Source organism: Solibacillus sp. FSL K6-4121 (assembly GCF_038002585.1).
GTDB classification, from domain to species: domain Bacteria; phylum Bacillota; class Bacilli; order Bacillales_A; family Planococcaceae; genus Solibacillus; species Solibacillus faecavium.
The window spans coordinates 1,140,687-1,256,029 of sequence record NZ_JBBOCS010000001.1 but is presented as its reverse complement, the minus strand read 5'-3'; the positions used below and the strand labels follow the sequence as shown (position 1 = coordinate 1,256,029).

Here is a 115,343-nt window from a genome sequence, read left to right as displayed (position 1 = left end):
AATAATCAAAAAAATGAAAATATGATAGATTCAAATAGTAATCTTATCACTCATATTTGAAAAGGGGTCAGGAAAAAATGAAAAAATTTAAAAGTACATTATTAGGTCTTTTGATGGCGGGAGCTTTAGTAAGTCCCGTACAGGCGACAACACTGAATACCGAAGATAGCTCGGCAAATAACGTCGGTCAGGAAAAATTCCGCGTATATGTTGAAGCCAATAACCAATCGGCAAAAGCATCAGCAAAAGCACAGTATTCCGTTCGCTGGGAGTTAACAGACAACGGCTTTTCTACTGAAATGAATGAAAAACAGTTCGAAGCATTACAAAAGAACAAAAATTTCACAGTTACAAAAGTTCCTGTCGTTACATTAGATACAATTAATCTGGAAAAGGATTATACATTAGAAAATAAAGAGCCGGATGCGTCGATTTATGCTAGAGCTTCCCAGCAAGTACCGTGGGGAATTAAAGCAATTTACAACAATAACTCGTTAACATCAACATCTGGCGGTAGTGGTATTAATATCGCCGTACTGGATACGGGTGTTAATACTTCTCACCGGGATCTAGCAAACAATGTGGAGCAATGTAAAGACTTTACGACTGCGACATCACTTGTGAACAATAGCTGTACTGACAGAAACGGGCATGGCACACACGTTGCCGGTTCAGCATTAGCTAATGGAGGAAGCGATAGAGGCGGTGTTTACGGTGTTGCACCAGATGCCGATCTTTGGGCTTACAAAGTATTAACAGATAGCGGTTCTGGATATTCGGATGATATTGCTGCAGCAATCCGACACGCAGCAGATCAAGCAACTTCTACTCGTACTAAAACAATCATTAATATGTCACTGGGTTCTTCAGCCAATAACAGCCTTATCTCAAGTGCTGTCAACTATGCATACAGTAAAGGTGTTTTAGTTATTGCTGCAGCCGGTAATTCAGGCTATGCGCAAGGGTCAATTGGTTATCCAGGAGCATTACCGAATGCAGTTGCAGTTGCTGCTCTGGAAAATGTACAACAAAATGGAACGTACCGTGTAGCTGACTACTCATCTCGCGGATATGCCTCAACAGCAGGTGATTATGTAATCCAGCAAGGAGATATTGAAATTTCAGCTCCAGGTTCGGCAATATATTCTACATGGCATAATGGCGGTTATAACACAATTAGCGGCACATCAATGGCTTCTCCTCATGTATCAGGTTTAGCAGCAAAAATTTGGGCTCAAAACCCGTCATGGTCTCATACGCAACTGCGCTCTAACCTACAAACAAGAGCAAAGGCTGTAGACATTAAAGGTGGTCACGGTGCCTCTACAGGCGATGACTACGCTTCAGGATTCGGTTTCGCCCGCGTTCAGTAATTAATAGAAATATAAATTAAGTTTATTAACAATAGTAGCCAAACCGAGACCACAGTTTTGGTTTGGCTGCTATTTTTTATCGTTTTAAATGAAACTATTTGATATAACATGGCGAATGTACGACGTACTTGATTACTTTACATAAAAAAACACCAATTTTCACATCTAGGAAGATGTAAAATTAGTGTTTCAAAAATTAATAACTCTAAGTAATATTCTTTATTTTTTCTAAGTATAGAGTGAATCTTTGGCAAGTCGATATTTACTGTAGAAACCTTAGAATACATCGATACCTATTAACCATACATCTAATGCTGTAACTAATGACATTAAAATTTCCATCTTAATCCCCCCTTTCCCTTAAAAATATTACTATATTTTGAAAAAAAGTAGTAATATTATTCGTATACGAATAGGAGGTAGTTTATGTTTTTATCAAATGCAGTCCGTGATGTACGTTTATTAAAAGGAATGACTCAACGGGACGTTAGCGAGGGAATTATTTCTCAAGGTACATATTCAAAGTTTGAAAAAGGAACTGCAGATATCCCTACCCAAGCATTAATAGGTATCTTGAATAATCTTAATATCGATTTGGAGGAAGTACTCTTTATCGCAAACGGCTATAGCTATACAGAAGAAGAAAAACTGTACCGTGAGTTTTTTAGATTTTCTGTTACAAATACTAATTCATTGGAAGAGTTCATTGATAAGTGTGAAAAATATTTGGAAGTAAGGAACGAATCAACAATTGCTTTCCTTCATCAAATTTCGAAATTTTTATTAGAAGCTTTTCGAAATGAGGATATATATTTCAACAAATCTCAGGCGCTTCACTTTTTAGATTTCTTTTCTAACAAAGAACAACTATTTATAAAGGACTTATATATAATAAACGCTATTTTCTTCCTTTTCCCGGTAGAAGTAGCCCATTTAACAATTGAATATGTCGAGAAATCCCTTAAAAAGTATAAAGATTTCCAATCAATTAACCGTATAGAAGTTAACTTCAGACTGAATTATAGCTTAATGTTAATAAAGGATAAATTAGAAGATAAAGCTTTGCAGCAACTTGATCTACTTATACCTAAAGTAAAAAGTTTTAAAATGCATTATCAAATGGCTATCGTCTATATACGCAAAGGAATTTGCCTATATAATTTAAATCAAAAAGAAGAAGGTGCCGACTATATCCAGCGGGGGTTATTAATATTGGAAACTATCGAAGAACATGAATTATATAGTCACATGCAAAAGGAAATTAACAAGTATCGATTAAGTAACTCGTAAATTTCCTAGGTTAACTTCTTCCAAATAAAAAAGCGTACCGATTCTTTAAATGAACCGGTGCGCTTTATTTAATGACAGATGCCCTTAATTGGCCACCCTTTTACCTGTTTACTATTATAATTCACAAGCCCAACCATCTTTATCCCCGTCTCTTGCTGCTGCATAAGCAGGGTGAGATGAGCTGACACCAGAAGGGTAATATTTACGCATTTCTGTACAGTTTTTAAATGAAGTCGGTGCTCCCGGAATAACGTAAATACCTGAGCTTACATCACCTATTGGTTTCGTAGGCGTTGTTGGTGTTGGTGTTGTTATCGGTACAATGAATTCTTTTGCATTAATCGAATACGTTTGACCATTTGTTGTAGCAACAATTGTACCTGCCTCAGCTGTTGCATAAGCTTTTGTACCGATTGTTTTAATATTTGCCACCACTTCTTTATGTGGATGACCATAGCTGTTGTCTTTTGCGTAGCTTAAAACAATCGCTTCAGGCTTAACCTTTTTCAAGAATGACAGTGAGCTACTTGTACTTGATCCGTGATGACCCGCTTTTAATACCGTTGCCGACACATTATATGCCTTTGAGATTTGTGCCTCTACTTCAGTGTCAGCATCACCCATTAATAAAAATGATACATTTTTATACGTAAGCTTCAATACAATGGATGCATCGTTTGTGTTACTTGTCTTTGCATCAACTGCTAAAACTTGTGTTTTTACTTCACTATCTAAATTAATTGTTTCCCCAACAGTTGGTTCTTTATAGCGGATATTTTTACTTAAAACAGTTTCCAGTAATTTCTCATACGTCACTGTTGTATGAGATTTACCACTGTTGATAAACTCCCCTACCTCAAACGCTTGAATAACTGCATTTAACCCGCCGATATGATCTGCATCAGGATGAGTTGCGACAATGTAATCGAGCTTCTTCACATTTTGTGCTTTTAAGTACGAAACAACTGTATTGCCATAATCCTTTGTCCCGGCATCTATAAGCATTGTTTTACCATTTGGCGCCTGAATGAATATCGAGTCCCCTTGTCCTACATCTAAAAAGTGGACTTTCATTTTTTTCGATGAGTTTAGGTTTTCCTGATATTTCACTGCTCGTGCTAGAAAGGCAGAAATATGTGCGCGCGTTAAATTATTGGCTGGTTTAAACGTACCATCCTCATAACCGGTTGTAATTTTTGCTGCTGCTAATTGGCTCACGGCTTCATATGCAGTATGCCCTTTTTTCACGTCTTTGAAAGTTTTCGTACCGTTAGGCAGATCGAATGCACGTGCAATAAACGCCGCCATATGTCCACGCGTTACTTTTGTCGTCGGCTTAAACGTACCATCTGTATAGCCGTTGATAATCCCTGCTTCCACAGCAGATTGAATATAGCCACTATTGGCATGTGTTTTGGGTATATCTTTGAACTTCGTGGCACGTTTTGTACCATCCAGTCCGACAGCCTTTGCTACCATGACTGCTACTTCCTCACGCGTCACAATATCCTTCACACCATACGCTTTTTTGTCTGCAGAAATAATACCTTTATTTAATAAATAAGCTATATCATTATAGTTACTATGCTTTGGCGGTACATCAGTAAAGACCTGTTCCGCCTGTGCAGTGGTTGCTGGTAAAGACATTGATATTATAAGAATCAATGTTAGTAATGCACTAAATATTTTATTCATTTTTTAACCTCCTGCTATTAATTATAGGTTTTTTAGAATAGAAAGGAAGTTATTTTCAAATAATATATAAGGTTATTTAATACCACTTGTGGATATTTAACCCTTACTTTATAGAATGCTTCCAATATTGGAGGAGAAACATTATTGAGTCGCAACTTTAAGATGTTAAATGAATTTTTATTTTCTGATTATTGTTTATAGTATGGATTGGTAATAGGTATGTTATGTTTCAATAAAATTTTATTTTTTCATTTTTTATCTTTAATTTTGAACCAAAGCAATAGCATCGTATTCCTGACAAAAATAAAAAACATGCAGCCTATGCTACATGCTTTAAAATGACCCGTACGGGATTCGAACCCGTGTTACCGCCGTGAAAGGGCGGTGTCTTAACCACTTGACCAACGGGCCTATTTGGCTCCGAAGGCAGGACTCGAACCTGCGACCTGCCGGTTAACAGCCGGATGCTCTACCAACTGAGCTACTTCGGAATAATGAATTATTTGGTGGGCCTAAATGGACTCGAACCATCGACCTCACGCTTATCAGGCGTGCGCTCTAACCAGCTGAGCTATAGGCCCTTATTAAAAAACTGGAGCGGGTGATCGGAATCGAACCGACAACATCAGCTTGGAAGGCTGAGGTTTTACCACTAAACTACACCCGCATAAATGGTGGGTTTGGACGGAATCGAACCGCCGACACTTAGAGCTTCAATCTAATGCTCTACCAACTGAGCTACAAACCCACAAATGGCGGTCCCGACCGGGATCGAACCGGCGATCTCCTGCGTGACAGGCAGGCATGTTAACCGCTACACCACGGGACCATTTGGTTGCGGGGACAGGACTTGAACCTGTGACCTTCGGGTTATGAGCCCGACGAGCTACCACTGCTCCACCCCGCGACAATATTATTTCTTCTCTTGCTTAAATATGTATTAATACCATATAGATAAAATGGAGGAGGTAGAGGGATTCGAACCCCCGCGCGGTGTTACCCGCCTGTCGGTTTTCAAGACCGATCCCTTCAGCCGGACTTGGGTATACCTCCAAAATAATTAGATGAATCTATAAATCCATAAGATGGCTACCGAGGGAGTCGAACCCACGACCTTTCGGGTATGAACCGAATGCTCTAGCCAGCTGAGCTAGGTAGCCATAAGTATTATTTTATCTTAATTTTAATGTGGTTATTTATTGCTGATATTCTCAAGCAAGCTACATTAATATATATGGCGCGCCCGGCAGGAGTCGAACCCACAACCTTCTGATCCGTAGTCAGACGCTCTATCCAATTGAGCTACGGGCGCTTATTATTAAAAATGGTGCCGAGGGCCGGAATCGAACCGGCACGGTGATCACTCACCGCAGGATTTTAAGTCCTGTGCGTCTGCCAGTTCCGCCACCCCGGCATTTATAATATAGAAGTAATAACTACTTCAGTAATAAGCTATACATAGGATATTTTTATTCTGACAGTATATAGTTTATAAAAAACTGGTGAGCCATGAAGGACTCGAACCTTCGACCCTCTGATTAAAAGTCAGATGCTCTACCAACTGAGCTAATGGCTCTTGCATAAAATGGTGGAGGATGACGGGTTCGAACCGCCGACCCCCTGCTTGTAAGGCAGGTGCTCTCCCAGCTGAGCTAATCCTCCAAAAAAAATAAGCGAAGCGATGTCCTACTCTCGCAGGGGGAAGCCCCCAACTACCATCGGCGCTAAAGAGCTTAACTTCCGTGTTCGGTATGGGAACGGGTGTGACCTCTTTGCCATCATCACTTCACTATTGAAAGAATTTCATTCTTTCAAAACTGGATAAACGGTTCATTGAATTTGTGCAATAAAATGTGGTTAAGTCCTCGACCGATTAGTATTCGTCAGCTACATGCGTCACCGCACTTCCACCTCGAACCTATCTACCTGATCGTCTTTCAGGGGTCTTACTTACTTGCGTAATGGGAAATCTCATCTTGAGGGGGGCTTCATGCTTAGATGCTTTCAGCACTTATCCCGTCCACACATAGCTACCCAGCGATGCCTTTGGCAAGACAACTGGTACACCAGCGGTGTGTCCATCCCGGTCCTCTCGTACTAAGGACAGCTCCTCTCAAATTTCCTACGCCCACGACGGATAGGGACCGAACTGTCTCACGACGTTCTGAACCCAGCTCGCGTACCGCTTTAATGGGCGAACAGCCCAACCCTTGGGACCGACTACAGCCCCAGGATGCGATGAGCCGACATCGAGGTGCCAAACCTCCCCGTCGATGTGGACTCTTGGGGGAGATAAGCCTGTTATCCCCGGGGTAGCTTTTATCCGTTGAGCGATGGCCCTTCCATGCGGAACCACCGGATCACTAAGCCCGTCTTTCGACCCTGCTCGACTTGTAGGTCTCGCAGTCAAGCTCCCTTATGCCTTTACACTCTTCGAATGATTTCCAACCATTCTGAGGGAACCTTTGGGCGCCTCCGTTACTCTTTAGGAGGCGACCGCCCCAGTCAAACTGTCCGCCTGACACTGTCTCCTACCCCGCTAAGGGGCATGGGTTAGAAGTTCAATACAACCAGGGTAGTATCCCACCGACGCCTCCTCCGAAGCTGGCGCTCCGGGATCTCTGGCTCCTACCTATCCTGTACAAGTTGTACCAAAATTCAATATCAGGCTACAGTAAAGCTCCACGGGGTCTTTCCGTCCTGTCGCGGGTAACCTGCATCTTCACAGGTACTATAATTTCACCGAGTCTCTCGTTGAGACAGTGCCCAGATCGTTACGCCTTTCGTGCGGGTCGGAACTTACCCGACAAGGAATTTCGCTACCTTAGGACCGTTATAGTTACGGCCGCCGTTTACTGGGGCTTCAATTCACAGCTTCGCTTGCGCTAACCGCTCCTCTTAACCTTCCAGCACCGGGCAGGCGTCAGCCCCTATACGTCACCTTACGGTTTTGCAGAGACCTGTGTTTTTGCTAAACAGTCGCCTGGGCCTATTCACTGCGGCTTCTCTAGGCTATGCACCCAAAGAAGCACCCCTTCTCCCGAAGTTACGGGGTCATTTTGCCGAGTTCCTTAACGAGAGTTCTCTCGCACACCTTAGGATTCTCTCCTCGACTACCTGTGTCGGTTTGCGGTACGGGCACCTCTCACCTCGATAGAGGCTTTTCTTGGCAGTGTGAAATCAGGAACTTCGCTCATAAGAGCTCGTCATCACAGCTCAACGTTAAAGTATGCGGATTTGCCTACATACACGCCTTACTGCTTGAACACGCGCAACCAACGGCGTGCTTACCCTATCCTACTGCGTCCCCCCATTTCTCAAACGGTGAGGAGGTGGTACAGGAATATCAACCTGTTGTCCATCGCCTACGCCTATCGGCCTCGGCTTAGGTCCCGACTAACCCTGAGCGGACGAGCCTTCCTCAGGAAACCTTAGTCATACGGTGCATGGGATTCTCACCCATGTTTCGCTACTCATACCGGCATTCTCACTTCTAATCGCTCCACCAGTCCTTCCGGTCTGACTTCAACGCTATTAGAACGCTCTCCTACCACGCATACTCAAAGTATGCATCCACAGCTTCGGTGAATCGTTTAGCCCCGATACATTTTCGGCGCAGCGTCACTCGACCAGTGAGCTATTACGCACTCTTTAAATGATGGCTGCTTCTAAGCCAACATCCTGGTTGTCTAAGCAACGCCACATCCTTTTCCACTTAACGATTACTTGGGGACCTTAGCTGGTGGTCTGGGCTGTTTCCCTCTTGACTACGGATCTTATCACTCGCAGTCTGACTCCCGTGTATAAATATCCGGCATTCGGAGTTTGTCTGAATTCGGTAAAGCGAGATGCCCCCCTAGTCCAAACAGTGCTCTACCTCCGGTATTCTCAATCACGAGGCTAGCCCTAAAGCTATTTCGGAGAGAACCAGCTATCTCCAGGTTCGATTGGAATTTCTCCGCTACCCACACCTCATCCCCGCACTTTTCAACGTGCGTGGGTTCGGGCCTCCAGTGAGTGTTACCTCACCTTCACCCTGGACATGGGTAGATCACCTGGTTTCGGGTCTACGACCACGTACTAATTCGCCCTATTCAGACTCGCTTTCGCTGCGGCTCCGTCTTCTCAACTTAACCTCGCACGTAATCGTAACTCGCCGGTTCATTCTACAAAAGGCACGCTATCACCCATTAACGGGCTCTAACTACTTGTAGGCACACGGTTTCAGGATCTATTTCACTCCCCTTCCGGGGTGCTTTTCACCTTTCCCTCACGGTACTGGTTCACTATCGGTCACTAGGTAGTATTTAGCCTTGGGAGATGGTCCTCCCGGATTCCGACGGAATTTCACGTGTTCCGCCGTACTCAGGATACACTCTGGAGGGAATGAACTTTTGACTACAGGGCTTTTACCTTGTTTCGCGGACCTTTCCAAGTCGCTTCGTCTAACTCATTCTTTTGTAACTCCGTATAGAGTGTCCTACAACCCCAAAGAGCAAGCTCTTTGGTTTGGGCTCTTCCCGTTTCGCTCGCCGCTACTCAGGGAATCGAATTTTCTTTCTGTTCCTGCAGGTACTTAGATGTTTCAGTTCCCTGCGTCTGTCCTCATCACGCTATGTATTCACGTGTAGATACTATCCGATTAAAGATAGTGGGTTCCCCCATTCGGAAATCCCCGGATCAAAGCTTACTTACAGCTCCCCGAGGCATATCGGTGTTAGTGCCGTCCTTCATCGACTCCTAGTGCCAAGGCATCCACCGTGCGCCCTTATTAACTTAACCAAAAGTTAACACTTGGATAAAATCCAAGATTTAAGTTTACACGTCAATTGCTTGACTTGTTACATTTCTATAAAATAGAAATTTGTTTTATTGCTTTCAATGTCGTTTTATCCAGTTTTCAAAGAACGAATATGCTTCCTGTCTTACTTCTTCGCATATTTGCGACGAGTAACCGCAGGAGCAAGTGTTTTGAAGTATTTCATTCAATTAAGAATGAACCTTCAAAACTGAACAGCAAACGTTAATGTTTCATTCTCCATGAGAATGATTCCGAAATAATCCTTAGAAAGGAGGTGATCCAGCCGCACCTTCCGATACGGCTACCTTGTTACGACTTCACCCCAATCATCTATCCCACCTTCGGCGGCTGGCTCCATAAAGGTTACCTCACCGACTTCGGGTGTTACAAACTCTCGTGGTGTGACGGGCGGTGTGTACAAGGCCCGGGAACGTATTCACCGCGGCATGCTGATCCGCGATTACTAGCGATTCCGGCTTCATGTAGGCGAGTTGCAGCCTACAATCCGAACTGAGAACGATTTTATCGGATTAGCTCCCCCTCGCGGGTTGGCAACCGTTTGTATCGTCCATTGTAGCACGTGTGTAGCCCAGGTCATAAGGGGCATGATGATTTGACGTCATCCCCACCTTCCTCCGGTTTATCACCGGCAGTCTCCTTAGAGTGCCCAACTGAATGATGGCAACTAAGAATAAGGGTTGCGCTCGTTGCGGGACTTAACCCAACATCTCACGACACGAGCTGACGACAACCATGCACCACCTGTCACCGTTGCCCCCGAAGGGGAAACTATGTCTCCATAGTGGTCACCGGGATGTCAAGACCTGGTAAGGTTCTTCGCGTTGCTTCGAATTAAACCACATGCTCCACCGCTTGTGCGGGCCCCCGTCAATTCCTTTGAGTTTCAGTCTTGCGACCGTACTCCCCAGGCGGAGTGCTTAATGCGTTAGCTGCAGCACTGAGGGGCGGAAACCCCCCAACACTTAGCACTCATCGTTTACGGCGTGGACTACCAGGGTATCTAATCCTGTTTGCTCCCCACGCTTTCGCGCCTCAGTGTCAGTTACAGACCAGACAGTCGCCTTCGCCACTGGTGTTCCTCCAAATCTCTACGCATTTCACCGCTACACTTGGAATTCCACTATCCTCTTCTGCACTCAAGTTCCCCAGTTTCCAATGACCCTCCCCGGTTGAGCCGGGGGCTTTCACATCAGACTTAAGGAACCACCTGCGCGCGCTTTACGCCCAATAATTCCGGACAACGCTTGCCACCTACGTATTACCGCGGCTGCTGGCACGTAGTTAGCCGTGGCTTTCTAACAAGGTACCGTCAAGGTAGCGCCAGTTACTACGCTACTTGTTCTTCCCTTGCAACAGAGTTTTACGAACCGAAATCCTTCTTCACTCACGCGGCGTTGCTCCATCAGACTTTCGTCCATTGTGGAAGATTCCCTACTGCTGCCTCCCGTAGGAGTCTGGGCCGTGTCTCAGTCCCAGTGTGGCCGATCACCCTCTCAGGTCGGCTACGCATCGTTGCCTTGGTGAGCCGTTACCTCACCAACTAGCTAATGCGCCGCGGGTCCATCTTATAGTGACAGCCGAAACCGTCTTTCAACTTTCAAACATGTGTTTAAAAGTGTTATTCGGTATTAGCCCCGGTTTCCCGGAGTTATCCCAATCTATAAGGTAGGTTACCCACGTGTTACTCACCCGTCCGCCGCTAAATCAGAGAGAAGCAAGCTTCTCTCATCATCCGCTCGACTTGCATGTATTAGGCACGCCGCCAGCGTTCGTCCTGAGCCAGGATCAAACTCTCCATAAAAGTAGTTTGAAAGCTCATTTGCTTTGCTAGCGATTCAACTTAATTAAAAGTTAAAATCTATTGTTTGCTTCATTTAAGAAGCTTGTTTCATTAACGTTGCTTGTTCAGTTTTCAAGGTTCATTTTGTTCGTTTGTCGCGTTTTCTCTCGGCGACTTGTATAACTATACACGCCATTTAAATAAACGTCAACACTTTTTAAAATGTTTTTTTCTCTTTTTTTATTCTTTCTTTTCTCTTCTTATTATATACACGTAAAAAATAAATTTTCAAATACCGTTACTTACCCCCTAAAGTGAGGGAAATCCACTTGGTAACTTAGCTGTTATCAGAAATTCAAACACATTATTCAGAAGTGAGATGTCTCTTCTATACCTTTTCAATAATTAATAGGATTGCTGTTGGAGTTGTTACATCCGTAACTGGATTGAGAGAGGCAATGAAACTGGCATTACCAATCATACAATTTCTCTATTCTCCTTAAAAACCTGTAAGACTATCTATTGGTGTATCCTGCCCGTTTACTTTCACGTTTATCGTGTCAAACTCTGCATCACCACGATTGAGTTTATATACATACATTTTCAACTCGTTATTTTTTTGACCCGTGCTATCCAGTTTTATGTTTAATATGTTATCAACTACTTCAAGGTCCGGGGTAACATTATCAGTAGATTGAAAAATAATATAGCTGGCATTCTTATCGATATTATTAATCCATTGAAGCTGATAGTCGGGGTTTATAATTTCCTGTACTTTATTAGGAATGTTTTGAATTTCAGTAATACTCATTTTCGATGAATTACAAGCTGTTAATATAAATGTAAATAACAATAAACATAATAATTTTTTCATTTCAATTCTCCCCCCTCTTTAATTAGTTTTATCTTCAAACCCTCTAGTACATCATTAATGGCTCTAATCTTGCTGTTTTTGTAAATTTGCAAACCCAATTAAATACCATATATATACAAAAGTATATACTATAGGGCAAGTGAACAGTTATTTAAAACCTTATTAACCTCTACTAAACACTCACAAGCTATAATTAGGTTATTAATTAAGAATGGAATGATTAATTTTGAAAAAACAAGTACATGTCGTTGGAGCTATTATCGAAAACGATAAACAGGAAATTTACTGTGCACAACGTAGCCCTCAAATGTCATTACCAAACTATTGGGAGTTTCCAGGTGGAAAGATTGAGAAAGATGAAACACCACAGCAAGCATTAAAACGCGAGATTTTAGAAGAATTTACTTGTGAAATTGTTGTAGGCGATAAAGTTGAAGATACAACTTATGATTATGGTACGTTTATCGTTCGTCTTGAAACCTATATGGCTAAAATTGTGAATGGAACACCTGTTGCTTTAGAGCATTCAGATACGAAGTGGGTAAAGCGTGCATCACTCAATGAACTAGATTTTGCACCAGCAGATATTCCAACCGTTGAAAAGTTATTAAAATAATTATTTAAAGGTGTGCTTTTATGGAGCAGTTAGTTAAAAACTTGAAGCTTCTTTTCAACCTAAGAGAAACTCACGTAGTGACAGAGACTGGTAGAAATGAGATTATGCCAGATGGGAGCCCGTAGTAACAATGAATATCGTATTAGATACTCCAGTCCAATACGATATTTATCATTATTTAGTAGAGGAATAAAATAAAGCAAGGTGTTATCCAAAATGTACTTTGGAATAGCGCCTTGCCTTTGCTATAAACTATTCTTCTCCCCTAAAAATCTCCCGCTTATGCCATTTAAAATACGGCTTGTTCTCCTCTACTCGTGCTACTCGCATTTTTTCATGAATGTCGTATTTTCCATAGTCGATTCGGTCAATTTCTGAGGAGATATGGATTTTCCCGGTGCCATCAAATGCGATATAGCCATTGTCATATAAAGCATCATGATTGCGGCACAGCAAAATTCCATTGTATGGATCTAGTCGTTCCTCATTTGTTGCGTCTTTCCATGGCTTCGAATAGCTTGCATGTAATAATTCAGGTAAAGAGATACCACATAAAGCACAATGATTGTCCCATAATGGCAATAATTGCTTTCTGAATTTTTCTTGGCCTTTGCGGATTTTCACTTTTGCTTTTGCTTCTGTTTCGATGAGAACCGGTGCCAATGTTTTGCGTTCCTTTTGCGCAATCAAGCCAATTGCAAATTCCAGTTGCTCTACATTTTCTTCATAGATATTCGCATCACTCATGAGCTCAAGTAATTTAATTGCCAGCATTTCATTGCATGGATATAAAAAGCCTTGATTCCCATCACCATTTTCCTGAAACGGGGAATATTTAACTGGTAATAACGGTTGGATTTCATCAAAATTCAATTTAATATTAATGGGAGAGGTTAACTCTTCGTATTCAGCAGAAAAAAGATGGCCGACTGCTCCATTATCCTCTAATGGATTAATCCCCTCATAACAATCTTCCTGAGCGGTACTGATGGCAACAATTTCCCCTTTGACACAGTGAAAAATCGCATCTCCCTTTTTCACTTCTTTCATCCGCTCCCAAGAATGCGGTGTTTGACCACTACTATCCAAAATCGAGCACCATACGACTTGTTTTTCCTTTGCCTCATCGTATGTACGGCCTTGCATTACAATATAAAAATTCATTCGTACACCTTCAATTCTTTTCCTATAAGTGTATCATTTCTAATTTCCTATTATAAATAACTTGCCTAAAAACATTTTCTTTGTAAATCATTATTTCGCCTCTCGAAAAATTCCCAAGAAATGTTATAATCCATTTAACCAAAAATATTACAACAAGTTACACTCGGTTTAGGTTGTGTACAGAAAGGACTTGAAATGCTAGCAAGATTTTTCACATACTACAAGCCTCACAAACGATTATTCATTATTGATTTCTCCTGTGCAGTGTTTGTAGCTATTTTGGAATTACTGTTTCCGTTGGCGGTGAAATGGTTTATTGATGACCTGCTCCCGACTAATGATTGGGGTATGATCACTAAAATCAGTGCCCTTTTATTACTGACTTATATATTAAGTACAGTGATGAACTATATCGTAAACTATTTGGGACATAAGCTTGGGGTCAATATCGAAACCGATATGCGCCAGCAGCTATTCAACCATGTACAGCGTCAGCCGTATACGTTTTTCGATAATATGAAGACTGGTCATTTAATGAGTCGGATTACAAATGACTTGTTTGATATTGGCGAATTTGCGCATCACGGTCCGGAAGATTTATTCATTGCCATGATGACATTCATCGGGGCATTTACGATTATGTTCAATATTAATGCAACGCTTGCGACGATTATTTTATTTTTCGTACCACTTTTAATAGCCGTAATGTATTGGAGCAATAAGCGCATGAAAAAGGGCTGGAGCGTTATGTACAGTGAAATTGCAAACGTCAATGGCAGGGTGGAAGACAGCTTCTCAGGTATTCGAGTTGTGAAATCATTTACAAATGAAGAATTCGAAACAACACGCTTTAAAGATCAAAACGGCTTGTTCCGTAAAGCGAAAATCTATGCCTACAAAGTAATGGCAGGTACACATTCAAGCATTTACTTTTTAACGCGTCTACTGACATTGCTAGTGCTTGTTGTTGGTGCTTGGCTTTCATTTAATGACAACCTTTCAGCCGGTGAGTTTGCGAGCTTCATTTTATTCACGAATGTTCTAATTAAGCCGATCGACAAAATCAGTGCCTTACTGGAAATGTATCCAAAAGGAATGGCCGGCTTTAAACGTTTCTGTGATTTGCTGGACCAGGAGCCGACAATTGTTGATAGTCCAAACGCAATTGCTATTGAACATTTAGACGGGAATATCGAATTTAAAAATGTAAGCTTTAAGTATGCGGACAGTAAGCAAGTTTTAAACGACCTATCCTTTAAAGTGGAAGCTGGCAAAACGGTTGCGTTCGTAGGGCCATCTGGTTCAGGGAAAACGACGATAAGTGCGCTTATTCCCCGTTTTTATGATATTACGGATGGGGCAATTACAATCGATGGCTACGATATTCGTGATTTGACGCAACAATCACTTCGCAGGCAAATCGGAACTGTTCAACAAGATGTGTTTTTATTTACAGGAACTATTAGGGAAAATGTAGAATATGGTAAACTAGGTGCGAGCTTTGAAGAAATTAAAGCGGCCGTTGAACAGGCAAATTTACTGGAGTTCATCGAAAACTTACCAGATGGCTTTAATACAGAGATTGGTGAACGTGGTTTGAAATTATCAGGTGGACAAAAACAACGTCTTGCCATAGCGCGTATGTTCTTGAAAAACCCGCCGATTTTAATTTTAGATGAGGCGACGTCTGCGCTTGATACAGCCACAGAGCGTATTATCCAACAATCATTAAATGATTTAGCGAAAAACCGTACAACATTAATTATTGCTCACCGTTTAGCTACGATCCGTGATGCAGATTATATTTTCGTTGTAACACCAAATGGCATTGAAGAACAAGGTACGTATGAAGAACTTGTCGCAAAAGGCGGCATTTTCGCAGGGCTTCATCATGCTTAGAAATTTTCAGGTGAATGATTTAGGTCATTCACCTTTTTAAAAAAATTAGAAAGGTAGGTATCCTTATGAGCATTCCGATTATTGATTTACACTGTGATGCATTGTTACGCATGCAAAAGAACGGATATAAATTTCTTAATTCCCCTAAGCTTGATGTGAATTATGAAAAATTAGTTGAAGGTCATGTGATAGCACAAGCGTTTGCTATTTATGTTGATTCTGAGCTTTCGCTTGTAGAAAAACGTGCAACTGCGATCAAGCAAATTGAGTGCTTTCGTAATGAGGTATTACGCGAAGGTGTAGTACATATTAAAAAATGGGCAGATTTCGAAACACTTCAACCTGGACAAATCGGGGCATTTTTAACAATTGAAGGTGTCGATTTTTTCGGTGGGGACCTTAAAATTTGGCATCCATTTCATCAGCTTGGCGTATTATCAATTGGACTCACTTGGAACTACCCTAACGAAGCAGCAGATGGAGCACATAGCCAATATGGGCGTGGAGTAACACCGTTTGGTAAAGAAATTATTAAACTTAACAATCAGCATAAGATTTTCACTGACGTTTCTCATCTGAATGAACAAAGCTTTTGGGATGTTATAGAGCAGGCGGACTATGTCATTGCCACGCATTCGAATGCGAAAACTGTATGTGATCATGTTCGCAATTTAAACGACGCCCAAATACGGGCGATGATTGAAAAAAATGCGCCCATTCATATCGTGTTATATCCTGAATTTATAAACGGAACAAATCGTGCGAGTATGGGGGACGTAATTCGTCACATCGATTATATTTGCTCGCTTGGTGGAAAAGAATTAATTGGTTTAGGCTCAGATTTTGATGGAATCGATTATAAAGTTGAAGGACTTGAACATGCAGGGATGTATCAAAACTTTATTAATGAACTTCTCAAATATTATAGTGAAGAGCAAGTACGAGGCTTTGCTTATGCCAATTTTATAAATCATTTACCTAAATAGTTTTTAACCCTGCTTCCATGTAGGGTTATTTTTTTTTGACGTGTTATACTTAGGAAAGTTTAGTTGAAGGGACGGATTTAATGAACGGCAAAAATCGTAGCGATGTATACCCTGGTCTGGAAGTTGATATCGTATTAAAAAAGGACCAGCGTACAGGGACGACAACACGGGGCGTAGTAAAGGATTTATTGACGAACTCTAGCTCACATCCACACGGCATAAAAGTCCGCTTAACAGATGGACAAATCGGCCGTGTATGTCAAACATATCCGAAGTAAGTTAAAGCGCAAAAAGCTTCTAAACTTTTTGCGCTTTCTTTTTTATTATAATTTTTCTTCAAATACAGCCTCTGTCTTCTCCCTTACTTCCTCTATTGTCACACCTTCTTGAAGCTCAACTAGTTGCATCGTGCCATCAGTAAAATCAAATACAGCTAATTCCGTAATTAGACGGTGAACAACGGCTTTACCGGTTAAAGGTAATGTACATTCGCGCTTTAATTTGGACTCACCGTATTTATTTGTATGCTCCATAATAACGATTACTTTTTTCGCGCCAACTACTAAATCCATTGCGCCACCCATTCCCTTTACTACTTTCCCGGGAATCATCCAATTCGCAAGATCTCCTTGCTCTGACACTTCCATTCCACCGAGGATCGCTAAATCAATATGCCCGCCTCGTATCATCGCAAAGCTTTCAGCACTATCAAAAAATGTTGCACCAGCCTTTGCAGTTACCGTTTCCTTCCCAGCATTAATTAAATCGGCATCGATTTCCTCTTCCGTTGGATATGGTCCAATGCCAAGAAGCCCATTTTCAGATTGAAGCATTACATTAAACTGTGGAGGGATTTCATTCGCAATGAGTGTTGGTATACCGATTCCTAAATTGACATACATACCATCTTCAATTTCCTTTACAGCACGGCGAATAATCTTTAAGCGTGCATCCATTATGCTTCCCCCTTTACAGTGCGGCGTTCTATCCGTTTTTCAAAGGAGTCGCTGTGCACAATATGCTGCACGTAAATACCTGGTAAATGAATTTCATCCGGATCAAGCTCGCCAACTTCTACAAGCTCCTCCACTTCCACTATCGTAACTTTCCCGGCTGTAGCACAGAGCGGATTGAAGTTGCGTGAAGTTTTACGAAATACTAAATTACCAGAGCGATCGGCTTTCCACGCTTTAACAAGAGCAAAGTCTCCTGTAATCGCTCGCTCAAGTAAATACATCTTGCCATCAAATTCTTTTGTATCTTTTCCTTCTGCAATCGGCGTTCCAACACCTGTTGCAGTATAAAATGCCGGAATGCCTGCACCACCTGCCCGGATACGTTCAGCCAGGGTCCCTTGTGGTGTTAGCTCTACATCAAGCTCACCATTTAAATATTGCTGTTCGAATGTTTTATTTTCGCCTACATATGAAGCAATGATTTTCGTAATCTGCTTGTCTTGTAACAGGATGCCAAGCCCAAAATCATCGACACCGCAATTATTACTGACAACCGTTAAATTCTTTGTCCCTTTATTCTTTAATGCCTGAATTAAATTTTCTGGAATGCCACATAAGCCGAAGCCCCCCACTAATAAAACAGCCCCATCTTCTATATGTTGTATCGCCTGCTGTACAGAAGCTACTACTTTGTCCATGTTCTCTATCCCCTTTCACATCTTTACAAAATATTCTACAAAACTACAAATTCCCCTTCAAAAACCATATATTCCGTTGATTAAATCAAAAAGGAGCCACAACTGCTCACATGTCAGTTGGGCTCTCATGATCACTTTTTATGTGGACCTTGATAAATACTTAGTTCCTTTGTATGCGGGTCGCGAACGTAACGCTGGTTGTCCTTCAATGGAATGATATCCGGATCTTCTACTTCATCGCCACGTCCAAACTCACCTGCTACTTCGCTATTCGGAGGCAACGGATCATACTTCTTTTTTTGCTCCTCAAATGGAATTGGTCGCTCCTCTTCAATATCCCAGCGGATCAAATTCGATGGATTAGAGCGGTTCGTAATCCAATTATCAAGGGTATGTCCTTCCCAACCCTCTTCATCAAATGGATCACTTCCTGTTATGAGGACTTTACCCCCATCATTTATAATCTTTTCATATTCAAGACGTTCATTTTCCGGTAAGTTTAGGCGGCGTAATTTTTCCTCTATCGGTGTTTCCTTCGTAAATAGCGTTTTAAGAATACTGCGGACACCATTTGTCGTAATTAGAGAAATTTGCTGATGACGAGCAATGGAATGGAACTCGTCCACATCTTTAGTTAATACGTAAACATGGGTTCTATCTATCTCCTCGCCCGGTTCACCGCCACGTAATTCTTGGAGTTTCTCTAGCAATTCCCCTTTAGTATAGGCGACATCAATCGACTGTTTTGGTTCATTAAACATTTGCATCCCTCCATTAATTCTTCTTACTGCCCTTTTCCCCATCTACATTACACAAAACCTATTTTGAAATAGCAATCGCCTATAATAATGCAAAAAAAGAGCCGCCAGTAGTATGTTTGGCGACTTCTTTTTCATTAGATTTTATATTCTTTTACGATTTGATTCAGCTGATCTGCGAGTTCGGCTAACTGTTCTGTTGTCTCTGCGACGTTACTCATCGTTGCACTCGTTTCAATAACTGTAGCAGTCGTTTCTTCCACACTTGCTGTTGTTTCCTCAGTAATTGCCGAAATTTCCTGCATGGATTGATTAATCTCTTGTCCTTTACTACTCATTGTTTGTAATTGCCCAAGGACTTGTTTTGTAAATGCATCCATTTGTAAAACAGATCGTTCAATTTCTTTAAACGTATCAGCAGTATTCGAAAGTTGATCTGTCCCCGTTTCGATTGTCGTAAATCCTTGCTGTAGTGAGTTACTTAACTCATTTGAACCATGTTGAATCGTTGTGACAATCGCGGAAATTTCTATCACTGATTTTGCCACTTGTTCAGCAAGCTTCCGTACTTCCTCTGCTACAACGGCAAATCCTTTTCCATGTTCCCCAGCCCGCGCTGCTTCAATAGAGGCATTTAGTGCTAGTAAGTTCGTTTGATTAGCTACATCTTCAATTATATTTACAAAAGATGTGATTTTTCCAACACGCTCACCTAATTCCTCCATTTTATGAATTGCGGTATCCATAATGTAGTGGATTTCCTGCATATGTCCATTGGAAGTTTGCATCATTTTTGTTCCTTCCGATGAAAGTAAAAGTACATTACCGGAAACTGATTCGAGTTTTGTCCCTTGTTCTGCCGTTTCCTTTAAATCGTTTGAAAACTTATTAACAGCCTCATAGACTTCGGTAATTTCATTTGTTTGCAATTCGATGCCACGTGATAATGTTTCCATTGTTTCAGCAATAGCCTGAGACCCTGTCGACACATCACTTGTTGACAGAGCGAGACTAGCACTTTTTGAATTTACACTGCTTGATGCTTTCGAAACTTCACCAATCATTCTATGTAGATTTTCCTGCATTATTTTCATATCTGTCATTAGCTGGCCGATTTCATCTTGACGGTTATGCTCTTCCATTCGTTGTGTTAAATCACCTTCACTTAATACATGCAGAAGTTTAGATGTATGTATGATAGGCTTTGTTAATGTGCGACTGTAAGTTAGCGCAACGACTATTGCTAGTATAATAGTGATTATTAAGATGACGGCACCACCATTAATCATCGAGAACATAGCAGATTGCGTCTTTCCAATATTTTGGGTTAAATGGATGCCTCCGATAACAGTAGTTGCTGTAGGATCTTGCAAAGGTAAAAAGCTCTCAATTACTTTTTTATCTTGATTTTTTAATTGGCTTGCTTCTCCATTTAAAACAGCAGAAATTGCATTTCCTGTTAGTTTACTCCCGATATTTTCCTTTTCAGATGCTTCAAAAATCTCTCCATTTGCATCTATCAGCTGCAGCTTTGCATTTGGAAATAAGCTTTGAACACTTGTCACAAATTCATTTCGAACCCCCATTTGTAATGTACCGATTGTTCGCCCATTCCATTCAATTGGTGCAAAGGCTCTCACTGCCAAACCGCTTGTACCATATTCAAACCCACTATACGTATTTCCTTGCAGGGCACCTTGAATAGCGACAATTTCGGATTTATCATCTCCGTAAGCAGATGGATTATGGCCTCTTACATGCACTGCTCCCTTTTCATCGCCAATTTCAAAAATGGCTAGCTTATGCTGTGCACTAAGTTTATTAAATAACGCTTCACCACCGGATTTTATTAAGGTGCGGTCTTCCTCTAAGAGTAGTTGCTGTATTTCCGGATCTTTCGCATAGAGCTCAACTAAATATTGTAAATCAGATGCCGTCTGTTCAAAATACTTCGTTACAGAATGTTCCATTTCATTTTGTTGAGAATATTGCACTTCTTCAAAACTATTAAATGCTGCAAAGTAATTGTAAATAACTGTAGCAAAAACGGGAATAATACCAACTAATAAAAATATTAATATTAGTCGCGTTTTTAAACTTTTATAGCGCATAGTTGCTCCTTCTTAAACACCTGTTTATTTTTTCCTCATATAATTGCATTTTATTATGTATTTATCTCGATTTCAAACTAATTTTTATGTTTAAGAGAAAAAAGTCTTCAAAGCAAGGGTATGCCATGTTACAAATCTTTAAACAGGTGGAAGTCACACCCATATAATTGATGAAATCCCTTAACGAACAAAAAAAGAATGCACGGGGAAATGTTGATTCCCTCATGCATTCTCATATTATTAAATCTCGAACTCTGTCACAAAATCCGTAAGCTCTTTACGCACTCTTGCTTTTGGCAGTTCATCAAAATAGCCGAACTGGAACATTGAAATTACTCGTTCATGTGGCTGAGCTTTTAATGCTTCACGGAATTTCGGATTATCTAAAAATCCAGGTGTTTTCCAGCATGTACCGATGCCTTTTTCCCATGCAAGCAGCTGTACGTTTTGTAAATAGCAAGAAGCCGCGGCGTAATCTTCCAGGCGTTCTTTTTGACGAACATCCTCCGTCACTAATACAAATGCGTAAGCACCCGCTAATGTGAACTTTTTCATTTGAGCAGCAAGAGCCTCTTCTGAAAGTTCTTCCCATTTTGGGATAGCTAGATTTCTTAGTAATTCATGTACTTTTGGAAGTTGCTCGCCCGCGCCTACTACTATACGCCAAGGCTGACGGTTGCCGTGATTTGGCGCCCATTTTGCTTCATCTAAAATCCCCAACACTGCTTCCTTTTCAACTTGCTGTCCGTTAAATAGTTTAATTGATCGACGTTGTAATACTGCATCTCTTACTGATAATGTCATCGACAAAACCCCCTTCTGTTACTAATACTACCTTATCATGAAATTTCAACATTTAACATATGTTAGAAGGTTGCTTTACAACGTAAACTCATCCTCAATATGAAAGAAATAGTAAGTCATTTGTGGTGTATAGGCTGTGGAGTCCTCATAAGAATATTCCCGGTCGGCACTGTTCGACGTATGGGCATTTACATATGGAATACCTCCCTCAATTCGCGTAACAATTGTACTATGATCAATTCTTCCATCCCCCTGGAAATCATAAAAAATGACATCCCCTAGCTGTAACTGTTCAACTGAATTTACTCTTGTTGCCCGGAGTCCACGCTTTGACGTTTCCAAATACCAACGGAGTGAATGAGCAACAGACCAGCTATAGCTCCAGCGCTCATTTAAGCCAATCATCCACCAGCCTTGCCCACGATTCGGTGCCCCTCGCATCGGCGCCCCTCCAGCATATAAACATTGTGAAATAAAATTTGTACAGTCATCCTGAAATCTAGGAAACTCAGGATTAAAGCTATCCCACCATTTATTGGCATAGGCCACTGCAGCCTCTCGATTATAGTATGAAACCAACTTTTTTCTCCTTTTTTCACAACCTATGTCGAATTTCTCCTTTTTATGTACTTTATATGAATGTAGAGTGAAAATACCCTGTTTTTGTAATTGTTTGATACAATTATTTTAACTGCATTATGTTCATTTGATTTTTAAAGATAGTTTAAGGGGGAATATAGATGAGGCAACACGCAGAAAGGGAAATCGTCCTTCCAACGGTTCTATGCGATAAAAAAGGGAATCTGAATCCGGAGGCAATCGGCTATGCACGAACACCCATTATCGATTGCAATCTTTCCGGTCATTTTATGCGCAAGAAAAAATGGAATTATTGGTGTGTCTTTGGTGAGGAAATTTTGTTTTCCGCTACGATTAGTCACTTAGATTACGCTGCGGTGTGCTTCGTCTATTTTCTCGAGTATGAAACACAGCGCTATTTCGAAAAAACAATTTTAATTCCACTTGGGGCAAATGTAAAAATGCCTGAAAAAGTGTTGGAAACTATCCAATATAAAAATAGCGAAGTCTCTATTGAAATGGCGTACTTCAACAATGAAACTCATTTAACGGTCAATGCGCCAGATTTTGATGGAGAGTCATTACATGCTGAGCTAAAGATTGAGCATCCAAAAAATGATGAGTCCCTTAATGTAGTTATTCCATGGAATCGCAAAACATTTCAATTTACAGCAAAACATCATACGTTACCGGCTTCTGGGGTTGTACATATTGGCAATCGCAGCTTTACCTTTACTCCTGAAGAAAGCTTTGCGGTGCTGGATTATGGTCGTGGGATATGGCCTCGTGAAGCAACATGGAATTGGGGAATGGCCTCACAGCGCGTTCGTGGTCAACGAATTGGCTTAAACTTTGGCGGGAAGTGGACAGACGGTACAGGTATGACGGAAAATGCCGTTTTTGTCGATGGAAAGATGACAAAAATACATGAAGATGTATTATTTCACTATGACCGTACCGATTTTATGAAGCCATGGACTGTAAAATCCAAATTCAGCGGGCAGGTCAATTTAATGTTTACACCATTTTTTGAACGAGTAGCCGAAACCAATGCGAAGGTCATTGTTTCCTCTGTCCACCAAATGGTAGGCTATTATGATGGATTTATTCAGCTCGAAGACGGCACAACTTTACAAATCCAGCAAATGCTTGGCTGTATTGAAGAGCATGTGGCGAAGTGGTGAAGATAAAAATACGGATAATAGATCTTATTTGACTATTATCCTTTTTTACTGGCTGATTTTAGGTAAATTAATAGCTTTAAATTAATTTATCGAGAGTATTAGATATTTCCTCAATCAATTCTTTGTGAATGTATAGGTCTCCTAAAATAAAGACAATTAGGAATAAAAGATATAAGCCCAAATATAATCTCAGTTTTTCAGAAAATATTATAAAGAAGATGCATGATAAATAAAATGTCAGGAAGATTATAGTAACCATCCATAATTGATATGCTTTGTTAATCGGTAATATAATCAATAATGCTTTAGCGGCATTAGAATGATCTTGCACATTGTATATCACATGATTTACTTCTTTATTTAAATATCCTTCTTCAATTGTTAACACCGTATTTTCTTCATCAAAGTAATACGTATAGCCAGTCAAATTAAAATCTGTCTTTTTTATAAAGATTATTAATATTGCTATTAAAAATATATAAATAACTACCGGCAATAGTCTTTTATTAAATTTAGAAATAGTATTCCTCCTTTATATTACTTTTATAAATTGGACTGAATAAAAGAAATGAGCAAGTCATTAAACTCTATTCAACTTGTTTATCGAAAAGGGTGTGATCTGCTGTTAACCCATGGCTAAAGACAATAGCATATTTCTGGTGGGAAACTACCTCATTGTTCCTCTTGAGGACTGTATAAATTTCTCAATCATTGAATATCTCTCCTGATTGGAAATTTAGTGAATTCATTACAAAAAGCTACCCTTTTCCATCCCTTCCATCAAGTTTTTTTACTTGTGAAGTCCAAATTCTATAAATGCATTTACCGTTTTCTTCTACTTTATCTTTATGCACAATAAGCTGTAGATTTAAATGATCTGCCCATTGCGGAAGCAGTTCGGTTAAAAAATCGATTACTTTTTCATCAGGCGTTGCATAACCAACATTTTGTTCTCTAAATAAATAAAGCGAAATATCCGTATACAATGAGTGTGTCCATTCATACACTTCCATCTCAGAATCGAAAATCCTCTTATCTTCCGGATATTGCCCATTCCCCCACTGTATGTCCATAAGATTATTCCTCCTTAAGTTTTAAATTTCAATAAAAATACTTTACCCTTTCTTGAAGTAATCCCAAAATTCGAGTTTAATTATATTTTTAAGGTATTTAAGGTAAATAAAACTACTATTTTCTCGGAGGGCACTATGAACACTAAGCAGCTAAATGAAAATTTTTATTCGAAAAGAGCACTTGTTGGTACAGCCAACCATTGTATATGTGGTGATTGTGTTTTATACGCGGAGCAAATTATGTTTAATGTTGAACTTATCGAGTTTTTACATAGTAAAGGTCTTGACCCACGTAAAGCCGATGAAGTCTGGGCCTACCTTGAAAAAGATGGGTATAAATATTACACCGCAGATTTTTTCCAAGTGTATGCAGATAAAGAAGAATCATATACTTTTGGCAATGCAAAAGTTATAATTCAGGAAAATATTTACGCTGAAAAAGAAACACCTCGATACAGTTGTACAGTCGATGTTCGTTTTTAAAATATAGCGGTGACATCCTCTCTTCTTTTGCCCTTAAAAATCTATATAAAAAGGGTGATTACTTTCATCTAGGCAGCATTCGATTCTTTGTCGAAAATTTCCGTATTCCACCAGTTTTAAAGCCTCTTCAATTGAAAAAAATTCTACTTCTAAGCTTTCGGTAGAAGTCGTACATTGTCCTCCAATAGGCTTTGCTAGAAAGAGCGTGTTACAGATTGACCTTTTTACATTTTGAAAAATTCCGCAAAACTTTATTATTTCAACATCTATACCCGTTTCCTCTTTTGTCTCCCTAATAGCGGCTTCTTTTATCGATTCACCTTCTTCTACTTGACCTCCTGGCATCTCCCACCCTCTTAAAGGGCCTTTGATTAGCAGAATTTCGTTTTGATCATTAAGAACAATTGTTGCTGCTGAAACGATATGTTTCGGGGGTGTATAGATTTTTGTTGTACCTTGTTCCATTAAAAATCCTCCTTCATTATTTCAATTATTAAATAAACCTCACTTAAAATAATACCATTATATGGTTTTTATTAGTTTGAAATATTTCGGTAACTCCTAAGTATTATTAGTGCCTTAAATATCATGACTTCCTATTTCCATACATCTCCTTGAATATACACGTCGTATTTTGATAAGATAATTATCTGACAATGTTGCAGATTCTCAAAAAAGTAAAAACCTAATCTTTACGCTGTGCAATGAAGTGTAATTGATTGATGATAGGGGGAACGACATGACGGTAAATGAAGAGTTCAAACAAGAACAGCAGCGGTTACATGATACGGTTCATTATATGGACCAGATTTTGCATAGTTCGAAAAGAGATATCGAAACAGCACAGGAAAATATACGCTCTGCAATGACCAATGTGGAATACTTGGATTCGAGTGACAGCTTCTTAAATATTTTAATGAATACTCGCTTTTTCGAATTGGCCCGCAACCAAAAAGAAGGCTTGGAGGCGATTCGCCAAAGACCATATTTTGCGAGAATCCACTTCCAGCGTGAGCAGGAAAATGAGGAATTTCTTTATATCGGAAAAACTTCCCTCTTCCACAGCGAGACACATGAACCTATTATTGTCGACTGGCGTTCCCCTGTTGCAAATGTCTATTATGACGGACGGTTAGGTGAGATTACTTATGATGTTCGCGGTGAAGAACTTACGGGACATTTATTTGCAAAGCGACAATATAAAATTGAAAATGCAAAGCTCCTCGACTACCGGGACGTCGACTTAACAACGAATGACGAGTTGCTGCAAGAGGCACTAGAAGGTAAAGCAGATGTTCGCTTAACCGAAATCGTCTCCACAATACAGAAAGAGCAAAACGAAATTATCCGAGCCCATCTACGTCAACCGATTCTCGTACAAGGAGCAGCAGGGTCAGGGAAAACAACGATTGCCCTGCACCGGATTTCATATTTCCTCTATACGATGGGTGACCATTTCAATCCCGAACAACTCATGATTTTAGCACCAAACCGTTTATTCATTGACTATATTGCAGACGTTCTCCCTGAGCTAGGTGTCGATAAAATATGCCAAACAACTTACGCTCAATATGTACTTGATGCCATTAATCTTAAGTTGAAGCTCCAAAATCCAAATGAACAGCTCGAACGGCTAATCGCCAATCCGTCCTCTACACATGAAGGCTGGATGATTCCGAAAATGAAAGGCAGTCCGTTTTATGAGCTGATGATGAATCGCTATTTGCAGCATTACGAAGCCAAGTTAGCCGCTTTATTTGATGATGTATTTATTGAAAAATACCGGATAATGAAAGGCGACCATTTGCGAAAGCTGTTCTTAGTAGAATTTCATTATATGCCTGTTGAAAAACGGCTCGAGCGCATTAAAAAGGTTATTCAGAACGAAGTAAAACGGAAAACAACTGCTGTATTAACTACATTGAATACACGATATGAAGACGCGATTGGCCGTGCACTCAATGGTATGCGAGATGCAGAAAAGCGCCGTCATACTGTAACAAAACTAATCGACGAACGTGATGATCGCATTCCGAAAATTAAACAGGAAGCAAAAACTGTCGCATCTTCTTATATGAGAAAATTCCAGAAGGCAAAAATCAAGCAACTATATCGAACATTCCTTACAAGCCGTGAATTATTATTTGAACTGGCTCCCGAATGGTCCGTCGAAGAAACAGAGTTATTTTTAGAGGCACACCAAAAAGAGCAATGGGCACTTGAAGATTTAGCAGCCCTTTTATTTTTACATGCGAAAATTAAAGGGATTGAGGATAAATGGAAAATGCGGGTCGTCTTTATTGATGAAGTACAGGATTATAGCTACTTCCAGCTCGCTGCTTTAAAGGCGGGACTTGAAACGGATATGTTCACGATGGTTGGCGATTTAGCGCAGGGTATCCATAGCTATAGATCTCTTACAGAATGGCAGCCGGTCCTTGAGCTTTTCCCTCGCGCAACCTATGCTACCCTTCAAAAAAGCTACCGTACGACAATTGAAATTATGGAAGTTGCCAATGAAATTTTAATGCAGATGGATGAGGACTTACCGCTCGTTGAACCCGTTGTCCGTCATGGGAAAAAGCCTGAGTTTATCACAGCGAAAAACTTTGATGACAACATCATTAAAGACGTGCTGGCAAAAATTCGTGAAAACCATCATCAATCCATTGCACTCATATGCAAAACAACAGATGAAGCTGTTCAGTTGGTTAAACTGCTTGAAAACTCGGATATCTCTGCACAGTTGCTTGACGAAAACTCGGCAATCGATCAGCAAAAGCTTCTAGTCATCCCAAGTCATTTAGCAAAGGGATTAGAGTTTGATGCAGTTATTCTCACGTCATTTGACACACCGTATTATGACAACCCGCTCGATCGGAAGCTTTTATATGTAGCTTTAACCCGTGCCATGCATGAACTTTATTTGATTGGTCCTTCGAAAGAGGCTTTTTTAATGAAGCCAATTAGTGCAAATATATCGGTAGAAAAGCGTATTTAACAACGGAATTAACAGCTTAATTAGTACAAGTTTAACGCTTAGAAATCTGAGCGTTTTTTTGGGCGAAATATTTTGCTTTCCTTGTTGAACTATAGTCCAAACTACTTCATATCTTATTCTTTAATTCTAATGATATCTCCTCTTCAAATAGGATTTTTGGAAAGGGTTGTAGAATTTTATTCTTTATTGAAAGAAAATCAAATCATCTTAGTTACTAGTTGTTCAGTTAAATAATAGGGGTGATGAAATGGGTATTATAGTTATTGCTTTAATTTTCTTGTATGGTTTTATTTTATTCAGAAATGGTATCGCTTTAAATAATGTAACGATTGAATTTACCATCTTATACGTAGCATGCTCATTGACCATCCTTTTATTTTGGAAAGCACGGAAAGGGATTTCTAAAAAGATTGGCATTGTTATTTGTGCCTTATTGATTATACAAACAGGGCTTATTAGTTATTATGCATATGATAGACATTCGGATCGATTAATAAATGAACAGCATCGCTTGTTAGTCATTTTAGGGAGTTCCACTGACTATCAAAAATTAAACTTGAGTTATCACGATATTGAAAAAATAAATATAGTTGGAGATGCGAAGCAAGGTAATTTTCATCACCCATTTGATTATATAATTGAACTGAAAGTTAAAAATGAAAATAAAATTTATCAATTTCAATGTAAAGGACAAGGACCTTGGTGCGAGGAAATGGGATTAAACTAACTTCTCAGTTAGTTGGAGAACATAGCCTTATTATAGAATTCCCATCTCTTTCTGATATCTAATTAGCAAGTGTTTTAACAATGGAATTAATGAAGACACATAATTTTAACGATGCTCCTGTACTAATTGCATTTGTGTATATATAGTTGGTGAAGCAACAACGAAAACAAGGACACAATTCATAGACGAATTGTGCCCTTAAATACTATTTTTAAAATTATTTTCTCCCTATTAACTGAAGCACTAAATAAAGTTTTCTCATTTTCTTACCCAATATAAATATAATAATCAACCTGTGACGACTTCATAAATCCGGCTTTTTCATATACGCGGAGTGCACCCATATTTTCAATCTCTACATCAAGTAAAATAGTTTTATCACCTGAACGGATTGCATAGTCCTTCACGAAGTTTAAAATTTGCGTACCGACGCCTTGGCGCTGTCTCTTCGGTGATACTGCAAACGCAGTAATCCATTGTACTTCCCCTTCTTTACGGGTTGTCACAGTTCCAACAACTTCGCCATCCATTTCGGCTGTCCACATTACTAAGCCTTCTGTCGTCGTATTAAACTCAATTAACTCCAATGATTCTTCACGCATATCGCCAAAAGCATCACTAAAAATTGAAATGAGCGCTTCCGTATCTTTTTGCATGAAAGGACGTAAAGTCACCGCTCCCTTATTCTCCATAACTTCCGCATGAGCCTCTAAAGTTGCCTCAGAAAAACTGTATAAATACCCGTTTTGCTCTAAAAACTCTTTTCCGAATTTAGAGCCTTCTATTACAAGAGCAAGCTCCCCCTCACTGTTCCGGATCGCCATACCTTCTTTTAGGACATTTAAAATCGCTGTTCCAATTCCAAGCTGACGGTACATTGGGGCAACTAGCATCGACCATTCATACGTATTTAAACCCATTAGATCCACAGCAGTTCCTGCCCCAACTAATAGATTTTTTTCATCATCATATACAAGTACATAAAACCCGCGTGTTTCATAACTTTTAGCAATTGTTAGATTCATTACCTGATTTAATAGGATGCCATCACAAACAGCTGATGTTTTACATAAGTTTTGTACTTCTTCATATGTTTCTTGATCTAAAGGATACGACACGGTAATTGCCGATAAATTCATTCTTTCTACTCCAATTCTATCTTCTATAATGTTTCTATTTTAGTAAAGCTCACGTAGTTACGCAACAATAGCGCGCAATTATCAATTTTAAAATGACTTTCAAAGCTATTCTCTTATTTTTCCTCTTATTTATACCACGACGATAAGAGCACGACATTCTATTGATGCCAAATATAAGAAATATGTACAATTTTAACTATCCTTCTTATAAAATTGAGGTATAATAATCCTATTAAACGCTTATATATAAATATAAAAGATTTTTTTTAATGACCAATGGATGTTGCCTCATTATAATTATAGTAATAATTTATTAAATAAGGAGATTTAAAGTATGATAAACGAGCAAACCCTTTCTACTAATATTGAACCAATACTAGTTACTCCCTTCCCTTCTTTTATACTTCTACCAAATGGAACAATTGTTAAAGGAAATTTTCATCATTTCGACTACTCAGAAGTCAAGACTAAAGAACTAAAAGAAAACCCTGTTTACAACACTCTTTTTTCAGAAGTAAGTAACGAGACAGTGGAGTCCATCTTAACAAGTACTGTAGCTTTATGCTTACACAATGTTCCAATATTGATGAAGGGTGAAGCTTCCAAAATCTGTACAGTTTATACAAAACCTATCCTCTTCGAAAATAAGGAAGCTATTTTCATTTTATGTGTTCCTAATGAAGAAATGCGTTTAGTAGATGACGAACAGCAACACTTAATCGATTTAAAGAGTGGTATTCAGCAATCCTTTATGACTGTGACACTCGATCAGGATGGTTTTATCATACAAACCAACCAGCAATTTTTAAAGGCAAGCCATTGGACACCAAAGCGGGTTCTCGGCAAAACGTTTTGGCAGCTATTCCCAAATAATGGTGAATCCGAAAAAGTCGCTTTGGAAATTTGGAAAACACTGCAAAGTGGGCAAATTTGGCAAGGTGATGTAGAAAAGGTGACAAAGGACGACGAACATTATTGGGTGCATTTAACCGCCATTCCGATGCTTGGCCCTGCACCAGAGCTAAATCAATATTTCCTAATCGAACGAAACATTACAAAGGAAAAAGCGATTCAGTTCCAGCTCGAAAAAATTGCCTATATCGATACTGAAACAGGATTAATGAATGTGCACCGCCTTGCACAAGTGATCGATGAAATGATTCAGGAAGATCGTCATTTTTCATTTGTTTACTTAAGCATCGATAAATTCTATACCATTAAAGATCTGCATGATGATTGTGCAGAGAAATCACTTATCATGGAATTCACAAAACGTCTGAAAATGTATTTCCAAGATAGTACAATGGCCCGTATTAACGAAAATGATTTTGTTGTGATAACACCTCTGCCTGAATGGTTTACACAAGGTTTCCTTAGTTATTTACAGCAAAACCCAATATACAACGGAAATGTTGCTGTTCCCCTTTCCGTAAGCGGTGGCATTACTCGCTACCCTGAAGATCAATTGACATTTACACATTTGATGAAGGCATCATTGGCTTCCATTACGTCTGTACGTAATGCTGGTGGTGACCGAATTGTTTCCTTGTCAAAATCTTCACATGTTACATTGAATCGTAACTCAATCATAGAAAAGCGGTTATTACTGGCATTGGATCAGAAAAATTTACATGTTCTTTACCAGCCACAGCTCGATGTAAAAACTGGGAAATTTACAGGAGTAGAAGCTTTAGTTCGCTGGGATGATGAGGAAATTGGTGTTGTCTCTCCTGATGAATTGATTCCAATAGCAGAGGAAACAGGTCTAATTAATAATATCGGTTCATTTATGCTCGAAAAGGCATGTGAGCAAGCCGTTCTTTGGAAAAAGGCTGGTCATAATATTAAAGTAAGTATTAACTCTTCTGTCCGTGAGTTCCGTGACAAAAACATGGCAAAATCAATTTTAGCTACTCTTGAACGTACAGGTTGCCCTGCTAATTTACTGCAAATCGAAATTACCGAGAAATTTGCATTGGAAGCAGAAGCTGAAACTAGCATCATTAAACAGATGCGCACACTTGAGAACGAAGGAATTGTTTTTGCATTAGATGACTTTGGTACGGGCTACGGCTCATTCCGTTATATGCAGCTATTGCCGATTTCTATTTTGAAAATCGATCAAACTTTCATACGCTCACTGAAATTTGAAAAAACGCAGCAGCTTGTAAATGGCATGGTTCAGCTTGGCAAATCGATGAATTTAACAGTCGTTGCAGAAGGCGTAGAAACAGAAGAACAAAAAGAATTCCTAACAAATATCGGCTGCGATATTTTACAAGGATACTTTATTAGTAAACCAAGCTCTTCTAATGGCATTTCATCTTTACTTGTATAGTAATAATAAAGAAGCTCGTAAGGCTACTGTAAAACAGTGCATTACGAGCTTCTTTTTTTCGATTTCATAAAGGATTGCATTGAAGTCTTCCCCTGGCTCAATAGCCTGAAAATAATTTGCATAAATACTTCTGCGAAAACAAGCCCCATCGCGATGGCTCCAGAGATCATAAATGCCCGCATCCCATTTTGCAGACCCATAATATAATCGAGTTCCATAACGTTACGCATTGTATTGTAGGCTATTCCTCCAGGCACAAGCGGAATAATTCCTGAAACACTAAAAATAATCATGGGCATTCTAAATTTGCGCGCAAAGAAATACGCTACTAATGACACAACAAATGCCCCTAAAAACGAGGCTTGTACCTCATCGACTCCGATTTCAATCATGACGTAATAGATTGCCCAACCGACTGCACCGACAAAGCCACATGCTGGAATTGTTTTTGTAGGCGCATTAAAAATTACACCAAAGCACGCTGTTGCAACGAAACTAATAACGACTTGAATAAGAACACTATCCAACATCCAGCTTTCCTCCTATTCCAATATTGCAAAGTATACTGACAGCCAAAGTTTTAGAAGGACAGAACAAGTGCAATTCCCGAGCCAATCGCAAACGCTGTTAAAAAAGCTTCAGCTCCCTTTGCCATCCCTGCTGTAAAATGCCCAGCCATCATATCCCGTACCGCATTTGTAATGAGCAAACCAGGTACAAGTGGCATAACTGAGCCAATAATAATTTTATCGATTTCTTTACCATATCCATAATAGACTGCAAAAGATGCCACAATACCAATAGCCACCGCAGCAAGAAATTCCGAGAAAAATTTTACGCGCGTCATATTATGAATGATAGTAACGATATATAAACCTAACCCTCCTGCAATAAAAGCAGCCGGAATGTCACTTACAGTCCCCTTAAACAGCAGTAAAAAGGCACCACTCGCTATACTCGCAGCAAGGACCTGAATGGCTATTGGAAGGAAATAATTCGTTTTTTCTATTTTCTTCAATTCTTCATATGCTTGTTCAATTGATATGAGGTGGGATGTAAGCTTACGCGAGACATTATTGACAAGAGCGATTCGATGTAAATCCGTAATTCTTGTTGGAATCGATGTAATTCTGGTAGGTTGCGTTTTACCAAGAGAAAAAATAATTCCTGTTGGCGTTACGTAGCTTTGTGCATCCATCATGTTTTGAGAACGGGCCATACGCAGCATCGTGTCTTCCACTCGATACGTTTCCGCACCACTTTCAATCATGATACGGCCTGCAAGTAAAAAGCAGTCTATTGCCATTTCAGTATGTTCATTATCCATACGATGGACCTCCTTCCACTTCTTAGCTCATATTACTTGAAGCACCCTTAAAATAACAGCCTTTTTTCATACAATATATGCTACTATGATAGTGTATTTTCTAAAATGATTAATAAATTTAATATATTTTTTATAGCTTTACTTAGATGTCTATTTTTAATAGAAAGGAACCGAAGTACATCATGTCAAACCCTTACAGAAAACGCCGCGGTCCTTGGATTGATTTAACCCTTATTAGCTCTATCATTATACTGGGAGCTATTACTGTCTACTTAACTGTTTTGAGCGATAACCCACTTTTCCCGAGTAGTGAGGAGACATCTGCAGAAGAGCAAGATTCTACTACAAGCGAAGAGCCATCAACTTTTCCTGGGGTAAAGATTGTCACAGACATTTCGAATGATGATAAAATGCCTTTCGCAATTCAATATCCACTTACGGAATACAAAACGTTCAATCAAGCGGTCACTACGTATATCGAAGAATCGAAAGAATATTACATAAGCATGATGCGCCTTCAGCAAAACGAAAAACAATTATCCGGCGAACTAAATATTAGCCTTGATACTTTTGAGTATGACCATTACTACTCCTTCGTATTAACGAATAAGACAATTTTAAATGCAGTAGAGCAACAGACAACAATCACAACATTTTTAATCGACAATGAAACCGGTGAATTATTCGATATTCGTACACTACTGAATGAAGATCTAAAAAGTTTGGAAACTTTTGCTGCACATGTTCAATCTGAAATGGTAAAGAACACAGCCTATAAAGATTATATTAAGGAAAAAGAGCTCGCTTCTGCCACTCAACCGAAATGGCGATTATTTAAGCGCTTTGCATTAAAGGGAGATTCCCTCATTATTTACTTTAATGAAGGAGAAGTGACAGAACTTGAAGCAGGAATACCAACAGTGGAAATGTCTCTATCATTCATTAACCCCCTTTTAGCCTCGGATTTCCAAATTGAGATGCAGGCAGAGGAAACGATTGTTCCGAAAAATGATAAGAACTCTTCAAAAAAACGAATTGCCCTTACGTTTGATGATGGACCACACCCGGAAGTAACGAAACAGATTTTAGTACTCTTAGAAAAATATGATGCAAAGGCAACTTTCTTCATGCTTGGCAGCCGTGTTCAATATTATCCTGGATTGGCGCGTAAAGTGCGTCAAGCTGGTCATGAAATTGGCAACCATTCGTGGACACACGGTGTTTTAACGAAAATGTCTCCATCGGAAATTCAAAAAGAGTATGAATCTACAGAACAGGCCATTATAAATGCTACCGGTGAGAACTCGACTGTATTCCGTCCGCCTTATGGAGCGGTTAATGATGAAGTGCGAAAGCTTATTCCTTGTAAAACGGTTAACTGGACAATTGATACCCTCGATTGGAAACATCGTGACTCAGAAAAACTTCTGTCAATGCTAAAGGATGGATTACATAACAATGCGATTGTATTAATGCATGATATCCATCAATCAACCGCAGACGGATTAGAGCCAGTACTCGCCTTTTTACAAGATGAGGGCTACGAGTTTTTAACAGTTACTGAAATTTTGAAGTATCACTAGAATATGACGAAAGGGTGATTATCTCTATTATCGAGATAACCACCCTTTTTTATTGAAATGCCTTTACTACAATACCTTGCTGCTCCAATTTCGTACGGGTCAGCTGGGCAAATTGTACGGCATGCTCCCCGTCCCCATGCACACAAATACTATGTGCCTGAAGTGGGAATTTCGTATTCTGAACGGAAGTGACTGTTCCTTCCTTTATCATCTCTATTATTTGTGCGATAGCCCTTTTTTCGTCTGTAATAAGAGCATTTGATTCGTTGCGCTTTGTAAGCGTGCCATCTTGCTGATACGTCCGATCCGCAAATACTTCGTGCACAGTTTTCAAGCCGATTTTTTCTCCTGCTTTCGTTAATTCACTCGAGGCTAATCCATATAAAATTAACTTAGGGGAAATATCATATACCGCTTGTGCAATGGCTTTTGATATATCTTTCTGTACCGCCGCCATATTATAAAGCGCTCCATGAGGTTTAACATGTTGCATTTTTACGTTTGTAGTTGTTAAAAATCCTTGCAGTGCACCGATTTGGTATACAACGATGTCATACGCCTCTTGAGGAGAAATCTTCATCTCCCTGCGCCCGAAGCCATTTAAATCAGGCAGTCCCGGATGTGCACCGATTTGCACATTGTTTTTTACCGCCAGCTCCACCGTTTCGCGCATGACAGTTGGATCTCCTGCGTGAAATCCGCATGCGATATTGGCAGAAGTTATATAACGTAGTATTTCCTCTTGTTCTCCCAACTTATATCTTCCAAAGCTCTCGCCTAAATCACAATTTATATCAATCGTATACATAGCCTCTCCCCCAACAACTATCAGAATGTTATGCTATTATCATGCCATACATAATCATTCATTCCAATAATGAGGTGAAATTACATGCCGGTTCTGCAATTTAGGCAATTAAGCGACAATGCTCTATTTGTTCAATTTAGTACGACGATTAATGAACAAGCACACCACCAAATCCAGCAAGCTATGATAACTATCCAACAGCACCCTTTTCCCGGTTTTATCGAGCTTGTGCCGAGCTATACGAATCTTTGTATTTATTACGATCCATTTATAGTTAGAAAATCTCTACAACCCAATTCATTAAAAACGAGCTCTACAAAAGTACAAAACTATATTGAAACCTTACTTACTAATCAAGACATTTCATCTCAAGAAATGGGCCGGCTAATAGATATCCCAGTTATTTACGGTGGTGAATATGGTCCTGACTTAAACGATGTTGCACATGTTAATGGATTAACACCGGAACAAGTGATAGATATACATACCGCTAAACAGTATCTCGTCTATATGCTCGGCTTTGCACCTGGGTTCCCGTTTTTGGGCGGGATGGATAAACGAATCGCAACACCACGTCATTCCACTCCAAGATTACAAATCGCGGCCGGTTCAGTAGGGATTGCCGGAGAACAAACAGGCATTTATCCGCTTGCAACACCAGGCGGATGGCAAATTATCGGTCGAACGATGACGCCATTATTTTTGCCTGACAAAAACCCTCCTACATTATTACGAGCAGGTGACCGAGTTCGATTTGTAGCCGTAAAGGAGGTCACCTCATGCTAAAAGTTATGAAACCAGGAATTTTTTCTACCATTCAAGATGGAGGGCGAACTGGCCATCAACAATTTGGGATTATTGCAAGTGGCGTAATGGATTCAGTTGCCTACCGAATCGGCAATGCACTGTTAAAGCAATCTGGTAAAGCCGCCATTGAAATGACATTAAATGGCGGGGTATTTGAATTTAAAAAAGCCACAGCATTTGTTTTGACAGGTGGAATGATGCACGCAACACTTAATAATCAGCTAGTCCCCATGTATAAAGTTATTTCCGCTAAAGCAGGTGACGTATTAACGTGTGGGACTATAATAAATGGTGCAAGAAGCTATTTCTGTATTGCAGGTGGATTTTTAGTGGATGAAATACTCGGTAGTCGAAGCACCTATTTAAAAGCGAAGTTTGGCGGTTATAAAGGACGAGCACTGCAACCGGGCGATGAGATTCCTTATGAGGAAACGCGAATAAAATATGCTGCATATCAAGTAAATACAAAGACCTTCTACGAAAAAGCAACTATTCGTATACTACCAGGAACCGAGTGGCAGCAATTTAGCCGTGGTATGCAAACTAGCTTTATTAATCAATCTTATACAATTTCGAATAAATCCGACCGTATGGGCTATCAATTAGACTCCCACAAGTCCATATTTCTTGAAAAACCGTTTCAATTACTTTCCGAAGCCGTCACATTCGGTACGATCCAATTACCTCCAAGTGGACACCCGATTCTATTAATGGCAGATCGGCAAACAACAGGAGGCTACCCGAAAATTGCACAAGTAATTACCGCTGATTTACATCGTTTAGCGCAGCTTGCTCCCCAACAGACACTACTTTTCCAGCTTGTATCACTCGAACAGGCCGAAGAAGCTTATTTTGAACTAGAACAGCAATTACGCTTGCTCGAAGCCGTTTTGAAATAGAAAAAACCTCGTAAAAGAAGAGCCCTACTTTTACGAGGTGGAATTTTCCCTATAATTCTTGTCTTAGTGCCTGCATTACTTCGATTTTCGTTGCTTTTCGTGCTGGTCTTAATCCTGATATCATCGCAACACCGATACTAATTGTTGCGGCAATCACTACTAACTGCCATGGAATAGCAGAAAATTGGATATTGCCAAAGTTTTCTTCACCTGTTGCTGCCTCTAAAACAATCGGCAGTAAAAGATTAGATGCAAAGCTTACTAGGTAGGAAATAGCAATGGCTATAACTGTTCCGATAACACCTATAAATGTACTTTCCATTAAAAATAGTCGCTGAATCAGTTTTGGACTCGCTCCAATTGCCTTTAGTACACCAATTTCCCTTGTACGCTCTGTTACCGCCATTGTCATTGTATTGAATATACCGATTGATGCAATTAGTACTGCAATCGTCCCAACAAATACCAGACCTGCCTTTAACACTAAGAAAAAGACATTTAAGTCCTCAAGCTGTTCGGTAACCGAGTATACACCGTAGCCTTTCCCACGTAAATCTTCCAAGATTGGTTTCACGTATTCTAAGCTTTTTGCATAAATATCATAGCGTTCAAAAAATAATTGGTAATCAGCCGGGTTCTCATCAATTACTTGCTTAAAGCTATTTTCAAGAACTGCACGTTGCTCGTCCATCATATAAATTCTATTTTCAACTGCCCATTCATATGCAGGCTTTGGCATCACACCAACAATCGTATATGTCATACGATCTGAAAGCTTGTTCGGATCATCATACGACCTTATCGCAATTTCAATCTCCTTACCGATTAATGAGCTCTTATAGCCTTCTTCTTCTCCATTATAATAAGTACCTTCTGTTTTAGCCGCTTTTTCTTTTTCCTCAATCAATTTGCGGTCTGCCTCATTCAATAACGTTTGACCGAAATGATAGCCGACAACAATTTCATTTTCATTTTTCGGGTATGTGCCTTCTGCTAACGGCTTTGCTATAGAAGCATAATCAGTGAAATTCGTTAATCGTAAACCAGAAATTGTATCCCGGTCTTCAAAAAAGCTTTTCACCTCTGCATCTATTGTCGTTGTTTTTAAAACAGTCTGTACATTTTCTACTGCTTCAATTTCTGCTACTTCCTCTTCCGAAAACTGTGCTTCCCCACCCATAACTTCAATTTTTGTGACGCTTTCACTCGATAAAATTTCTTCCTCCATTGAAGCTTGCAACCCAAATCCGATCGAAGCAAGTACGATTAGAAACGCACAGCCCATTGTAGCGGCAAGCACCGTCATAAATACGCGTAATTTGTTCTTCTTAATATGCTGCATGACAAAGTCTACTTGATCTTTAAATAACACGGTGATTACCCTCCTTTACTAACTTGCCATCATGCATGCGGAAGCGTTTATCAGCAATCATTGCAACTTCCTCGTCATGTGTAATAATAATAAATGTCAATTCAAGTTCTCGATTTAACTGCTGAATAAGCATCAAAATATCTTGCTCCGTTTCCGAATCAAGGCTCCCTGTAGGTTCGTCCGCCAATAATATTGGGGCATTGGTTACAAGTGCCCGTGCTATACTAACACGCTGCTGTTGCCCCCCTGATAATTCATTTGGGTAATGATCCGTTACTTCCGTCAAACCAACCTTCTGCATAATAACTTCAACACGTTTTCTACGCGCTGAAACATTCATCCCTTTTAATTTTAAAGGCAATTCTATATTTTCAAATGCCGTTAAGCTTGGCATCAGTTGAAAGTTTTGAAATATAAAGCCGTAATTTTCTAAACGAAACTTAGCGCTCGCAGCTTCATTAAATGCCGCGATCTCCTGTGCATTAACGACAATCGAACCATGCTCTGGCTTCATAAAACCTGCTAATATTTGCAGTAAAGTAGATTTTCCAGAACCACTCTTCCCTACGATTGCTACAATCTCACCGCGCTTTACATCAAAGGATACATCCCTCAGTACGGGTACTGTTTTTTCCTTCCCTTTTTTACCGATTGAAAATGTATGTTGTAAGTTATTCACTTTAATCATCATTGTTCACTCCTTTTCCCATACATTTAGTGTAAACGGTAAATCTTAATATTTAGAAAGGCTAAAAGTGAAGAAATTCTTAAGAAAAAAGACAAGTCCAATAAGTTGCGATTTTCCTTTGGCGGGAGCCGCATAGTAGCAGTAAAGGTACGCCGTAAACCATACCTTTACTGCTACTATTACTGCGGCATGAGACCCCCGCCAAACAAAGAGTGTCTACCTATATATCGTTACGTTCCAGGTGCGTCGCTATGCCTATGCAAGGCGACGCCTACGCTCAAAGATTTATCTCTAAAGGAAAGGAAACTAGTCACTGCATTAGTTCTTTCAAATAAAAAACCGCAAGCACATATTTTCCTGTGTGCCTACGGTTAATTTACTGTTAAAACCCTACTGTTTGCTGCTTTTCAAACGTTTTCCCATTGAAACTTGTTACCTTGGATGGAGACACTGTAAACAATTGATCCTCTACATATAATAATCGTTGTACTACATTATAATAATCTTCATATTGTTCACCTGGACGTGCCTTTTCCATCATGTCAGCTACAAGTTCAATTCCTGAAGCCGTTACTTTATAAATGTGCGCACCCGTTCCTTCATACTTTAAACGGTCTTCCTCTTCTGTCGGTGAGTAAAGTGTTACAGGGAATCCATAATAGTTTTGGCGTGGATCTCTGAATAATGCTTTGTGATCGTGTTGAACAGGAGAATATGTGCCACGTCCTCCAATCACTAACGCTTGTTTTTCTTTCGGATTATTGAAATCTGTTACATCAAACAAGCTCAGTTTCATACCTTTCGTTAAGACAATCGGCTCTTTAGAACCCTCTTCCATTCGAACTTCCGTATCATAGCCAATTCCAAGTAAATGATTTTCATCAATCGGATGCAAGTAATTACTGAAACCTGGAATTTTCAGCTCCCCTAATACTTTGGGAGCTTTTGGATTTTCTGTATCAATGACAAACAGCGGGTCAGTTTCTCTAAATGTTACTAAATACGCTTTATTGCCCATAAAACGAGCGGAGTAAATACGTTCGCCCTTTGCTAAATCCTTGACTGCCCCAACCTGCTTCATATTTTCATCTAAAATAAATAAATGATTTTTCGAATTTGCTGCAGTTCCCCAGGCATTGCCTTCTGTCGTGGCAATACGGAAGTGACCATCATGCTCATCCATTGAAAATTGATTTAATATAGAACCTGTTACTTTTCCTTGTGCCTCCATTTTTAAAGCTGTTTTATCTACTGAAATTTTATAAATTGTCGTTTCATTATTTTGTGGTGCTGGCATGATATTGGAGACGGCTGTATCTGCGGTTTCAATTTCCGGCCAGAAACCGTAATGATTCATAGACGCAATATAGATCGCATTTTCGGACATATACATTTGACCGCTGCTTCCTAAAAAGCTCTCTGTTTTCCATTCATTTGACTTCACATTGCTGACATCGATTGCCGAAACGATCAAATAATTCGGCTCATTGCTTTCCGGTAAAAGACGGATTTTATCGATTGGCATAATTGTTTCCTTTTTACCATCATACGTAGACGGACGCAATTCAACATTCGGTGTATCTTGAAGCATCCAGTAGTTCGGTGTAAGACTCGACACTACATATAAATAGTTTCCGGATTTGCGAATATTTAATATACCACCATCATGACCTACTTCACGTACTAATGTTGCTTTTTTGGCATCGGTCACATCATAAAACACTACTGTTGATACGGATTTCCCATCATACGGTTCCTTTTGTGTCTGAACATAGGACGAGTATCCAACTATTAATGTTTTATCATGTATCATTAGATGATTCGGATAAATATCTTTACCAACAGTTATACGCTTCACCACTTTTAAATCTTTCGTATCGACAATTGCTACCTTGTTATCAATAATCGTGTAAATATATCGGCCGTCTGTAACCGTAATGTCCCCTTCATCAATACCTTCTACTTGATTATTTGTAGTAGAATGACTCGGACCCCCGCTACTTTTTGCACTATTATCCATCGACATAGCGGATTCCTCTTTTGCCATATCATTTGTTACCATATCGTTAAATCGATTCGACAATGAATTTTCTACCGCTAAAAATGCGCGAAAATAATCTTTTAAATCTTCTGTTGAAACAATATTTTTCACTTTCTTAACGACTACAAGTGTCACAGACTGTTCCTGCTGCAATTTAGTTTTCTTTGCAAAGGCATCTTTTTTAATTTGAAGTGTGTATTTCCCTAAATTTAACCCATCTACAGATAAAATTTTCCCGCTGCTATTAATCGAAAATTTAGCCTTTGTAACCTTCTCATTTTCATCTAATACAACGATAGAACCATCCGTTAAACTTTCTTTCATAATTGGTTGCTTCAATGTAATCGAATACGTTTCCCCTTTAAATGAAATACCTGTTGCCTGCACTTCTGTGTTTTTAGTAAAGAAAAAATAGCCAAATACTAAAATTGCGACAAGTGAAGTAATTAATCCCATTCCAAAAAGCCTGCCATTTTTCATAAAAACCCTCCTTTTCCATTCTTTTGTATTTAATTAGACTTGGAAATAACGGAAAGGTTACAAAATTTAAATAAAAATTTTTACACATATATTTACAAACAAAAAACCACCGCTTTGAGCAAAATATAATCAAAGCGGTGGCTTGTTTTCTCCAATAGAAAATAACCCTCTTTATTTAAAGGAAGGGCTAAGCTCACTCCATACATCAAATTTATTACCATCCGGATCAAAAAAAGTAAAATTCCGGCCAGCATGTCCTCTGTCTTCAATTTCTCCAACGTTTATTTCACTTTGCTTAAAATCTTTGTGTAATGCTTCTAATGCCTTTATTCCATCGACTTCAAATGTTAACGAAAAACGCTCACTCCCGTAAATATCCAAGAAATTGGAGCTTTGGCCTTCAGGGGACTTTACAAGAAAGATACTTTGATTGGCCAAGTTTAAAATAGCTTTGTCCTCATCTTTGTAGCTTAACTCTGCTTCTAATTTTTTTACATACCAATCAGCAGCAAGGTCTACATTCGTTACTGGAATATATGTTGTACCTATTCTTAGTAATTTCTCACTCATTTTTATCTCCTTTCAGCTTTTAAAAGCCTTTATTTACAGACTCCCAATGGATTGCCATCCGGATCATAAAAAGTGAAAAATCTAGTAGACCCTTCCCCTCCAATTGAATTCACCTTTACACCTTTGGTCAGAAGAATCTTATGGGCTTCTTCTATATCTGTAGGAATAAAATTATAATATTTGCCCACTCCAAACTTATTCTCCGGGAACTTCATTGGTACGTGATTCAAGGTCTTCACCAAACATACTACCGTTTGGGACTCTTCTCCGATTTGCATGACAGCTGCCTCTTCTTCAATGTAAATTATTTTAAATCCCAGTACTTCTTCATACCATTTAGCCGAAATAGCTGGGTCTTTTACAGGGATAAAAACACCTTCCATTCCTTTAAAAATGGGGATAGTCATCTAATCAACTCCTTGTTATTCTTCCTAGCAATCTGTATTTAAAGTTCATTAATTTCTTTAATCACACTTTTTAATACATCAATTGAAGTAACAGGGTCATTCTCATATTGTAAACCATGATTTACATTAGGGAATAGTGTGGAATCAATGTTCGTATTTTGAACTATTTGCTCATATCTTTCTGCATTGTAATGCTGATCGTTGTCACCGATAAAACACAATCCTCTGTTTTCTGCTTTTCCCATCGCCTCAAAAACATCTTCCCTATTAATAAGCGGAGTTAGCCAAACTGCTTTTGCATCTTTAAAAATACTTCTTTTTAACTCAGATGACATAGCAATTGTCCCTAAAGATTTGCCGATCAGACAAAAGGATTCATACGATCTATCATTTAAAACCTGATCAATAACTACCCTTACATCGTGCTTAATCGCATCACTAATTTCATCGATACTGAAATTATCATAGAATTTGTCATTATAAGAGTAATTGACTTGTAACACATCAGAGGATTTATTTAAAAACACTCCAGTCGAATAATGAAAGAGAGGAGCTTGCGCGCTATATCCAGCTCCAGGAAGCATGATTACTAAATTTCTTGTATCCTCATTGGTGCTTAATAAAGTATAAGGAATTTTCATTTCTTTATATCCCGCTACTGAATCCGTTTTTACTTTAAACATAGAAATACCTCCTATTCTTCATAAATTTATAAGTCACTTGGTTCACTCGCATTTCTTTCTACATTAACTACCCACGAAATAATAGTAGTGCTATCTCGTACTCCCTTTTCTTCAATCTCCTTTAATAAATTCTGCACGGAATCTTGATGGGATTTGGCGTTATCAAATACCTTAATAATTTCGGTAGCGTTATGGAAATTACCATCAGGGCATTCCGTTAAACCATCTGTTGTAAGAAAAAGATGGTTCTTTCCTTTTCTTAATTCCCTACGCCCCGTACTATAGCATGGTACATCCAGTTCAAAGGTGTTTACTTGTCCTATCCATTCATAGAAATTTCTTTGGTTCAAAAGATATTGATCCATCTTAGCTAATTCGGGGTGAAACAGATGGAGGATACAATCTCCAACGGAAAACCACCAAACATACTTGTCTTTTCTTAAAACTATCAGACATGCCGTTTCCCCTTGAATTTCTCGACAACTCGCTAGAAAAAGTGGATTTTGAAAAATATGTACTATGTATTTGTCCATTTGATTAAAAGATTCTCGTAATGGCATGTTAAAAATAGTCGTTAAATTTTGTTCTTCCTCTGTAATACTATTTATGACAAGTTCGGCGCTCTCTGCTGAATTATGTGCATCTAGGAGCACTACAAATTCCCAATCCTGTTCTTCATTTGACCAAACGATACAGCCATCCTCGTTTTTATATTGACCTGCCGATGAATTACCACCAAAACGACCGATTGTTAAGTTGTTGGCTTGCTCAATATGTGGTGTATCTACAAAATGATTTTCACTCCCCACCCAACTAAATTTATACAATTGGAACGCCCCCTTTATTCTTTTTAGATCCACAATTTTTAAATGGAAAACTAATCATGAACTAAACTTTTACTAAAACCTATATTTATTCCTATATATCCCAATTTTTCCATAAAAATCAGGAGACTTTTCGCCACATCGAATGCTAGGAATTAAATTTGCAATTCGCTCATTAAAGCGTGTGTATTGTCTTCACTATCTTTAAAGAAAGCCATCCATGTTTCTGTATGTTCCATTTTTGCAACAATGTGTGGCTCGTCGTTAAAGAAAACTCCTTTTCCAATCAATTCTTTATAAGCTTCTTTTATATCTTCTACCTGAAAGTAGATAACAGAACTTGAATTTGCAAATTCCTCTTTTTCAGGGATAGATAGAAGAAGCCTTTGCCCACTACATTCAAAGAATTTTCCATACTATCTGTACTAAAAAGTAATGGTAATCCTAATTTATCTTTATAAAACGCAATTGCGTTCTCCATATTTTTTATTGGCACCCCAATCTGCCCAATTTTTTGAATCATATTTACTTCCATCCTTACTCCCCCTATTCATCAATTTAAGTAATTATAAACTAAACAATCCTTTATCCATTTATTTCGGGATGAAGGCTGCTATAACCTCTTAAAACAAGAAATCTTTATTTAACATGAAAAAACGAATATTCCTTTTCCTGGTAAATTAAGCACCAAAAAAAGAGGCATCCTCGTTAAAGGATACCTCTTCTTTATTATTACATCATTAAAATTAAAGTTTTACGATGTTTGTAGCTTGTGGGCCACGTTGACCGTCTTCGATTTCAAATTCAACTTTTTGACCTTCGTCTAAAGATTTGAAACCGTCGCCTTGGATTGCTGAGAAGTGAGCGAATACGTCGTTTCCGCCTTCAACTTCGATAAATCCAAAACCTTTTTCTGCGTTAAACCATTTTACTGTACCTTGTGTCATTTAAATGACCTCCATTATTCGTATTAATAAGATCATAATTCCTCAAAAAAGAAAAAAATTCACATATTACAAAAAGTATTAAATAAAACACGAATACTCTTTGTAATAGGTGAATTTATTAATGTATTGTAATCCGTCTTATTAACCATAGTATATAACAAATAATTAGTAATGTCCAGTCCAGTGTTTTTAAAGTGAATATTCTACCCCGTATTACTGTTAACATTTAATGTTCTTTATCAAAAAGAGACCATAACGTGATGGTCTCTTTAGCTATGCACTCGTTTGATTACATACTACCTCTTTAAACTATCGGTAGAATTTTTCAGTACTAATTTTTATTAACTTCTCGATCGTTCAATGGTTGAACTGGTCGATGATTATCCGGGAAAATGCGCTGGAATGCTTGTATCTGTTCTTTTGACATTTCAATTGGCTGTTCAAAAACGTTCCATTTTACCTCTTCTGTACAAGGAGGTGTCGTTAAGGACCCTGCATAATGGAAAGATATTTGATTTTCAGGCAACAAAGCCTGTAAATCAATTAGATAGTCTTCCTTATCTGCTTCTTCCGTTTTTTCAGCCGGTAATTCATTCCAAAGAGCTGCCATTATTTCATTTTCCTTTCCTTCTTGAATCATCAATCCAAGGACAGCTAGGTTTCCATTCTTATCACTATGTACTAAATGCAGCTCCATCTCATAACTTTGACCATTAAACTGATGCTCACTTGGCGTATGGAAATGGAATTGTAAAAGCTTATATTCATTTCCCTCAACAATCATGCTGTTATTTTTTGTTGTAGCATTAGCCTGTACGGTATGACCGTTGTTTATCAGTGTAAAATTGGTTGGCTCATAGTTAATCTGATTTTCTGTTAATTTTTTATCTACTTTCACTTGGGAAAATTCCAGATTAATCGGTGATTGTTCTTCTCCGTTAACACACGCTAAGTTCTCGTCGTTTAGTTCACCCCAGTATTCAGGACCTGTAACATCATCATAAGACCATTCCATTTGTTCCGTACTAGCTTTTTCATCTTCTTTTGGTTCAATAGTTTCTGTAGATTGTTCAGCACACGCTGCAAGAGACAAGTTTAAAAATACAGCTAAAGATAAATATCCGAGTTTTTTCATTAATAAAACCTCCTTTTTTAATACATTATCTAGATTACTAAAAATCTGATGATGAATCGCAGAAATATACTTAAAATTAGAAATTAAGTTAATAAATACTACTACTTTATCCATATAAAGCATCATAAAGAATTTAATATTCAATCATTTTATAATACATTTTGTGCATACACTTACAGTTTTATTTAAAAAAGGTAAAATAATATTGAAATACAAAAACATCAAAAGATATGAGGGATTACTATGAACGCATATTTTCTATTGGCAGTTGCCATTGTTAGTGAAGTATTTGGAAGTACAATGCTTAAAGCGTCAAGCGGCTTCAAAAAATTATTCCCTGTCATTGGAATAGCTATTGGTTATGCCATCGCTTTTTATGCTTTATCGTTATCGCTGAAGACACTTCCACTTGGTTTGGCATATGCGATCTGGTCTGGAGTGGGGACAGCTTTAACTGCATTAATCGGAATTATCATTTTTAAAGAGGGCTGGAACAGCAAAAAGCTTTTAGGGTTAGGGTTAATTATTGGAGGCGTTGTTATTTTGAATATTGGCTAACCTACTATCTTAAAGAAGAGAGGAAAAAAATATGAAAGCATACTTTTTATTAACAATATCAATAATTTGTGAGGTATTCGCTACAACGATGCTAAAAATATCAGATGGTTTCACACTACCATTACCTTCAGCTGCAGTAGTTCTAGGTTATGGACTTTCATTCTTTTTCCTTGGATTAACTTTGAAAACTTTACCGTTAAGTTTGGCTTACGCTATTTGGGCTGGAATCGGAACCTTATTAACGCTCTTTGTAAGTGTAGTATTATGGGATGAAATTCTTAGTATCCTTAAAGTAACAGGCATATTATTAATTATAGGCGGGGTTGTAGTACTAAATTCTGCAACCAATAACAAAGCGGCAGAACCTACAAACTAAGGCACAGCCGCTTTAAAAGCACATTTATAATATTTTCATATAAACCCCTATTATCCCCATCCCTATCATTGTCCAAAGTAAAACTTTAAACACTGACGATTTGATTAATGCCGGGAATAAAATTTCCGATACAGTAACCATAAAAATAATTCCTAACGTTAAGCCTATTAAAATCGTGTTAATTGACTGGTGTACAAATCCTAAAAAATCACCAATAAAGATACCTAGGGCAACTGGTATCGATACAATAAAGGCAATTAAAAATACAATAAAAAGATTCATTCGTGTTCCTGCCAAAATCAAAGGGGTAAACAAAATAATACCTTCGGGGATACTATGAAATAACAATGTCTGCAACAATGCCATTGTAAAATCAGAATTTTGATTCGCCCCTAAAATAATTCCCATCGGTATATTATGAATGGATAGACTGAATATTAATAATAAACTTGTACGAATATACAAATTATCTTTTTCAGTATTTTTTTTACTTTCGTTACTATGTAAAGTATTATGCAAGACTGCAAAAATAATGATCCCAATTGTAAACCCTAAAAACGTACTTGCCCAGCCTCCTAATTCAACTGCCTCCGGAAAAATTTCAAAACTAATTAAACCAAAGATGATACCTGCACAGAGCCCGTAAAAAATATCTATTCTCTGATGCAGTCCTTTGAAAAGCCAAGCTATTAGACCACCCATAAATAAGCCTAAAAAGGTACATAAAAAACCTAATAACCACATCCCGTATTATCACCTTTCCATCAGTATAATAAGTGGTATGGTTTATCAAGGTGATTTATGAAAAATACTTAAAATAAATACTTATTCATAATGAAAAAAGCGAATCCTCTATGGAAACGCTCTTTCAAATAATAAAAATTATGCAATCAGACTTCGGCATGCTTCTGCACATTTAAAACAAGCCTCTGCACATTTTTGGCAGTGTTCATGATGGTGATTTTTACATTCATTACCGCATGCTTCACAAATTTGTGCACATACTTGGGCCAGTTCAGAAATAAATGGCGTTCCTCTACTGATTGCCTGTTCAAAGTAAGCACAAATATCTGCACACTCTCTATCAAGACGAATACAACCTACCATCATTTTTACATCTTCTTCTTTTAAACAAGCATCATAACAATGATTGCAAGCAGCCATGCATTCATGAAGTGCCTCTATTACTGACTGATAATGTTCATGTGTCATTAACTTTGCCTCCTTTAACTTATTATTTACTCTGATACCCCTCCATTGCATCCTAAAACGTACTCATTAATTTATATCACCTAAATAAGTTGCAGCTCTCTCCCCGTTAAAATAAGAAATCAACTGGGGTCTCATTGCTTGCGGGTATAATTTAAAATTCAGTAATTCCTTAATTGGTATCCATTCTGTACCTGATTGTCCAGTGTCAGGGTTGCTTCCGTTATCAAAGCTATCCTGATGTACACTACACAAAAACATAAATTCCGTTTGCTGCGCATGAGCATGTCTAGCAGAGAATTCATGGTTTTTTCCAATGTATTCACGTACAAAAATCAAATCTCCAATTTCCACTTTGGCACCTATCTCTTCCATGCATTCTCTTTCTAATGCTTGATGCAGATTTTCACCATGTTCTTGACCACCGCCCGGTAAAGTATAGTATGTACTATTATTTTCCTGTAATTTTATAGCTAATAACTTTCCGTCCTTTACGATAACTGCTTTTGCTGAATTTCTTATTCTCATTTCATTCTTCCCCCTTACAAATATTTTTTAAGCTCTTCACCATAAATAACATCGGATTGCTTTTCTAATAAAATTCTACTTGATTGGTGGGCTACGGCAAGACAGCGCTAAAGCCACGTGACGTGTCTTTATCACTGCCTTTATTGCCGTTTGCGATGCCCACCAATCCCAAAATCTTGCCCTCGTTATAAAGTAAAAAACAACCAATCAGCCGCTTGCGCTATCTCGAGGCGGAGAGCGGAAATGCTCTGCTTTATTTCTTCATTTTTGAAGAAATGAATTAATGCCAAAGCAGAACGGACTTCATTAGAAAATCTTATTTTTGCCATTTTCCAAGCTCATCACCATAACATGGGGTTACTTTTCTAATAAAATTCCACTTTGATTGGTGGGCTGCGGCAAGACAGCGCTAAAGCCACGTCATACTCTTTATCACTGCCTTTATTGCCGTTTGCGATGCCCACCAATCCCAAAATTTTGCCCTTGTTATAAAGTAAAAAACAACCAATCAGCCGCTTGCGCTATCTCGAGGCGGCGGAGAGCGGAAATGCTTTGTTTTATATCTTCATTTTTGCAGAAATGAATTTATGCCAAAGCATAACGGACTTCATTAGCAATCCTATTTTTCCATTTCCATCCTAACTTGTGGTTACTAAATATATTTTACATTTTTTACTATATCAAAAAAAGCGAAAGGTTCATAAAAACCCTTTCGCTCCACTCTATTATTCAAACGGCCAGCTAGGCAGCATGCAGCGCAGTTTTTTATCGTTGCGTTTCCCGAGTACATAATCAGCTTGCATAATTGTATGAATTTCCCGCGTTCCCTCATATATAACAGGTGCTTTTGAATTTCGTAAATAGCGCGCAACTGGATACTCATCGGAATAACCATATGCCCCATGAATTTGTACAGCGTCATCTGCAGCTTTATTTGCAAAATCACATGCTTGCCATTTTGCTAAAGAAGTCTCACGGGTATTGCGCACGCCTTTGTTTTTCAGCTCCCCTACACGGTATACAAGAAGTTTACTCATTTCATAGCCCGCTTCCATCTTTGCAAGCATTTGACCGACTAACTGATGCTCACCGATTGGCTTCCCAAAAGTTTCACGTTCCTTACAATACTTCACACTGGCCTCGATACAAGCTTGAATTAGACCAACCGCACCGGCTGCTACGGTAAAACGTCCATTATCAAGGGCGGACATGGCAATTTTAAAGCCTTCCCCTTCTTCACCTAGTAAATTATCGATCGGAATTTTTACATCGTCAAAAAACAGCTCGCCCGTATTGCCTGCCCGGATTCCGTACTTTCCTTTAATCGCCTTTGAGCTAAAGCCAGCCCATTCCCGTTCCACAATAAAAGCGGAAATACCGTGATGCGCCTTTTCCTTGTCTGTATAGGCAAAAACGATGAAGTGATCCGCAATATCACATAACGAAATCCATGTTTTTTGCCCATTCAAAATATAATAGTCTCCATCTCGTTTGGCAAAGGAGTTCATCGCAGCCACATCAGACCCTGCACCAGGTTCTGTTAAGCCAAATGCACCAATTTTCTCACCCTTTGCCTGAGGTGTTAAATATTTTTCCTTTTGGGTATCTGTACCCCATTGCATAAGCGTCATGCTGTTGAGACCTGTATGCACAGAAACAGCTGTACGAAAAGCTGTATCCCCACGCTCCAGCTCTTCACATACTATCGCAAGCGAGTTATAATCCATTCCAGCCCCGCCGTATTTTTCGGGAATACAGACTCCCATTAGCCCAATTTCGGCTAGGCGCTTCCATACTTTAGGATCAAATCCACCATTCATATCCCACTCTGCAATATATGGGATGATTTCAGTGTCGACAAATTGCCGCACTGTTTTACGTAAAAGTGTTTGCTCTTCAGTAAACTCGAAGTTCATAAAATCACTCCTACCATTTAACAATCATTGATGAACGATGTGATGTCTCTCTAATGTCGACACCACGCTTTGCCATTTCCTTAATGAATTCACGACCCGGTACTACTGATTCCGGAGCAATTACACCACGCTCGGTAATCATCCCATTGCCAACCATTTGCGCTACGACTGAAATTGTATTGGCTGTCGCACGTGCCATTGCCGTTACATTTTTCTCTAAATCTTTGCGTACTACCATTTCATACTCGTACGTAATTTGTTCTTCTGACTTTTCCCCTGAAATAATCGCACGCAACAATACAGCGTCCGTTTTCTTGCCTAAATCCAATTTTTTCTTCAATACTTCTTTAGTTACTTCCCGAACATTTACTTCCTGCCCGCTAGCTTCTACTATATTGTTTTTATCTAGGAAACCTAACTCAGCTAGTAATTTGAACTTTTCGGCATGACCTTTATAGCGAATTGTTTTGTATTCTAATGTTTTTACATCCGGGAAAGTTTTGTATAAAGTCGAAATTCCCCCCGATGTATAAAACGCCTCTAGTACACCAAACTCATCAAAATAGATGGGCTCTACGCCTGTTAAAGACTCTACCTCAGCTAAAATGCCCTTTTGAATCATTTTTGAAGGCTCTGTATAGTGGTCGAATACACCATCCAAAGAAAATACACGAGTATAAAACAGGGGTGGCTTCGGCTCTGTTGGAATGCCACCTACATATAATTTGATTGAGTCGACCGTATCAAGCTTCGTTGCACCATATCCCGCTAGAATATTTACCATTCCAGGTGCTACTCCTAAATCCGGAATAATTGTTACACCTTTTTCAGCAGCCAAATTATTTAACTGAAAAATTGATTCAGTAATGCCGCCTATATGACCACCTAAATCTACCGAATGAACCCCTACATCAATTGCAGCCTTTGCTACACGTTCATTGAATGTATAGAACAATGCATTAATAACTACATTTCCACGGCCCATTACTTCACGTAAATCTTCATCACAGTCTGCATCTAGCTGTACAACCTCTACTTTTTTTGTATTTAAAGTATCGACGAATTCCTTCGCGTTTTCTATTGATAAATCTGCTAAATATACTGTTTCTACTTCTTTACTATCGACTAAATCGCGTGCAATTTCTTTCCCCATCAAACCTGCACCAAGCACTACTACTTTCATGTAAACATCCCCTTTTTTTGTATGTCAATTATGCCTCGGCACAATTGCGTCCTGTGACATCCTCCGAAAGCTATCTCATTCAGGAACTGCTTGAATGAAGATAAAGTAATATAAGATAATTCGCACTAGGCGAAAGATCATGCGTTATCGATTTGAGCGCGTTGCAACTTCCCACTGTAATCAACGTAAATGCTCTTCCATTCCGTATAGACATCAAGAGCTGCTTGCCCTGAATCGCGATGTCCATTTCCAGTACCTTTTGTACCTCCAAACGGTAAATGGATTTCAGCTCCTGTTGTCCCAGCATTTACATACACAATACCTGTATCAAGTAATTGCTGTGCTTTGAAGATTTTATTTACATCCTGTGAGAATATTGAGCTTGATAAGCCAAACTTCACATTGTTGTTTACTTCAATTGCTTCTTCTAAACTACTTACTTCAATAATGCTAACGACAGGACCAAATATCTCTTCCTGTGCTAATATACTCGTTGACTCTACATCGGTGAAAATCGTAGGTGCATAATAGTAGCCTTTCGCTAAGTCACCGTCTGTTAATATTTCTCCACCTATAAGTAAGTTTGCACCTTGCTGCTTGCCTATTTGGACATAATGGTTAATTTTTTCGAGTGCTGCCTTATTAATGACTGGCCCTATTTTGATTGTTGGATCCAGTCCGTCTCCAATTGTCAGCTGCTTAGTTGCTTCCACAAGACGTATCTCCAACTCCTGTTTTACATCTTTATGCACGATAACTCGGCTACATGCTGTACAACGTTGACCGGCCGTGCCAAACGCACTCCATAAAATGCCTTCCAATGCTAAATCTAAGTTTGCATCATCCATCACGATGACTGCATTTTTCCCGCCCATTTCAAGCGATACTTTTTTCAAATGTTTTCCGCCAAGCTCCGCTACTTTGCTACCTGTTGTTGTAGATCCCGTAAAGGAAATAATGCGTATGTCCGGATGCTCAACCATTGCAGTACCGACTGTAGGTCCAGAGCCAAATACTACGTTTACAACGCCTGGCGGTAACCCTACCTCTTCAAAGATTTTAGCTAATTCGTATGCCATAAAAGGCGTTTCGTTTGAAGGCTTCCATACAACTGTATTGCCTGCTATAAGAGCTGGGAAAGCCTTCCATGTTGCAATCGCAATAGGGAAATTCCACGGTGTAATAAGCCCTGCTACCCCAATTGGTGCACGTACACTCATCGCAAATTTATTTGGCAACTCCGAAGGAACAGTTTCACCAAACAAACGTCTCCCTTCCGCTGCCATATATAGCGCCATATCAATACCTTCCTGTACTTCGCCACGTGCTTCTTCGATTACTTTGCCCATCTCTTTTGTCAGCGTTTGTGCCAGATGTTCTTTTTTCTCTTTTAATTTAAATGCAATTTCATATAAATAATCGGCACGTTTTGGTGCTGGGACAAGTGCCCACTCTTTTTGTGCCTCTTTCGCTTTTTGTGCAGCTAATTCGACTTGAAATTTTGTCGAAAGTGGTATTGTTCCTAACTGTTCACCATTTGCAGGATTTATCACAGACATTGTTTGCAATGAAGTATCTTCCATCCATTCTCCACCAATAAAATTTAACAGTTTCATTACCCCACCTCACAAATTCTAGTTTTCTCTTTATATCATTCGACATTTTCTACTTTATCCCCTTTTTTTCTATGGAATAATATACATAAAATTCCGACAAATACTGAGTAAATTGAGGGGGAATAAGGAAATACTCAATCCCGGTAAATATTAATTTGCTTAAATATTTGCCAAATATATTTCTGTTACTTTGAAACTTTTGAAATTTATAAGCGTATGTATGTTGTAAATAAATTTAGTTTATTAAGGGGATATGTATATGAAAAACCACGAAATCGATTATGTATTACATGGAGATGACATGCAGTTTGTAGAAGTAGAGCTCGACCCTCAGGAAACGGTTGTAGCTGAAGCAGGAAGTTTAATGATGATGGAAGATCAGATTCAAATGGAAACTGTATTTGGCGATGGATCTGCAAACCAAGGTTCTGGTCTGATGGGGAAATTACTAGGTGCAGGAAAACGATTAATTACAGGCGAAAGTTTGTTTATGACGATGTTCACGAACAATGGCTCCGGTAAACGTAAAGTTTATTTCGCCTCACCATATCCAGGTAAAATTATTCCAATGGATTTAAGCCAATTAGACGGCAAAATTATTTGTCAAAAGGATGCATTTTTAGCTGCAGCAAAAGGTGTTTCAGTAGGCGTAGAATTTCAGCGAAAATTAGGAACTGGCTTCTTCGGTGGAGAAGGCTTCATCATGCAGAAACTTGAAGGAGATGGGATGGCTTTCGTCCATGCGGGCGGAACGATTTATGAACGCAAACTTCAGCCAGGTGAAACATTGCGTATTGATACAGGGTGTTTAGTTGCGATGACACAAGACGTCCGTTACGATATCGAAATGGTACGCGGTATTAAAACAGCGCTTTTCGGTGGAGAAGGTTTATTCTTCGCCACACTATCTGGTCCAGGAACAGTCTGGGTGCAGTCATTGCCATTTAGCCGTTTAGCTAGCCGCGTGTTCGCAGCTGCACCGGTTTCTCAAGGCGGTGGCGGTAAAGATGCTGGTGAAGGCGGCATCGGCGGATTATTTGATATGTTTAATAAATAGCTTAAACAAGGCATGTTCTGAACCCTCTTTCAGAATATGCCTCATTTTGATTTAAAATGTTTGAATCGTTTCTTCTCATTTACTCATTTCAACACATCCCAATGGCCAATGGCTTCCATTACTTCCGATGTTACATTGCTTGAATCGGCTATAATCGCCAATACAATTCGACAAAAAGACGCCAAATTACTACAAATATTTGACGTCTACGGATTCATTATATAGATAGAATAAAAATTAAAATTAAAGCCAATACAATTCGATAGACTGCAAAGGGTGTGAGCTTTACCTTGGAAATTAACTTCAGGAAGAACTTTATCGAAATAAGGGCAAATATAAATGCGCTTATAAAGCCTACTGCATAAAAGGAAAAGTGATCGGCATTAATTTGGTCCCAGTTTTTTACAAGTGACAAACCGCTCGCCCCTGCCATTATCGGTACCGCCATAATGAATGTAAAATCTGCAGCTGTTTTATGATCTAGTCCAAGTAAGACGCCTCCTGAAATAGTCGACCCCGAACGGGAAAACCCTGGCCAAAGCGACAAACATTGAATAATCCCAATTTTGAAGGCTTTACTGTAAGATATATTGTCTAAAGAAGTAATTGCAGGTTTTCTAGGTCCAAATTTATCAGCAATAATCATAAATACAGCACCGATTATCAGCCCAATAATTACTGTTTTAATGCTGAATAAGTTTTCGTCTATAAAATCTTCAAATAACAGACCAAAAACTCCTGCTGGAATAATACCGATCAGCACATGCCCTAAATTAAACCGGGTCGATTGCTGCCCTTCCATTTTATATAGTCCGACTAAGCTCAATAACCGTTTCCACATTACAAAAACGACTGCCAATATTGATCCTAGCTGTATAACTATTTTAAAAGTATTGGCAGACCCCGAACCTAAAAATTCCTTCGTCTGCAGCCACATATCATCAACAATAATCATATGTCCTGTTGAAGAAACTGGTGCAAACTCGGTCATCCCTTCCACAAATCCTAAGAGTAAAGCTTTTAATAGCTCTATCCATTCCATATACTTGCTCCTTTTACAAACGATTATTCATTAAATTTCACATCAATTACCCAGAGTTCGGATTGACTCCCTATACGTGTAGGGGGTCCCCAGAAACCAAAGCCACTTGAGACAAGCGCATGCATTTGTTCCTTTTGACGATGGCCGTAATCCAATTCAAAGATACGTTCCGTTATGAAATGATTTGGCCACATCTGTCCTCGATGGGTATGTCCAGATACGTGAAAATCTACACCTAAATTAGCCGGCTCATCCAAATCCATTGGCGTATGATTCATAACAAACCATGGAAGCTCCTGATTTTCTGGCTGTAGCTCATTTAATGCCAACCTATTCTTATTTGTTAAATCTTCACGTCCTGTTAAATAAAAACGATTATCCACTAAAATTGTTTCATCCATTAAAATACGAACATTCGATTCAGTCATTGCTTGTTTAAATTCAGGAATTTCATTGCCATAATACTCATGATTTCCCGGTACTCCATAAACACCATATGTTGCCTGAAGGTTTTTCATCACTTCCCCCATGCCTTTATTAATAAAGCGCTGAGGACTGTCATCAACAAGATCTCCCGGTAATAGCACTAAGTCCGGTTTTTGTTCGTTGGAGAGCTTAACAAACTTTTCTAAATGCCCTGTCCCAGATAACAGACCGAGGTGGAAATCCGATGCCATAACAATACGCATATCTTCTCCAGACTTATTTATCTCAATAGTAGCATTCCGTACTACTGGAGAGTATGCAAAATATGTACCCGCAATCAATAAAATGACTAGTAAACCAACAACACCTGTTCCAACCATTTTCGTCGAAAGAGGTGAAAACTTAATTATCAGATTAGCTATAATACAGAGAAACAGCCCATACTGCAAAAAGAACATCCAATAACTACCTAGTACTGTTAAAGGCGTTAGTAATGGGTGGAGCTTTCCTATAAAATAACCATAGGAAATGAGAAATAAAAATGTCCAATAAACAATTGGCCAGCGGAATTGCTGAATGGACAGTAGCCATGCCCTTAAATTCCAGCCGAGATAAAACGTAATGCCACTATATATTGCTATCGCCAAGATGCCGAATAATATTCGCATTATACTTAAACCCCTCACATATTTAATGTTGCTATTTTACTACATTTCAACATTTTGACGTTAGTAAAGAAGATTATTTGTAAAAAATTTATTTCAGTCCATGCTTATTTCTAATAGATTTAGTCATCTTCAATATCCCTTTAATATGCTTTTATATCCATACTCTTATAACCCAACTATTTCTCCTACAGGAAAAAACTGCAGCAAGGGCCATCCCCTTACTGCAGTTTCTTCTGCTTATTTTTCTGTACGAACACTCACTGTTACTTTAAAAAGATCTCCGTCTACTGCTATTTCCAATTGCCCACCATGAAGATCAACAATGGACTGTGCAATCGCAAGGCCTAGCCCAGAGCCTTCTGTATGACGCGACGTATCTGCACGTTTAAAGCGTTCAATTAATTGTGATGCCTCTTCATATAGCTCATACTTTGCAACATTTTTAACCGCTAACTCTGCGTTTCCGTCAACTAATTTTAAGTTCACATAAACACGCGTGCCTTCTAATGAATACTTACGAGCATTGACGATTAAATTATCGATTACTCGCCACCATTTCTGCCCATCTACATAAGCATATATTGGTTGCTCTGAAATATTTACTCGTAAATCTAAATTTGCCGCCGCGAAATCTTCCCCATGCTCACCAGCCGCCTGCTGCAACAGTTGGGCTAAATCGATGCGCTGCTTGGAGATTTCTATATTGCCACTCGCCATTTTCGATACTTCAAACAAATCTTCTATCAATGTTTTTAAACGATTCGATTTTGCATCTAAAATCCCAATATACTTAGTGCGTTCTTCCTCGGTAATCGATGGATTTTTCAGTAAATCCGTATACGTAATAATTGACGTTAACGGTGTACGCAAATCATGACTTACATTTGTTATTAGTTCTGTTTTCATTTGTTCACTTTTAGCTTGTTCATTCATACTAGTACGAACGCCTTCACGCAGCCCGTTTAAATTTTGTGCATGTTTCGCTAAAGGAGATTTCCCCTTCACTTTCAGGTCTTTTGTTAAACGGCCGTTTGCCATATCTTCTGTATGCTTCATAATACGGTTTAGGTAGCCCATACGGCGCATGAAAATATAAAGTGTTGGCATGAAGAATACTACAAATAAGAACATATAAAACAGGAAAACTCCTGCGTCTGCTGTTGCCATCACAACTGCAAGTCCAAACCCTCCGAGGAACACTACAAATAGTAATATTAGTGACTGCATCCCTACAGAGCGATTCTCAAACATTGATTTAGCAGCGTCCACTACTTGCGATGTAAAAGTGTGAGGCCAAATTTTTTCTAAATTTCGCTCGTTCTTTAAACTTTCAGCTATCGAAACTATTATAAATATGACTGCGGCAATAAACACAAAACTGATGATTCCCGTTATGAATAAATCAATAATCTGACTATAACGACCAGTTATATATACTTGTAATCGAATAGATCTTATAAACATCTCATTCGCAATAATCGCGAAGTAAGCAACAATAACCATTGCTACAATACGGATATCAATCGGTAAACGTTCAAATGAATCACGCAGTGGGAATTTCCGGTTGAAGTCCTCTCGCTTTGGTTCTAAATAAGTCATTAATAATACAAAGCTAATAATTCCTGCAAGAACAATTCCATAATATATATATTTCGTAATAGTAAATGCTTTCTGGTCTGTTCCTAAATACGAGTTATCAAACCAAGATTTTGGAACCGTTACAACACCCGAAATACTTTGCAAATCCCGGTCAAGCGTATAACTGTCTCTAATAATGCCTAGATTATCATGGTCCGAAAAATGAATCGTATAATTACTATTGAAATCTTTTCCTACATTATTAAACGTATTCTCAAAGACTGACTGCTCATCGACATCGCCATTGCGGTAAACTTCTCCCGTTTTTTCATCTGTAAATTCGTAAGCGAAGTGACTATATTGACTTAATGTATTTTTTCTTTCGCTGTTAATGTTTTTCAGCTCTTCTTGTATCGCTTTTTTCTTTATTGCGATTATTTTAGCCTTAACATAATCATCGTCTTCGAAATTTTTCCTAATATCCTCTATTTTTGCATCACGCTCTTGCTCAAGTGCTTCAATAACATCCGCGTCTTCGGCTACCTCTATATCACCTTTATATTGCTCTTTAATATTTTGAATTTGCTCCGCCAGGGAACCATAATGTGTACGGTAACTATGCATTTCTTCTTCCGAAACAGTTAAGGCTCCTTCAAAATCTTGTTCTGTCGGTACATTAAATAAGTTTTGTGAAAGCTCGGATACTAATCGCTCCGAATCACGCTTAAAATCTTGTGATTCATTAAATGTTTTCCCAAAATAACTACTACCACTTGTAAAAATTAAAATGACTGCGGTCGCCACCACAAACATAAGAAAAAGTTGGAGGTAAATTTTATTGTTCTTCATTCGTTATTCCTCCTAATGGAATGAACATCTACCCATCATGCAGCAAATGCTCTTTTTATATTGATAAAAAATATAAAAACTGTTTAACTAACGGGACAAACCGCCCTGTAAAATAATCAAAAAAATACGTTCCGAGATAATAAAATCCAACTACTGCGCTCATTGCCCCCATCCAAGTAAAAACTTTACTTTTCAATTTTATACCCTAAGCCCCATACAACTTTTAAATAGCGAGGATTTTTAGGATCGGCTTCAATTTTTTCACGGATTTTACGGATATGGACTGCTACAATATTTTCAGCGTTGTATGCAGGTTCATTCCAAACCATTTCATAAATTTCACCAATTGAAAAAACACGTCCTGCATTTTTTAATAATAGCTCGGTAATTTTATACTCGGTCGGTGTTAGTTTGACAGGCTCCCCGTCAACTCTTACTTCCCTTGCTGCCGCATCAAGTTCAAGTCCTTCAACTAGTGGAGTTGCTTCCCCAAGTCCAAGTGTTCCGAAATTGACATAGCGTCGAAGCTGGGATTTTACACGTGCCAACAATTCAAGTGGGTGGAAAGGTTTCGTAATATAATCATCTGCCCCAACAGATAGGCCGTGAATTTTATCTGTCTGTTCAGCCTTTGCACTAAGCATAATAATTGGAATATTACGCTCTGCACGAATTTTGAACGTTGCGGTTATTCCATCCATATTCGGCATCATTACGTCCAAAATAATACAATGTACTTCATTTTGCTTCAGCAGCTCGATTGCCTCATTCCCGTCTGCTGCCTTCAACACCCTATATCCTTCATTTTTCAAATAAATTTCTATGCCGTCCCGTATGTCCTGATCGTCATCAGTCACGAGCACCGTCAGCTGATCCATCCTGCTCACCTCACAACTTTTTCTTATAACTTTATAATAAATGGAACTTCTTAACATCTACCTATTCAAAATCTGAAGAATTTCTTAAGATTATCTTTAGCTTTGATCATACAGAAAAAAGCTACCTCTTATGAAGCAGCTTTTTTTGCACCTATTGTTAATACTACAATTCCACCTAATAATAAACCAACGCCAATCCAGGCTACAAATGTTAAATGCTCGCCAACTAAAAATACGCCAAGTAATGCTGCTGTTAAAGGTTCGGCCAAGCTTAATGTCACTGCAGCGGACGAGCTGATTTTCTTTAATCCGCCCAAAAATAATATGTACGCCAAACTCGTTGCAGCAAGTGCCATAAATAGCATTGCCCAAAGATTCACGCCTTCTGTTACCCAACTGAAACCATCCTTCGCTGCCAATGGCAATAAAAATAATGCGCAAAGTGTAAAGGTCATCGCTACCGCGGGTAACGTTTCCTCGCGTTTCATCAGCTGCTTACTTACATTCGTATACAAGGCAAACATGAAGCCCGCTGCCAGCGCCAATGCAATTCCAACAGGGTTTATCGTTGTATCTCCCTGATTCATAAACAACAGTAAGCAACCGACAATCGCCAACACGGTGGCAACTGCCCAGACAAGTGTTGGGCGTACTTTCCAAAAGACCCATTCAATTATTCCTGCAAATACCGGTGAACTTCCTATTGTCACAACTGTCCCTACCGCCACACCTGTAAAACGGACAGATGTGAAAAACAAACTTTGGAATAAAGCAATTGCAATCGCAGCCAGAATAGTCCACTTCCATGACCATTGACGAAACGAAATTTTTCGCATGAGGATAACTGCGATTAGTAAAACTCCCCCGCCAATTGCCGAACGAATACCAGCAACTGAGAACGAGGAAATACCTTCTGTTAAAAATGTTTGAGTCGTACCGACTGTGCCCCAAAGCATCGCAGCCAATAAAACAAATATGTACGGTAAAATGTTCACTATTACACCCCGCTTTTATAACCATTATGCTATCATACGTTGAACAGCCAATCGAGATGAACTTTCTCTAAATTATATTTATAATAGAATTAACCCAAAATTAAAAGGAGGCATCATGATGTATAAATCAGTCGAACAAACTGCAAATGATATAGGCATGCCGGAGCACCAGATTCTACAGTACATTTATGCTGGTCGTATTAAAGCAGTGCATGATGGTGAAAACTTTTTAATTAACAGTGCGCAATTTGAAACGTACCATCAGCAACTTGAGCGAATTAAAGAAGAAATCGAAATTTGGAAAAACACTCCTATCCCAGAAGATGTGGATATTAAGGATGAAGACTAAAAAAAATTGAAAAATCTACTCTTAGAAAAGAGCCTGGGACAAAACGAAAATCATCTATTTTTCCAAAGAGAAAATAGATGTTTTTCTGTTTCTGTCAGAATTGATTTCCGTTAGGGGGACGCTTTCCGGGTCCGCCCCTCCCCTTCGCAAAACTCTTTTCGTTGAAGCTAGTGTTTTGGCGGCTTACCCTTCGCTCCACGTCACTCTACTTTGGCATAAAGTGGATTTCAGCGCCAAAATGAAAAGACAAAACATAGCATTTCCGCTCTCCGCCGCCTCGCGATAGCGCAAGCGGCTTGATTGGGTGTTTTTTACTTCACTTTATAACGAAGGCAAAATTTTTGGATTGGTGGGCCTCGCAAACGGCAATAAAGGCAGTGATAAAGACACGTATCACGTGGCTATAGCGCTGTCTTGCCGTAGCCCACCAATCAAGTGAAATTTTATTAGAAAATTTTTCCTACTTTATAGTGATTAACCCAATTTATGTTAATATTAAGTATTATTTACATAAAGAACTCTAGGAATTATGCAATCATGATTAAACGCCTAATTTACATTAAAAAGCTCTATAAGGGAGGATTGTAATGAGAACGTTTTTATTAGGAACAATATGCTTTGCAGGTATACTGAGCGGGTGCACTCAATCAAATACAGATCAGACTAAAGAGATAAATGATTTAAAAAAACAAGTGGAACAGATGTCACTAGAAAATGAGGCTCTCATAAAACAAGCAAACAGTGATTATTCAACTATTTCAGCAAAAAGTATTGAAAAGTATCCTCAGACTCTTTATAAGAAAAAAAGCTTAGATATCGATGAAGATGGTGAAGAGGAAATTATTGAATTGTACGTAAATGCAGGCAAAATGGAAAATGGTTTATTCGCTTGGGACGATGGTCAGAACTGGTTGTTGTTAGTGCAGGATGGTGAAAATTCTTACCCGCTATTTGATGATTATATTCAACTAGGCTCCTTGGATTTTAGTACCGCAACTTTTGATGGAAAGCCGGGAATTGTGATGCATATGACGCAGCACAGTAATATCATTATCCAAAAATTCACTTACGATCAAAAGGTAAAGGGATTTCAAAAGGAAACCTTTTATAAAAAAGATAATATGAACGATTATTATAATCAACCCGCTTCCTATGCTCTTTTTAAAGACGCTTATAAACTTATGGAAATGGCCTTTGAGAAAACTGTCCCAATACAAGAAGCCAGTGAAAATACCCTTCAGGACCCTCAGGAGAGATGGTATATCATAGAGCCAGTCTTACAGGAATTTAGAAATGCTGAACATCTGTTCGAGCTAGCCTTTACCTTGAATCCTGAACTAAATGTTTCTTTAAACGGTCCCATTACCTTTCTTAACGAAATGATTATCAACACACCAACAGCCGTTCAAATGGATCAGTTAAAAACGATTTATAGGCTGATAAAAGAGAGTGAGATACAAGAGTTAATTATAGAAGAAAACAATCAACTACATCCATCTGTTAAGGACCTGTTTCAAAAGTTTGATTCTACCCTTAATGTACAGCAGAGTTCGTAACAGCAACCTAAAGACACCATTGTTTCTAAAGAGGAACAATGGTGTCTTTACTTCATGGATAATATTTAATTCATTAAGTGAGATAGCTTCTCTTTTGTTAAATCGTTACTGTAAAACCTGCCCGTTTGCCAATAATCTCCGCATAATCTTCTACCATGACACTTGCTGTCGGATACATACCTGCTCCTGGTCCTATTACGGATAATGTGCCGATATAGTCTGTTTCCATCGTTACGGCATTAAAAACATCATCTACCGGATAAAGTGGATGTTCATTATTTACTAAGAGCGGTGCAACTTTTGCATGAATTGTACCATCTTCCAGCTTTTCAACTTCTGCCACATGACGGTAGCGTAGCCCTTGCGCTTTCGCGTCGGCTACTTGCTCGGCAGAAATTGTATCAATGCCAATCACTTCTACATCTGCCCAGTTTGGTTGTTCTCCAAATGCTAAGCTTGATAAAATCATCAGCTTTTTAAAGGCATCTTGACCCGAAATATCATTAAATGGATCTGCTTCTGCATAGCCTAATTGCTGCGCTTCTTTTAACGCCTGATCAAAGGTCCAGCCCTCTGCACGCATTTTCGTTAAGATGTAGTTTGTCGTTCCATTTAGAATTCCCTGTACACATCTAACTTCATTTACAAGCAGGATGTTTTTCATCGTTTTTATAATAGGCACACCACCTGCTACGGTTGCCTCAAAGCCGATAAATACACCATTTAACTTTGCTAATGCTTCGAGCTCTTCACCCCGTTTCGCAAGCATCACTTTATTCGCTGTAATGACATGGCATTTCGCCTCAACAGCACGTTTTAAGTATGTGAATGCAGGTTCTTCATTTACAATCGCTTCAAATACTACTTGCAGGTCACTCTCCGCCAGCACGTCATCCATTGACTCTGTCATTAAATGCTTTGTTCCCGGTACACGCTCACGGCTTGCATCGGTTACTAAAATCTTCGCGACCTCCAGTTCTACCCCCAGCTTTTCGCGAAGCTCCTGCCTCTTCTCATTTAAAATATGGTAAATTCCCTGACCTACTGTGCCAAATCCTAAGATCGCTGCCTTGATTGTTGCCATTGCCTTTCTCCTCCAAATTCTTAACACATATATATTGACGAATAATTCAAATAATTTATCTTAAAGAAATTCTATCCTATATAATACATGAAAACAAGGAGAATCTCTCCTAGAAGGACATTTGTTTACTGTAAACGGTCAAATTTCATTTAAATTCTATTGTTTAATAGCTAAATCGGGTAAACAAAAACACTAGCAGAAATTCTCCGGCTAGTGTTTAAAGTTATTTTATACTGCTACATTTACAGAATTATATACGCGTAAACGATGCGCATTTAAAATTTTTGTCATAACAAGTTCTTCTTTCACGGAGTAGTTTGGCACCGCATATGGGCGTTGCACTAATTGGAACTCACCATATTTTAAAAACCATTCGCGTGCTGGAGTTAAAATATGCGCACTTCCATGAACGTTATACTCCTCAGCAACTTCCTTTATGACATAGCCTGTTGTTTCCAGATTGTGAGTTTGTTCCGAGAAAGCACTATGCCCAAAAACCTTTTGCCACATGACATTTACATCCGCTAAAATTTGCTGAATTGCACAAGCGTTTATATATTCCTTTACTTCGTTTAATTCATAAATAATATAGGCTGCTACATTTTGTGCACTGTATACTTTCCCCATGTTGAACAACTCCTTTTCTTTCAATAATGCTGCAACATTATTTCAAATATTTTGGTTGGTAGTTTTATTATTCCAATTGTATTACTAGGTATTAATTTTGTCAATAAAACTTATACAATTAGTAGGAATTAATTTTCTAAAAATTGCTTAGCTTCTCGAATGGGAAAAGCTAAGCCTTTTTTAAAGTTTTATGCGTTTGTTTCTGCGCCTACTTCAGCCGCAACTTTCGCTAATGCCTGTTCTAAATCCGCGATAATATCTTCTGCTGCCTCTAAACCAATCGATAAGCGAATGAGCTCTTCCGATACGCCGGCAGTTTTTAATTCTTCAGCAGATAACTGTTGGTGCGTTGTGCTCGCAGGATGGATAATCAATGAACGGGCATCTCCAACATTAGCTACATGCGAGAATAATTCCACGTTATCAATTACTTGGCGACCTGCTTCACGTCCTCCTTTAATGCCGAACGTAATGATTGATCCGAAGCCGTTTTTCAAATATTTTTTCGCCAAATCATGTGTCTCAAAATCTTCAAAGCCGTTGTAATTTACGTATTCCACAAATGGGTGGTTTCTTAAATACTCGGCAACTTTTTGTGTGTTTTCATTGTGACGGACAATACGCAAATGAAGCGTTTCAAGTCCTTGCAGGAAATTAAATGCCGCGTCAGCAGATAATGTTGGACCAAAATCACGCAATAGTTGAACACGAAGCTTTGTCGCAAATGCAGCGCCTGCTGTGTCAATTCCATAGCGTAGACCATGATAAGAAGCATCCGGTTCCGTAAATCCTGGATGTCTTCCTTGCGTCCAGTCAAACTTCCCGGCATCAACGACAATCCCGCCGATCGTCGTTCCATGACCGCCAATCCATTTTGTTGCAGAATGAATGACAACATCCGCGCCGAATTCAATCGGATTACTTCCATATGGGGAAGCAAATGTGCTGTCGATTAATAACGGAAGACCATTGTCATGAGCGATGTTTGCTACCGCTTCAATATCGAGAACTTTCAAGCTTGGATTTCCGATTATTTCAGCGAAGATCGCCTTCGTTTTATCAGTAATCGCCGCTTGGAAGTTTGCAGGATCTGATTCATCCACAAATTTTACTGTAATGCCGTAGCGAGGCAATGTAGTTGCGAATAAATTGTATGTTCCTCCGTACAGAGAACCAGCAGCAACAATTTCATCTCCTGCACCGGCTACATTTAAAATGGAGAATGCCACTGCTGCTGCGCCAGATGAAAGCCCTACTGCAGCTGTGCCCCCCTCAAGTAAAGCAACCCGTTCTTCAAATGCCCCCACTGTAGGATTCATAATACGAGAATAAATATTGCCAGTTTCCTGTAATGCAAATAGACGTTGCGCATGAGCAGTGTCATTGAATGCATAGGCAGTTGTACGATATACAGGAACTGCAATCGCCCCCGTTACAGGATCTGGCTTTTGCCCCCCGTGCAATAATAAAGTTTCTGGTCTTAAATTCGTCACTCTAATAACCTCCTAAAATTATTCGATGGTGAAATCGGTGTTTTTGAGGAGGATTTTTTAAATGAAAAAAACCCTCTTCAGTTAAGAAGAGGGTTGCGCATGAGCAAGTTTGCCTCCTCTTATCTTTCAAAATGATTGTCCATTTTGTAGGATTTAGCACCTTAGTCAGTTCATCACTTACTGGTTGCCGGGCATCTCAGGGCCTATTCCCTCCGCCGCTCTTGATAAGAGATATGTGATTTATGTTCCATCGTTGATTCTCAGTATAAAGCAGAGTAATTCTATAAGTCAACCGAAAAATTAAAATTTTCTGATTTTAAATTAATTCATAAAAATATTTTATCTTCCCACACTAAAATTATTATACTATTCTATACAATTTCTGCTTAAAACAAAATTTTTCTCAATATATTTATTCACCAAATATTAACATGTATCATTTTTTGGAAGTGCTATAATCATAATTGTTAAGGGATTTCCCTTGCAATTGGAAATAAAGAATATATTTTACTTTTAGAAGAATGGGTATATTTTGTCTTATTAATTTATTATTTAACTAAAACTTTAAACGAAGTGAGGCGTTAAGTATGGCAACAGAAGCGACAAGTAAACGAAATTTAAAACCATTATGGATAGTTTTAGCGTTTGCAGCACTCATTACCATTGTTTTACTTCCAAATAGTGGTGGAGATCTTCCCGTTGTTGGACAACGAGCATTAGCTATTTTAGCATTTGCCGTTATATTATGGGTAACCGAAGCGGTAGCCTATCCGGTTAGTTCTGCAATGATATTAGCTGCCATCGCTGTTTTATTAGGTTTGGCTCCGAGTATGGAAGATCCTTCCGTACAAATGGGCACTAAAGAAGCGTTAAAATTAGCGTTAGGTGGATTTAGTAGTTCCTCGGTTGCGTTAGTCGGGGCTGCATTATTTTTAGCAGCTGCCATGCAAATAACGAACCTTCATAAGCGTATTGCACTGTGGGTTTTATCATTAGTTGGAACAAAAACGAAAGCATTAGTAGTAGGGGCTATTTTAGTAGCAATTGTATTAGCTTTTGTTGTACCAAGCGCGACTGCTCGTGCTGGTGCAGTTGTCCCTATTCTATTAGGGGTTGTTGCGGCCTTTGGATTATCTAAAGAAAGTAGACTTGCAGCGTTGTTAGTTATTACCGCTACCCAAGCTGTTTCAATTTGGAATGTGGGGATTAAAACTGCTGCAGCGCAAAACTTAGTAGCACTTGGTTTTATTAACTCTGAATTTGGAGTCGATATTTCTTGGGGCAAGTGGTTTATGTATGCCGCGCCGTTTTCAGTCATCATGTCCTTCGTATTATTCTTTGTTATGATTAAATTAATCAAACCCGAAACGGATAATATAGCTGGCGGAAAAGAAATTATCCGTAAGCAATTGCAAGATCTTGGTCCTTTAAAACGCAAAGAAATTACTTTAATCATCACTTCTGTTCTACTATTATTCTTCTGGTCAACAGAAGGAAAATTGCATCCATTTGATACGACAACGATTACCATTTTAGCTATTGCCTTTTTATTGACACCTAAAATTGGAGTATTTAATTGGAAAGAAGCTTCTAGCCGTATTGACTGGGGTACATTGATTGTTTTTGCAGTCGGTATTTCACTTGGAACGACTCTTTTGGGTACAAAAGGTGCAGCCTGGCTGTCTAATACGATTTTCGGCTCACTTGGCTTAGAGACGATGCCTATTATAGCTACCATAGCATTAGTTACTGTTTTCAATATTGTCATTCATTTAGGTTTTGCATCTGCGACAAGCTTGGCTTCTGCCTTGATTCCCGTATTTATCGCATTGGCCATTAGTTTACCGATGCCTTTAGAAAATCAAATTGGTTTTGTACTAATCCAGCAATTTGTTATTTGCTTCGGATTCCTATTACCAGTAAGCGCACCGCAAAACATGCTTGCTTACGGTACAGGCGCATTTACAACAAAGGATTTTTTGAAGTCAGGTATTCCGCTAACAATCGTTGGTTATATTTTAATACTTCTTCTAAGTGCAACGTACTGGAAATGGATTGGACTATTATAATCGACTTCAAGTAAAAAATTGACTAGAATAAGCTTAAAGGATCATTCCTTTAAGCTTTTTCTATTACATACAAAGGGAGATGTTCATGTGGAAACGAGAGAATTGTTACGTAGTCACTCATCTGTTCGTAAATATACAGGTGAAGTAATTTCAAAAGATACAGTCATTGATTTAATTGAGACTGCTCAAATGGCAGCAAGCTCGCACTTTGTCCAAGCATATAGTGTTATATGGGTAACGGATGATGAAAAGAAAGCAAAACTAGGTGAGCTATCCAAAAACGAATTCCAATTCCAAACAGCTGGCGCCTCATTTTTATTTTGCGTAGACTTCAAGCGATTACAAGCGGCTGGCCAAAAGCATGATGTTAACATTGTCACAGACTCAGCAGAAAACGTGCTTGTAGGTGTTGCAGACGTTTCACTATTTGCTCAAAACTTCGTTGTGGCAGCAGAAGCAATGGGCTATGGTATTTGCTATATTGGCGGTGCACGTACAAATCCAAAGGAAATCAGCGATCTGTTCAACTTGCCGGAAAATGTATTTCCGCTATTCGCTATGACAATCGGGACACCTACAAAACGAAACGAAACAAAACCGCGTTTACCAGTAGATGCCGTGTTGCATGAAAACAGCTACAACGTTGAAAAGTATGACGCTCTTCTAGATGAATACGATGCAACGATGGAAAGCTACTATGCGAGCCGTTCTTCTAATCAAAAAATGGCTACATGGACAAAGCAAATGGCAGACTTTTTAATCGAACAAAAGCGGCCTCATATGAAAGATTTCCTAGCTTCTAAAGGATTTAACTGGAAATAAAGGAATATCTAAAGAGGCTGGGATAAAATGAAAAACATCTATTTTTTCAAAGAAAAAATAGATGTTTTTCTGCTTCTGCCAGAATTGATTTCCGTTACGGGGACGCTTTCCGGGGGCACGGCCTGAGCCTGTAGTCTCAGTCGTCGGTGCTCCTGCGGTTACTCGTCGCAAAATAAATTTTGCTGTTCCCCCAGGAGTCGCCCCTTCACTCCAATCAATTCATATAATATCAATTCCTTAATAAGAATATTTCCCTTATACAAAGAAATTTCTACTTTTGTCCCAGCCCCTTTTTATTTTTCCCCAACGTTATCACTGGATCCTATTATACTAGAGGAATTTTTGATGTTAGTTCTTTCTATATAAGAATAATGGTAATTAATTTTATTGCTGTAGTTAATTCGATCTTTAATACCTAAGATTTTTTTATTATGTTTTGTTAAAATATTGTTACAGCAGTAGTAAAAGGGAGGAATTAAAATGACCCCTAGTTTTGTAGCAAAATCCTTGGAACGTCAACATTTAAAAACAGTGCGCAAACATTTGTTGCAAATAATCGATATTAACACTGCACTAAGAGATGTCCACAATCATATTGCATCACATATTAATAAAGAAAAATATGAAGCAATCACTGCTTATGTCAATCAATATATTTCCTATACACATATTTGGCAGATTAAGTTTGTTTGCAATTTGGAAGATCCGGAAGTGGCGCTATTGCAAATTTTCCACTTACATTACATTCTCGAACGCGAACAAGCAGAGAAATTTGCGAAAGAGCGTGCAATTTTAAAAGAACAACACGATAAATTCCTTTCAATTACACTTTATTCAGATAATCATATTGAAGAACGCTATAAAAAAATGATGCAGTTTATTCAAGAGTATTAGAAATAGTAGGTTTTCAAAAAACAAGTTCACCTAAAAATAAAGGAGCGATGCCGAAATTACGGCATGCTCCTTTATTTTTATTATAGTCCTACAATCTGCAGTGCTTTTACAGGTTGGAAATCTTCCCCTGTTTTTGAATATGTCAGCACTACTTTATCGCCTTCCTGCAAGTAGATTGCAAAAGGTGCTGTTTCTGAACTTACAATGAAGTTTTCCCCAGTTGTCGTTAAGAACGTCACAATTGTGAAATCCCCTACACGTTCTTTATAAACACGGACAACTTCTGATGCCAACTGTGCTTCCTCGGCATTCGAAGAGCCATCCACCGTACTTCCGCCTCTGTTGAGTGCTGTTTTATATAATCTTAACGCTTCATTAGGCGTTGTACCGAATGCTGAAATTTCCGGATTAGCCGCGGAAACGATGAAATAGTTTTGTAAAAAGCCATTTGCATCTAAAACAGCCGATAGCCAGCTTGCTTCACCATAAAAGTTATAAAGAATCGGCATTTCACCGTTCCATTCTTTTTCGATGAATTTTTTCTCAATTATATCAAGAGCCCCTCGCGAATCCATGTAGGACTCTTCCAAATTCCCTGTATAATAAGTTGCTTCACCTGTACTTGCATGCGTCAATGCATAGCCAAGCATTGAATCAACACCCTCTTTAGGGCTAGTGAAATCAGTGAAATAATACATTTCTCCATCTTCCATAAAGATTGGGCTTACATTTGCTTCAGTACCTTCATCACTCGGTAATTTTACATCCTTTTTACCGACGAGACTATTCCAAAAACCGTGCACATAGTTTCCGTAGTAACTGTTCTGCAAGCTTACTGTCTCTGGAGATACTGCGCCATCGATAAATTCCGGAACGTCTGCTGTTGCAATCCTTTCAGATTGACCTGTTTTTGCATCGACAAGTACAATACCTTTTACGTCAAAGCCGTTACGCGCAGAAATAAATTCCCCGAATGATCGAATGTAATAAGGATGACCATCTTCGTCGATTTCCAATTGTGGATCACCGTAAAAAATCAACGTTGGATAATTTAATCGAATGTGGCGTTCCAGATTTTTATTGAAGTATGCCGATGGAACATAGCTCATTTCCGATTTAATAAATTTCGGATTATCACTAGAATCTGTCGCACTCATTGTGAAATAACCTGGTGTCGTTTTTCCATTGAACCATTTAAATACACCGGAAAATTCTACAGGTGCGATATACACATACTTATCATTTACTTTTTGAATTTGTAAGCTTCCTAATTCATAGTAGCTTGTGTTTGGTACTTGACCAAATGCTTTTTTCATTTTGTTTCTAACGAATTGCGGTGGTACACTTGCCGGTGTTTTCGTCTCATCAAACGGCGAAATTTCAGTTTGCTCTTTCATTTGAGCAGATTCAAATTTCTCATCAGCGTTAAAAAAAGGTGCGCTTACTAAATAACCTATTCCGATGATTCCAACAAGCACGATGGCTGATTTTATTTTTTGTTCAACACCGACTGCAAATATTGCGCCTGCAATCGCCACTACGGGTAATACATATAAAAATATTGTCCAGCTTAGATCAATTTTAGATATATAAACCGTTAAAAACACTGAAATAAAACTTAAAACAAATGTTGTGATCCCTAGTATGGAAAATGTTTTTGTTGATAGTTCATCATTTTTAACTTTTTTTGTTAGCGGTACTAAAAGTAATGTTATTAAAAGTGAACCAATTGCCGTTATTAGCAATAACTGTCCCATATTACTCACCTCTCTCTGTACTCTTTACGAATAAGCTAAAAAAAAGATTCATAAACATTAGGAAAAATCCATTAGACGAATAAAAAAGCTAAATATTATATTTTTGTTTGGTAAAATATTCAATAAATAGTTTTATATACTATAATACGAGTGTAGAGCTTAATTATGATCATTATAGAAATTTCTACTTGTTCTGCCCTTTTTAATATTATTTCAGGAGGTAAATGGATGGCACGTAAAATACTAATTATTTTGTTCTTTGGTCTTGGTCTATATTATGTTTTTCTTTTTCAGACGATTGATAGTTCGTTGAAGATGGTATTTAAATTGTTGCCAATGATTTTATTAATTGCGCTCGCCTATTTAACAAAAGTTCCTGTTAAATCACGTTATTATTGGCTTATACTAATTGGTTTAATCTTCTGCGCGATTGGTGATTATACATTGCAATGGTTCATCATCGGGCTGAGCTTTTTCCTAACGGGGCATATTTTTTATATTTTTGCCTTCCGTTCTACGAATAAGGCAACAACACCGCTTTATGTGAAAATTATTTTAGGTTTATATGGAGCTGTTATGATGGTTTGGATTGCGGGGAGTCTTTTCCAAAAAGGTGATACGGTTTTGGCAATTGCGGTAACAGCATATATTTTAGTCATTTTGACAATGGGTTGGACTTCGTTTCGTACAGGAAGTGTCTTTGCAATTATCGGGGCAGCCTTATTTATTGCGTCCGATTCCATTTTGGCAATCAACCGCTTTATGTTTGAAGTTGCCTATGCACATGAGCTTATCATGTTCACTTATTATGCTGCACAGTTTTTCTTAATGCTCAGCATTGCTCAATACTTCAAAATTAGTTCAAAAACCGAAATAAAGAGTGTACAATAAAAGCAATATGTATATAGGGGGTCTTTTTCATATGAAAGAAAAAGTAATTGAACGTTTAGTACGCTATGTAAAAATCGATACACAATCAGATTTCAACTCAGACACAACACCTTCCACAATGAAGCAGTTTGATTTATTAAATGTATTAAAGGACGAATTAGCGGAGATTGGCTTAACAGAGATTACATTAGATGAAAACGGCTACCTTTTCGCAACACTTGAATCAAACACAGATAAAGAAGTTCCGACACTTGGCTTTTTAGCACATGTTGATACAACATCTGACTATACAGGGACAAATGTACAGCCACAGCGTATCGACAACTATGACGGTGAAGCAATTACATTGAAAAATGGCTTGGTGATGGCACCAGACTACTTCCCGAATTTAAAAAACTATGTAGGTCAAACATTAATTACGACAGATGGAAATACATTACTAGGTGCAGATGATAAAGCCGGCATCGCGGAAATTATGACGGCGATGGAATACTTAGTTAAAAACCCAGAAATTAAGCACGGTAAAATTCGTGTTGCCTTTACACCTGACGAAGAAATCGGGCGTGGACCACATAAGTTCGATGTGGAAAAATTCGGCGCTGATTACGCCTATACAATGGACGGCGGACCATTAGGGGAATTACAATATGAAAGCTTTAATGCTGCTGGTGTAAAAGTAACGACGCGCGGTACGAATATCCACCCAGGATCAGCAAAAAATAAAATGGTCAACTCGATTACAATGGCCATTGAGTTCCAAAACGAAATGCCTAAAGATGCTGTTCCTGAAAAAACAGACGGCTACGAAGGCTTTATTCATTTAATGCACTTTAATGGTGGCATTGAAGAATCATCGATGTCATATATTATCCGTGACCATGACCGCGCAAAATTCGAAGAGAAAAAAGCGTATATGGCAAAGATAGGGCAAGAAATGCAAGCAAAGTATGGTAAAGAGGCAATCACTGTAGCAATTGAAGACCAATATTACAATATGGGTGAAAAAATTGAGCCTGTTATGGAAATTGTCGATATCGTAAAAGATGCCTTTTCTAAATTTGATATTACTCCAATTGTAGAACCAATTCGTGGTGGTACAGACGGTTCTCAGCTATCATACATGGGCTTGCCAACGCCAAACATTTTTGCAGGCGGAGAAAATATGCACGGAAAATATGAATTCGTATCAGCGGAAACGATGGAAAAGGCTACAGAAGTCATTATTGAAATCGTTCAGCTGTTTGAACAACGCAACTAAAATTAATGGAGCGATTGAACTCGCTCCATTTTTTTATATACTTAATAGACGGAAAATTATAACTATTCAGGTGGTGTGAAATGAAGGAGATATTCATTGGCATTTTAGCTTCATTATTTTTTGCTGTTACGTTTATTTTAAACCGTTCCATGGAACTGGAGGGAGGCAGCTGGCTTTGGAGTTCTTCCCTTCGTTACTTCTTTATGGTCCCCTTTTTAATAGCAATCGTGGCTATTCGAGGGAAAAATGGATTTCGGATTTTATCAAATGAAATGAAGGAAAGCCCCGTTGCATGGGTTGGATGGAGTTTTATAGGCTTTGTACTATTTTATGCCCCTCTTACATTTGCTGCTGCGTATGGACCCGGGTGGCTCGTATCGGGTACATGGCAATTTACCATTGTAGCTGGTCTACTTCTTGCACCACTTTTCCTTTCCACCATTGACGGAAAGAAAGTTCGGGCAAAGATACCACTGATATCGTTAAGTATTTCGGGCATTATTTTAATCGGTATTTTTATGATACAAATCCCACAAGCACAAACTGTTTCAACGCAAAGCCTACTTCTTGGAACAATTCCTGTCATTATAGCTGCCTTTGCTTATCCACTCGGCAATCGAAAAATGATGGCACTTTGCGGCGGAAGAGTTGATCCATTCCAACGTGTGCTCGGTATGACAATTGCTTCTTTACCAATTTGGGTACTACTCGCAGTTTATGCTTTCTTTACAGTTGGTTTACCATCTGCCAGTCAACTGTACCAATCACTTCTTGTGGCGGTATCATCCGGTGTAATTGCTACTGTATTATTTTTTATCGCTACTGACCGCGTACGACATGACCAAGGGAAACTTGCCGCTGTAGAAGCAACCCAATCCATCCAAGTTCTTTTTGTGGTAATGGGTGAAATGATGTTACTTAATGCCCCGTTACCAAAGCCTCTCGCTTTAGCAGGTTTAGCTGTCATCATCATTGGATTGCTCATTCATAGTTATCATACAGTACTAGTAAATAGAAAAAGATTACAGCTGAAAAACGAAAATGGGTAGCGACAGTTTTTGTCACTACCCATTTTTTATAATCCCCATTGCCATACGCCTGTCTGATCTTTATACATTTTAAATACATATTCCCCTACCCCTTCACGACCATATTGGTAGCGAATTTCTACTTCTGTGTCGGATAGATACGTAACACTGCGGTAAGACGCCTCTAAAAACAGCTCCCCTAAGCGATTGGCATGCGGAAATGCACTATCTTGGGCGGACAATCTTTCACTCATTGTTCCTTCTCCAAAAATCTGGTCATATAAATATAAATCGAAATATTGGTCCGGTGTATAGTCATTTGATAACTCAAAATAAATGGAATCCGTCTTATTTTGCTGAGCCAACCCTACTACTTCCCCATAAATTTTATGCACAGCGGTAATCGTTCCTGCCTGCAAAGTATTTTCAGCTGGGAAATGATTTACTAAAAAATATTCCCGTGCGTTCAATAATTGGTCATAGCCGCCTGCAATCGTATTGCCGTTATCCTCATACAATGCCATTAGTTCCGATTGGACAGGCTTCCCATTCACTGTTAGCTTGCCGTTCTGCAAAACGACCCGGTCTCCCGGCACAGCGATCACTTCATAGTAGGCATTTTCATAAATAGGCAAATGACTGCTCGTATTTGTCATCGTTCGAACAATATCGCCTGCTTTATATACGACCTCATCAAATAAATTAGATTGTCGTTCAATAACCGTATGATAAAGTTCCTCTTTCCCTGCAATTGAAAAGGAATCCTTATCGATATATTGTAAATCTGTTAATTCTTCAAGCACTGGTAGCTGTGCAAAAGCATCATAATTAATTGTAGAAAGTTGCTTTGATTTTTGAAGGGTAGCGATTTGCGCCAAATCATCAAGCGGATCATAAGGGACACCCCGCCCTTCATTTGCTGAATTTTGGGTAAAAGGAGCTGCTGTCATAAATAGGAATACCGCAACCGCTGCAACCGCTGCTGTCACTACTTGCACATGCCATGAACGCTTTGTTTTTGGTGTCGTTAAATCATTTTTTACACGCTGTTTTATTCGGCTTTCCTGCAAGTTTGTATCACCCATCATGTCTTCCAGCTGCTTTTTAAATGGATCCATGCATCATCCCTCCATCTCCTCTTCGTTAAAAAACTCTTTTAATTGTTGCTTTGCTCGGCGCAGACGCGTTTTCACCGTATTTTCATTAAGCTCTAAAAATAATGCAATTTCCGCAATCGACTGCTCGTTATAATAATATAAAATGAGTGGCTCACGGTATTTCAGTGGTAGCTGGAATAACTTTTGTTCGAGAGAAGCGAGCTGCTGTTTTTGTATGATTTCTTCATCCGCACCCTTTGTCTGTGCAAAAACCGTATCGAAGAAAACATCCTTTTTATGTTTCCACGAGCGTAAATAGTCTTTTGCCCGGTTGGCAGTCATTTTAGTTAAATACGTTTTCAATGATGATTCGTTGCGAAATTGATCACTCTTTTGATAGTATGTCACAAATACTTCCTGTACGATATCCTCGGCGGTAGCCCAATTTTTCACGTACAAATACGCGATGCGCACTAAATAACGCGTATGCTCATCTAATATGGCATCAAAATCTTTCATATTAGCTATTAACACCTTCTATCTATCTATTTTCAGAACACCCCCTTTACATAGGAAGTGAACTGTTCATATGTTTTCTTTTCTGTTACCCCAAAACGATTTACTTCATAATTTGATTGCTCAATATTTGCATAGCCTTCATTTGTCGTAAAGCCGATTAATAGCCCGACTTCCTTCATCGCTTTAGCCATCTCTTCATTATAATGACCGAAAGGATACGCTAACGATGTCGCATTTTTAAGCGTCGCAACATTTCGCTTTAAGTCCGCTGCAATTTCAGAAGCCGACAGTTCAAGTGCTACACCAAGCCCTGTTTCACTATTGAGGCGATGCAAACCATCTGTATGAGCCTCATAATAAAATACATCTGCTAATTGTTCCATCTCATATTCCGTAAAAAACTGAAGTGGTCCTTCACTATTAAAAACCTGCTCGCCTTCATAACGATTCGTTCGAGAGGAGATAATATGCTGTACTGCTGTAAACCCATGTTTCTTTAAAATTGGGTAGGCATACTCCTTCGTCGATAGAAGACCATCATCAAAAGTAATAAGTACCGAATTGGTTGAAAGAATTTGGCGACCTTCCAAATAATCGTAAAGCTGTGCTGTTGTAATTGTTTCAAATTGCTCCTCGGCCAAAAAGACCATTTGCTGCTCAAATGATTCAACCGAAACAGTACTCGCCTCTGTCACCATCTCTTCTTTCGGTAAAATATGATGATACACTAAAACCGGAATACCTTCATCTATTTCAACTGATTGACTATGTATATAACCCGCACGCTCGCCAATTTTCACAATAAACCAATCCCCTATTTCTCCCACTATCGGAAAGCGAAATCCTTGTTCAAGCTGAAGCATAACCGCGCTATCAAAGCTTGTTTCTTCATAAACAGCCACTCTTTCGTCTGCCTTGACTGAACCTGTCACCTCTTTATTAAGTAATGCTTGAATTTCCCGTTTTTCAACGGTTGCACTTCCCTTTTTTATAAATGTCGTTATTTTACCGAACCGCAATTCATAAAAAAGCTCATCTTCACTTGCAATGGCAAAAGATGCACCTGGCTGCACAGTTCCAATTTCAACAAGTGCCTTCTCTTTTATATAAATTGGCTGTGCTTCTTCTATAAGAAGAACTTTTTCAAACAGATGTGTCGCTTGTTCAATTTGAAATTCATTACCCACTTGAACAACGTCGTTTTCATTAGCGACAGCCCTTTCGATATTTTGACCAAAACTTTTATATTGAATTGCTATCAATAATACACAAGCAGCAAATACCCCTACAGTAATAACCTTTTTCATAATTTCCTCCGTTAGCTTTTCTTTTAAAGCAACGTACAGACGGAAAAATTCAAAATTAGTTTCAAAAGTTTTTATTTTTTTTTTGCAACAAAAATACCCGTATCAATTTGCTGATACGGGTAACGGGTCTTCCAAAAAGGAAGTAAACTAGATGAAAAATAAAGGGTGAAAAACTCAGAGTCTGACACACTGTCAAACTTACATTCTAAATGAGGGGGTTTAGAATAATATTTTCTGAGCTAACTAGCTCCTGGAGAAAGCGGTTAGCTCAGACTTATTTGTACTGTATTACAAATAAGCTCTTGCTACATTTATAATGATAATGATTATCACTATCATTGTCAATATAATTCAAAAACTTTTTAAGTATTTCTAATAGAACGACGGTATTGGAACTGTTTCCATTGAAAATGAATAAAGCAACCTACACAAAACCCTAAAATCGCAACAAATGATGCTACTGCCACCATTATTGTAAAACTATAGGCAACGATTGGAAGTTGGAATACAAATCCTAGTAATCCCCCTGCTAAACAAATACTAGCAATCGTCGAATTAAACTTTTGCTGAGCAACATCTTCAGGAATATAGGATTTTAAATCTTTCGTTAAAAATAACCTGGCTATTCGCATAATCGGATTAAATCCAGTAAAGATACCAAGTAAATTCGCTATTAAAGGAATTGCTAAAAGCCAGTATTGTCCCGTCACCCATGTTAATATGACAGAAAGAAAAATAGTCCATTGATTTACTCGAACTAACGGTCTTGGAATAGAAATAGGTTTCATTTTAAAACCAACCTTTCTTATATGTTTAGTTTATAGTAGCGTTTTTGCACTCGTTTGTGAAGAGAAATGTTATAGTAAAAGTAAACAATTTTTAAGAAAAGGTGATTGGAATGCCTGCACTTTCATACGATCAAGTTCGACAATTAAATTCATACAGTATTTTTACAGAGGAACCAGACCGTCCATTATTTACATTGGCCAATTTACATAAAGATTTTTATTTAACGGACTTTCGTAATTTAATGATGGGGATAACAAATGCTGCAACAGAAACTGCGGCCATTTCCCACTTTGGTCGTCGCTATGGCATGTTTGTGGCAATGCAGTTTTATATGCTGACAACTTACGATGAGATCTGGGACGGCAAGCCTGAAAATTTAAGATTTGCGATTGTTCAGGAGTATGGGATTCACACACTTGGTATGTATATTAATCCGAATGATTTCCGCTATGTGGAAGATGATGAACGCGAGCGTGTAATTACCGATATTTTATATAAAGCGTCGGTCATTATTGGTCAGTTACGTAAAACGACGACAATTTCGCCACTAATTTTATGGGAGAATATTTTCGGCTATATGCTTTGGCACTACCATACATTGCTCGAAAACCCGGCACTGGCAGACCGCGCCTTTGAGGATTTGGAATTGCTAGAAGGGAAAGAGGTTTGGCGCTACTTCTCAGATAAATCATTGTTTTTAAATTACACAGGCGGAAAAAGTCCATCTGCACTAATTAATCAGCCAGTTAGAAAAAGCTGTTGCTTCTCGAAGGATATTCCGGGGTTAATGGCTTGCGGTTTCTGTCCAATAAAATAATTTCCAGGTTTTAAGTGTCGTTCAAAAACGGCACTTTTTTAATTTAAGGGTATCGGAGCGTAGATGTTTTCTAATAAGTGAATTGCTTTTTCTAATAAAATCTGAAAAGTTCTAATAAATTTTTGAGTTGCTAATAAACTTTGCCTATGTGCTAATAAAGTGGTCAAAAGTTCAAATAAATACAAAGTACTTTCTAATAAACATTCCAAGTTTTCTAATATCCGCTTCAATTTTTCTAATATCCGATGCCCCCTATCACCAAACAAAAAACGATGCTACATTTCATAGCATCGCTTCAACTCATTATTCATTTGCGCAATTTTTTAACGTCGTGGCTATTACTTTTACTCCATCAATTAATGCTTTTTCATCAAAAGACATTTTCGGGTGATGAAGACCAGGTCCAAGATTTGCACCGACCCCAATCATCGTAGCCTTCAAATGGGGATTTTTTATCGTATAAAAGTGGAAGTCATCGCTGCCCGGTGTGACAACGGCCTTTGCTAAACTTTGTTTTCCAAGCGCTTCAATAATTGAACGCTCTGCCAAAGCAGCCGCTTCCTTTGATACTTCTGCACCCGGTGTGACATCTAACCAGTCCGAAGTAACATCTATATCAAACATTTCTGCAATTTGCTTTAAACCTTTTTCCACATAGTTTTGCACTTTTGTCAGGACTTCATTTTTTTGAGCCCGTACATCAATCGAAAAGCTTGCATTGCCCGGAATAATATTCACACTTCCGCCATCCGCTACAATCTTCGTTAACTTAGCGGAATACACTTCAAATGGATCAATATGAATATTTTTCAACATGTGCTGAATCGCTACAATTACATCTATCGCATTTTTCCCTTGATGTGGACGAGCACCATGGGCATCAATTCCAGTAATTGTTCCTGATAAAAATGCAGCAGCCCCATGATAAATGGCCGGAGCAACTTTCCCTAAAGGGAGCTCTTCTATTGGACGTAAATGCACGCCAAATAAATGTGTTACATCTTCTATAACACCGCGCTCAATCATTGCTAACGCTCCACCACCTGTTTCTTCAGCCGGTTGAAAAATAAATCGTATTTTCTTCTTTAGCGATTCATTTTTTAATGCATAGAGCGCCCCCAAAACGATTGAGATATTTGCATCATGTCCACATGAATGGTTCGCCTGCATCACGCCGTCTACTTCTTGCCAAAGTGCATCAATATCTGCACGAACCGCGACTGTCTCGTCACCTTGCCCAATTTCTGCGACAAGCCCTGTCACATCGTCAAACCTTTTATAGTTTACGCCCATCTCATCTAGTATTTCAGTTATTTTAGCTGTCGTATTAACTTCCTTCCAGCTTATTTCAGGATTTGCATGGAAATACTGAAACCAATCAAAAATCATTTGCTCAGTTGAATTTACTGCTAACATGAAACGCACCTCGAATATTATTTAGTATCCCTATTATACAGTACAATATTTATAATCTACATTATTACTGCCCAATAAAGTGAAACTTCAACTGCCAAAGTCTTAATGATTGCATAAAATTAAAAAAGGCATCTATCCCAATTGCTTAATTGGATAGACACCGATAAGTTCTGAAAAAATTATGCATATCAAAAATTATATTATAGGCTTGAGAAAAATCCATTTGGGTATTGAGTACGCTCTTCATTTTCCGACACCTCTTGTTGCTCTGTCGATTCGAAGTCCATTTCTTCATCGAACAAGTATGTCTCAAGCATTGATTTTAAAATTGAAGTCATCTAAAGTCGCCCCTTTTAATTGTTTGAATTTTTAGTTAATTTAAATAATATATCGAATTTTTAATAAAATCAACTATTATTTGCTGTATATGCATAAATAGTATTAAATCCATCTTATTTTGAGATAAATTAAAAGAGCGCCTGAATTAATATTCAAACGCTCTTCCCTATTTTAAGAAACCGCTATTTTTGAAGTTGTTTCTTTATTTCTTGTCATCCATTGGATAACAAACATAATTCCAAAGGCAATTAAACCTAATGTATCAGACATTGATTCAGGATAAATCATTGCTAGACCCGCAGCTAATAAAACAATGCGTTCAATCCAATTTACTGGACGATACCAATAGCCGATAACGCCAACACCTATTGCAATCATACCCATTAATGCCGTAAATACTACCCAACCAATTTGCCAAATTGTTACGTCAATCATAAGCAATGCCGGTGAGAAGATGATCATATACGGAATAATGAAGGCAGCAATTGCCAGTTTAGCAGAGTTTACACCTGTACGAATCGGATCTCCACCTGAGATACCGGATGCGGCAAAGGCGGCGAGCGCGACTGGCGGTGTTATATCTGCAATAATTCCGAAATAGAATACGAAGAAGTGTGCTGATAATACAACAATAATTGGCGCTGCACTTGCTGGAACGTCTGGTGCCAATAGTGCAATAATTGCCGGAGCAGCGATTGTTGATGTAATTACATAGTTTGCTGTCGTAGGTGCACCCATACCTAAAATTAATGATGCAATCATTACGAAGAACAATGTAATAATAATGCTGCCACCTGCCAGCTTAACTAAACTGTTTGCAAGTGATAGTCCTAAACCTGTCTTTACAACTACCCCTACAATGATACCTGCACATGCAGTTGCTGCTGCTACTGCCAATGCTGAACGGGCACCATCAACCATTCCGTCAATGATTTCCTTAAAGCCGAACTTCACATCAGGATTAATAAACCCTACAATGATACATGCTAAAATCCCATAAAGTGCAGAGTGAATTACCGGTACACCTGACATCATTAGAACAATAATTAACACGATCGGAACTAGTAAATAAATTTTCTTTAATACATTCGAGCGATCCGGCATTTCATCATCCGATAGACCACGTAAGCCTAATCGCTTTGCTTCAAAATGCGTCATAATCCAGATACCTGCAAAGTATAATACTGCTGGAATCGCAGCTGCTTTTGCGATATCCCAATATGTTATCCCACGACCAATAAATTCAACCATTAAAAACGCGGCCGCTCCCATAATTGGTGGCATTAACTGACCACCAGTGGATGCTGATGCCTCTACAGCACCCGCGAAGTTTTTATTGTAGCCAAGACGTTTCATCATAGGTATTGTATAAGAACCTGAAGTTACTACATTGGCTACAGAACTTCCTGAAATTGTCCCTTGCAGGGCAGATGAGAAAATTGCTACTTTAGCAGGGCCACCTACTAATTTACCTGCGAGTGAAATAGCTAAATCATTAAAGTATTCTCCTACACCTGTTTTTACAAGAAATGCTCCAAATAACAGGAAAGCGAAAATGAATGTAGAAGATACTGCTAGCGGTGTACCTAAAATACCATCTGTAGAGAAGTACATTAAGTTGACAAGGCTATCTAAGTCTTGACCGCGGTGTGCCATAAAGTCCGGCATGTACTGGCCATAAAATGCATAAAGTAAAAACAGCCCAGCGATAATGGCGATTGGTAACCCTACCGCTCGACGTGCACCTTCTAGCACTAAAATAATCGCTAAAAGCCCAACAATGAAATCTAATGTTTCCAGCTTACCTAAGCTTTGAACAAGTCGCTCATAATTCAATACCCAATAGCTACCTACAAAGATGGCAATCAGCGCCAAGATGTAATCGTAAAATGGGATCGAACGTTTTGAAAGCTTACGACTTGCCGGGAATAATAAAAATACAAAGGTTAAAGCAAATCCTATGTGCACTGTACGCTGAATTTGCGCTGGAAACTGCCCGAATATGGCTGTATACAATTGGAACAATGTAAATGCCAGTAAACCAAAATAAATGAAATGCTTCATAATATTTTGCGGGTTACGCTGATTCGATTCTATATCGTATTTTTCCAGTAACTCCTGCTGCTGTTCTAGCGTAAGTGCTTCGTGTAATTCCCCTGTATTTCCTGCCACTTTTTTATCAGTCATCTAATTCGACTCCTTTCATTTTGTCATATAAAGACAAGTTTTTTATTTTTACCAAATAGGATTTCCCACGTACTAGTTGCTCCTTTAAAGGTATAATTCTACCTTTATGCTGGAGATCCAATTTATAGTCGACATCCCCAATATGTAGCGTAAAATCTTTTAATTTAGCATCTGTATATTTAAGTGTATAGACACCATTCTCATAGCGAAGTGTTTGCCCTTCTTCTGCATAACTCGGCATACCGATAGCCACATCTGAATATTCCATTGTGAGCAGCTGAAACTCGTTCGTTGAAAGCACTTTATAGCTTTCTATTACATCAGTTAAATGAATGGAATGCATAAAGACAAGTTGAAATGTGTCTTCGTTTTTTAACGGCAAAAAAAACTGCTCTGGTTGTTCAGTTCTTGTCTCCGTAAAAGTCATACTGCGCTCAAAAGGTATAAAAAAAAGAGCACTACCGGATAAAGCAAGGATTATAAATAACCATTTTTTCATGTCGATCCTCCGCTAAAAGCACCCTTGCACTAATAAGGTATAGATATAAAAGACCTCTGAAGCATTTTTTGCAACAGAGGCCCTTGTTTCTCGTTACTACTTAACTTCATCAAAGTATCTTTGTGCACCTGGGTGAACTTCAATACCGATTCCGTCTAAGCCTGTTTCAGCTTTAATAAACTCGCCTTTAGCATGACCAATTTTATCCGTGTTGTCATAAATTGCTTTCGTCATGGCATACACTAAATCTTCCGGCAGATCTTTTTGAACCGCTAACATCGCACCTACTGATACAGCTGGGACATCAGATTCCAAACCATATGTGCCTGAAGGGATCTTATCCACTGCGTAGTATGGGTATTTCTTGATTAATTCTTCTGCTTTATCTGCTTCAACCGGTATAATAGTTACACCATTTGTTGCATTTAGCGCTTCTACCGCACCAGTTGGGTAACCAGCTGTAATGAATGCTGCATCAATTTGACCTGATTGAATACCATCAGTTGATTCACCGAAGTCTAAATTTTGCGCTTGAATATCGTCTTTGATTGATAAACCGTGGATTTCTAATAATTGCTCAGCGTTTGCATAAGTACCTGAACCTGGGGCACCTACAGAAACTTTTTTACCTTTTAAGTCTTCAAACGTTTTAATACCTGAATCAGCTAATGTTACTAATTGAACTGTCTCTGGATATAAAGCACCTAATGCTACTACCGAGTCGATTTTTTGCCCTTCAAACATTAAAGTACCTTGTGTTGCATAGTATGCGATATCTGTCTGAACGAAGGCAATTTCTCCCTTGCCATCAGCTAACGCCGTCATATTTGCAGCAGAAGCCTGTGATACTTCCGCAGTTGTTTTTACCCCAGTATCAGTTGTGATTAAATCCGCAAACGTACCGCCTAATGGATAGTAAGTCCCTTGCGTACCACCTGTTAAAATACTTAAAAATTTAACATCACCATAATCCGCTTCCGTTGCTGCATCACCTGAGTTGGACTCAGTATCAGTTGTAGATGTGTCTTCATCATCACTGCCACAAGCAGCTAGCACTAACATAAATACACTTAGTACTAATACGAATAGCATATTTTTAGATTTGAACATAAAATTTCCCCCTTTACACCTAATATGGATACATTTTACATAGAATAATATTCAAAAGTCAATTAATATTTCAAAAGTCTCATTTTTCAAATAATTATATTATTCTAATAAAACCGTCAAAATGCTGTGAAATGTAGTTTTTCACTAAAGAGATATTTATGAATAAGTTATTTGATATTTATATTTGATAAATTTTATTCCATAAAAAAATATCATGTACGGAATGCACATGATATATCTTAATATGGTTATTTATTCGACGACACCGCAAACTATACGGGCTCCCGAATTACCGGATGGATCTGTTTTATAGTCATCTGCTTTTTCATGAATAACGACAGACGTGCCATCTTCATCAAATAAAGAATTTTTCTCGCCTTTTTTTAATGTGAAGTCAGCCGTTATAAAGTTTAAATGTACTTCACCTGATTCATCCGCAGTTATATTCGGTAAGTCACCAACATGTGGCCCTGAAGGATTCTCCACCCCATGCTTTTTATCAGTTGGATTAAAGTGTGCTCCCGCTGATTCAAATTTAGGAGGGTCACATTTACCAAACTCATGTAAATGGATTCCGTGGTCACCTGGAGGCAAACTATTTAGAATAGCTGTTAGTTCCACTCCTTTAGTTGTCTCCGTAAAAACAATTTCACCAACCAGCTTTTCATTCGTATCATACATAATTGCCTTTGCCGACAATGCTTCAGGTGCACTTACAGGAATCTTTTCTTTTTGAAAGAAGTTACATCCTCCTAACATGAATACACTTAAAAATAAGATTATAATTCGCACAATATCTCCTCCTTGAAGCTAGTATTTCAAAAAAGGAGGTAAATATACAAAAAGCCACCCAAAAGTGAGTGGCTCATTCAGTATTAATCTAAAACTTTTATCGTTACTGTACGACGTCCCCATTCATAGGCACTGTTTAGATTTGGGATGAATACATCGATTTTATTGCCTTTAATTGCTCCACCTGTATCAGCAGCAATGGCCTCTCCATAACCTTCCACCCAAACTTTTGTACCTAATGGAATAATGCGGGGATCCACCGCAATTACTTTTAAATGAGGGTTGGCACGTAAGTTTGTCCCATTTGCGGTTGTGCCCGAACAGCCCTCACAATATGCAGTATATGCAGTTGCTTCAACAGTCATCCTTTTTCCTTCACTAGGTGCTTCACCTGAATATGTCGTCGTCTCTATTTCTGGCGGTGTCCAATTGGCTTCTCCTGATGCACTTTTAACTTCACTAGCGGCCACTTCCTCTTCCACAGGTCCAGAAACAGCGAGTGTATCACCCGCATAAATCATATTTGAATTGAGACCATTCCATTCCTGTAATTGGTCCACCGTAACATCATGTTCTAATGCAATTCTATATAATGTATCCCCTTGTTCAATTGTATATAGGGGATCTTCTATTGTAACATCCATTGTATCACCAACATATATTACATCATTCGGGTAATTATTAATTTCTTTTAAAACGGCGACGGACGTCTCGAATTGTTGACTAATACTATAAAGCGTATCATCCGATTCAATTGTGTAGGCAGCTGCTTCATTTGTAAAAACTCCACTTGAAGCAATTACTCCAGCCAATAAAAATACTAATAGTTTTTTATGTCTCAAATCTTCTTTCCCTCCAAATTCTTAGCAACTAAATTTACTCATTTTCACCCTGCTCCAAATTTACCGCAAATACATTGCAATTTTATGTCGCTTCCATGAACCCTCCATTACAAGCATATTTCAGAGCTTTTGGATAATTATTACTAATATTGAAGGGAATTATACATAGAGTTATCATTTTTTTGCGGAGTAACAACAAAGTTAGATATAGAAGTTGCCATTTTGTTTGCAGGCATGTTACAAATACTACATTCAACTCAACATTTTTCAATTTCGTCGATAATAAAGAAAAGGAGGGATTACTTTGGAAATTAGCTCTATGATGGCAGCTCAAGTTGCATCTTTACAGCAAACAGTGCAATTAAGCATTCTTGACAAAGCAATGAATATGGGGACAGCCACTGCTGTTCAAATGATGGAAACACTACCCCAATCTCAGACAGTTCCAGCAGCCCATCCTTATAAAGGACAATCGATTGACGTCCAAGTTTAGGCTAAAAAGAAAAAACGCTCTTGAACTTTTTCAATGAGCGCTTTTTCTATTTCCTTGTCATATTAATATATTTTTACAAATCTTTTCTCAGCTTTACTCTGTTAACGTCATGTTAAAGTTTAATTAATTACTTTTATAAATTCACTTTTCGGGTATAACTAATAGTACAGTAAAAGTATCAACTTAAAGGAGTGATTCTTATAGGTATCCATACATTTTTTACAAGTTTAAATGATTTAGAACGCATCATTCGTTGTCCCGGTCGATTTAAATTTGAAGAGCATAACGTGGCGGCACATTCATGGAAGGTATCTCAGTATGCGATGTTTTTTGCAACTTTAGAGGAACGCGCAGGGAGTAAAATTGATTGGAAATCTTTATACGAAAAAACAATCAATCATGATTTCGCTGAAGTATTTATTGGAGATATAAAGACACCGGTCAAACATGCGAGTGTCGAGCTAAAACAAATGCTTGCCCATGTCGAAGAAAAAATGATGGAAAAGTTTATTCTAGAAGAAATACCACCTGATTTGCAGGATGTATTTTTTGATCGAATGAAAGAAGGTAAAGATCAGACGATTGAAGGTCGTTTACTTGAATTCTCTGATAAGCTTGATCAGTTTTATGAGTCATTTTCAGAACTTAAGCGTGGAAACACCGATAAGGAATTTGTCTATATGTATGAAAGTGCGTTAAGTAAGCTCCTATTAATCAATTTACCGGTATCTGTTGCATACTTCCGCAATGAAATTTTATCAGATGTTGTGACGGAAAAAACGGTGATTGATATTGCTTTATTAACAGAAAATATTCTACAACAACATAACGACTAACGACAGAAGGCTTCCGAAATATAAGGAAGGCTTTTTTTTTTAGACTCATCACGCGAATTGCGTAACGAGATAAATAGAGGAACGGATTTCCCTTATTTCAAAAATAAAATAAAAAATCGTAAAAATAAGGGAATAAATTTCCGTTATTGACCTAAAAAACATGAAATTTCGTGATTTTATTTAAAATAGCGGTAAAACGTTCCCTTAATTATTCTAAAAAAGAGCAACATCATTCAAATAACGGTAATATCTCCCCTTATTTAATGAGGGCATGTTCCCCACTTCTTGAAAATGGTGAGGAGCTTTTTTTTTCCTTTTTTGTAACGAATTCTATTTTGAAGGTACTATAATAATAAACATCATTTTGTGAGGTGAACTGAGTGGATGCGCTAGAACAGATATACCGGGAGCTGCAACCGAAAATATACGCTTATTTTTATATTAAAACATCCAATTCAGCCATCGCTGAAGATCTTACACAGGATGTTTTTTACGAAGCAGCAAAATCGATTCATACATATCGCGGTGAAGCGGCACTATCGACATGGCTTTTTCATATTGCAAATAACTTATTAAAAAAGTATTACCGTAAAAAAAGTTATGAAAAGAGCTTAGCATCCAAAATGGAGGCACAACCGCCGATTACATTATTTACTACCGAGCAACTTATTGAATTAAAAGATGAATCCAAACGGCTCCTGTCAAAGATTGAACAGCTTGGTCCTCCATTTAAGGATATTGTATTACTTCGAATTATTGGTGAACTAAGTTTTAAGGAAATTGGTGAACTGTTGGAGCTAAGCGAAAACTATGTACGTGTTAATTTTCACCGACAAAAAATTAAGCTACAACGAGAGGAGGAATTGTTATGAATTCATGTAAAATTACCGAGGATTTATTACCTTTATATGAAGAAAACCTTGTTCAGCCTGAAACAAAACAATGGATTGAGCAACATTTAGCCAGTTGCCCTAATTGCCAAAAGCTTACTTCCGCCACAATGGAAGAATTACCGGCACTCCCGTCACCTAAAAAGGCAGCTTCAAAAATGATTAAGCACGCACATTTAAAACTTACGATTTATCAGCTATTGTTCGTTATTCTTTCTTTTGTCTTTGCTATAAACACTTCATTATTAAATGAAAGCTTCACATTTATTTTGTCTTATTTTATTTTAGGAATTGTAACATTTTACTTTTATCGTCATACAATTCTCACGCTATTGTTGGCATTCGTACCTGTATTTATTTGGTCAATTTATACAACAATTGATTCTTTCGGCTCCTATTCGAATTGGTACACTGACCAAATCATTTACCACGCCTCTACCCTTTCACTTTTATGGGAAATTACTTTGGGTGGTCTATTTACTGCATTTATTCACACGATCTTTACTGTTCTGGGAATTATCGTTGTCAAACTACTTATTCAAGCTTTTAACAAGGAGGATTCGATATGAAAAAGTGGCTTTCAATTCTATTGGCCCTCGTTATTACAGGTTCCGTACTGTTCGGTTATAACGAATTTAACGGCAATTTCATTTCTAAACAAATTGCTAAGTCTACGATAAAGGCATACTTAACCGAACATTATCCAAATACCAATTTTCGTGTAGAAAAAGGCTCCTATAATTTTAAATTTAATACCTATGATTTTGATGTAACTTTCAATGAAGAACCTAATTATTGGAACTATACTTTTGAAGTAGGCCCTAAATATGTACCAAATACGATTGAAGCTAAGATGATGCATTATGATTCAAGGGATGAAACAAAATCGAATGACTGGAGCGATCAAGGTTCACAATATGTAAAAAACTTATTAAAAGCATTCCCGGTTGCTAACATATTTTACTCAATCGACGTACCGAATCAGTTTTCACAAACGGAGTGGGCTCCTACCGTAAATGTTATCGTTCCACCTTCGATTACAATGGAATTCCCATTATATAAAGGTGAAACAAAAGAGGAATTTATAAAAATTGTTCAAGAAATTCAATCTGTGTTGGACGCAGATGATATTAAGTATGATACTGTTTTTATTTATATGGATGAACAAATTGATAACCGTGACGGCAAAAAAGAGGGCTATGCATCCCTTTACTATGAAAGAAAGTACAATATAGAGTTTCAGGCGGATGTGCCAGTTACAATAGATGATATTCATTAAAACAGTTCAAAACATTTGACTTTTTTTGTCGAACGTACTTTCTTGCACATAGCAGAAAGTTGTTATATTATATGAATAAGGCTACGTTGTACGTACGAATATTAAGTTTTAACCTTTATACTTATACAGGGAGTTTTACATCGATGTTGGAATGGCGTGCCTGGACTCTTTTGACTTCAGGATAGACAGGATAGCATTTGCGAACACCCACTTTGAGGAGTGGTGGTTTAAAACTTTCTATAATAACTACGGCAATGTGGCTGCTTACATAAGCAGCATCATATCAAGGTTTATACAGCATCTTAACCAAATTGGTTGAGGTGCTTTTTTCTTTTTAAAAAGTAGTTATTTCATGTGTTCAACGCCTTTATGCATAATAAAAAGCCACACCCGATTGGATGTGACTTCAAAAATCACTTTACTTCTTCTATAGAAACAATGTGGTTTGTAAATATTAGTTCTGATTGCTCTTCTTTTCCATCATTTAACACGAATCTTATATAACCAGAATGAAAGTGACCGTCATCCTTTAAATACATTTCTTCAAATTCCTCAAGACTGGCTTTCATCTCTATCTTTTCTCCATTACTTAAACGTAAAATTAAACTCATAACTATACCTCCATTCATACTAATAATAATTCAAATGGAAATTATTGTCACTACTATATCTTGAATAATAAAAAGCCGTTAGCAAATAAGTCACTTCAAGCATATTCGCATTAATTGTGAGTATGCTTTTTTGTTTTCTTAACGTGAAATAGGGTAAATATTTACAATTGATGTTCATCTATGACAAAATTTATAAAATGATATCATTTTGGAGGAAACGATATGAAGCAAATTTTATGTATTGGTGAATTATTAATCGATTTTTTTACAACTCAAACCGAGCAATCAATAATAGAAGCAACTACCTTTGAAAAACAAGCAGGTGGAGCTCCTGCCAATGTTGCAGCTGCTATCGCAAAACTCGGTGGTCAAGCGTATTTTTGCGGAAAAGTGGGTGACGATGCATTTGGTCACTTTCTGAAACAAACATTGGAGCATGCAGGTGTTCATACAGATCAGCTTATTTTTGATTCAACTGCCCCCACTACTTTAGCTTTCGTATCCAGACAAGCCAGTGGTGAACGGGATTTCATCTTTAACCGAGGGGCTGATGAGCTGCTTTGCATTGAAGACCTCAATCTCCAACATTTAATGTCCATTAATATGATTCATTTCGGTTCAGCAACTGCTCTTTTAAGTGAACCTTTTAGCAGAACTTACGAACAATTAATGCAAACGTTATTATTACAAAATCATTTTATTTCATTCGATCCAAATTACCGTGCTGACTTGTGGAAACACGATACTGAACAGTTTATTCAAAAATGCGAACCGTTTATCGAAGCAGCTCACTTCATTAAAATGAGTGACGAAGAATTAATGTTATTGTCTCGGGCAGAGAGCTTTGAACAAGCAATTGAATGGCTGAGTCAGTTTACCGACAAAACAATTGCTATTACACAAGGAGCTGAAGGGACAGTACTCGTTCAAAATGGAAAAATAACAACTGTACCACCAAATAGGGTAAATTGCATCGATTCAACAGGGGCTGGTGATGCTTTTGTTGGTGCCGTTTTATATGAGCTGAGTAAACGTGATGAAACGAACCTTTCTTTTAATGAATGGGTGAACATTATTGAATTTGCCAACTTTGTTGCTTCAAAAGTTTGTGAAAAAGTCGGTGCAATTGATGCACTATTAGCATTGGAAGACTTGCCTCAATAAAAAATAGAAGGGATGCTGAAATTTCCCTTTGCATCCCTTCTATTCTTCAGCTAATTAGGAAGTATAATTTCTACTTTTGTCCCCTTGCCTAACTCGCTCTTTATATTAAATTGCCCTTTATGCCGTTTTACAATTTCCGTGACAATCGCCAACCCAAGACCACTGCTTTGACTTGAGCGTGATGGGTCAACTCGGTAAAAACGTTCCTTTACCTTTTCCAGTGCTTCCTCAGGAATTCCAATCCCATAATCCTGTATAACAACGATTATGTCATCGTCTTTTTTACTGCAGGTTACAATAATTTTCCCCTTATCTTCACTGTATCGAATCGCATTTGACAGTAAGTTATCCCATACTTGCTCAAATAATTGCTCATCCGCAAATACTTCAATTGGTTCCAGCTCATATACAAGCTCCATTTGCTTATCATCGAGCTTCCAGCGCTTTGAAAACAGACGTTCCTTTAATTGTTTATCCAACGAATAACGCTTTTTTTCAATCGGCAGGTTTTTTTGGTCCAATGAGCTCAATAGCAGTAATTGCTTTGTTAATGCAGAAAGTCGCTTCGTTTCCTGCTCAATGATTTCCAAATACTGCACGCGTTCCTCTTCAGTATTCTCCGCATCTTTCAAGACATTTGCGTACCCTTGAATATTAAGTAACGGCGATTGAAAATCATGTGATACATTATTTATAAAATCCTTCTTAATCTGATCGTTTTCCGCTAAACGATTGGCCATCTTTTGGAACTGTGTTGCAAGTTGACCGAGTTCATCGTTCCGATCAATTTGCAAATAAATATCATAATCTTCCTGTGCAATTTGCTCGGTTGCCTCTTGCAGCTGTTTTAACGGCCTTACAAGCTGACGTGCTAGCAAAATCATTGTCAAAAGAATTACAACGGCTGTAATAATAATAAAGCTAACGAGTAATAAATGCATTTCTGAAAAGAGCGTTGCGTTAGCTGGCCGAATGAAAAATGCATAATTTTCATTATTAAAGCTAAAGGCCACCCCAACTGTATTTTGAATATCATTCGCAAAATGATCCATAAATAAAGAAGATCCTTGATACTCCTGAATCCCGTGATAATCATTGTCGGTACCAATAATATTCAGCATATCATCGTTTAACTCAACCTTGTTGAAATTATTGCCATACATTGACACATTTCCTGATTGATTAGCTACTGCAATTTGATAGCCAAGCTTGGCAACCGACTCAAAATAGGCTTCATAGCTGTCTCTCGGCATTGTCGTTATAATATTTTTTACTTCCTGTGCTACTTCATAATTTTTGGCATCCGTATTCGGCCGAATTTGAGATTGATAAATTTGACCAATCAACAACATAGACATAGTAATACTTACAACGATAACTGCCAATGTCACTACAATATATTGCTTATACAATGTTTTCATTTTAATTCCTCTATTTTATAGCCAATGCCTCGTACTGTTTGAATTTTTACCCGTGCATTCACTTCTTCCAATCGACTTCGTAAACGTTTAATATGGGTTGTCAGTGTGAAGTCGTCCCCATCATAATCATAGCCCCATACTTGCTCCATCAGCTGGTCACGCGTAAACACCACTTCCGGCCTCGTAGTTAGAATGCTTAGCAGTTCAAATTCCTTTAAAGGTAATAATAATACTTGCTCCCCTACTTTAACTTCAAATGTCTGTCGGTCAATCAGCATATTGGAAATTTTTGTTTGACTGCGTTCAAGTTTTTGAAAACGACGTAAAATTGCACGTACTCTAAATAAAAGTTCCTTAGGTTCGAATGGCTTTACCATATAATCATCCGCCCCAGCCAAAAAACCTTTTTCCTTATCTTCCAGTGTAGTTTTAGCGGTTAACATTAATACCGGAACACCGACTTCAGTTAAGCGCTTCGTCAAAGAAATACCGTCCATTTTCGGCATCATCACATCTACAATAGCCAAATCCACTAATTCCTGCTGCAAAATAGTTAATGCCTCCAATCCATTACTTGCAAACAATGCTTCATAGCCTTCTTTTTTCAGATGAATACCGATTAATTTCCGTATAAATGTATCGTCATCTACAACTAAAATCCGCATTAAGTTCACCGCCTTCTTATACTAAAAAGAGACACCGAATTACTCGATGCCTCCCTTTTATCTATTACGCTACGCCTTACTTTTTGTCTTTTTCGAACGTTAAGATCAGCATTGGTAATAGCATACCACGTACTAGGAACGTATCAATAATAATCCCTACAGATACGATAAAGCCAAAGACGAACAAATCAGCAATCGGCATTGTCATTAACGCCGCAAAAGTTGCTGCTAAAATAATACCTGCTGAAGAAATTACACCACCCGTATTACGGATCGCAATTTCAAGCGCCTCTTTCACATTCATACGCTTGCGCTCTTCAATGAATCGGGATACTAAAATAATATTGTAATCAATTCCTAAAGCAACCAGGAATATGAATGCATAAATAGGTACACGTGTACTGATGGCATCATAGCCAAATAATACATCAACTAGGAAGATTCCTAATCCTAGTGCAGATAAGTAAGACACTAAAATTGTTGCCATCATATAAATTGGCATCTTCCAAGATTTCGTCAATACAAATAGCAGTACTAATATTAATATTGTCTCCAAAATTACAATTTTAATGATATCACTGTTATTTACATTGCGCTCATCCACTAATTTTGCTGTCGTACCTGCAAAATACAATTCCCCATCAATGCCTGCTTCAGCTAAATAATCTGCGCTTTTTTCACGCATCTCTTCCAGCTTATCAATCGCTTCAGGTGAATATGGGCTTACATCAAACGCCATTGATAACTTTAATTTTGTGTCATCTTCTGATACAGCAGATGTGCGTACAGACGCAATCGCTTCATCTGACATTAAGGTATCGGCTAATGCTTGCTTTTGCTCCTCTGTTAATGCTTGTTCACTTTCAACTAGCAGTGAAGTTGGTGCAAGTTCCCCTTTATCAAAACGTGATTCAACTATTTCATAGCCGACACGTGATGGCAATTCTTCTGGGAATGATTTAACCGTATCATACTCGTATTCCAAGTTAAGTACGTTAAACGAAGTAATTAACATGAAAATTAAAACTAATCCGCCTGAAAGATAAGGTTTGTTTACAACAAACTTCGCAATCGGTCCCCAAATACCATGTTTTACTTCTTTTGCTTCACCGTATTTCGGAACTTTTGGCCAGAATGCTTTACGTCCAAATAGGGCAAATAATGCTGGCACTAATGTAATCGATCCAAGCATGATTACAAATACAGCAGTACCAAAGATTGGTGCGAAGTTTTGATAATCACGGAAGTCCGCGAAGAATAAAACAAGCATTGCTGCAAGCACTGTTCCACCTGCAAAGAATACCGGCTCACCAGTTGCACGCATTGCGTATTTCATCGCTTCATATTTGTTTTCATAATGATTTAATTCTTCACGGTAACGTGAGAATACGAATAAAGAATAATCGATTACAGCGGCAAATAATAAAATACTCATAATCGAAGTTGTAGAATTATTGATTTCTAAACCAGCTGCACCCATTAAAGCAACCGACTGATTTACTACTTGATAAACAATTACCGTTGCAAGTAATGGAATAATAGCTAATAGTGGCGAACGGTAAATAATAATTAATAAAACTAAAATAATACCGATTGTCGCAAATAACAGTTGTAAGTCTGCTTGTTCAAATAGCTTTACTGTATCTCCGGCAATCCCCGCAGGACCTGTAATATAAAACTGTGTATCTCCTGTTTTTTCAGCTGCTTCATTTCCGATTTCAGATGCAAAATCGTTAATTTCCGCATAATCAGCATTACCAAGACCTTTTTCCAACGTCATTGGCACGATCATAGTCGTTTTGTCTTCAGACGTGAAGCCTGCCAATGCTTGCGGTGGTAAATTCGAGATGTCGATAATTTGATCGATACCTTCAATATCTTCCGCAATCATTGCATTTAAGATTTCTTTCACACTGTCTACATTAATTTCCCCGTCTTCATTATGGAAAACTAGTATACCGGGTGTCCCTTCATCGTTCGGGAAGTACTCGCTTAATTTATTTTCAGCGATAATTGACTGCGCATCATCCGGAAGCGACTGGAAATTTGACACTTTGTATTCACTTAGCATTGGACCGGCGCTTAAACCGATCATTAGCACAAGCCAAACAATAAGCGTAATCCAAGCTCCGCGTTTCGTTGATACCCAATCTGTTATTGGATTTAATAGCTTGTTCATTATAATCCTCCTTTTTTCACACTTCTGCATTGTAAAGCAACTATATGAACTCTATATAAACTCATTTGAATTTATCCTTGGTTCGGAAGGTATTAAAAAGACCGAAATGTTGAATTAACAGCATTCCGGTCTTTTTAATATCTTGTATTTAGTTAGCTTAGACAATATTTTGTTCCTTTATAAAAATATAATTAACAAGCTGCTTTTTGTCGATTTTCCCTACGGCTGTTTTCGGTAATTCCTGGAGAAAATGAATTTGCTTTGGGACTTTGTAATTGGCCAATTGTTCCTTACAATACTGGAAAAGCTGATGCTGAAGGTTCTCTGAGGGATTTTCTGCAATTATAAATGCCACAACACATTCGCCCCATTTTTCACTCGGAATGCCAATAACCGATACTTCCTGCACTGCTTCATGGGCAATTAGGCATTGCTCGACTTCCTGAGGGTATACATTTTCCCCGCCTGATATTATCATTTCCTTTTTCCGACCTACGATATAATAATCGCCGTCTTTATCCACTTTCGCCAAATCCCCTGTTTTTAACCAGCCTTCATCAAAAGTATTAGTCGTTGCTTCTTTATTATTCCAATACTGTTTAAAAACATGACTACCTTTTAAATATAGTTCACCTACTTCACCTTGTGCACATAACTTCCCTACTCTATCCACAATTTTCACTTCATTAAAAAGCATACTTTTTCCGATGGCGCCCTTTTTCTTCATCGCGACTTCTGCATCAATGAAAAAGTTATTCGGTCCCGCTTCTGTTAAACCATACCCCTCTTTAAATAACAGCCCTTTTCTTTGAAAACTTTCATAGATTGGCTTTGGACAAGGTGCCCCTCCCGATAAAAATACTCTTACCGTAGGAAAGTCGGATTTTTTAAAGTATTCAGTTTCTATCATCAGCTGATACATTGTCGGCACAAATAACGAAACAGTTGTTTTATAATCATCCACCGCACGAATCGCTTTTTCCGGATCAAATTTTTGACCGATTATAACCGTTCCGCCAGCCAGTAGAATCGGTAATGCAAGTGCATTAATGCCACCAGTATGAAAAAGGGGCATATAATTTAACGTACAATCTTTGTCATTTAACCCCCAGCTAACGACCGTATTCATCGCATTCACAGTAACCGTTTCATACGAGAGGACAACACCTTTTGGTTTTCCTGTTGTTCCTCCTGTATAAATTATCATCCACGGCAGTTGCGGATCATCATGCCATCTGTATGTAGAAGGCTCAACTAACTCCGAGCCGCCGCATGTTAGAAACTTTGCTGGCAAAAGAAGTTCTGCCCGTTCACTATGCACATCATCAGCAATGAGTAAAGCCGGCGTGCAATCGGATAAAACCGCCCGTAATTCTGGTATAGATAACTTCGTATTTAATGGTACATAGATTAATTCGTTTAATCGGCAAGCAATTAAAATAGCAAAACTTTCAATCGAATTTTCCATTAATGTTGCAACCCGATCCCCCTGCTGCAACTGCTGTTTGGAAAATTTATTGCTCCACCACCCTGCATGCTGCATCAGCTCTTTATATGTCCACGCTTCACCCGTTTCAATTTGAATTAACGCTGTTTTATCGGGTGATTGGGACGCTCGTTTTGCAATCCAAAAGTCTAGCTGTTGCATAAGCCATCCCACCTTCTACATCATAATGCCGCCATCAACTTGCAGAACATGACCTGTAATATAACTTGCCTCATCCGAAGCTAAAAATAAATATGCATTTGCGATATCCTCTGGTTTTCCTAAACGCTGCAAGCTTGTAATACCCTCCATTTGCTGCAACACCTTTTCAGGCATTTTTTCTACCATCGGTGTCGCTGTAAATCCAGGAGCTACAGCATTTACATTGATTCCTTTACGCCCAAGCTCCTTCGCCCATGTTTTCGTCATCCCGATAATCGCTGCTTTCGTTGCAGCATAGTTTGTTTGCCCAAAATTACCGTAAACGCCACTTACAGATGAAGTACTGATTATTTTGCCTGACCCTTGTGCAATCATATGCGGCACTACCGCCTGTGTGCAGTAATAAACGCCATTCAAATTAATTTGAATCACTTTATCAAAGTCCTCTTCACTCATCTTTACAAGGGTTGCATCACGCGTAATCCCCGCATTATTCACCAATATATCGATTTTGCCAAAGTGCGCAACAACTTGTTCAACCATTTGCTTTACTTCAGCCAGTTTGGAAACATCTACTGAAAAAAAGGCAACATTCTCGCCTAAATCTGCTGCTAATTTTTCTCCCTGTACTTTGTCGTAATCAACAACGGCCACTTTTGCTCCTTCTTCCAAAAACCGTTTTACGGCTGCATAGCCAATTCCCCCTGCACCGCCTGTAATGATTGCTACTTTATTTTCTAAACGCATTTTCCACGACCCCTTTTACGCTAAAATAAATGTTTCAATTGCATCTTTTGTTTCACCTAAACTATCGACTAGAGGTGAATGTCCGCAGTTTGCTAGTTTCATAATTTGAGCACGGCCATCAAAATCTTCAATAATTTCATTTGTCATTGCTTCAATTACTACAAAATCGCGATCACCGTATAAAATGAATGTTGGAATTTGAATATCTTTTACTCGATTCATTCCTTTAGACACTTCGTTATCGACCGCACTTATATTGAATGTATTTAATGCATGGTACACATCTGCCAAATTACGCTGTGTCAGCATATCGTCTACATATTGTCCATAGCGTGCCTCATCCGGTTGATTATGTGTATAAATCGCACTGTTCCAAATAAGCTTTAGACCGTCACGATTTTTCGTATCATACATTTGTTGCATCGGTATTGTTTTGACAGGATCCTGTTCAATTTGTTCAATCGTCGCTAAACGATTTGAAAAATCAGGCGTACCATCCGCATTTGAGCTATAAAACGGGTAACCACGTGTAGATCCCGAAGCGAATAACACAAGCTTTTTACTGTAATCCGGGTAATCCGCACAAAACTGCATAGCTACATTGCCACCTGTTGACCAGCCAATGATTGTAAAATCCTTCAACCCAAGTGAATCAACGAAAAGCTTGATATCATCGCTAAAATCCTTGATTGACTTAATTTTTGCATTGTAGGTTGATTCCCCAAAGCCGCGCATATCCACCGCATAAATCGTGAATCGTTCATCCATTGATTCCATCAGTAAATCCCAATGCTTTGAACTCGTCATATTTCCATGCACTAATAATACAAGTTCATCGCCACCTTCACGTTTACGATACGACAATGTTTCACCATTTGATAATTCCACTTTCGCTAAAACGTCCAGCTTATTCATATTAAGACCCCCACTTTACTGTAATAGCACCCCATGCATAGCCTATGCCTGCACTAACTAATGAAACAATTTGACCCTCTTGAAGCTTTCCTACTTTTCGAGCCAGATAAAGTGATAAAATCTGATCGATTTGCCCGATATGACCGTAATGTGACAAATAGATTGAATTCCCCTCTGAAAGACCAAGCTCGTTTAGTACATAATCATGTGCGGACTTTTTCATATGAAGCATCGCAACATAATCTAAATTTTCTTCACTATATCCACTTTTCTGCAACGATTGGCGAATTACCTTTAAAAAATTGCTTAAGGACTTTTGCTCCAACCGAAGCTTCATTCCTTCTGGATCAAGTACATCCAATATAAAACGCCCTGCTTGAATATGCTCAATTGTTAGGGGCTCCTTTGTACCACCTACTGGGACCACAACATCCTCTGAAAATGAACCATCTGTAATAAGGGCTGCTTCAAATACTTCATGACCGCCCGCATTTTTTTGCAACATCATTGCACCTGCACCTGCGCCTAAATTGAACATAAAGCGGGTACTCTCATTTTCATAATCGATGAAATCATGGTTTCGATATCCCCCAGCTAATAGCACTGTCTTGATGGAATCATCCGCTAGCATTAAGCTTTTTGCTACTTTCATCGCCATAATGGCCGTACCGCAACGAAGCTGTACATCAAAAGCCCAAGCATTTACTGCGCCTATTTCTTCTTGAATTTTTATCGCAGCTGTCCATAAAGGGTACTCTTTATGCTCTTCCCCAATATAGATCACAACATCAATCTCTTTAGCATCCACTTGCGCTTCGGCGATCGCTTCCTTTGCCGCTTTCACACTCATTTCAACTGGATGATCGTTCGGTCCGGCTACGACTTTTTCAATAATGCCCATTTTCGTTTCTACAATTGCTACTGGAATATTTGCTTTTTCTGCAATTTTGGCACCTGTCATTCTTCCTTCAGGTAAATACATTCCTAATCCAGTTATTCCGATCATCGCTGTATCTCCTTTTCACGAAGCTTTACAGATGCCTTTGTTTTTTGCCCTTTTTTCAGCTTCCATTCATAGTAGCGCATTGAAACTGTACCTACGATGCCTCGAGGGAAGAAAATCACAGCTAAAATGTATAAAATACCGAAGAAAATAATCCATCGTTCAAAAATCGGATAATCTCTTGCAAGACCTGATAAGTAATGTTGGGCAAATTCAATGACGCCTGCACCGATAATCGGTCCAATTAATGTCCCTACACCGCCAATAATTGTCATCATCAGGGCATCCAGTGTAATATCCATCGTCATAACACTCGTATTTACGAACCGTAATGAAATGGCGTAAAGTGATCCTGCCAAACTTGCAACTGCACCCGCTATTACAGAAGCAATAATTTTATAACCTAGCGTTTTATAGCCTAATGAACGGGTACGTGGTTCATTTTCACGAATCGCTACAAGCACTTTTCCGAACGGAGATGCGACAATACGTTTCAGTAAAATGAAAACCACAACTAAACAAATAAGCACAAGAAAGTAAAAGTAAATACGCTCACGAAACAATTCAGGTGCGCGGAATGTAAATCCATCATTTCCTTTTGTTACTGTGCGCCATTTTTCAGCTAACACTAAAAACAAACCCGAGATGGCTAGAGTAAACATTGCATAAAAGTGACTTTTCAAACGGAGCGTCAATGCGCCGCTTATTACACTAATAATTGTGGATAACACGATTCCGACTACAATTGAAGCAGCAAAGATTCCGATTGACGGACCGAAATCACTAAGCATAATTGCCGTCGTATAGGCGCCAATTCCAAAAAACATTGCATGACCAAATGAAATGATACCCGTGTAACCTAGTAAAATATCGTAACTCATTGCGAGTATTGCAAAAATACAAAACTGTGTTAATAAAATCGTCATTGTACGAGAATCCAGTACAAATGGTAATACGGCCATGATCCCGACAACTATTGCGTACACAATATTCACTTTAGATAATAATAATGGCTGTTTAATCATCAAATCACCCCTTCGCAACCGTAAATAAGCCTTGTGGACGGAAAATTAGTACACTTGCCATTAAAATCATATTGACTGCAACGGATAAAAACGGCACATAGTACGCCATAAAACTTCCGGCAAGCCCTACTAAAATTGCTGCCATTAACGAACCTTGGAAGCTCCCCATTCCGCCGATTACTACAACGATAAATCCTAAAATCGCATATTCCATTCCCATTTCCGCATATACAACCCCTGAATACGGAGCCATCAACATTCCGCCCAACGCCGCCAATGCCGCGCCGCACATAAAGACGATTAAAAATACACGCTTAATATTGATACCTAATGCCTGTGTCATTTCCCGATTCATAACTCCAGCCCGAACGACCAGCCCTACTTTTGTACGATTTAAAATGAAATACAAAACCCCAAATAAAGCAAAGCCTACTACGATAATAAAAATCCGGTATTTAATAATTGTTAAATCGCCAATTTGCCAGCTGCCTGCCAAGTATGAAGGAACTTTAACAGGGACACCGTTTGGACCGAACACAACTTTAATCATTTCTTGGAGCACGAGCATAAATCCAAGTGTAATTAAAATTTGCTGTACGTGATTTCCGTAAACTGGTTTAATAATAAGCTTTTCAGTAATAAATCCAAGAACAAGACCTGTGAGAATCGCGACAACGATTCCGACTATAAAACTGTTGCTCCATAAATAGGTGAACACCCCTGTATAGGCACCCCATACGAACAGTCCGCCGTGCGCAAAGTTCAGCACATCCATTAACCCGAATATTAGCGTCAATCCGGCTGCCAATAAGAAAATAAGCATTCCTGTCGCTAGTCCATTTATCGTTAAACTAATTATTAGTTCCATCCGCTTCCCCTCCTTATCCGATTCCTAAATATTTACGCTTAAGCTGTTCGTCTTCGATTAATCCTTGCATTTCCCCTGATTGCACAGTCCGCCCGTCATCAATTAATGTGAATGTATCTCCGATTTTACTCGCCATCATGAAGTTCTGTTCGACAAGTACGATCGAAGTATGCTTTTTCATTTCAGTAATGGCTTCCATAACTTTTTCAATGACAATCGGTGCAAGCCCTTTAGATGGTTCATCGATTAAAAGCAACTTACTGTCGTTGACGAATGCCCTTGCCATCGCAAGCATTTGCTTTTGTCCACCCGATAAATTACCACCCTGCTTTTTCCAAAACTTTTTCAGATCCGGGAATAACTCTAAAATGTATGCCTGCTTTTGCATTGTCGAATCGGTTTCTTTTCGGATCGCCACTTTCATGTTTTCCTCCACTGTCAGCTGTCCGAAAATCCCTTGATCCTCAGGCACATAGCCAATTCCACTGTTTGCAATATCATAAGGCGCCATTTTCGTAATATCTTTTCCGTCGAAATGAATCGTACCTTTCGATGCCGGTGTTAAGCCCATAATCGTGCGAAGCGTTGTCGTTTTCCCAGCGCCATTCCGCCCTAGTAAAACCGAAACTTCTCCTGCTTTCGCTTCAAAATTGATACCTTGCAAAATATGGTATTGTGAAATAAACGTTTCCACACGCTCCAACGTTAAAATATTACTCATATGCAAGGCCTCCTAAATACGCTTGTTGTACTGTTTCATTATTCATAATCTCTTCAGGCGTTCCATCAGCTAACAGCGCCCCGTTGAACAGCACCATAATTGAATCGGATAAATCAATAATCATATCCATTTTGTGCTCAATTAATAAAATGGTTTTATCACCGCGCTCCTTAATTGAACGAATAACATCCAATATTGCAGGAACTTCTTCTAGTGACATGCCCGCTGTCGGCTCATCCAGTAATAAAATTTCAGTATCAAGTGCCAGTAACATACCTATTTCCAGCTTTCTTTTTTCACCATGGGAAAGCTGATTCGCTACTTGATGCATTTTGTCGGTTAATAGCACTTGTTCCAAAATCTCAACCGCTTCATTCGTAATCTCTTTATATTTCAGAAAGTGGTTGAGCATATGAAAGCGTACTTTCCGCTTCGATTGGACAGCTAGCCGTACATTTTCCAGTACCGTTAAATTCGGAAACACATTCGTAATTTGAAATGAACGCCCGATCCCTAAACGAGTTCGTTCAACAGAAGACTTTTTGCGTAATGATAGTCCTTTAAAAAACACATCACCTTCAGTTGGTTCCAGTTCACCACTGATTAAATTAAAGAAAGTTGTTTTTCCTGCACCATTAGGACCAATAATGGATTTAAAATGCTTAGCTGACATTTCAAAGTTAATATTATCTACCGCTTTATGCTCACCAAACTTAATCGATAAATTGCTCGTTTTTATAATAGGTTCCATCATCTCACCCTCTCGTTTTGTTGATTTCCATTACGGGTCAAACCTTATGGAAACCTTTATAAAAAAAGGCTGTCTTGAAAGTTCAACACTTTTTAGACAGCCTCACTTATTTACTAATTTAAAATAGGAGGTTCCGTTTCTTCTGGAAGTAATTCACGTATTAATACCGGTACTGGATAATCAAATTCCGCCACCTTTTCAAGTCGGATGGCATACATCGTTTGTAATGCCTGGTGGTCTTCTTTACGGAATGTCATCGTTCCTTTTGGTGTCTCGAATGACATACCTTCCATTAATGGAATAAGTGCATTTCCATCGGCATCGCCACCTGATTTTTTCAGTGCTTCTACAATTGCAACCGCCGCTGTAAATCCGCCTGGTGTGAACAAATCAGGTACCTCTCCGTTGAATCTTGCTTTATGCTCTTCTACTAACCAATCATTCACTTCATTTTTCGGTAAAGTATGGTGGTATACCGAGAATCCTTCCATCCCTACTAAAGGTTCCATAAATTGAAGCGCAATAATATCCGGTGCACCAGTTGAGATTTTAATCCCTTTTTCCTGTAGCTTTAAATCTGCAATCTGGTTCCAAGGAGAGTTAGCCCCTGCCCATACAACGAATAGAAATTCTGGTTTTGCTTCGATAATTTTTTGTAAGTTGGATGTAAAGTCAGTTGCCGCTGGATCTGCGTATTCTTCCAATACAATGTCAGCTCCTAACTTTTCAGCTGCCGCTTTAAATGCCGATACCCCATCCCAACCGAATGAATAGTCCGGTGCGAATGTTGCGATTTTTACACCTTCTCCTGCAATTGCCGCTGCAGCTGCATAAGCATCCTGAGATGAATTACGCGCTGTTCTAAAGATGTAAGGGTTAAACTCTGAACCTGTAATACTATCTGCTACTGCAGGTTCTACAATCATAATCTTTTCGTACTCTTCAGCTAGTGGAAGTACTGCCAATGTGTCACCCGAACTTGAAGAGCCTACTAAAAAATCAACTGCGTCATCTTCCAATAGTTTCGTTGCCTTTTGCACCGCTACTTCCGGTTTTGTTTCTGTATCTTCCCAAACGACTTCAATTTTCCGTCCTTCTACTTCCATCGTGCCGTCTGTTGCATATTCAAGACCTAGTTCAAAGCCGTTTCTCGTTTGCTTACCGTATGATTCAAGTGCTCCTGTCAACGATGCAAGTACACCAACTTTAATCGGATCCGATGAAGCAGCTGCTTCTTTTGCACCGCTTTCACCTTGCTCAGCTGAAGTATTTGTAGTTGATGAATCATCACTGTCTGCTGAATCACTGTTACATGCAACTAATAAGAAAACCGATAACACCGCAAAAATTAACCATAAACGCTTTTTCATTCAATGTCCCTCCCAGCAATATTTTCAGCATAGCTATCTGCTTAATCGTAATGTAACATCGCCAAGTTACAAATGAGTTACATGCAATAAACGAGATGTGGAAAAAGAGGGATTTCTTTGGGAACTTGAGGCGCTAAGATACTATGCGATTGCCCGACTGAAGAGATATCCAATGCACAGCGAATTGTTCTAATAAAAGTTGATATCTTCTAATAAAAATTAATTTGTTCTAATATAATTTCGATTTTCTAATATATAGTTTGGTTGTGCTAATATCGCTTTGCATTGTTCTAAAATCTTTTCTCAATCTGCTAATACCGCACCGCCTTTTTCTAATAAGCTGCTCGACTGTTCTAATAAAACGCCCTTCCCGATCCCTCCCTAATCCCGCAAACCCCCTCTTAATAACTCGCAATCACTCCTGCCTTCCCAATTAAAAAAGCTATGTCGAATTATATTTTCAACATAGCTCTCAATCTATTTACATTTTTAATACAAGTTCGTACAATTGCTCGGTCGGGTCCATCGGTGTAATTTTGTATTGTTCATCGAGTACATTTACACAACGCTCATACTGTTTTAGTGCTTCTCGGCGATTCCCTAGATAATAATGGGCAAGCATTAACAACCGGTACCCCTCTTCATGACCGTCATCCAGTGCAATAATGCGCTCTGCCCAACGAATGACTTTATCAAATTGCTGTAGCCGGACATAGTTTTGTGCGACACGCTCTAGAATTTTCAATATTTGCTCATTGTAATGGGCCTGAATCGATTCAATCCACTCACGTTCAATATCGGAACAAAATTGACCATCGACCAGCCTCATTGCAAGCTTTAGCCATTCATTTGAAAGCTTGGCTGTTTTTTCTTCCATTCCACGCTGTGCATAATACGTAAAGTGCGCTACATCACTTTGAATCCAGCGATCCTCCAGTTTATATAAATGCTGGCGACGCGTTATAAAGTAACTTTCCTCCCGCGCAGACCTTGCCGGCTCCAAAGCTTTTAGCATCGCATTAAAAACTACTTTAAAATCACGTTGCATCGCTTCTTCATCCTGTTGCCAAATCGCTTCGCAAATTTGCTGGCGCGACACGAACTGCTCACGGTGTATATATAAATATAAAAACAGTTCTTTCGCTTTCAATCGCTTCCATTCTTTATCGTGAATAACATGATGTTCCCGACGAATCTGAATAGGACCGAATAATGTCAGTGATAGCTCTGTACTCGGTGCATCCTGTATTTTCAATTGATTAAATACGGGCACGTTCTGCTGAAGCTGTTTAGCGAGCTGAACAATTAAGATTAAATGTTGTGGTCCAAAAAGGGTTTTCTTCTCAATAAAAAAAGGATAATCATTTATACTTAATTCCCAAAAAAGTTGATAGTGTTTAGATGCTTGGTTATCATTCACTTTTGAAAAACAGTACGCAAGCCAAAAAGAACAGACCATTTGTCCATACGTATCTTCACTGCGTTCATAATAGGATAAAGCTTGTTTTGCCGTATCGATTGCCTCTTCAAAATGGTTGTTTTCGGCCAACACTTTCGTTAATGCTGTCAGTAGTAATGCAGACATCCAAAAATCCTGCACTTTGTTCGTTTCCCTTAAACCGATTTGCGCATGGCGTTTCGCCTCAATAACATTATTGCGGTAATATAAAATGAGGCCCATATAGCACTCAGCTGTAATGCGCTTAACATGTATTTGATTTAACAGCTCCAGGGTCTCATCAAAACATGCTTTTGCACGCTCAAAATCTTTCATTTCCATATTTAGCAGTGCAAGCCCTTTACGTAGCTTTGTAAGTGCAAGCGTATATGGCATATCAACGAGCCCTTCTTTGCCACCTTCAATAATTCGGCTATAGGCCTGTATATTTTCTCCCATTAATATATCGATCAAAACGAGCAGTAAATCTGTCGTACGATGTGCTTCCTCCCATTGAAACGGTTTCGCAAGGCGCGCGTTTAACAACTCTTTCGCTTTTTCCAATTGACCATGCCGTAAGTACAGACGCGCATCTATATTATTGATGCTTAACTGTAAATTTTGAGACTGACTCCAACGAAGAGCCTCCCCCGCTTTTCCTAAATTAATGAGGTTTTCCGTATAGAGGCTATTAATAAGATGGCGTTCTGTATCGCTGACGTGCACTTCCTTTAATAACGCAATAGCCTGCTGTAAGTGATGTTCTGCGAAAACGGGCTGAAGGGTATCTAAATAAATGTTGGCAAGTCCAAATTGTGAGCGCATTAAAAATAATTGATCTTGCTGCAATTGGGCTTTTATAAAACATTCATTGTATGCATTTTTCGCCTTTTCATATTGTGCGCGGTACCGCTGACATTCCCCTTCATAATATAGAAGCTGATACGGCTTTTGTTCGTTTGAAAAATCTTTCAATCTTTCCAAAAGGAACTCAAATTGACCTGCTTCAATGAAGTGAGGAGCGAATTGCAGTAATAACGTGATATAGTAATGTGGATTTTTTAGCTGTGCAGCATGTGTGACAGCCAGTACACCTAAATTTTGATAAGCATAATACTCGGCTGCCTGTTCATGGAACTCCTCATATAAGTCCGGGTAGTATTCGCTCAACCGCTGCTGCAGGAATTGTTGGAACAATGCATGGAATCGGTATTTTGTACCTCCTGCCAGTGGGGTGATAAATGCAAGCTCATCTAATTTCGGCTTTACTTGTTCAATCCATTCCAGCCCATATAACTCCGTAATGACATCAAGTGATATAACTTGATGAATACCAAGTTTTAAAAGCTGGAGCTGAAGTTGCTCGTCTAGTTTATCGAATACTTCCGCAGATAGATAAGCAAAAAAGTTACCGACCGTTCCTTCTGCGATATCAATGAGCTGTTCCTGACTATACTTAGCCTTATAGCCAAGCAGCATAATTGCCATCGCCCAGCCTTCTGTCATTTGCATAATAAATTCACACTGTTCATCGGTTAATTGCCGTTCAAAAAAGGCCTCAAATAAATATTGAACGTCATCTTCAGAAAAAATAAACTCCTGCTCTAAACATTCGATTAATTGGTTGTTCATCCGAAGTGTTAATAAACAGCTCCACTCCGGCATTTTCCTCGTTGCGACAATAATATGGAGGTTGCCAGGTAAATATTGAAGTATTTGATTCATGACATAATTAATCGGAAATACATGTGAGACATGGTGATAATCGTCCAGCACGATTATAAAAGGTTCCTTAATATTATGAAGTTCATTGGCAATTTGCTTTGAAAGCTGCAACAACTCTTCCATATTATGAAACTTTACCGTGACGTCCCATCCCTTTAGCTTTTCACCAAACGAAGGGAAATGCTGTTGGATACTAAAAATAAAATGGCGTAAAAACGGAAATATCGAATCATCATCTGATGTAATTTGGTACCAGGCGCATTTTGTTTTTTGATCATTTATAAATTGACTAATAAGCGATGTTTTTCCATACCCTGCGCTACTATGTAAAATGGTACATTTTGCATGTGGCCAATCTGAAAGCTTCTTCATTAATTTTGCTCTTCTTAAATAGTTATTCGCCGGTGTCGGAGGTATAAGTTTCGAGACAAAAATATGTTGCTCCATGCTTCCCACCCCATTTACAGTTAATTACAAATATATTAACATAAAGCAGAAAATTATTCTGTTAAATACAAAATTTTTACATATAACTAATCTACACTAATAAGCTTATTAATATAGTTCGATGAATATTATAGATGTTCAGAAAAGGTTCTTTCCACGGATCAATTAGAATAATTTATCTATAATCATTAATAAAACAAGTAAAGTGGCCGCAACAATCATAAAGGTGATTAAAATATAGCCAATAATACGAATGGGTTTTGGCATTTGTTTCATACTATAGGAACTTGGTGTACCGATATGCTTTTGATAGTGCTCATCTACATCGTTAAACGGTTTTTTCTCCAATGAACTCACTCCATTCCTTTTTCTGTATATACATCTTTTTATAGTAGAAAGTTTCAAAAAGTTCACTCTTTCAAAATGTATGAAAATATGTATGAAAATATATTATTATATATATTACTAAAAAATATGGAAGCGGAAACAAATAATATAAATCTACATTTACCAACGTTTTATGAATCAACATTCAATAAAAATACAGAATTTTATACTTTACTTAATTTTCTGAATATTGTATAGTTATAAAAAGGAGCTGATAATATGATTAACTACACTTATTTAGCGACAGATGACAATGACGTATCCTACTTATTCGAAGACGATAGTGATTTCTTCGATTTAGACAGCTTTGATGACAATGATTTTTAAAGAACATCCATACGACTTATGTTTTAATATATCGAAAAAGGATGTGGCGGATCATTAATTTCCCGCCACATCCTTTTAATTTACATATTGAATAAACCATTCATCATGCTGTTTCTTCATTGAAATGCCGATAAAGCCTCGTTGGAGAAGTTGTTGCTGAGCATCTGTCTCATTCATTGAAACATAACGCTCTTCAGCCCATTGACACTCTACTTCCGGCAGCTTCTTCATAAATACATAACGTAATTTTCCGCCGTACTTCAGCTTTAATGCTGCTATATGCATATGTTGTGAAAACTTGTCCTTCATACTCGCGATATTACCAGGCATCACTGTTGCACAGACAACATTATACTTTGCAGAATCTACTTGCTGCATAATAATATCTGCCATTGTCCGTTGTAATCCAAAGCCTCGATATTGAGGATGTACGTTTGAAATTTCCTGATAAAGCACTTTTTTGAGTTCATCATCTGTTTGTAAACCGATATCATACCCTAAATGTTCTCCGTCAATGACTGGTTCAAGCAAAGCTCGAAATGCGATTAGTTTCTCTTCTACGAAAACCCCAACCATAAGGCCATTTCCCTTTAAGATAAAATTCAATTCTCCCTCATCAAGCGGCTGTAAAATTGCTTTATCCGGCAATGCCTCTACGACTTCCTGTTGAAGGTCCATTAATTGAGGTATATAGGATTCATTTAGTAATTTCATTTTATATTGATCATTGCCTAAAAAACCTGTCGCGATCATTATTGCACCACACATTTCTCACGTGTCAGTTCAGCTAAAACAACCTCATCCACATCGACCCCTAATCCTGCTTGTTCATTTAACTGGATAAACGGTACATTATATTGAAGGTTCCCGATATCTTTAGAAAACTTTAATGGTCCTGTTAACTCAACACTTGTAAACACCTTATTTGAAAATGCTACATGGAATCCTGCAGCTGAACCAACTGACGATTCAACCATTGAGCCGATTTGACATTCAATGCCTGCCATTTCCGCCATATGGGCAAGCTTCATTGCAGGATACATTCCGCCACATTTCATTAATTTTATATTTACTTTATCTGCAGCACGTTTTGCTATAATTTCCCGCATTTCACGGACACCGCGTAATCCTTCATCTATCATGACAGGGATGGATGTTTTTGATTTGATTTCAACCATACCATCAATATCATCGGCACGTACCGGCTGCTCCAGCCAGTCAATATTTAAATGTTCAAGTTCGCGAACTGCCTGCATCGTTGTTGAGCTATTTACCCAGCCTTGGTTGACGTCCACTCGAATCGCAATATTATTACCGACTCTCTCACGGACTGCTTTAATACGTGCGACATCACTTGCTACATCGCGACCAACTTTCATTTTGAAAGAGTTATATCCTTCTTCCACTCGCTCGGCTGCTTCATTCGCCATTTTTTCAGGTGTACCGATACTTAATACATGCGTAATTGGAAACTTCTCGTAATAGCGCCCACCTGTTAATTGATACGCCGGCACACCAAGCTTCTTCCCAACTAAATCAAAGCAAGCAATATCAATAGCTGCCTTTGCTGCTGGTGCACTATAAATCATTGCATCCATTTTGACATGGATCTTTTCAAAGTTCATCGGATTTTCCCCAATCATTGCAGGAGCTAATGTATGCTTTAAAACGGCAAACGTGCCTTCCAATGTTTCGCCTGTAACATGCTCATCCGGCACGGCTTCTCCCCAGCCCACTAACCCACATTCTGTTGTCATCTTTACAATGATTGACGGCATATTTGGATATATACCGTAGCTTACGATAAATGGTTCAATTAATGGTAATTCAATATTAAATAATTCAATGTTTTTAATTTTTAACATTTGTTTTCCTCCTATATATAGCTACGCTCGAAATGAATGAAATTAAAGGGGGCGCTTAATCGTGAATTGCTCTCCGATTTTCGCATAATCATTTCCAGCTAAACGACTTATAGCAGCTAGCTCTTGTGGATCGATCCGCCCATCTTCATATATACTTTCTTCTATATGATAATACACAACTTTTCCTATAATCAGGTCACACCCTGGATTATTTTCTTCCCCACCAAGCTCCAGTGCGGTTTCTAACTCGCATTCAAAGCGTACTTTGGCCTCTTTTACTCCTGGAACACCGATTTTTGTACTTTCAACCAATGTCAGCCCAGTCATTTCCACTTCACTTTCCTCAGGAGGTAAGCTGGCTGCCGTTTCATTTACTTTTTCAACATTGTCCGTATCGACTATATGTACAACAAATTGACGATTAGCAAGAATATTTCTTGCCGTATCCTTCATTTTCCCTTGTTTGCGCTGAACACTTACCGAAATCATCGGAGGATTTGAAGATACAATATTAAAAAAGCTAAACGGTGCTGCATTAACCACACCTTCTTCTGTTACCGATGTCACAAAGGCAATTGGTCTCGGAATAATGGAACCAATCAAAAATTTATAATTTTCCCGTTCTGATAACTGTTTCGGATCTATTTTTTGCATAAAATTTCGCCTCTTTTCTTATCACTATTTTGACTTTAGAGAACAGTTCGTGACTCGTCAAATAATTTTATTTCTATTCAAAATTAGTATGAGTATTTTTATACAAACTCATTTTCAGCATTATTCTGCTCCATTATTCAGTAAATTAATGTAAAAAAGTACCGTGAAATCGGTAAAGGCACCGTTTCCTTTAGAAATTTATTTCTTTTTTAATCCAAAATCTGCAGCGAAACGTACTGAATTTTATCTTTTTCAAACTGTTATAAACAGTTGCATAATTAATAACAACCGCAAGAAAAAAAGCTATTTATTTTAACATCACTTCTCTAAAACGTTGATTTATCAATGCATAAAGCTATCGGGTGTTTCCCCATTGTGTATTAGTCACTGTTATATTATAAATCTCAAAAATCTTTTGCCTATTACCATTAAAACATATAGTAGAATTTTGATGCATAAGTTAGCTAATTTAGTTGTTAAATTAGAAAATTCATTAACTTACAATATTATCCTTATTTCGAAAGCTATTAGTAAATATCACTATCCTACACCTAACAAACCTTGATTTATCAAGGTTATAATGCGTTTTTTTACAGTAAAAAATAATTGCACCAAGTACGATTTTGCTACCGAAAAGAGAAATATATGTTTTTTCAAGATAATTTTATTTTATATATTTCACTTGCACAAAATAATAAATTAATGTTAAGTTTATGTACATGAACGTTCAAACATTTGACACATCTACTTTAAGTAGAAAATTATCGTAAAATCGATATTTTAATAGGTGTGAGGGGGAATTTATATGAAAAAAAATCGTTGGTTAATTGCTGCATCTGCCATTGCTATCCACCTTTCAATCGGTGGTGCGTATGCATATAGTGTGTATAAAAATCCAATCGCAACAGAACTTGGTTGGGATGCATCACAAATTACTATTGCTTTTACAATTATGATGGGACTAGCTGGTTTTGCTGCAGCATTATTTGGTAGTACAGTAGAAAAGTTAGGACCTAGAAAAGCAGCAATGGTTGCTGCAGTACTATTCGGTTTAGGACAAGGTGGCGCAGGTATTGCGATCGCTATGGATTCAGTTGTTTTATATTGGCTAACATACGGGTTACTAAGTGGTCTCGGGATGGGGATTGGTTATATTGCACCGGTATCGACGCTTGTTAAATGGTTCCCTAATCGTCGCGGTTTAGCGACAGGGATGGCTGTTTTAGGATTTGGATCTGGTGCGTTAATTACTGCTCCAGTTGCTGCAAACTTAATGCAGGCTGTAGGAATTTCAAATACGTATTATATTTTAGGGATAAGTTATTTTCTATTAATGATTGCCGGAGCGCTTTATATTGCGCCACCTAAACCAGGTGAGGTAGAAGATATGGTTGCTACAGGAAAAGCAAAATCACAGGAAATTGCACAAATGTCTGCTCGTGAAGCGGTTCGTACAAAGCAATTCTGGATGCTTTGGTCTATGCACTTAATTAACGTAACTTCTGGTTTAATGATGATTTCAGTAGCCTCTCCAATGGCACAGGAAATTGCCGGGCTGTCAGTAGCAGCTGCTGCAACTATGGTTGGTTTAATGGGTTTATTTAATGGTGGTGGTCGCTTGCTTTGGGCGGCTGGATCAGATTATATCGGACGCTCTAATGTGTTTGTTATTTTCTTCACGATTCAGTTAATTGCTTTTATTACATTACCATTTACGACAAACGCTATTCTACTACAAGTATTCATATTCTTAGTAGTTAGTTGTTATGGCGGTGGTTTCTCAAACTTACCGGCATTCGCGAGTGATTTATTCGGTACGAAGCAACTTGGGGTTATTCATGGCTATTTATTAACTACATGGTCACTTGGTGGTATTTTTGGTCCGATTATCGTATCAACAATTCACGAAGCGACAAACAGTTATATTCCAGTATTTTATCTATTCAGCTTCTTAATCGCTATTTCATTAGGTATTTCTTTACTATTACGTTCAGATTTAAACAAATTGAAAAAACAGCGTGTAAAAGAAGAGGAAAAAAGCAAAAACAAAGGGAAACAGGGAGCAGCCGCTCATTCATAAGGGGTTTTAATAGAGATGATTCGGAAGTCACAAACTTTCGAGTCATCTTTTTTTTCATGGTATGATTGTTTCAATAAAACTCGAGCGAGGGATGAAATTGCTTTTTACAATTACGCTTTATTTACATATTTTAAGTGTTATCGTTGCTACCGGTCCGCTGTTCGCGATCTTTCCTATATTAAAACGAATGGAAAAGGCACAAACGCAAGATCTTCCTAGCTATATTACGGCGTTGCAAGGTTTGCTGAGAGCTGTGGCAAATGGTGGCCATTTCATTGTGCCGACCGGTTTAGTTTTAATTTATTTTAGTGGTTGGTCCTGGACATCTCCCTGGCTTATTGTGACGTATATCGTTATGGGTTTTTCTTTATATTTTATGGCCCTTGCTTTTAAGCCTGCCCTGAATTTCGCCAAAAGTGTACAGTTTGAAAAAGAACAATTTATTCATATGATGAAAAGCGCTACCTGGAAATATATCTTTTTAATGGGATT

104 protein-coding genes, 13 tRNA genes, 3 rRNA genes, 1 other RNA gene, 1 pseudogene and 1 riboswitch (1 of these 123 only partly in view) are annotated in these 115,343 nt (G+C 38.4%); of the genes and pseudogenes, 35 read left to right on the top strand and 87 right to left on the bottom strand.

All coding sequences use genetic code 11. The features are described 5' to 3' along the window. The first annotated feature begins 77 nt into the window (after positions 1-77). Entirely contained in the window at positions 78-1,373 is a 1,296-nt protein-coding gene (locus tag MHH95_RS06415; protein WP_340726826.1) for a S8 family peptidase, read from the top strand. Between the two features lie 426 nt (positions 1,374-1,799). Then, positions 1,800-2,663, top strand: coding sequence for a helix-turn-helix domain-containing protein (locus tag MHH95_RS06410; RefSeq protein WP_340726825.1), 864 nt, complete (start codon positions 1,800-1,802; stop codon positions 2,661-2,663). Positions 2,664-2,777: 114 nt separating this feature from the next. Here the strand turns inward: MHH95_RS06410 and MHH95_RS06405 are convergent, their stop codons facing one another. The 18 genes from MHH95_RS06405 to MHH95_RS06320 form a co-directional block, all read right to left on the bottom strand. Continuing rightward, positions 2,778-4,358 carry an S-layer homology domain-containing protein gene (locus MHH95_RS06405; RefSeq protein WP_340726824.1) on the bottom strand — a complete coding sequence of 527 codons (1,581 nt, stop codon included), beginning with the start codon at positions 4,356-4,358 and terminating at the stop codon, positions 2,778-2,780. Positions 4,359-4,697: 339 nt separating this feature from the next. Then, positions 4,698-4,769, bottom strand: a tRNA-Glu gene (locus MHH95_RS06400). A 4-nt stretch (positions 4,770-4,773) separates the two neighbouring features. Beyond that, positions 4,774-4,849 (bottom strand) — tRNA-Asn (locus MHH95_RS06395). 13 nt (positions 4,850-4,862) lie between these two features. After that, positions 4,863-4,939: transfer RNA gene (locus MHH95_RS06390), tRNA-Ile, on the bottom strand. A 12-nt stretch (positions 4,940-4,951) separates the two neighbouring features. Next, positions 4,952-5,025: transfer RNA gene (locus MHH95_RS06385), tRNA-Gly, on the bottom strand. Positions 5,026-5,030: 5 nt separating this feature from the next. Continuing rightward, positions 5,031-5,106 (bottom strand) — tRNA-Phe (locus tag MHH95_RS06380). A gap of 5 nt (positions 5,107-5,111) precedes the next feature. Beyond that, positions 5,112-5,187, bottom strand: a tRNA-Asp gene (locus tag MHH95_RS06375). 3 nt (positions 5,188-5,190) lie between these two features. Then, positions 5,191-5,265 (bottom strand) — tRNA-Met (locus MHH95_RS06370). A gap of 53 nt (positions 5,266-5,318) precedes the next feature. Further along, positions 5,319-5,411: transfer RNA gene (locus tag MHH95_RS06365), tRNA-Ser, on the bottom strand. Positions 5,412-5,444: 33 nt separating this feature from the next. Then, positions 5,445-5,518 (bottom strand) — tRNA-Met (locus MHH95_RS06360). A gap of 75 nt (positions 5,519-5,593) precedes the next feature. After that, a tRNA-Arg gene (locus MHH95_RS06355) sits at positions 5,594-5,670 on the bottom strand. A gap of 13 nt (positions 5,671-5,683) precedes the next feature. Further along, positions 5,684-5,772 (bottom strand) — tRNA-Leu (locus tag MHH95_RS06350). A gap of 86 nt (positions 5,773-5,858) precedes the next feature. Continuing rightward, positions 5,859-5,934: transfer RNA gene (locus MHH95_RS06345), tRNA-Lys, on the bottom strand. Positions 5,935-5,944: 10 nt separating this feature from the next. Beyond that, a tRNA-Val gene (locus tag MHH95_RS06340) sits at positions 5,945-6,020 on the bottom strand. Between the two features lie 11 nt (positions 6,021-6,031). Then, a 5S ribosomal RNA gene (gene rrf / locus MHH95_RS06335) occupies positions 6,032-6,147 on the bottom strand. 64 nt (positions 6,148-6,211) lie between these two features. Next, positions 6,212-9,140: ribosomal RNA gene (locus tag MHH95_RS06330) — 23S ribosomal RNA — on the bottom strand. Positions 9,141-9,426: 286 nt separating this feature from the next. Further along, positions 9,427-10,981, bottom strand: a 16S ribosomal RNA gene (locus MHH95_RS06325). The 16S, 23S and 5S rRNA genes sit together here with 13 tRNA genes alongside, the layout of an rRNA operon. A gap of 478 nt (positions 10,982-11,459) precedes the next feature. Beyond that, entirely contained in the window at positions 11,460-11,834 is a 375-nt protein-coding gene (locus MHH95_RS06320; RefSeq protein WP_340726823.1) for a membrane lipoprotein lipid attachment site-containing protein, read from the bottom strand. 226 nt (positions 11,835-12,060) lie between these two features. On the opposite strand from MHH95_RS06320, the gene MHH95_RS06315 reads away from it, so the two are divergent. Beyond that, entirely contained in the window at positions 12,061-12,450 is a 390-nt protein-coding gene (locus tag MHH95_RS06315) for a (deoxy)nucleoside triphosphate pyrophosphohydrolase (protein ID WP_340726822.1), read from the top strand. A gap of 252 nt (positions 12,451-12,702) precedes the next feature. On the opposite strand, the gene MHH95_RS06310 is transcribed toward MHH95_RS06315, so the two are convergent. Beyond that, complete coding sequence (locus MHH95_RS06310) at positions 12,703-13,614, bottom strand: HNH endonuclease (RefSeq protein WP_340726821.1); 912 nt, start codon at positions 13,612-13,614, stop codon at positions 12,703-12,705. A 195-nt stretch (positions 13,615-13,809) separates the two neighbouring features. On the opposite strand from MHH95_RS06310, the gene MHH95_RS06305 reads away from it, so the two are divergent. From MHH95_RS06305 to MHH95_RS06295, 3 genes are all read left to right on the top strand, one after another. Then, positions 13,810-15,513, top strand: a complete 1,704-nt coding sequence (locus MHH95_RS06305; RefSeq protein WP_340726820.1) for an ABC transporter ATP-binding protein — start codon at positions 13,810-13,812, stop codon at positions 15,511-15,513. A 65-nt stretch (positions 15,514-15,578) separates the two neighbouring features. Beyond that, entirely contained in the window at positions 15,579-16,499 is a 921-nt protein-coding gene (locus MHH95_RS06300) for a dipeptidase (RefSeq protein WP_340726819.1), read from the top strand. Positions 16,500-16,579: 80 nt separating this feature from the next. After that, positions 16,580-16,777 (top strand): YwbE family protein, encoded by a 198-nt coding sequence (locus MHH95_RS06295; protein WP_191701199.1) that lies wholly within the window; start codon positions 16,580-16,582, stop codon positions 16,775-16,777. A gap of 45 nt (positions 16,778-16,822) precedes the next feature. On the opposite strand, the gene MHH95_RS06290 is transcribed toward MHH95_RS06295, so the two are convergent. From MHH95_RS06290 to MHH95_RS06265, 6 genes are all read right to left on the bottom strand, one after another. Continuing rightward, entirely contained in the window at positions 16,823-17,455 is a 633-nt protein-coding gene (locus MHH95_RS06290) for a 3-oxoacid CoA-transferase subunit B (RefSeq protein ID WP_340726818.1), read from the bottom strand. Then, positions 17,455-18,153: a CoA transferase subunit A gene (locus tag MHH95_RS06285; protein ID WP_340726817.1), complete on the bottom strand. Its 699-nt coding sequence runs from the start codon at positions 18,151-18,153 to the stop codon at positions 17,455-17,457. Before MHH95_RS06285 ends, MHH95_RS06290 begins: the two co-directional genes overlap by 1 nt. 131 nt (positions 18,154-18,284) lie before the next feature. Beyond that, a complete protein-coding gene (locus tag MHH95_RS06280) occupies positions 18,285-18,914 on the bottom strand; it encodes a general stress protein (protein WP_340726816.1) in 630 nt (209 codons plus the stop codon). 134 nt (positions 18,915-19,048) lie between these two features. Continuing rightward, on the bottom strand, positions 19,049-21,022 hold the full coding sequence (locus MHH95_RS06275) for a methyl-accepting chemotaxis protein (RefSeq protein ID WP_340726815.1): 1,974 nt from the start codon (positions 21,020-21,022) through the stop codon (positions 19,049-19,051). A 240-nt stretch (positions 21,023-21,262) separates the two neighbouring features. Then, the gene (locus MHH95_RS06270; RefSeq protein WP_340726814.1) at positions 21,263-21,826 is read right to left on the bottom strand and encodes a nitroreductase family protein; all 564 of its coding nucleotides are present in this window, start codon (positions 21,824-21,826) and stop codon (positions 21,263-21,265) included. A gap of 75 nt (positions 21,827-21,901) precedes the next feature. Next, positions 21,902-22,405: an amidase domain-containing protein gene (locus tag MHH95_RS06265; RefSeq protein ID WP_340726813.1), complete on the bottom strand. Its 504-nt coding sequence runs from the start codon at positions 22,403-22,405 to the stop codon at positions 21,902-21,904. Between the two features lie 161 nt (positions 22,406-22,566). Between MHH95_RS06265 and MHH95_RS06260 the strand changes: the two genes are divergently transcribed. Further along, entirely contained in the window at positions 22,567-23,589 is a 1,023-nt protein-coding gene (locus MHH95_RS06260; RefSeq protein ID WP_340726812.1) for a DUF2804 domain-containing protein, read from the top strand. A 76-nt stretch (positions 23,590-23,665) separates the two neighbouring features. On the opposite strand, the gene MHH95_RS06255 is transcribed toward MHH95_RS06260, so the two are convergent. Both MHH95_RS06255 and MHH95_RS06250 read right to left on the bottom strand, forming a co-directional pair. Beyond that, complete coding sequence (locus MHH95_RS06255) at positions 23,666-24,085, bottom strand: hypothetical protein (RefSeq protein ID WP_340726811.1); 420 nt, start codon at positions 24,083-24,085, stop codon at positions 23,666-23,668. A 262-nt stretch (positions 24,086-24,347) separates the two neighbouring features. Further along, complete coding sequence (locus MHH95_RS06250; protein WP_340726810.1) at positions 24,348-24,662, bottom strand: hypothetical protein; 315 nt, start codon at positions 24,660-24,662, stop codon at positions 24,348-24,350. A gap of 135 nt (positions 24,663-24,797) precedes the next feature. Between MHH95_RS06250 and MHH95_RS06245 the strand changes: the two genes are divergently transcribed. Beyond that, the gene (locus MHH95_RS06245) at positions 24,798-25,145 is read left to right on the top strand and encodes a hypothetical protein (protein WP_340726809.1); all 348 of its coding nucleotides are present in this window, start codon (positions 24,798-24,800) and stop codon (positions 25,143-25,145) included. Between the two features lie 33 nt (positions 25,146-25,178). On the opposite strand, the gene MHH95_RS06240 is transcribed toward MHH95_RS06245, so the two are convergent. Further along, complete coding sequence (locus tag MHH95_RS06240; RefSeq protein ID WP_340726808.1) at positions 25,179-25,610, bottom strand: NUDIX hydrolase; 432 nt, start codon at positions 25,608-25,610, stop codon at positions 25,179-25,181. A gap of 274 nt (positions 25,611-25,884) precedes the next feature. Here MHH95_RS06240 and helD point away from each other — a divergent pair, with 274 nt between their 5' ends. Then, positions 25,885-28,146 (top strand): RNA polymerase recycling motor HelD, encoded by a 2,262-nt coding sequence (gene helD, locus MHH95_RS06235; protein WP_340726807.1) that lies wholly within the window; start codon positions 25,885-25,887, stop codon positions 28,144-28,146. 247 nt (positions 28,147-28,393) lie between these two features. Next, positions 28,394-28,873 (top strand): hypothetical protein, encoded by a 480-nt coding sequence (locus tag MHH95_RS06230; RefSeq protein WP_340726806.1) that lies wholly within the window; start codon positions 28,394-28,396, stop codon positions 28,871-28,873. A 266-nt stretch (positions 28,874-29,139) separates the two neighbouring features. On the opposite strand, the gene MHH95_RS06225 is transcribed toward MHH95_RS06230, so the two are convergent. Beyond that, the gene (locus MHH95_RS06225) at positions 29,140-30,012 is read right to left on the bottom strand and encodes a GNAT family N-acetyltransferase (protein WP_340726805.1); all 873 of its coding nucleotides are present in this window, start codon (positions 30,010-30,012) and stop codon (positions 29,140-29,142) included. 334 nt (positions 30,013-30,346) lie between these two features. On the opposite strand from MHH95_RS06225, the gene MHH95_RS06220 reads away from it, so the two are divergent. Beyond that, positions 30,347-32,350, top strand: a complete 2,004-nt coding sequence (locus MHH95_RS06220) for a sensor domain-containing protein (RefSeq protein ID WP_340726804.1) — start codon at positions 30,347-30,349, stop codon at positions 32,348-32,350. Between the two features lie 41 nt (positions 32,351-32,391). On the opposite strand, the gene MHH95_RS06215 is transcribed toward MHH95_RS06220, so the two are convergent. Further along, complete coding sequence (locus tag MHH95_RS06215) at positions 32,392-32,880, bottom strand: threonine/serine exporter family protein (RefSeq protein WP_340726803.1); 489 nt, start codon at positions 32,878-32,880, stop codon at positions 32,392-32,394. 50 nt (positions 32,881-32,930) lie between these two features. Beyond that, the gene (locus MHH95_RS06210) at positions 32,931-33,677 is read right to left on the bottom strand and encodes a threonine/serine exporter family protein (RefSeq protein ID WP_340726802.1); all 747 of its coding nucleotides are present in this window, start codon (positions 33,675-33,677) and stop codon (positions 32,931-32,933) included. A gap of 182 nt (positions 33,678-33,859) precedes the next feature. On the opposite strand from MHH95_RS06210, the gene MHH95_RS06205 reads away from it, so the two are divergent. Then, positions 33,860-35,260 (top strand): polysaccharide deacetylase family protein, encoded by a 1,401-nt coding sequence (locus tag MHH95_RS06205; protein WP_340726801.1) that lies wholly within the window; start codon positions 33,860-33,862, stop codon positions 35,258-35,260. A gap of 49 nt (positions 35,261-35,309) precedes the next feature. Here MHH95_RS06205 and MHH95_RS06200 read toward each other — a convergent pair whose 3' ends face one another. Next, positions 35,310-36,068, bottom strand: a complete 759-nt coding sequence (locus MHH95_RS06200) for a LamB/YcsF family protein (RefSeq protein WP_340726800.1) — start codon at positions 36,066-36,068, stop codon at positions 35,310-35,312. A gap of 84 nt (positions 36,069-36,152) precedes the next feature. Between MHH95_RS06200 and pxpB the strand changes: the two genes are divergently transcribed. Both pxpB and MHH95_RS06190 read left to right on the top strand, forming a co-directional pair. Next, positions 36,153-36,854: a 5-oxoprolinase subunit PxpB gene (pxpB, locus tag MHH95_RS06195; RefSeq protein WP_340726799.1), complete on the top strand. Its 702-nt coding sequence runs from the start codon at positions 36,153-36,155 to the stop codon at positions 36,852-36,854. Next, positions 36,848-37,774: a 5-oxoprolinase subunit C family protein gene (locus MHH95_RS06190; protein WP_340726798.1), complete on the top strand. Its 927-nt coding sequence runs from the start codon at positions 36,848-36,850 to the stop codon at positions 37,772-37,774. Before pxpB ends, MHH95_RS06190 begins: the two co-directional genes overlap by 7 nt. Before the next feature lie 49 nt (positions 37,775-37,823). Here MHH95_RS06190 and MHH95_RS06185 read toward each other — a convergent pair whose 3' ends face one another. The 10 genes and pseudogenes from MHH95_RS06185 to MHH95_RS06140 form a co-directional block, all read right to left on the bottom strand. Beyond that, entirely contained in the window at positions 37,824-39,146 is a 1,323-nt protein-coding gene (locus tag MHH95_RS06185; protein ID WP_340726797.1) for an ABC transporter permease, read from the bottom strand. Beyond that, positions 39,136-39,834, bottom strand: coding sequence for an ABC transporter ATP-binding protein (locus tag MHH95_RS06180; protein WP_340726796.1), 699 nt, complete (start codon positions 39,832-39,834; stop codon positions 39,136-39,138). Before MHH95_RS06180 ends, MHH95_RS06185 begins: the two co-directional genes overlap by 11 nt. A 382-nt stretch (positions 39,835-40,216) precedes the next feature. After that, positions 40,217-42,355 carry a beta-propeller domain-containing protein gene (locus MHH95_RS06175; RefSeq protein ID WP_340726795.1) on the bottom strand — a complete coding sequence of 713 codons (2,139 nt, stop codon included), beginning with the start codon at positions 42,353-42,355 and terminating at the stop codon, positions 40,217-40,219. 171 nt (positions 42,356-42,526) lie between these two features. Then, a complete protein-coding gene (locus tag MHH95_RS06170) occupies positions 42,527-42,925 on the bottom strand; it encodes a VOC family protein (RefSeq protein WP_340726794.1) in 399 nt (132 codons plus the stop codon). Positions 42,926-42,954: 29 nt separating this feature from the next. Beyond that, on the bottom strand, positions 42,955-43,332 hold the full coding sequence (locus MHH95_RS06165; protein WP_340726793.1) for a VOC family protein: 378 nt from the start codon (positions 43,330-43,332) through the stop codon (positions 42,955-42,957). Between the two features lie 38 nt (positions 43,333-43,370). Then, positions 43,371-44,015 (bottom strand): alpha/beta hydrolase, encoded by a 645-nt coding sequence (locus MHH95_RS06160; protein ID WP_340726792.1) that lies wholly within the window; start codon positions 44,013-44,015, stop codon positions 43,371-43,373. Between the two features lie 26 nt (positions 44,016-44,041). Continuing rightward, positions 44,042-44,842, bottom strand: coding sequence for a protein phosphatase 2C domain-containing protein (locus tag MHH95_RS06155; protein ID WP_340726791.1), 801 nt, complete (start codon positions 44,840-44,842; stop codon positions 44,042-44,044). Positions 44,843-44,994: 152 nt separating this feature from the next. Then, positions 44,995-45,374, bottom strand: a pseudogene (locus tag MHH95_RS06150) (VOC family protein). A 211-nt stretch (positions 45,375-45,585) separates the two neighbouring features. Then, the gene (locus tag MHH95_RS06145; protein ID WP_191701229.1) at positions 45,586-45,786 is read right to left on the bottom strand and encodes a cold-shock protein; all 201 of its coding nucleotides are present in this window, start codon (positions 45,784-45,786) and stop codon (positions 45,586-45,588) included. 331 nt (positions 45,787-46,117) lie between these two features. Further along, a complete protein-coding gene (locus tag MHH95_RS06140) occupies positions 46,118-46,921 on the bottom strand; it encodes a carbonic anhydrase (protein WP_340726790.1) in 804 nt (267 codons plus the stop codon). A 243-nt stretch (positions 46,922-47,164) separates the two neighbouring features. On the opposite strand from MHH95_RS06140, the gene MHH95_RS06135 reads away from it, so the two are divergent. Together MHH95_RS06135 and MHH95_RS06130 are read left to right on the top strand one after the other, a co-directional pair. Continuing rightward, positions 47,165-47,479, top strand: coding sequence for a DMT family transporter (locus tag MHH95_RS06135; protein ID WP_340726789.1), 315 nt, complete (start codon positions 47,165-47,167; stop codon positions 47,477-47,479). Between the two features lie 31 nt (positions 47,480-47,510). Continuing rightward, a complete protein-coding gene (locus MHH95_RS06130; protein WP_340726788.1) occupies positions 47,511-47,855 on the top strand; it encodes a DMT family transporter in 345 nt (114 codons plus the stop codon). 24 nt (positions 47,856-47,879) lie between these two features. On the opposite strand, the gene MHH95_RS06125 is transcribed toward MHH95_RS06130, so the two are convergent. The 7 genes from MHH95_RS06125 to MHH95_RS06095 form a co-directional block, all read right to left on the bottom strand. Next, positions 47,880-48,599, bottom strand: a complete 720-nt coding sequence (locus MHH95_RS06125) for a ZIP family metal transporter (protein ID WP_340726787.1) — start codon at positions 48,597-48,599, stop codon at positions 47,880-47,882. 138 nt (positions 48,600-48,737) lie between these two features. Then, the gene (locus MHH95_RS06120; RefSeq protein ID WP_340726786.1) at positions 48,738-49,067 is read right to left on the bottom strand and encodes a four-helix bundle copper-binding protein; all 330 of its coding nucleotides are present in this window, start codon (positions 49,065-49,067) and stop codon (positions 48,738-48,740) included. 66 nt (positions 49,068-49,133) lie between these two features. Next, a complete protein-coding gene (locus MHH95_RS06115; protein WP_340726785.1) occupies positions 49,134-49,592 on the bottom strand; it encodes an NUDIX domain-containing protein in 459 nt (152 codons plus the stop codon). Between the two features lie 185 nt (positions 49,593-49,777). Next, positions 49,778-49,921, bottom strand: coding sequence for a hypothetical protein (locus tag MHH95_RS06110; protein ID WP_340726784.1), 144 nt, complete (start codon positions 49,919-49,921; stop codon positions 49,778-49,780). A gap of 396 nt (positions 49,922-50,317) precedes the next feature. Beyond that, entirely contained in the window at positions 50,318-51,508 is a 1,191-nt protein-coding gene (locus tag MHH95_RS06105) for an acyl-CoA dehydrogenase family protein (RefSeq protein ID WP_340726783.1), read from the bottom strand. Positions 51,509-51,518: 10 nt separating this feature from the next. After that, positions 51,519-52,691, bottom strand: a complete 1,173-nt coding sequence (locus tag MHH95_RS06100) for a saccharopine dehydrogenase family protein (RefSeq protein ID WP_340726782.1) — start codon at positions 52,689-52,691, stop codon at positions 51,519-51,521. 137 nt (positions 52,692-52,828) lie between these two features. Beyond that, entirely contained in the window at positions 52,829-54,307 is a 1,479-nt protein-coding gene (locus MHH95_RS06095) for an aldehyde dehydrogenase family protein (protein ID WP_340726781.1), read from the bottom strand. Positions 54,308-54,566: 259 nt separating this feature from the next. On the opposite strand from MHH95_RS06095, the gene MHH95_RS06090 reads away from it, so the two are divergent. Next, complete coding sequence (locus MHH95_RS06090; RefSeq protein ID WP_191701239.1) at positions 54,567-55,364, top strand: TIGR00266 family protein; 798 nt, start codon at positions 54,567-54,569, stop codon at positions 55,362-55,364. 217 nt (positions 55,365-55,581) lie between these two features. Here the strand turns inward: MHH95_RS06090 and MHH95_RS06085 are convergent, their stop codons facing one another. From MHH95_RS06085 to MHH95_RS06065, 5 genes are all read right to left on the bottom strand, one after another. After that, a complete protein-coding gene (locus MHH95_RS06085) occupies positions 55,582-56,406 on the bottom strand; it encodes an undecaprenyl-diphosphate phosphatase (protein ID WP_340726780.1) in 825 nt (274 codons plus the stop codon). A 23-nt stretch (positions 56,407-56,429) separates the two neighbouring features. Then, the gene (locus MHH95_RS06080; RefSeq protein ID WP_340726779.1) at positions 56,430-57,500 is read right to left on the bottom strand and encodes a metallophosphoesterase; all 1,071 of its coding nucleotides are present in this window, start codon (positions 57,498-57,500) and stop codon (positions 56,430-56,432) included. A 237-nt stretch (positions 57,501-57,737) separates the two neighbouring features. Then, complete coding sequence (locus tag MHH95_RS06075) at positions 57,738-59,927, bottom strand: sensor histidine kinase (RefSeq protein ID WP_340726778.1); 2,190 nt, start codon at positions 59,925-59,927, stop codon at positions 57,738-57,740. 185 nt (positions 59,928-60,112) lie between these two features. Continuing rightward, positions 60,113-60,805, bottom strand: a complete 693-nt coding sequence (locus MHH95_RS06070) for a response regulator transcription factor (protein WP_191701243.1) — start codon at positions 60,803-60,805, stop codon at positions 60,113-60,115. A 128-nt stretch (positions 60,806-60,933) separates the two neighbouring features. Next, positions 60,934-61,800: an EamA family transporter gene (locus MHH95_RS06065; RefSeq protein ID WP_340726777.1), complete on the bottom strand. Its 867-nt coding sequence runs from the start codon at positions 61,798-61,800 to the stop codon at positions 60,934-60,936. A 118-nt stretch (positions 61,801-61,918) separates the two neighbouring features. On the opposite strand from MHH95_RS06065, the gene MHH95_RS06060 reads away from it, so the two are divergent. Beyond that, positions 61,919-62,149 carry a DNA-binding protein gene (locus MHH95_RS06060; protein WP_191704634.1) on the top strand — a complete coding sequence of 77 codons (231 nt, stop codon included), beginning with the start codon at positions 61,919-61,921 and terminating at the stop codon, positions 62,147-62,149. 587 nt (positions 62,150-62,736) lie between these two features. Next, complete coding sequence (locus tag MHH95_RS06055; protein WP_340726776.1) at positions 62,737-63,705, top strand: hypothetical protein; 969 nt, start codon at positions 62,737-62,739, stop codon at positions 63,703-63,705. 97 nt (positions 63,706-63,802) lie between these two features. On the opposite strand, the gene MHH95_RS06050 is transcribed toward MHH95_RS06055, so the two are convergent. From MHH95_RS06050 to MHH95_RS06040, 3 genes are all read right to left on the bottom strand, one after another. Further along, entirely contained in the window at positions 63,803-64,789 is a 987-nt protein-coding gene (locus tag MHH95_RS06050; protein WP_340726775.1) for a homoserine dehydrogenase, read from the bottom strand. Positions 64,790-65,017: 228 nt separating this feature from the next. Beyond that, positions 65,018-65,416 (bottom strand): hypothetical protein, encoded by a 399-nt coding sequence (locus tag MHH95_RS06045; protein ID WP_340726774.1) that lies wholly within the window; start codon positions 65,414-65,416, stop codon positions 65,018-65,020. A 188-nt stretch (positions 65,417-65,604) separates the two neighbouring features. After that, positions 65,605-66,909, bottom strand: coding sequence for an O-acetylhomoserine aminocarboxypropyltransferase/cysteine synthase family protein (locus MHH95_RS06040; protein WP_340726773.1), 1,305 nt, complete (start codon positions 66,907-66,909; stop codon positions 65,605-65,607). A gap of 116 nt (positions 66,910-67,025) precedes the next feature. Next, positions 67,026-67,140, bottom strand: a riboswitch (SAM riboswitch). A 356-nt stretch (positions 67,141-67,496) separates the two neighbouring features. On the opposite strand from MHH95_RS06040, the gene MHH95_RS06035 reads away from it, so the two are divergent. The 3 genes from MHH95_RS06035 to MHH95_RS06025 all read left to right on the top strand — a co-directional run bounded on the left by MHH95_RS06035 (position 67,497) and on the right by MHH95_RS06025 (position 70,694). Beyond that, positions 67,497-68,978, top strand: coding sequence for a DASS family sodium-coupled anion symporter (locus MHH95_RS06035; RefSeq protein WP_340726772.1), 1,482 nt, complete (start codon positions 67,497-67,499; stop codon positions 68,976-68,978). 87 nt (positions 68,979-69,065) lie between these two features. After that, positions 69,066-69,800 carry an oxygen-insensitive NADPH nitroreductase gene (nfsA, locus tag MHH95_RS06030; protein WP_191701251.1) on the top strand — a complete coding sequence of 245 codons (735 nt, stop codon included), beginning with the start codon at positions 69,066-69,068 and terminating at the stop codon, positions 69,798-69,800. 480 nt (positions 69,801-70,280) lie between these two features. Further along, a complete protein-coding gene (locus MHH95_RS06025; protein ID WP_339214910.1) occupies positions 70,281-70,694 on the top strand; it encodes a hypothetical protein in 414 nt (137 codons plus the stop codon). An 80-nt stretch (positions 70,695-70,774) separates the two neighbouring features. Here the strand turns inward: MHH95_RS06025 and MHH95_RS06020 are convergent, their stop codons facing one another. Then, positions 70,775-72,451, bottom strand: coding sequence for a hypothetical protein (locus MHH95_RS06020; RefSeq protein WP_340726771.1), 1,677 nt, complete (start codon positions 72,449-72,451; stop codon positions 70,775-70,777). A gap of 228 nt (positions 72,452-72,679) precedes the next feature. On the opposite strand from MHH95_RS06020, the gene MHH95_RS06015 reads away from it, so the two are divergent. The 3 genes from MHH95_RS06015 (at position 72,680) to MHH95_RS06005 (ending at position 75,649) form a co-directional block, all read left to right on the top strand. Continuing rightward, positions 72,680-73,342, top strand: coding sequence for a lysoplasmalogenase (locus MHH95_RS06015; RefSeq protein ID WP_340726770.1), 663 nt, complete (start codon positions 72,680-72,682; stop codon positions 73,340-73,342). A 31-nt stretch (positions 73,343-73,373) separates the two neighbouring features. Next, a complete protein-coding gene (gene pepT, locus MHH95_RS06010) occupies positions 73,374-74,600 on the top strand; it encodes a peptidase T (RefSeq protein ID WP_191701255.1) in 1,227 nt (408 codons plus the stop codon). A gap of 80 nt (positions 74,601-74,680) precedes the next feature. Then, positions 74,681-75,649 (top strand): DMT family transporter, encoded by a 969-nt coding sequence (locus tag MHH95_RS06005; RefSeq protein WP_191701256.1) that lies wholly within the window; start codon positions 74,681-74,683, stop codon positions 75,647-75,649. Between the two features lie 26 nt (positions 75,650-75,675). On the opposite strand, the gene MHH95_RS06000 is transcribed toward MHH95_RS06005, so the two are convergent. The 4 genes from MHH95_RS06000 to MHH95_RS05985 all read right to left on the bottom strand — a co-directional run bounded on the left by MHH95_RS06000 (position 75,676) and on the right by MHH95_RS05985 (position 79,339). Beyond that, positions 75,676-76,746 carry a S26 family signal peptidase gene (locus MHH95_RS06000; protein ID WP_340726769.1) on the bottom strand — a complete coding sequence of 357 codons (1,071 nt, stop codon included), beginning with the start codon at positions 76,744-76,746 and terminating at the stop codon, positions 75,676-75,678. A gap of 3 nt (positions 76,747-76,749) precedes the next feature. Then, positions 76,750-77,244 carry a sigma-70 family RNA polymerase sigma factor gene (locus MHH95_RS05995; protein ID WP_191701331.1) on the bottom strand — a complete coding sequence of 165 codons (495 nt, stop codon included), beginning with the start codon at positions 77,242-77,244 and terminating at the stop codon, positions 76,750-76,752. Between the two features lie 32 nt (positions 77,245-77,276). Next, positions 77,277-78,551: a polysaccharide deacetylase family protein gene (locus MHH95_RS05990; RefSeq protein ID WP_191701258.1), complete on the bottom strand. Its 1,275-nt coding sequence runs from the start codon at positions 78,549-78,551 to the stop codon at positions 77,277-77,279. Positions 78,552-78,913: 362 nt separating this feature from the next. Beyond that, on the bottom strand, positions 78,914-79,339 hold the full coding sequence (locus MHH95_RS05985; RefSeq protein ID WP_191701259.1) for a DUF4395 domain-containing protein: 426 nt from the start codon (positions 79,337-79,339) through the stop codon (positions 78,914-78,916). 110 nt (positions 79,340-79,449) lie between these two features. Between MHH95_RS05985 and MHH95_RS05980 the strand changes: the two genes are divergently transcribed. Further along, positions 79,450-80,157, top strand: a complete 708-nt coding sequence (locus MHH95_RS05980) for a Fe-S oxidoreductase (RefSeq protein WP_340726768.1) — start codon at positions 79,450-79,452, stop codon at positions 80,155-80,157. Positions 80,158-80,460: 303 nt separating this feature from the next. Here the strand turns inward: MHH95_RS05980 and MHH95_RS05975 are convergent, their stop codons facing one another. From MHH95_RS05975 to MHH95_RS05945, 7 genes are all read right to left on the bottom strand, one after another. Further along, positions 80,461-81,573, bottom strand: coding sequence for an amidohydrolase (locus MHH95_RS05975; RefSeq protein ID WP_340726767.1), 1,113 nt, complete (start codon positions 81,571-81,573; stop codon positions 80,461-80,463). Positions 81,574-81,773: 200 nt separating this feature from the next. Next, entirely contained in the window at positions 81,774-81,911 is a 138-nt protein-coding gene (locus tag MHH95_RS05970) for a hypothetical protein (RefSeq protein WP_340726766.1), read from the bottom strand. Positions 81,912-82,083: 172 nt separating this feature from the next. Beyond that, positions 82,084-84,099, bottom strand: a complete 2,016-nt coding sequence (locus tag MHH95_RS05965; protein ID WP_340726765.1) for a TRAP transporter permease — start codon at positions 84,097-84,099, stop codon at positions 82,084-82,086. Then, complete coding sequence (locus MHH95_RS05960; protein WP_340726764.1) at positions 84,092-84,598, bottom strand: DUF1850 domain-containing protein; 507 nt, start codon at positions 84,596-84,598, stop codon at positions 84,092-84,094. The genes MHH95_RS05965 and MHH95_RS05960 overlap by 8 nt, the downstream gene beginning before the upstream one ends. Positions 84,599-84,694: 96 nt before the next feature. Next, positions 84,695-85,708, bottom strand: coding sequence for a TAXI family TRAP transporter solute-binding subunit (locus tag MHH95_RS05955; protein ID WP_340726763.1), 1,014 nt, complete (start codon positions 85,706-85,708; stop codon positions 84,695-84,697). A 252-nt stretch (positions 85,709-85,960) separates the two neighbouring features. Beyond that, positions 85,961-86,500: a superoxide dismutase family protein gene (locus tag MHH95_RS05950; protein ID WP_445190575.1), complete on the bottom strand. Its 540-nt coding sequence runs from the start codon at positions 86,498-86,500 to the stop codon at positions 85,961-85,963. A gap of 83 nt (positions 86,501-86,583) precedes the next feature. Continuing rightward, positions 86,584-87,342, bottom strand: coding sequence for a LysM peptidoglycan-binding domain-containing protein (locus tag MHH95_RS05945; protein ID WP_340726762.1), 759 nt, complete (start codon positions 87,340-87,342; stop codon positions 86,584-86,586). 304 nt (positions 87,343-87,646) lie between these two features. Between MHH95_RS05945 and MHH95_RS05940 the strand changes: the two genes are divergently transcribed. From MHH95_RS05940 to ssrS, 6 genes are all read left to right on the top strand, one after another. Then, positions 87,647-87,835, top strand: coding sequence for a putative motility protein (locus MHH95_RS05940; protein ID WP_339214885.1), 189 nt, complete (start codon positions 87,647-87,649; stop codon positions 87,833-87,835). A 191-nt stretch (positions 87,836-88,026) separates the two neighbouring features. After that, on the top strand, positions 88,027-88,671 hold the full coding sequence (locus MHH95_RS05935; RefSeq protein ID WP_191701268.1) for a YfbR-like 5'-deoxynucleotidase: 645 nt from the start codon (positions 88,027-88,029) through the stop codon (positions 88,669-88,671). 380 nt (positions 88,672-89,051) lie between these two features. Next, positions 89,052-89,543: an RNA polymerase sigma factor gene (locus tag MHH95_RS05930; RefSeq protein WP_340726761.1), complete on the top strand. Its 492-nt coding sequence runs from the start codon at positions 89,052-89,054 to the stop codon at positions 89,541-89,543. Then, positions 89,540-90,130 (top strand): zf-HC2 domain-containing protein, encoded by a 591-nt coding sequence (locus MHH95_RS05925; RefSeq protein WP_340726760.1) that lies wholly within the window; start codon positions 89,540-89,542, stop codon positions 90,128-90,130. Before MHH95_RS05930 ends, MHH95_RS05925 begins: the two co-directional genes overlap by 4 nt. After that, a complete protein-coding gene (locus MHH95_RS05920; RefSeq protein WP_340726759.1) occupies positions 90,127-90,840 on the top strand; it encodes a YfjL-like protein in 714 nt (237 codons plus the stop codon). Before MHH95_RS05925 ends, MHH95_RS05920 begins: the two co-directional genes overlap by 4 nt. 75 nt (positions 90,841-90,915) lie before the next feature. Further along, positions 90,916-91,107: non-coding RNA, 6S RNA (ssrS, locus tag MHH95_RS05915), on the top strand. 146 nt (positions 91,108-91,253) lie between these two features. On the opposite strand, the gene MHH95_RS05910 is transcribed toward ssrS, so the two are convergent. Then, entirely contained in the window at positions 91,254-91,451 is a 198-nt protein-coding gene (locus tag MHH95_RS05910; RefSeq protein WP_191701272.1) for a hypothetical protein, read from the bottom strand. 222 nt (positions 91,452-91,673) lie between these two features. Here MHH95_RS05910 and MHH95_RS05905 point away from each other — a divergent pair, with 222 nt between their 5' ends. Further along, positions 91,674-92,615, top strand: coding sequence for a carbohydrate kinase family protein (locus tag MHH95_RS05905; RefSeq protein ID WP_340726758.1), 942 nt, complete (start codon positions 91,674-91,676; stop codon positions 92,613-92,615). Between the two features lie 50 nt (positions 92,616-92,665). Here MHH95_RS05905 and MHH95_RS05900 read toward each other — a convergent pair whose 3' ends face one another. The 17 genes from MHH95_RS05900 to MHH95_RS05820 form a co-directional block, all read right to left on the bottom strand. After that, positions 92,666-94,036, bottom strand: coding sequence for a sensor histidine kinase (locus MHH95_RS05900; RefSeq protein ID WP_340726757.1), 1,371 nt, complete (start codon positions 94,034-94,036; stop codon positions 92,666-92,668). Then, positions 94,033-94,701 (bottom strand): response regulator transcription factor, encoded by a 669-nt coding sequence (locus MHH95_RS05895; RefSeq protein ID WP_340726756.1) that lies wholly within the window; start codon positions 94,699-94,701, stop codon positions 94,033-94,035. The genes MHH95_RS05900 and MHH95_RS05895 overlap by 4 nt, the downstream gene beginning before the upstream one ends. A 76-nt stretch (positions 94,702-94,777) precedes the next feature. Continuing rightward, positions 94,778-96,880, bottom strand: a complete 2,103-nt coding sequence (locus MHH95_RS05890) for an MMPL family transporter (protein ID WP_339214874.1) — start codon at positions 96,878-96,880, stop codon at positions 94,778-94,780. 157 nt (positions 96,881-97,037) lie between these two features. Continuing rightward, positions 97,038-98,528 carry a class I adenylate-forming enzyme family protein gene (locus MHH95_RS05885; protein ID WP_340726755.1) on the bottom strand — a complete coding sequence of 497 codons (1,491 nt, stop codon included), beginning with the start codon at positions 98,526-98,528 and terminating at the stop codon, positions 97,038-97,040. 15 nt (positions 98,529-98,543) lie between these two features. Further along, on the bottom strand, positions 98,544-99,275 hold the full coding sequence (gene fabG / locus MHH95_RS05880; protein ID WP_340726754.1) for a 3-oxoacyl-ACP reductase FabG: 732 nt from the start codon (positions 99,273-99,275) through the stop codon (positions 98,544-98,546). A 15-nt stretch (positions 99,276-99,290) separates the two neighbouring features. Continuing rightward, complete coding sequence (gene phaZ / locus MHH95_RS05875) at positions 99,291-100,190, bottom strand: intracellular short-chain-length polyhydroxyalkanoate depolymerase (protein ID WP_340726753.1); 900 nt, start codon at positions 100,188-100,190, stop codon at positions 99,291-99,293. Position 100,191: 1 nt separating this feature from the next. Further along, positions 100,192-101,196, bottom strand: a complete 1,005-nt coding sequence (locus MHH95_RS05870) for a 3-oxoacyl-ACP synthase (protein WP_340726752.1) — start codon at positions 101,194-101,196, stop codon at positions 100,192-100,194. Beyond that, complete coding sequence (locus MHH95_RS05865) at positions 101,193-102,218, bottom strand: branched-chain amino acid ABC transporter permease (protein ID WP_340726751.1); 1,026 nt, start codon at positions 102,216-102,218, stop codon at positions 101,193-101,195. Before MHH95_RS05865 ends, MHH95_RS05870 begins: the two co-directional genes overlap by 4 nt. Before the next feature lie 4 nt (positions 102,219-102,222). Then, positions 102,223-103,086, bottom strand: coding sequence for a branched-chain amino acid ABC transporter permease (locus tag MHH95_RS05860; RefSeq protein WP_340726750.1), 864 nt, complete (start codon positions 103,084-103,086; stop codon positions 102,223-102,225). Positions 103,087-103,099: 13 nt separating this feature from the next. After that, positions 103,100-103,807 (bottom strand): ABC transporter ATP-binding protein, encoded by a 708-nt coding sequence (locus MHH95_RS05855; RefSeq protein ID WP_340726749.1) that lies wholly within the window; start codon positions 103,805-103,807, stop codon positions 103,100-103,102. After that, positions 103,800-104,558 carry an ABC transporter ATP-binding protein gene (locus MHH95_RS05850; protein WP_340726748.1) on the bottom strand — a complete coding sequence of 253 codons (759 nt, stop codon included), beginning with the start codon at positions 104,556-104,558 and terminating at the stop codon, positions 103,800-103,802. Before MHH95_RS05850 ends, MHH95_RS05855 begins: the two co-directional genes overlap by 8 nt. Positions 104,559-104,671: 113 nt before the next feature. After that, the gene (locus tag MHH95_RS05845) at positions 104,672-105,928 is read right to left on the bottom strand and encodes a substrate-binding domain-containing protein (protein WP_340726747.1); all 1,257 of its coding nucleotides are present in this window, start codon (positions 105,926-105,928) and stop codon (positions 104,672-104,674) included. A 481-nt stretch (positions 105,929-106,409) separates the two neighbouring features. Further along, entirely contained in the window at positions 106,410-109,538 is a 3,129-nt protein-coding gene (locus tag MHH95_RS05840; RefSeq protein WP_340726746.1) for a BTAD domain-containing putative transcriptional regulator, read from the bottom strand. A 165-nt stretch (positions 109,539-109,703) separates the two neighbouring features. Next, positions 109,704-109,886, bottom strand: coding sequence for an amino acid transporter (locus tag MHH95_RS05835; RefSeq protein ID WP_340726745.1), 183 nt, complete (start codon positions 109,884-109,886; stop codon positions 109,704-109,706). 441 nt (positions 109,887-110,327) lie between these two features. Beyond that, a complete protein-coding gene (locus tag MHH95_RS05830; RefSeq protein WP_340727311.1) occupies positions 110,328-111,005 on the bottom strand; it encodes a GNAT family N-acetyltransferase in 678 nt (225 codons plus the stop codon). Then, complete coding sequence (locus tag MHH95_RS05825) at positions 111,005-112,117, bottom strand: mandelate racemase/muconate lactonizing enzyme family protein (RefSeq protein WP_340726744.1); 1,113 nt, start codon at positions 112,115-112,117, stop codon at positions 111,005-111,007. The genes MHH95_RS05830 and MHH95_RS05825 overlap by 1 nt, the downstream gene beginning before the upstream one ends. Before the next feature lie 42 nt (positions 112,118-112,159). Beyond that, positions 112,160-112,771, bottom strand: a complete 612-nt coding sequence (locus MHH95_RS05820) for a flavin reductase family protein (RefSeq protein WP_340726743.1) — start codon at positions 112,769-112,771, stop codon at positions 112,160-112,162. Positions 112,772-113,576: 805 nt separating this feature from the next. Between MHH95_RS05820 and MHH95_RS05815 the strand changes: the two genes are divergently transcribed. Both MHH95_RS05815 and MHH95_RS05810 read left to right on the top strand, forming a co-directional pair. After that, positions 113,577-114,851: an L-lactate MFS transporter gene (locus tag MHH95_RS05815; RefSeq protein ID WP_340726742.1), complete on the top strand. Its 1,275-nt coding sequence runs from the start codon at positions 113,577-113,579 to the stop codon at positions 114,849-114,851. A 97-nt stretch (positions 114,852-114,948) separates the two neighbouring features. Further along, on the top strand, positions 114,949-115,343 hold the 5' portion of the coding sequence (locus tag MHH95_RS05810; protein WP_340726741.1) for a hypothetical protein. Its footprint extends 40 nt past the window's final position; the window shows 395 of its 435 coding nt (coding positions 1-395); its start codon is at positions 114,949-114,951; its stop codon lies beyond the right edge, outside the window.

Coding starts and splice junctions, on each gene's coding strand:
- MHH95_RS06415 (WP_340726826.1), top strand. CDS start 78: ATGAAAAAATTTAAAAGTACATTATTAGGTCTTTTGATGGCGGGAGCT.
- MHH95_RS06410 (WP_340726825.1), top strand. CDS start 1,800: ATGTTTTTATCAAATGCAGTCCGTGATGTACGTTTATTAAAAGGAATG.
- MHH95_RS06405 (WP_340726824.1), bottom strand. CDS start 4,358: ATGAATAAAATATTTAGTGCATTACTAACATTGATTCTTATAATATCA.
- MHH95_RS06320 (WP_340726823.1), bottom strand. CDS start 11,834: ATGAAAAAATTATTATGTTTATTGTTATTTACATTTATATTAACAGCT.
- MHH95_RS06310 (WP_340726821.1), bottom strand. CDS start 13,614: ATGAATTTTTATATTGTAATGCAAGGCCGTACATACGATGAGGCAAAG.
- MHH95_RS06305 (WP_340726820.1), top strand. CDS start 13,810: ATGCTAGCAAGATTTTTCACATACTACAAGCCTCACAAACGATTATTC.
- MHH95_RS06300 (WP_340726819.1), top strand. CDS start 15,579: ATGAGCATTCCGATTATTGATTTACACTGTGATGCATTGTTACGCATG.
- MHH95_RS06295 (WP_191701199.1), top strand. CDS start 16,580: ATGAACGGCAAAAATCGTAGCGATGTATACCCTGGTCTGGAAGTTGAT.
- MHH95_RS06290 (WP_340726818.1), bottom strand. CDS start 17,455: ATGGATGCACGCTTAAAGATTATTCGCCGTGCTGTAAAGGAAATTGAA.
- MHH95_RS06285 (WP_340726817.1), bottom strand. CDS start 18,153: ATGGACAAAGTAGTAGCTTCTGTACAGCAGGCGATACAACATATAGAA.
- MHH95_RS06280 (WP_340726816.1), bottom strand. CDS start 18,914: ATGTTTAATGAACCAAAACAGTCGATTGATGTCGCCTATACTAAAGGG.
- MHH95_RS06275 (WP_340726815.1), bottom strand. CDS start 21,022: ATGCGCTATAAAAGTTTAAAAACGCGACTAATATTAATATTTTTATTA.
- MHH95_RS06270 (WP_340726814.1), bottom strand. CDS start 21,826: ATGACATTATCAGTAAGAGATGCAGTATTACAACGTCGATCAATTAAA.
- MHH95_RS06260 (WP_340726812.1), top strand. CDS start 22,567: ATGAGGCAACACGCAGAAAGGGAAATCGTCCTTCCAACGGTTCTATGC.
- MHH95_RS06250 (WP_340726810.1), bottom strand. CDS start 24,662: ATGGACATACAGTGGGGGAATGGGCAATATCCGGAAGATAAGAGGATT.
- MHH95_RS06245 (WP_340726809.1), top strand. CDS start 24,798: ATGAACACTAAGCAGCTAAATGAAAATTTTTATTCGAAAAGAGCACTT.
- MHH95_RS06240 (WP_340726808.1), bottom strand. CDS start 25,610: ATGGAACAAGGTACAACAAAAATCTATACACCCCCGAAACATATCGTT.
- helD (WP_340726807.1), top strand. CDS start 25,885: ATGACGGTAAATGAAGAGTTCAAACAAGAACAGCAGCGGTTACATGAT.
- MHH95_RS06230 (WP_340726806.1), top strand. CDS start 28,394: ATGGGTATTATAGTTATTGCTTTAATTTTCTTGTATGGTTTTATTTTA.
- MHH95_RS06225 (WP_340726805.1), bottom strand. CDS start 30,012: ATGAATTTATCGGCAATTACCGTGTCGTATCCTTTAGATCAAGAAACA.
- MHH95_RS06220 (WP_340726804.1), top strand. CDS start 30,347: ATGATAAACGAGCAAACCCTTTCTACTAATATTGAACCAATACTAGTT.
- MHH95_RS06215 (WP_340726803.1), bottom strand. CDS start 32,880: ATGTTGGATAGTGTTCTTATTCAAGTCGTTATTAGTTTCGTTGCAACA.
- MHH95_RS06210 (WP_340726802.1), bottom strand. CDS start 33,677: ATGGATAATGAACATACTGAAATGGCAATAGACTGCTTTTTACTTGCA.
- MHH95_RS06205 (WP_340726801.1), top strand. CDS start 33,860: ATGTCAAACCCTTACAGAAAACGCCGCGGTCCTTGGATTGATTTAACC.
- MHH95_RS06200 (WP_340726800.1), bottom strand. CDS start 36,068: ATGTATACGATTGATATAAATTGTGATTTAGGCGAGAGCTTTGGAAGA.
- pxpB (WP_340726799.1), top strand. CDS start 36,153: ATGCCGGTTCTGCAATTTAGGCAATTAAGCGACAATGCTCTATTTGTT.
- MHH95_RS06190 (WP_340726798.1), top strand. CDS start 36,848: ATGCTAAAAGTTATGAAACCAGGAATTTTTTCTACCATTCAAGATGGA.
- MHH95_RS06180 (WP_340726796.1), bottom strand. CDS start 39,834: ATGATTAAAGTGAATAACTTACAACATACATTTTCAATCGGTAAAAAA.
- MHH95_RS06175 (WP_340726795.1), bottom strand. CDS start 42,355: ATGAAAAATGGCAGGCTTTTTGGAATGGGATTAATTACTTCACTTGTC.
- MHH95_RS06170 (WP_340726794.1), bottom strand. CDS start 42,925: ATGAGTGAGAAATTACTAAGAATAGGTACAACATATATTCCAGTAACG.
- MHH95_RS06165 (WP_340726793.1), bottom strand. CDS start 43,332: ATGACTATCCCCATTTTTAAAGGAATGGAAGGTGTTTTTATCCCTGTA.
- MHH95_RS06160 (WP_340726792.1), bottom strand. CDS start 44,015: ATGTTTAAAGTAAAAACGGATTCAGTAGCGGGATATAAAGAAATGAAA.
- MHH95_RS06145 (WP_191701229.1), bottom strand. CDS start 45,786: ATGACACAAGGTACAGTAAAATGGTTTAACGCAGAAAAAGGTTTTGGA.
- MHH95_RS06140 (WP_340726790.1), bottom strand. CDS start 46,921: ATGAAAAAACTCGGATATTTATCTTTAGCTGTATTTTTAAACTTGTCT.
- MHH95_RS06135 (WP_340726789.1), top strand. CDS start 47,165: ATGAACGCATATTTTCTATTGGCAGTTGCCATTGTTAGTGAAGTATTT.
- MHH95_RS06130 (WP_340726788.1), top strand. CDS start 47,511: ATGAAAGCATACTTTTTATTAACAATATCAATAATTTGTGAGGTATTC.
- MHH95_RS06125 (WP_340726787.1), bottom strand. CDS start 48,599: ATGTGGTTATTAGGTTTTTTATGTACCTTTTTAGGCTTATTTATGGGT.
- MHH95_RS06120 (WP_340726786.1), bottom strand. CDS start 49,067: ATGACACATGAACATTATCAGTCAGTAATAGAGGCACTTCATGAATGC.
- MHH95_RS06115 (WP_340726785.1), bottom strand. CDS start 49,592: ATGAGAATAAGAAATTCAGCAAAAGCAGTTATCGTAAAGGACGGAAAG.
- MHH95_RS06110 (WP_340726784.1), bottom strand. CDS start 49,921: ATGGCAAAAATAAGATTTTCTAATGAAGTCCGTTCTGCTTTGGCATTA.
- MHH95_RS06105 (WP_340726783.1), bottom strand. CDS start 51,508: ATGAACTTCGAGTTTACTGAAGAGCAAACACTTTTACGTAAAACAGTG.
- MHH95_RS06100 (WP_340726782.1), bottom strand. CDS start 52,691: ATGAAAGTAGTAGTGCTTGGTGCAGGTTTGATGGGGAAAGAAATTGCA.
- MHH95_RS06095 (WP_340726781.1), bottom strand. CDS start 54,307: ATGAAACTGTTAAATTTTATTGGTGGAGAATGGATGGAAGATACTTCA.
- MHH95_RS06090 (WP_191701239.1), top strand. CDS start 54,567: ATGAAAAACCACGAAATCGATTATGTATTACATGGAGATGACATGCAG.
- MHH95_RS06085 (WP_340726780.1), bottom strand. CDS start 56,406: ATGGAATGGATAGAGCTATTAAAAGCTTTACTCTTAGGATTTGTGGAA.
- MHH95_RS06080 (WP_340726779.1), bottom strand. CDS start 57,500: ATGCGAATATTATTCGGCATCTTGGCGATAGCAATATATAGTGGCATT.
- MHH95_RS06075 (WP_340726778.1), bottom strand. CDS start 59,927: ATGAAGAACAATAAAATTTACCTCCAACTTTTTCTTATGTTTGTGGTG.
- MHH95_RS06070 (WP_191701243.1), bottom strand. CDS start 60,805: ATGGATCAGCTGACGGTGCTCGTGACTGATGACGATCAGGACATACGG.
- MHH95_RS06060 (WP_191704634.1), top strand. CDS start 61,919: ATGTATAAATCAGTCGAACAAACTGCAAATGATATAGGCATGCCGGAG.
- MHH95_RS06055 (WP_340726776.1), top strand. CDS start 62,737: ATGAGAACGTTTTTATTAGGAACAATATGCTTTGCAGGTATACTGAGC.
- MHH95_RS06050 (WP_340726775.1), bottom strand. CDS start 64,789: ATGGCAACAATCAAGGCAGCGATCTTAGGATTTGGCACAGTAGGTCAG.
- MHH95_RS06045 (WP_340726774.1), bottom strand. CDS start 65,416: ATGGGGAAAGTATACAGTGCACAAAATGTAGCAGCCTATATTATTTAT.
- MHH95_RS06035 (WP_340726772.1), top strand. CDS start 67,497: ATGGCAACAGAAGCGACAAGTAAACGAAATTTAAAACCATTATGGATA.
- MHH95_RS06025 (WP_339214910.1), top strand. CDS start 70,281: ATGACCCCTAGTTTTGTAGCAAAATCCTTGGAACGTCAACATTTAAAA.
- MHH95_RS06020 (WP_340726771.1), bottom strand. CDS start 72,451: ATGGGACAGTTATTGCTAATAACGGCAATTGGTTCACTTTTAATAACA.
- MHH95_RS06015 (WP_340726770.1), top strand. CDS start 72,680: ATGGCACGTAAAATACTAATTATTTTGTTCTTTGGTCTTGGTCTATAT.
- pepT (WP_191701255.1), top strand. CDS start 73,374: ATGAAAGAAAAAGTAATTGAACGTTTAGTACGCTATGTAAAAATCGAT.
- MHH95_RS06005 (WP_191701256.1), top strand. CDS start 74,681: ATGAAGGAGATATTCATTGGCATTTTAGCTTCATTATTTTTTGCTGTT.
- MHH95_RS06000 (WP_340726769.1), bottom strand. CDS start 76,746: ATGGATCCATTTAAAAAGCAGCTGGAAGACATGATGGGTGATACAAAC.
- MHH95_RS05995 (WP_191701331.1), bottom strand. CDS start 77,244: ATGAAAGATTTTGATGCCATATTAGATGAGCATACGCGTTATTTAGTG.
- MHH95_RS05990 (WP_191701258.1), bottom strand. CDS start 78,551: ATGAAAAAGGTTATTACTGTAGGGGTATTTGCTGCTTGTGTATTATTG.
- MHH95_RS05985 (WP_191701259.1), bottom strand. CDS start 79,339: ATGAAACCTATTTCTATTCCAAGACCGTTAGTTCGAGTAAATCAATGG.
- MHH95_RS05980 (WP_340726768.1), top strand. CDS start 79,450: ATGCCTGCACTTTCATACGATCAAGTTCGACAATTAAATTCATACAGT.
- MHH95_RS05975 (WP_340726767.1), bottom strand. CDS start 81,573: ATGTTAGCAGTAAATTCAACTGAGCAAATGATTTTTGATTGGTTTCAG.
- MHH95_RS05970 (WP_340726766.1), bottom strand. CDS start 81,911: ATGACTTCAATTTTAAAATCAATGCTTGAGACATACTTGTTCGATGAA.
- MHH95_RS05965 (WP_340726765.1), bottom strand. CDS start 84,099: ATGACTGATAAAAAAGTGGCAGGAAATACAGGGGAATTACACGAAGCA.
- MHH95_RS05960 (WP_340726764.1), bottom strand. CDS start 84,598: ATGAAAAAATGGTTATTTATAATCCTTGCTTTATCCGGTAGTGCTCTT.
- MHH95_RS05955 (WP_340726763.1), bottom strand. CDS start 85,708: ATGTTCAAATCTAAAAATATGCTATTCGTATTAGTACTAAGTGTATTT.
- MHH95_RS05925 (WP_340726760.1), top strand. CDS start 89,540: ATGAATTCATGTAAAATTACCGAGGATTTATTACCTTTATATGAAGAA.
- MHH95_RS05920 (WP_340726759.1), top strand. CDS start 90,127: ATGAAAAAGTGGCTTTCAATTCTATTGGCCCTCGTTATTACAGGTTCC.
- MHH95_RS05910 (WP_191701272.1), bottom strand. CDS start 91,451: ATGAGTTTAATTTTACGTTTAAGTAATGGAGAAAAGATAGAGATGAAA.
- MHH95_RS05905 (WP_340726758.1), top strand. CDS start 91,674: ATGAAGCAAATTTTATGTATTGGTGAATTATTAATCGATTTTTTTACA.
- MHH95_RS05900 (WP_340726757.1), bottom strand. CDS start 94,036: ATGAAAACATTGTATAAGCAATATATTGTAGTGACATTGGCAGTTATC.
- MHH95_RS05895 (WP_340726756.1), bottom strand. CDS start 94,701: ATGCGGATTTTAGTTGTAGATGACGATACATTTATACGGAAATTAATC.
- MHH95_RS05890 (WP_339214874.1), bottom strand. CDS start 96,880: ATGAACAAGCTATTAAATCCAATAACAGATTGGGTATCAACGAAACGC.
- MHH95_RS05885 (WP_340726755.1), bottom strand. CDS start 98,528: ATGCAACAGCTAGACTTTTGGATTGCAAAACGAGCGTCCCAATCACCC.
- fabG (WP_340726754.1), bottom strand. CDS start 99,275: ATGCGTTTAGAAAATAAAGTAGCAATCATTACAGGCGGTGCAGGGGGA.
- phaZ (WP_340726753.1), bottom strand. CDS start 100,190: ATGAATAAGCTGGACGTTTTAGCGAAAGTGGAATTATCAAATGGTGAA.
- MHH95_RS05870 (WP_340726752.1), bottom strand. CDS start 101,196: ATGATCGGAATAACTGGATTAGGAATGTATTTACCTGAAGGAAGAATG.
- MHH95_RS05865 (WP_340726751.1), bottom strand. CDS start 102,218: ATGATTAAACAGCCATTATTATTATCTAAAGTGAATATTGTGTACGCA.
- MHH95_RS05860 (WP_340726750.1), bottom strand. CDS start 103,086: ATGGAACTAATAATTAGTTTAACGATAAATGGACTAGCGACAGGAATG.
- MHH95_RS05855 (WP_340726749.1), bottom strand. CDS start 103,807: ATGAGTAATATTTTAACGTTGGAGCGTGTGGAAACGTTTATTTCACAA.
- MHH95_RS05850 (WP_340726748.1), bottom strand. CDS start 104,558: ATGGAACCTATTATAAAAACGAGCAATTTATCGATTAAGTTTGGTGAG.
- MHH95_RS05845 (WP_340726747.1), bottom strand. CDS start 105,928: ATGAAAAAGCGTTTATGGTTAATTTTTGCGGTGTTATCGGTTTTCTTA.
- MHH95_RS05840 (WP_340726746.1), bottom strand. CDS start 109,538: ATGGAGCAACATATTTTTGTCTCGAAACTTATACCTCCGACACCGGCG.
- MHH95_RS05830 (WP_340727311.1), bottom strand. CDS start 111,005: ATGATCGCGACAGGTTTTTTAGGCAATGATCAATATAAAATGAAATTA.
- MHH95_RS05825 (WP_340726744.1), bottom strand. CDS start 112,117: ATGTTAAAAATTAAAAACATTGAATTATTTAATATTGAATTACCATTA.
- MHH95_RS05820 (WP_340726743.1), bottom strand. CDS start 112,771: ATGCAAAAAATAGATCCGAAACAGTTATCAGAACGGGAAAATTATAAA.
- MHH95_RS05815 (WP_340726742.1), top strand. CDS start 113,577: ATGAAAAAAAATCGTTGGTTAATTGCTGCATCTGCCATTGCTATCCAC.